93 protein-coding genes and 2 pseudogenes (2 of these 95 running past the window's edge) are annotated in these 115,343 nt (G+C 73.0%); 54 read left to right on the top strand and 41 right to left on the bottom strand.

Going from position 1 to position 115,343, the window contains the following annotated elements:
• On the bottom strand, positions 1 to 239 hold the 5' portion of the coding sequence (locus tag AB0H53_RS10730; RefSeq protein ID WP_362109734.1) for a metalloregulator ArsR/SmtB family transcription factor. 97 nt of this gene lie to the left of the window's left edge; the window shows 239 of its 336 coding nt (coding positions 1–239); the start codon lies at positions 237 to 239; its stop codon lies beyond the left edge, outside the window.
• A gap of 314 nt (positions 240 to 553) precedes the next feature.
• On the opposite strand from AB0H53_RS10730, the gene AB0H53_RS10725 reads away from it, so the two are divergent.
• Positions 554 to 2,002 (top strand): amino acid permease, encoded by a 1,449-nt coding sequence (locus AB0H53_RS10725; RefSeq protein WP_362109732.1) that lies wholly within the window; start codon positions 554 to 556, stop codon positions 2,000 to 2,002.
• Here the strand turns inward: AB0H53_RS10725 and AB0H53_RS10720 are convergent.
• Entirely contained in the window at positions 1,974 to 2,399 is a 426-nt protein-coding gene (locus tag AB0H53_RS10720; RefSeq protein ID WP_362109730.1) for an ATP-binding protein, read from the bottom strand. The two genes, AB0H53_RS10725 and AB0H53_RS10720, sit on opposite strands and share 29 nt — an antisense overlap.
• Positions 2,400 to 2,638: 239 nt before the next feature.
• Between AB0H53_RS10720 and AB0H53_RS10715 the strand changes: the two genes are divergently transcribed.
• Positions 2,639 to 3,466 (top strand): enoyl-CoA hydratase family protein, encoded by an 828-nt coding sequence (locus AB0H53_RS10715; RefSeq protein WP_362109728.1) that lies wholly within the window; start codon positions 2,639 to 2,641, stop codon positions 3,464 to 3,466.
• A 6-nt stretch (positions 3,467 to 3,472) separates the two neighbouring features.
• A complete protein-coding gene (locus tag AB0H53_RS10710; protein WP_362109726.1) occupies positions 3,473 to 5,749 on the top strand; it encodes a bifunctional salicylyl-CoA 5-hydroxylase/oxidoreductase in 2,277 nt (758 codons plus the stop codon).
• On the opposite strand, the gene AB0H53_RS10705 is transcribed toward AB0H53_RS10710, so the two are convergent.
• Positions 5,733 to 6,545: a PaaX family transcriptional regulator C-terminal domain-containing protein gene (locus tag AB0H53_RS10705; RefSeq protein WP_362109724.1), complete on the bottom strand. Its 813-nt coding sequence runs from the start codon at positions 6,543 to 6,545 to the stop codon at positions 5,733 to 5,735. The two genes, AB0H53_RS10710 and AB0H53_RS10705, sit on opposite strands and share 17 nt — an antisense overlap.
• 48 nt (positions 6,546 to 6,593) lie before the next feature.
• Positions 6,594 to 8,210, bottom strand: coding sequence for an AMP-binding protein (locus AB0H53_RS10700; protein WP_362109722.1), 1,617 nt, complete (start codon positions 8,208 to 8,210; stop codon positions 6,594 to 6,596).
• 94 nt (positions 8,211 to 8,304) lie between these two features.
• Here AB0H53_RS10700 and AB0H53_RS10695 point away from each other — a divergent pair, with 94 nt between their 5' ends.
• The 9 genes from AB0H53_RS10695 (at position 8,305) to AB0H53_RS10655 (ending at position 18,115) form a co-directional block, all read left to right on the top strand.
• A complete protein-coding gene (locus AB0H53_RS10695) occupies positions 8,305 to 9,417 on the top strand; it encodes an acyl-CoA dehydrogenase family protein (RefSeq protein ID WP_362109720.1) in 1,113 nt (370 codons plus the stop codon).
• On the top strand, positions 9,414 to 9,812 hold the full coding sequence (locus tag AB0H53_RS10690; protein WP_362109718.1) for a RidA family protein: 399 nt from the start codon (positions 9,414 to 9,416) through the stop codon (positions 9,810 to 9,812). Before AB0H53_RS10695 ends, AB0H53_RS10690 begins: the two co-directional genes overlap by 4 nt.
• A gap of 260 nt (positions 9,813 to 10,072) precedes the next feature.
• Positions 10,073 to 12,412 (top strand): collagenase, encoded by a 2,340-nt coding sequence (locus tag AB0H53_RS10685; protein ID WP_362109716.1) that lies wholly within the window; start codon positions 10,073 to 10,075, stop codon positions 12,410 to 12,412.
• A 64-nt stretch (positions 12,413 to 12,476) separates the two neighbouring features.
• On the top strand, positions 12,477 to 13,658 hold the full coding sequence (locus tag AB0H53_RS10680) for an FAD-binding oxidoreductase (RefSeq protein ID WP_362109714.1): 1,182 nt from the start codon (positions 12,477 to 12,479) through the stop codon (positions 13,656 to 13,658).
• Entirely contained in the window at positions 13,655 to 13,927 is a 273-nt protein-coding gene (locus tag AB0H53_RS10675; protein ID WP_362109712.1) for a (2Fe-2S)-binding protein, read from the top strand. The genes AB0H53_RS10680 and AB0H53_RS10675 overlap by 4 nt, the downstream gene beginning before the upstream one ends.
• Positions 13,917 to 15,314 carry an NAD(P)/FAD-dependent oxidoreductase gene (locus tag AB0H53_RS10670; RefSeq protein ID WP_362109710.1) on the top strand — a complete coding sequence of 466 codons (1,398 nt, stop codon included), beginning with the start codon at positions 13,917 to 13,919 and terminating at the stop codon, positions 15,312 to 15,314. Before AB0H53_RS10675 ends, AB0H53_RS10670 begins: the two co-directional genes overlap by 11 nt.
• Positions 15,314 to 16,216 carry a dihydrodipicolinate synthase family protein gene (locus AB0H53_RS10665; RefSeq protein ID WP_362109708.1) on the top strand — a complete coding sequence of 301 codons (903 nt, stop codon included), beginning with the start codon at positions 15,314 to 15,316 and terminating at the stop codon, positions 16,214 to 16,216. Before AB0H53_RS10670 ends, AB0H53_RS10665 begins: the two co-directional genes overlap by 1 nt.
• Before the next feature lie 2 nt (positions 16,217 to 16,218).
• Entirely contained in the window at positions 16,219 to 17,220 is a 1,002-nt protein-coding gene (locus AB0H53_RS10660; protein WP_362109706.1) for a proline racemase family protein, read from the top strand.
• Between the two features lie 160 nt (positions 17,221 to 17,380).
• On the top strand, positions 17,381 to 18,115 hold the full coding sequence (locus AB0H53_RS10655; RefSeq protein WP_362109704.1) for a GntR family transcriptional regulator: 735 nt from the start codon (positions 17,381 to 17,383) through the stop codon (positions 18,113 to 18,115).
• Positions 18,116 to 18,288: 173 nt separating this feature from the next.
• Here AB0H53_RS10655 and AB0H53_RS10650 read toward each other — a convergent pair whose 3' ends face one another.
• Together AB0H53_RS10650 and AB0H53_RS10645 are read right to left on the bottom strand one after the other, a co-directional pair.
• Positions 18,289 to 19,209, bottom strand: a complete 921-nt coding sequence (locus AB0H53_RS10650; protein ID WP_362109702.1) for a polysaccharide pyruvyl transferase family protein — start codon at positions 19,207 to 19,209, stop codon at positions 18,289 to 18,291.
• A 367-nt stretch (positions 19,210 to 19,576) separates the two neighbouring features.
• Positions 19,577 to 19,933 carry a tetratricopeptide repeat protein gene (locus tag AB0H53_RS10645; protein ID WP_362109700.1) on the bottom strand — a complete coding sequence of 119 codons (357 nt, stop codon included), beginning with the start codon at positions 19,931 to 19,933 and terminating at the stop codon, positions 19,577 to 19,579.
• A gap of 88 nt (positions 19,934 to 20,021) precedes the next feature.
• Between AB0H53_RS10645 and AB0H53_RS10640 the strand changes: the two genes are divergently transcribed.
• From AB0H53_RS10640 to AB0H53_RS10615, 6 genes are all read left to right on the top strand, one after another.
• Complete coding sequence (locus tag AB0H53_RS10640; RefSeq protein ID WP_362109698.1) at positions 20,022 to 20,900, top strand: TIGR02391 family protein; 879 nt, start codon at positions 20,022 to 20,024, stop codon at positions 20,898 to 20,900.
• 134 nt (positions 20,901 to 21,034) lie between these two features.
• Positions 21,035 to 23,383 carry an ATP-binding protein gene (locus AB0H53_RS10635; RefSeq protein WP_362109696.1) on the top strand — a complete coding sequence of 783 codons (2,349 nt, stop codon included), beginning with the start codon at positions 21,035 to 21,037 and terminating at the stop codon, positions 23,381 to 23,383.
• Positions 23,380 to 25,044 carry a DEAD/DEAH box helicase family protein gene (locus tag AB0H53_RS10630; protein WP_362109694.1) on the top strand — a complete coding sequence of 555 codons (1,665 nt, stop codon included), beginning with the start codon at positions 23,380 to 23,382 and terminating at the stop codon, positions 25,042 to 25,044. Before AB0H53_RS10635 ends, AB0H53_RS10630 begins: the two co-directional genes overlap by 4 nt.
• Positions 25,041 to 25,640: a hypothetical protein gene (locus tag AB0H53_RS10625; RefSeq protein ID WP_362109692.1), complete on the top strand. Its 600-nt coding sequence runs from the start codon at positions 25,041 to 25,043 to the stop codon at positions 25,638 to 25,640. Before AB0H53_RS10630 ends, AB0H53_RS10625 begins: the two co-directional genes overlap by 4 nt.
• Positions 25,641 to 25,648: 8 nt before the next feature.
• Positions 25,649 to 27,013, top strand: a complete 1,365-nt coding sequence (locus AB0H53_RS10620; protein WP_362109690.1) for an RNA polymerase subunit sigma-70 — start codon at positions 25,649 to 25,651, stop codon at positions 27,011 to 27,013.
• A gap of 272 nt (positions 27,014 to 27,285) precedes the next feature.
• Positions 27,286 to 27,966, top strand: coding sequence for a hypothetical protein (locus AB0H53_RS10615; protein ID WP_362109688.1), 681 nt, complete (start codon positions 27,286 to 27,288; stop codon positions 27,964 to 27,966).
• Here the strand turns inward: AB0H53_RS10615 and AB0H53_RS10610 are convergent.
• Both AB0H53_RS10610 and AB0H53_RS10605 read right to left on the bottom strand, forming a co-directional pair.
• Positions 27,947 to 28,621 carry a very short patch repair endonuclease gene (locus tag AB0H53_RS10610; RefSeq protein ID WP_362109686.1) on the bottom strand — a complete coding sequence of 225 codons (675 nt, stop codon included), beginning with the start codon at positions 28,619 to 28,621 and terminating at the stop codon, positions 27,947 to 27,949. The two genes, AB0H53_RS10615 and AB0H53_RS10610, sit on opposite strands and share 20 nt — an antisense overlap.
• 140 nt (positions 28,622 to 28,761) lie before the next feature.
• Positions 28,762 to 30,156 carry a DNA cytosine methyltransferase gene (locus tag AB0H53_RS10605; protein WP_362109684.1) on the bottom strand — a complete coding sequence of 465 codons (1,395 nt, stop codon included), beginning with the start codon at positions 30,154 to 30,156 and terminating at the stop codon, positions 28,762 to 28,764.
• Positions 30,157 to 30,271: 115 nt separating this feature from the next.
• Between AB0H53_RS10605 and AB0H53_RS10600 the strand changes: the two genes are divergently transcribed.
• From AB0H53_RS10600 to AB0H53_RS10590, 3 genes are all read left to right on the top strand, one after another.
• Positions 30,272 to 31,108, top strand: coding sequence for an Eco29kI family restriction endonuclease (locus AB0H53_RS10600; protein WP_362109682.1), 837 nt, complete (start codon positions 30,272 to 30,274; stop codon positions 31,106 to 31,108).
• A 1,049-nt stretch (positions 31,109 to 32,157) separates the two neighbouring features.
• Positions 32,158 to 32,634, top strand: coding sequence for a site-specific integrase (locus tag AB0H53_RS10595; RefSeq protein ID WP_362109680.1), 477 nt, complete (start codon positions 32,158 to 32,160; stop codon positions 32,632 to 32,634).
• Positions 32,635 to 32,701: 67 nt separating this feature from the next.
• Positions 32,702 to 32,935: a hypothetical protein gene (locus tag AB0H53_RS10590; RefSeq protein WP_362109679.1), complete on the top strand. Its 234-nt coding sequence runs from the start codon at positions 32,702 to 32,704 to the stop codon at positions 32,933 to 32,935.
• A 341-nt stretch (positions 32,936 to 33,276) separates the two neighbouring features.
• Here the strand turns inward: AB0H53_RS10590 and AB0H53_RS10585 are convergent, their stop codons facing one another.
• Positions 33,277 to 34,806, bottom strand: coding sequence for a UDP-N-acetylglucosamine 1-carboxyvinyltransferase (locus AB0H53_RS10585; RefSeq protein ID WP_362109677.1), 1,530 nt, complete (start codon positions 34,804 to 34,806; stop codon positions 33,277 to 33,279).
• Positions 34,807 to 35,604: 798 nt separating this feature from the next.
• Here AB0H53_RS10585 and AB0H53_RS10580 point away from each other — a divergent pair.
• Positions 35,605 to 38,451, top strand: a complete 2,847-nt coding sequence (locus tag AB0H53_RS10580) for an aconitate hydratase (protein WP_362109675.1) — start codon at positions 35,605 to 35,607, stop codon at positions 38,449 to 38,451.
• Between the two features lie 95 nt (positions 38,452 to 38,546).
• On the opposite strand, the gene AB0H53_RS10575 is transcribed toward AB0H53_RS10580, so the two are convergent.
• A complete protein-coding gene (locus AB0H53_RS10575) occupies positions 38,547 to 42,311 on the bottom strand; it encodes a GH92 family glycosyl hydrolase (protein ID WP_362109841.1) in 3,765 nt (1,254 codons plus the stop codon).
• 758 nt (positions 42,312 to 43,069) lie between these two features.
• Between AB0H53_RS10575 and ngcE the strand changes: the two genes are divergently transcribed.
• From ngcE to AB0H53_RS10530, 9 genes are all read left to right on the top strand, one after another.
• Positions 43,070 to 44,470 (top strand): N-acetylglucosamine/diacetylchitobiose ABC transporter substrate-binding protein, encoded by a 1,401-nt coding sequence (gene ngcE / locus AB0H53_RS10570; RefSeq protein ID WP_362109839.1) that lies wholly within the window; start codon positions 43,070 to 43,072, stop codon positions 44,468 to 44,470.
• A gap of 48 nt (positions 44,471 to 44,518) precedes the next feature.
• Positions 44,519 to 45,445 carry a sugar ABC transporter permease gene (locus tag AB0H53_RS10565; protein WP_362109673.1) on the top strand — a complete coding sequence of 309 codons (927 nt, stop codon included), beginning with the start codon at positions 44,519 to 44,521 and terminating at the stop codon, positions 45,443 to 45,445.
• Positions 45,445 to 46,383, top strand: coding sequence for a carbohydrate ABC transporter permease (locus tag AB0H53_RS10560; RefSeq protein WP_362109671.1), 939 nt, complete (start codon positions 45,445 to 45,447; stop codon positions 46,381 to 46,383). Before AB0H53_RS10565 ends, AB0H53_RS10560 begins: the two co-directional genes overlap by 1 nt.
• A gap of 223 nt (positions 46,384 to 46,606) precedes the next feature.
• Positions 46,607 to 47,806, top strand: coding sequence for an ROK family transcriptional regulator (locus tag AB0H53_RS10555; protein WP_362109669.1), 1,200 nt, complete (start codon positions 46,607 to 46,609; stop codon positions 47,804 to 47,806).
• Between the two features lie 130 nt (positions 47,807 to 47,936).
• On the top strand, positions 47,937 to 49,028 hold the full coding sequence (locus AB0H53_RS10550; RefSeq protein ID WP_362109837.1) for a substrate-binding domain-containing protein: 1,092 nt from the start codon (positions 47,937 to 47,939) through the stop codon (positions 49,026 to 49,028).
• 169 nt (positions 49,029 to 49,197) lie between these two features.
• Positions 49,198 to 49,992: an ATP-binding cassette domain-containing protein gene (locus tag AB0H53_RS10545; RefSeq protein WP_362109667.1), complete on the top strand. Its 795-nt coding sequence runs from the start codon at positions 49,198 to 49,200 to the stop codon at positions 49,990 to 49,992.
• A gap of 83 nt (positions 49,993 to 50,075) precedes the next feature.
• Positions 50,076 to 51,284, top strand: coding sequence for a sugar ABC transporter permease (locus AB0H53_RS10540; RefSeq protein ID WP_362109835.1), 1,209 nt, complete (start codon positions 50,076 to 50,078; stop codon positions 51,282 to 51,284).
• 242 nt (positions 51,285 to 51,526) lie between these two features.
• Positions 51,527 to 53,458: a 1-deoxy-D-xylulose-5-phosphate synthase gene (dxs, locus tag AB0H53_RS10535; RefSeq protein ID WP_362109666.1), complete on the top strand. Its 1,932-nt coding sequence runs from the start codon at positions 51,527 to 51,529 to the stop codon at positions 53,456 to 53,458.
• Positions 53,459 to 53,648: 190 nt separating this feature from the next.
• The gene (locus AB0H53_RS10530; RefSeq protein ID WP_362109664.1) at positions 53,649 to 55,172 is read left to right on the top strand and encodes an amino acid permease; all 1,524 of its coding nucleotides are present in this window, start codon (positions 53,649 to 53,651) and stop codon (positions 55,170 to 55,172) included.
• Between the two features lie 99 nt (positions 55,173 to 55,271).
• On the opposite strand, the gene AB0H53_RS10525 is transcribed toward AB0H53_RS10530, so the two are convergent.
• The 5 genes from AB0H53_RS10525 to AB0H53_RS10505 form a co-directional block, all read right to left on the bottom strand.
• Positions 55,272 to 57,401 carry a 3-hydroxyacyl-CoA dehydrogenase NAD-binding domain-containing protein gene (locus tag AB0H53_RS10525; RefSeq protein WP_362109662.1) on the bottom strand — a complete coding sequence of 710 codons (2,130 nt, stop codon included), beginning with the start codon at positions 57,399 to 57,401 and terminating at the stop codon, positions 55,272 to 55,274.
• A complete protein-coding gene (locus AB0H53_RS10520) occupies positions 57,398 to 58,624 on the bottom strand; it encodes an acetyl-CoA C-acyltransferase (protein WP_362109660.1) in 1,227 nt (408 codons plus the stop codon). The genes AB0H53_RS10525 and AB0H53_RS10520 overlap by 4 nt, the downstream gene beginning before the upstream one ends.
• Before the next feature lie 163 nt (positions 58,625 to 58,787).
• Entirely contained in the window at positions 58,788 to 60,083 is a 1,296-nt protein-coding gene (locus AB0H53_RS10515; protein ID WP_362109658.1) for a ribonuclease D, read from the bottom strand.
• Between the two features lie 78 nt (positions 60,084 to 60,161).
• Positions 60,162 to 60,824 (bottom strand): response regulator transcription factor, encoded by a 663-nt coding sequence (locus AB0H53_RS10510; RefSeq protein WP_329876947.1) that lies wholly within the window; start codon positions 60,822 to 60,824, stop codon positions 60,162 to 60,164.
• A gap of 1,034 nt (positions 60,825 to 61,858) precedes the next feature.
• Positions 61,859 to 62,536, bottom strand: a complete 678-nt coding sequence (locus AB0H53_RS10505) for a DUF3000 domain-containing protein (RefSeq protein ID WP_362109656.1) — start codon at positions 62,534 to 62,536, stop codon at positions 61,859 to 61,861.
• A 92-nt stretch (positions 62,537 to 62,628) separates the two neighbouring features.
• On the opposite strand from AB0H53_RS10505, the gene hemE reads away from it, so the two are divergent.
• Positions 62,629 to 63,693 carry a uroporphyrinogen decarboxylase gene (gene hemE, locus AB0H53_RS10500; protein ID WP_362109654.1) on the top strand — a complete coding sequence of 355 codons (1,065 nt, stop codon included), beginning with the start codon at positions 62,629 to 62,631 and terminating at the stop codon, positions 63,691 to 63,693.
• An 81-nt stretch (positions 63,694 to 63,774) separates the two neighbouring features.
• Here hemE and AB0H53_RS10495 read toward each other — a convergent pair whose 3' ends face one another.
• Both AB0H53_RS10495 and AB0H53_RS10490 read right to left on the bottom strand, forming a co-directional pair.
• The gene (locus tag AB0H53_RS10495; protein ID WP_362109652.1) at positions 63,775 to 65,154 is read right to left on the bottom strand and encodes an FAD-dependent oxidoreductase; all 1,380 of its coding nucleotides are present in this window, start codon (positions 65,152 to 65,154) and stop codon (positions 63,775 to 63,777) included.
• A 10-nt stretch (positions 65,155 to 65,164) separates the two neighbouring features.
• Positions 65,165 to 66,082, bottom strand: a complete 918-nt coding sequence (locus tag AB0H53_RS10490) for a DUF4349 domain-containing protein (protein WP_362109650.1) — start codon at positions 66,080 to 66,082, stop codon at positions 65,165 to 65,167.
• Between the two features lie 124 nt (positions 66,083 to 66,206).
• Between AB0H53_RS10490 and hemG the strand changes: the two genes are divergently transcribed.
• Together hemG and hemQ are read left to right on the top strand one after the other, a co-directional pair.
• Positions 66,207 to 67,643: a protoporphyrinogen oxidase gene (gene hemG / locus AB0H53_RS10485; protein ID WP_362109648.1), complete on the top strand. Its 1,437-nt coding sequence runs from the start codon at positions 66,207 to 66,209 to the stop codon at positions 67,641 to 67,643.
• A 4-nt stretch (positions 67,644 to 67,647) separates the two neighbouring features.
• Positions 67,648 to 68,361, top strand: a complete 714-nt coding sequence (gene hemQ, locus AB0H53_RS10480) for a hydrogen peroxide-dependent heme synthase (protein WP_362109646.1) — start codon at positions 67,648 to 67,650, stop codon at positions 68,359 to 68,361.
• 608 nt (positions 68,362 to 68,969) lie between these two features.
• Here hemQ and AB0H53_RS10475 read toward each other — a convergent pair.
• From AB0H53_RS10475 to AB0H53_RS10465, 3 genes are all read right to left on the bottom strand, one after another.
• Positions 68,970 to 70,274: a DUF692 domain-containing protein gene (locus tag AB0H53_RS10475; RefSeq protein WP_362109644.1), complete on the bottom strand. Its 1,305-nt coding sequence runs from the start codon at positions 70,272 to 70,274 to the stop codon at positions 68,970 to 68,972.
• Between the two features lie 98 nt (positions 70,275 to 70,372).
• The gene (locus tag AB0H53_RS10470; RefSeq protein ID WP_362109833.1) at positions 70,373 to 71,137 is read right to left on the bottom strand and encodes a DUF4142 domain-containing protein; all 765 of its coding nucleotides are present in this window, start codon (positions 71,135 to 71,137) and stop codon (positions 70,373 to 70,375) included.
• Between the two features lie 110 nt (positions 71,138 to 71,247).
• Positions 71,248 to 71,913 carry a peptidyl-tRNA hydrolase gene (locus tag AB0H53_RS10465; protein WP_362109642.1) on the bottom strand — a complete coding sequence of 222 codons (666 nt, stop codon included), beginning with the start codon at positions 71,911 to 71,913 and terminating at the stop codon, positions 71,248 to 71,250.
• Positions 71,914 to 72,020: 107 nt separating this feature from the next.
• On the opposite strand from AB0H53_RS10465, the gene AB0H53_RS10460 reads away from it, so the two are divergent.
• From AB0H53_RS10460 to ppk2, 4 genes and pseudogenes are all read left to right on the top strand, one after another.
• The gene (locus tag AB0H53_RS10460) at positions 72,021 to 72,698 is read left to right on the top strand and encodes an AIM24 family protein (RefSeq protein WP_362109640.1); all 678 of its coding nucleotides are present in this window, start codon (positions 72,021 to 72,023) and stop codon (positions 72,696 to 72,698) included.
• The gene (locus tag AB0H53_RS10455; protein ID WP_362109832.1) at positions 72,695 to 73,627 is read left to right on the top strand and encodes an ATP-binding cassette domain-containing protein; all 933 of its coding nucleotides are present in this window, start codon (positions 72,695 to 72,697) and stop codon (positions 73,625 to 73,627) included. Before AB0H53_RS10460 ends, AB0H53_RS10455 begins: the two co-directional genes overlap by 4 nt.
• Positions 73,627 to 74,293, top strand: a pseudogene (locus AB0H53_RS10450) (ABC transporter). Before AB0H53_RS10455 ends, AB0H53_RS10450 begins: the two are co-directional and overlap by 1 nt.
• 94 nt (positions 74,294 to 74,387) lie before the next feature.
• Entirely contained in the window at positions 74,388 to 75,383 is a 996-nt protein-coding gene (ppk2, locus tag AB0H53_RS10445; protein ID WP_362109638.1) for a polyphosphate kinase 2, read from the top strand.
• A 177-nt stretch (positions 75,384 to 75,560) separates the two neighbouring features.
• Here ppk2 and AB0H53_RS10440 read toward each other — a convergent pair whose 3' ends face one another.
• Positions 75,561 to 76,919, bottom strand: a complete 1,359-nt coding sequence (locus AB0H53_RS10440) for an erythromycin esterase family protein (protein WP_362109636.1) — start codon at positions 76,917 to 76,919, stop codon at positions 75,561 to 75,563.
• Positions 76,920 to 77,122: 203 nt separating this feature from the next.
• Here AB0H53_RS10440 and AB0H53_RS10435 point away from each other — a divergent pair, with 203 nt between their 5' ends.
• Complete coding sequence (locus tag AB0H53_RS10435; protein WP_362109634.1) at positions 77,123 to 77,938, top strand: serine protease; 816 nt, start codon at positions 77,123 to 77,125, stop codon at positions 77,936 to 77,938.
• Between the two features lie 312 nt (positions 77,939 to 78,250).
• Here the strand turns inward: AB0H53_RS10435 and AB0H53_RS10430 are convergent.
• Positions 78,251 to 78,397 (bottom strand): annotated as a pseudogene (locus AB0H53_RS10430) (aldo/keto reductase); the annotation flags it as partial.
• 205 nt (positions 78,398 to 78,602) lie between these two features.
• A complete protein-coding gene (locus AB0H53_RS10425) occupies positions 78,603 to 79,460 on the bottom strand; it encodes a polysaccharide deacetylase family protein (protein ID WP_362109632.1) in 858 nt (285 codons plus the stop codon).
• Positions 79,461 to 79,574: 114 nt separating this feature from the next.
• On the opposite strand from AB0H53_RS10425, the gene AB0H53_RS10420 reads away from it, so the two are divergent.
• Positions 79,575 to 79,814 (top strand): DUF6296 family protein, encoded by a 240-nt coding sequence (locus AB0H53_RS10420; RefSeq protein ID WP_362109630.1) that lies wholly within the window; start codon positions 79,575 to 79,577, stop codon positions 79,812 to 79,814.
• 18 nt (positions 79,815 to 79,832) lie between these two features.
• Here the strand turns inward: AB0H53_RS10420 and AB0H53_RS10415 are convergent, their stop codons facing one another.
• The 3 genes from AB0H53_RS10415 to zapE form a co-directional block, all read right to left on the bottom strand.
• Entirely contained in the window at positions 79,833 to 81,191 is a 1,359-nt protein-coding gene (locus tag AB0H53_RS10415; RefSeq protein WP_362109628.1) for an alkaline phosphatase PhoX, read from the bottom strand.
• A gap of 107 nt (positions 81,192 to 81,298) precedes the next feature.
• On the bottom strand, positions 81,299 to 81,724 hold the full coding sequence (locus tag AB0H53_RS10410) for an OsmC family protein (RefSeq protein ID WP_362109626.1): 426 nt from the start codon (positions 81,722 to 81,724) through the stop codon (positions 81,299 to 81,301).
• A 35-nt stretch (positions 81,725 to 81,759) separates the two neighbouring features.
• Positions 81,760 to 82,815, bottom strand: a complete 1,056-nt coding sequence (gene zapE, locus AB0H53_RS10405) for a cell division protein ZapE (RefSeq protein WP_362109830.1) — start codon at positions 82,813 to 82,815, stop codon at positions 81,760 to 81,762.
• Between the two features lie 52 nt (positions 82,816 to 82,867).
• Here zapE and AB0H53_RS10400 point away from each other — a divergent pair, with 52 nt between their 5' ends.
• From AB0H53_RS10400 to msrB, 4 genes are all read left to right on the top strand, one after another.
• Positions 82,868 to 83,635: a pyrimidine reductase family protein gene (locus AB0H53_RS10400; protein ID WP_362109624.1), complete on the top strand. Its 768-nt coding sequence runs from the start codon at positions 82,868 to 82,870 to the stop codon at positions 83,633 to 83,635.
• Between the two features lie 107 nt (positions 83,636 to 83,742).
• The gene (locus AB0H53_RS10395) at positions 83,743 to 84,225 is read left to right on the top strand and encodes an indole-3-glycerol phosphate synthase (protein WP_362109622.1); all 483 of its coding nucleotides are present in this window, start codon (positions 83,743 to 83,745) and stop codon (positions 84,223 to 84,225) included.
• Between the two features lie 45 nt (positions 84,226 to 84,270).
• Complete coding sequence (gene murC, locus AB0H53_RS10390) at positions 84,271 to 85,668, top strand: UDP-N-acetylmuramate--L-alanine ligase (protein ID WP_362109620.1); 1,398 nt, start codon at positions 84,271 to 84,273, stop codon at positions 85,666 to 85,668.
• A 16-nt stretch (positions 85,669 to 85,684) separates the two neighbouring features.
• Entirely contained in the window at positions 85,685 to 86,092 is a 408-nt protein-coding gene (gene msrB / locus AB0H53_RS10385; protein ID WP_362109618.1) for a peptide-methionine (R)-S-oxide reductase MsrB, read from the top strand.
• Positions 86,093 to 86,095: 3 nt separating this feature from the next.
• On the opposite strand, the gene AB0H53_RS10380 is transcribed toward msrB, so the two are convergent.
• The 9 genes from AB0H53_RS10380 to AB0H53_RS10340 all read right to left on the bottom strand — a co-directional run bounded on the left by AB0H53_RS10380 (position 86,096) and on the right by AB0H53_RS10340 (position 96,071).
• Positions 86,096 to 87,181: a zinc finger protein gene (locus tag AB0H53_RS10380; RefSeq protein WP_362109616.1), complete on the bottom strand. Its 1,086-nt coding sequence runs from the start codon at positions 87,179 to 87,181 to the stop codon at positions 86,096 to 86,098.
• Between the two features lie 68 nt (positions 87,182 to 87,249).
• Complete coding sequence (locus AB0H53_RS10375; RefSeq protein WP_362109614.1) at positions 87,250 to 87,693, bottom strand: hypothetical protein; 444 nt, start codon at positions 87,691 to 87,693, stop codon at positions 87,250 to 87,252.
• Positions 87,690 to 88,400, bottom strand: coding sequence for a vWA domain-containing protein (locus tag AB0H53_RS10370; RefSeq protein WP_362109612.1), 711 nt, complete (start codon positions 88,398 to 88,400; stop codon positions 87,690 to 87,692). Before AB0H53_RS10370 ends, AB0H53_RS10375 begins: the two co-directional genes overlap by 4 nt.
• A 23-nt stretch (positions 88,401 to 88,423) precedes the next feature.
• Entirely contained in the window at positions 88,424 to 89,659 is a 1,236-nt protein-coding gene (locus AB0H53_RS10365; RefSeq protein WP_362109610.1) for a lipopolysaccharide kinase InaA family protein, read from the bottom strand.
• The gene (locus AB0H53_RS10360; RefSeq protein WP_362109608.1) at positions 89,656 to 90,948 is read right to left on the bottom strand and encodes a serine/threonine protein phosphatase; all 1,293 of its coding nucleotides are present in this window, start codon (positions 90,946 to 90,948) and stop codon (positions 89,656 to 89,658) included. Before AB0H53_RS10360 ends, AB0H53_RS10365 begins: the two co-directional genes overlap by 4 nt.
• Positions 90,945 to 92,222, bottom strand: a complete 1,278-nt coding sequence (locus AB0H53_RS10355) for a hypothetical protein (protein ID WP_362109606.1) — start codon at positions 92,220 to 92,222, stop codon at positions 90,945 to 90,947. Before AB0H53_RS10355 ends, AB0H53_RS10360 begins: the two co-directional genes overlap by 4 nt.
• 56 nt (positions 92,223 to 92,278) lie before the next feature.
• A complete protein-coding gene (locus AB0H53_RS10350) occupies positions 92,279 to 94,732 on the bottom strand; it encodes a hypothetical protein (protein ID WP_362109604.1) in 2,454 nt (817 codons plus the stop codon).
• A gap of 421 nt (positions 94,733 to 95,153) precedes the next feature.
• The gene (locus AB0H53_RS10345; RefSeq protein WP_362109602.1) at positions 95,154 to 95,552 is read right to left on the bottom strand and encodes a hypothetical protein; all 399 of its coding nucleotides are present in this window, start codon (positions 95,550 to 95,552) and stop codon (positions 95,154 to 95,156) included.
• Between the two features lie 129 nt (positions 95,553 to 95,681).
• Positions 95,682 to 96,071: a VOC family protein gene (locus AB0H53_RS10340; protein ID WP_362109600.1), complete on the bottom strand. Its 390-nt coding sequence runs from the start codon at positions 96,069 to 96,071 to the stop codon at positions 95,682 to 95,684.
• Positions 96,072 to 96,107: 36 nt separating this feature from the next.
• Here AB0H53_RS10340 and AB0H53_RS10335 point away from each other — a divergent pair, with 36 nt between their 5' ends.
• The gene (locus AB0H53_RS10335) at positions 96,108 to 96,743 is read left to right on the top strand and encodes a nucleoside/nucleotide kinase family protein (RefSeq protein WP_362109828.1); all 636 of its coding nucleotides are present in this window, start codon (positions 96,108 to 96,110) and stop codon (positions 96,741 to 96,743) included.
• A 180-nt stretch (positions 96,744 to 96,923) separates the two neighbouring features.
• Here the strand turns inward: AB0H53_RS10335 and treZ are convergent, their stop codons facing one another.
• Positions 96,924 to 98,672: a malto-oligosyltrehalose trehalohydrolase gene (gene treZ / locus AB0H53_RS10330; RefSeq protein WP_362109598.1), complete on the bottom strand. Its 1,749-nt coding sequence runs from the start codon at positions 98,670 to 98,672 to the stop codon at positions 96,924 to 96,926.
• A gap of 166 nt (positions 98,673 to 98,838) precedes the next feature.
• Between treZ and AB0H53_RS10325 the strand changes: the two genes are divergently transcribed.
• Positions 98,839 to 99,387, top strand: coding sequence for a DUF1707 and FHA domain-containing protein (locus AB0H53_RS10325; protein ID WP_362109596.1), 549 nt, complete (start codon positions 98,839 to 98,841; stop codon positions 99,385 to 99,387).
• Positions 99,388 to 99,397: 10 nt separating this feature from the next.
• Here the strand turns inward: AB0H53_RS10325 and treY are convergent, their stop codons facing one another.
• Both treY and glgX read right to left on the bottom strand, forming a co-directional pair.
• Complete coding sequence (gene treY, locus AB0H53_RS10320; RefSeq protein WP_362109594.1) at positions 99,398 to 101,713, bottom strand: malto-oligosyltrehalose synthase; 2,316 nt, start codon at positions 101,711 to 101,713, stop codon at positions 99,398 to 99,400.
• Positions 101,714 to 101,922: 209 nt separating this feature from the next.
• Positions 101,923 to 104,043 carry a glycogen debranching protein GlgX gene (glgX, locus tag AB0H53_RS10315; protein ID WP_362109592.1) on the bottom strand — a complete coding sequence of 707 codons (2,121 nt, stop codon included), beginning with the start codon at positions 104,041 to 104,043 and terminating at the stop codon, positions 101,923 to 101,925.
• A 579-nt stretch (positions 104,044 to 104,622) separates the two neighbouring features.
• On the opposite strand from glgX, the gene AB0H53_RS10310 reads away from it, so the two are divergent.
• Both AB0H53_RS10310 and AB0H53_RS10305 read left to right on the top strand, forming a co-directional pair.
• On the top strand, positions 104,623 to 105,864 hold the full coding sequence (locus AB0H53_RS10310; RefSeq protein WP_362109590.1) for an SAV2148 family HEPN domain-containing protein: 1,242 nt from the start codon (positions 104,623 to 104,625) through the stop codon (positions 105,862 to 105,864).
• Between the two features lie 88 nt (positions 105,865 to 105,952).
• A complete protein-coding gene (locus tag AB0H53_RS10305) occupies positions 105,953 to 106,675 on the top strand; it encodes a 3'-5' exonuclease (protein ID WP_362109588.1) in 723 nt (240 codons plus the stop codon).
• 10 nt (positions 106,676 to 106,685) lie between these two features.
• On the opposite strand, the gene AB0H53_RS10300 is transcribed toward AB0H53_RS10305, so the two are convergent.
• Together AB0H53_RS10300 and AB0H53_RS10295 are read right to left on the bottom strand one after the other, a co-directional pair.
• Positions 106,686 to 107,495, bottom strand: coding sequence for an alpha/beta fold hydrolase (locus AB0H53_RS10300; protein WP_362109586.1), 810 nt, complete (start codon positions 107,493 to 107,495; stop codon positions 106,686 to 106,688).
• 191 nt (positions 107,496 to 107,686) lie between these two features.
• Positions 107,687 to 108,076 (bottom strand): rodlin, encoded by a 390-nt coding sequence (locus tag AB0H53_RS10295; RefSeq protein ID WP_362109584.1) that lies wholly within the window; start codon positions 108,074 to 108,076, stop codon positions 107,687 to 107,689.
• Between the two features lie 182 nt (positions 108,077 to 108,258).
• On the opposite strand from AB0H53_RS10295, the gene AB0H53_RS10290 reads away from it, so the two are divergent.
• On the top strand, positions 108,259 to 109,065 hold the full coding sequence (locus AB0H53_RS10290) for a restriction endonuclease (protein WP_362109582.1): 807 nt from the start codon (positions 108,259 to 108,261) through the stop codon (positions 109,063 to 109,065).
• 3 nt (positions 109,066 to 109,068) lie between these two features.
• On the opposite strand, the gene AB0H53_RS10285 is transcribed toward AB0H53_RS10290, so the two are convergent.
• On the bottom strand, positions 109,069 to 109,920 hold the full coding sequence (locus tag AB0H53_RS10285; RefSeq protein ID WP_362109580.1) for an aminoglycoside phosphotransferase family protein: 852 nt from the start codon (positions 109,918 to 109,920) through the stop codon (positions 109,069 to 109,071).
• A gap of 145 nt (positions 109,921 to 110,065) precedes the next feature.
• Here AB0H53_RS10285 and AB0H53_RS10280 point away from each other — a divergent pair, with 145 nt between their 5' ends.
• The 5 genes from AB0H53_RS10280 to AB0H53_RS10260 all read left to right on the top strand — a co-directional run.
• Complete coding sequence (locus AB0H53_RS10280; protein ID WP_362109578.1) at positions 110,066 to 111,040, top strand: sugar ABC transporter permease; 975 nt, start codon at positions 110,066 to 110,068, stop codon at positions 111,038 to 111,040.
• Positions 111,037 to 111,879: a carbohydrate ABC transporter permease gene (locus tag AB0H53_RS10275; RefSeq protein ID WP_362109576.1), complete on the top strand. Its 843-nt coding sequence runs from the start codon at positions 111,037 to 111,039 to the stop codon at positions 111,877 to 111,879. The genes AB0H53_RS10280 and AB0H53_RS10275 overlap by 4 nt, the downstream gene beginning before the upstream one ends.
• Complete coding sequence (locus tag AB0H53_RS10270) at positions 111,876 to 113,189, top strand: extracellular solute-binding protein (RefSeq protein ID WP_362109574.1); 1,314 nt, start codon at positions 111,876 to 111,878, stop codon at positions 113,187 to 113,189. The genes AB0H53_RS10275 and AB0H53_RS10270 overlap by 4 nt, the downstream gene beginning before the upstream one ends.
• A gap of 56 nt (positions 113,190 to 113,245) precedes the next feature.
• On the top strand, positions 113,246 to 114,451 hold the full coding sequence (mgt, locus tag AB0H53_RS10265; RefSeq protein ID WP_362109572.1) for a macrolide-inactivating glycosyltransferase: 1,206 nt from the start codon (positions 113,246 to 113,248) through the stop codon (positions 114,449 to 114,451).
• A gap of 642 nt (positions 114,452 to 115,093) precedes the next feature.
• Positions 115,094 to 115,343, top strand: the beginning of a protein-coding gene (locus AB0H53_RS10260; protein WP_362109570.1) for a S8 family peptidase. 938 nt of this gene lie beyond the right edge of the window; the window shows 250 of its 1,188 coding nt (coding positions 1–250); the start codon lies at positions 115,094 to 115,096; its stop codon lies beyond the right edge, outside the window.

The following is a 115,343-nucleotide window of genomic DNA, read 5'->3' as shown; positions in this document are numbered from 1 at the left end:
TCGTCGGCGAGCTCGTAGCGGGTGCGGCGTCCGTCGGGGACGGTGACGACCAGGCCGCAGTCGCGCAGGCACGCGAGGTGGTTCGACAGCCGGGTCCGGGAGATGCCGAGGGTGGCGGCGAGGTCGGCGGGGTAGGCGGGGGCGTCGCGCAGGGCGAGCAGGACGCGGCAGCGGATCGGGTCGGCCAGCGCGCGGCCGAACCGGGCCAGCACCTCGATGTCGGAGGCGATAGTCAGCACACCACGACAGTACATGAGGTCCTGAATTCACGGAAACGTGGATCGATTCTTCGTGGGTGTCAGCCTGCAGAGAACCCGATGTCTGCAGATCACCGGACGAGGGTCCCGGCGCCCCCGCAGCCCCGCGCCGGCCCCGCGCGGCCCCGCGCCGGCCGCCGGCCCGGGGGCTCCCGCTCCCCGGTAGCGGTAGGGCCGTTCAGGGGAATATGCGGTGTCGCGGCCGGGATGGGCGCACGGGGCGGGGTCCGGGCTCGCAGGCTCGAACCCCCTGCCGTCTGCGCCCGACCTCCCGGCCAAGAGAAGAGAACCACCCCATGCGTCCCAGCGGACCGCGCCTCGCCAGCCGCCTCAAGAGCCCCGCCCAGCTCGTCGCCGAATCCGGGTCCGACCTGGAGGGGCACGGCCTGAAGCGCACCATGGGCCTGTTCCAGCTCGTGTGCTTCGGCGTCGGTGCCATCGTCGGCACGGGCATCTTCGTCGGCCTGTCCGACAGTGTGGCCGAGGCCGGTCCCGCGGTCGTCGTCTCGTTCGCCCTGGCCGCGATCACCTGTGTCTTCACCGCCTTCTCCTTCGCCGAGCTGGGCAGCGCCATCCCGGTGTCGGGCAGCTCCTACTCCTTCGCGTACGCCACCCTGGGCGAACGGGTGGCCTTTCTCGTCGGCTGGTGCCTGCTGCTGGAGTACGGCGTCTCCGTCTCCGCCGTCGCGGTCGGCTGGGGCCAGTACCTCAACGAACTCCTCGACAGCCTGGTCGGCTGGCGGCTGCCCGCCGCGCTCTCCAGTCCGCCCGGGGACGGCGGCGTCGTCAACGTCCCCGCCGTCGTCGTGATCGCGCTCGCCGCCGTGCTCCTGGTCCGCGGCGTACGGGAGAGCGCCCGGGCCACCGCCGTCATGGCCGTCGTGAAGATCACGATCCTGGTGCTCTTCTGCGCGATCGCCCTCACCGCCTTCCGGTCCGGCAACCTGTCGCCGTTCGTCACGCACGGCCTGACCGGGGTCACCTCAGGCGCCTCGGTGGCGTTCTTCTCGTACATCGGCTTCGACGCGATCACCACCGCCGGCGAGGAGGTGAAGGACCCGCGCAAGAACATCCCTCTGGCGATCATGATCTGTATCGGCCTGGTCACGCTGCTGTACTGCCTGGTCGCCGTCTCGGCCATCGGGGCGATGTCGGCCGCCGACGTCGCCGACAAGCCGGCCGCGCTCTCCCTGATCGTGGACGAGGTCACCGACTCGGCGGTCGGCGGCGGGGTCATCGCCTTCGGCGCGGTCGTCGCCATCGCCTCGGTGGTGCTGGCCGTGATGTACGGCCAGACCCGGATCCTGATGTCGATGTCCCGCGACGGGCTGATCCCGCACGTCTTCGAGAAGGTGTCGGCCAGGACCGCGACACCGGTCGCCAACACCTGGATCGTCGCCGCCGTCTTCGCCGTCCCGGCCGCCGTGGTGCCGCTGGCGGTGGTGGTCAACCTGACGACCATCGGCACCCTGGCCGTCATGGCCGTGGTCAATGTCGCGGTGGTCGCCCTGCGCCGCCGCTACCCGGGCACCGAGACCAGCTTCCGGGTGCCGCTCTACCCGCTGAGCCCCGCCCTCGGAGTGCTGTTCTGCCTCTACCTGATGTGGGGCACCGGCTGGACCACATGGGCGCAGTTCGCCGTCTTCCTGGTCGCCGGGGCGCTGGTCTACGGGTTCTACGGGCGCCGCAATTCGCGCCTGGCCGGCGCACCGCGGGTCACGCCGTCCCGAGCGCCGGGAGCGTGAACCACACGGCCTTGCCCCGCGCGGTACGGCGCTGACCGCACGCCGCGCTGAGGGTGCGGATCAGCAGCAGGCCCCGCCCGTGCTCCTGCCAGGGGTCGGGCTCCTGGTCCGGCCCGGGCAGCGCCAGGTCGCCGGGCGGTGCCGGGTCGTGGTCGTGCACCTCGACCCGGCAGCCGGACGGCCGCACCCGAACGACCAGCTCGATCGGTCCGGGGCCGGGGGTGTGCTCCACGGCGTTCGCCACCAGTTCGGCGGTCAGCAGCTCGGCCGTGTCGCTGTCGGCCGGGGCGTCCGGGTCCGCCAGCGCCGTCCTTATCAGGGCACGGGCGAGGGGCACCGCGGCCGTGGTGTGCGGCAGCGGCACGCGCCAGGAGGAGGGACTGGAGGCTACGGACACGGTGCGGGTTCCGGGATCTGCTCGGGGCGGCGGGCGGCGGCGGGCGAGGGCAAGCGACGGACGGCGGACAACGGGGAGCCGGGACGGGCGGATGTCCCTCCTTCAACTTTACGAAGCGCGGTCGGCGGGCCCGTCACCCCCCATATAGCGCACTCGTGACGGAAGTCACGTACGAGTGATAGCTTCGAGTGACAGGCACGGCAGGCACACGACAGCCGCTCGCCGAGGGAGGCCGCCCCATGAGCCCGTTCACCGGTTCCGCGCCCCGCACCGACGAGTGGCGCCATCTGCGCCTCTCCGTCGAGGACGGCGTCGGCACGGTCACCCTCGCCCGCCCCGCCAAGCTCAACGCCCTCACCTTCGGCGCCTACGCCGACCTGCGCGACCTGCTCGCCCAGCTCTCCCGGGAACGCGCCGTACGGGCTCTCGTCCTCGCCGGCGAGGGCCGCGGCTTCTGCTCCGGCGGGGACGTGGACGAGATCATCGGCGCCACCCTCGCCATGGACACCGCCGAGCTGCTGGACTTCAACCGGATGACCGGCCAGGTCGTGCGCGCCCTGCGCGAGTGCCCCTTCCCGGTGGTCGCCGCCCTCCACGGTGTCGCCGCGGGCGCCGGGGCCGTGCTGGCGCTCGCCGCCGACTTCCGGGTCGCCGACCCCTCCACCCGGTTCGCGTTCCTCTTCACCCGGGTCGGCCTGTCCGGCGGGGACATGGGCGCCGCCTACCTGCTGCCCCGGGTCGTCGGCCTGGGCCACGCGACCCGGCTGCTCATGCTCGGCGAACCCGTGCGCGCCCCCGAAGCCGAACGCATCGGACTGATCAGCGAACTCACCGACGAGGGCCGGGCCGACACCCGCGCAGCCGGGCTCGCCCGCCGCCTCGCCGACGGCCCCGCCCTCGCCCACGCCCAGACCAAGGCGCTGCTCACGGCCGAGCTCGACATGCCGCTGGCCGCCGCCGTCGAACTCGACGCCGCCACCCAGGCCCTGTTGATGAACGGCGAGGACTACGCCGAGTTCCACGCCGCCTTCACCGGGAAGCGGCCCCCCGCGTGGCGGGGGCGGTGAGGTCCCGTGCGCATCGCGGTCATCGGAGGCGGCCCCGGTGGGCTCTACGCCGCCGCCCTCCTCAAACGGCTCGACCCGGCCCGTGAGGTCACCGTCTGGGAACGGGGCGCGCCCGACGCCACCTTCGGTTTCGGCGTCGTCCTGTCCGACGAGACCCTCGGCGGCATCGAGCACGCCGACCCGGAGGTGTACGCCGCGCTCCAGCGGGAGTTCGTCCGCTGGGAGGACATCGACATCGTCCACCGCGGCCGTCTGCTGACCTCCGGCGGTCACGGTTTCGCCGCGCTGGGTCGCCGGCGGCTGCTGGAGATCCTCCAGGACCGCTGCGCCGGCCTGGGCGTACGCCTCCGCTTCCGCACCGGGGCGCCGCCCGCCGCCGAGCTCGCCGCCACCCACGACCTCGTCGTCGCCGCCGACGGCGTGCACAGCCGGACCCGCGAGGCCCATGCCGGCGTCTTCCGGCCCCGGGTGACCACCCACCGCTGCCGCTACATCTGGCTGGCCGCCGACTTCGCCTTCGCGGCCTTCCGCTTCGAGACCGCGGAGACCGAACACGGCCTCATGCAGCTCCACGGCTATCCCTACGCGCCGGACGCCTCCACGGTCATCGTGGAGATGCGCGAGGAGGTCTGGCGCGCGGCGGGCTTCGACGAGCTGGACGAGCGGGAGTCCATCGCCCGCAGCGCCAAGATCTTCTCCGGTGCCCTGCGGGGCCGGCCGCTGAGCTCCAACAACTCCACCTGGACGGCCTTCCGCACGGTCGTCAACGACCGCTGGTCCCACGGCAACGTCGTACTCCTCGGTGACGCCGCCCACACGGCCCACTTCTCCATCGGCTCCGGCACCAAGCTCGCCGTCGAGGACGCCCTCGCGCTCGCCGCCTGCGTCCAGGAGCAGCCCGGCCTCGACCGGGCCCTCGCCGCCTACGAGGCCGAACGCCGCCCGGTCGTCGAGTCCACCCAGCGCGCCGCGACGGCCAGCCTGCGCTGGTTCGAGGACCTGGCCGGGTACGCGGACCAGCCGCCCCGCCGGTTCGCCTTCAACCTGCTCACCCGGAGCCGCCGGGTCACCCACGACAACCTGCGGCTGCGCGACGCCGCCTTCACCGACGCCGTCGAACGCGACTTCGGCTGCCCGCCCGCCACCCCGCCGATGTTCACCCCGTTCCGGTTGCGCGGGCTGACGCTGCGCAACCGGGTCGTGGTCTCACCGATGGACATGTACTCCGCCGTGGACGGCGTCCCGGGCGACTTCCACCTCGTCCACCTCGGCGCCCGCGCCCTCGGCGGCGCCGGACTGGTGATGACCGAGATGGTCTGCGTCAGCGCCGAAGGCCGGATCACCCCCGGCTGCGCCGGCCTGTGGAACCCCGAGCAGACCACCGCCTGGCGCCACGTCACCGACTTCGTGCACCAGCGTGCGCCCGGCACCGCCATCGGCGTCCAGCTCGGCCACTCCGGCCGCAAGGGCTCCACCAAGGTCATGTGGGAGGGCATCGACCAGCCCCTCGACACCGGCAACTGGCCCCTGGTCGCGGCCTCCCCCCTCCCGTACCACCCCGGTGTCAGCCAGGTGCCCCACGAACTGCACCGGGCGGCGCTCACCGACCTCAGGGAGCAGTTCGCCGCCGCGGCCCGGCGTGCCGCCCGCGCCGGCTTCGACCTGCTCGAACTGCACTGCGCCCACGGCTATCTGCTGTCCGGGTTCCTCTCCCCGCTGACCAACCGGCGCACGGACGCCTACGGCGGCTCCCTCACCGGACGGCTCCGCTTCCCGCTGGAGGTCTTCGACGCGGTACGGGCGGCCTGGCCGGGCGAGCGGCCCATGACCGTCCGTATCTCCGCCACCGACTGGGCGCCCGGCGGCACCACCGCCGAGGACGCCGTCGGGATCGCCCGCGCCTTCACCGAGCACGGTGCCGACGCGATCGACGTCTCCACCGGCCAAGTGGTGCCCGACGAGCGCCCCGAGTTCGGCCGCTCGTACCAGACCCCCTACGCCGACCGGATCCGGGGCGCGCTGGGTGTGCCCGTCATCGCCGTCGGCGCCATCTCGTCCTGGGACGACGTCAACTCCCTGCTGCTGGCCGGCCGCGCCGACCTGTGCGCGCTGGCCCGCCCCCACCTCTACGACCCGCACTGGACGCTGCACGCCGCCGCCGAGCAGGGCTACCAGGGCCCGGGCGCCCCCTGGCCGGCGCAGTACCGCGCGGGCAGCCGCAAGCCGCCCACCGGCCGCACCGACGGGCCCAGACCGCGCCTGACGCTCAGCGCGGGCGGTTGACGAACTCGGCCCCCGCGTCCCGCAACCGGGCGTGCAGCGCCCCGAAGACGGCGGCGGACCGGCCCCCCGGCCACCCCTCCGGCAGCAGTTCGGCCGGCAGGCCGGGGTCGGCGTACGGCAGCCGCCGCCAGGAGTCCAGGGCCGGCAGGTAGTCCTGGTAGGCCTCCTCCGCCGAGCCGCCCGACGACGACCACCGGCGCAGCACCGGTTCGTGCCGGTCGAGGAACTCCTCGTGCCGCTCGGCGATGGCGGCCAGGTCCCACCACCGGCCCACGGTCCGCGCGGTCGGCGCGAAGCCCAGGTGGTCACCGCGGAACAGGTCCACGTACGGGTCCAGCCGCAGCCGGCGCAGTGTGTGCCGGGTCTCGTCGTACAGCGCCGCCGGGGCGATCCACACCCCGGGTGCCGCCGTGCCGAAGCCCAGCCGCCCCAGCCGTGAACGCAGCAGGTGCCGCTTGTGCCGCTCGGCCTCCGGTACGGAGAAGACCGCCAGGACCCAGCCGTCGGACAGCTTCGCCGCCCCGGCCGAGTAGATCCGCCGGTCACCGTCGTCCAGCAGCTGGCGGGCGTCGGCCGACAGGGCGTATCCGGCGGCCCCCTCGGCCGTGCGGCGCGGCTCCAGCAGCCCGCGTCGCTTAAGCCGGGAGACCGAGGAGCGCACCGACGGGGCGTCCACGCCGAGCACCCCCAGCAGCCGGATCAGCTCGGCCACCGGCAGCGGGGCGTTGTCGGGCCCGCGCCCGTACGCGCCGTACAGGGAGACGATCAGGGAACGCGGGGTGTGCTGCTCGGTCACGCGTTCACTCTAGGCTCGCCCCGGTCCGCCCCGGGGCGCCGCCCAGGGTCACGGCGCGCGCAGCCGGAAGCGCTGGAGCTTGCCGGTGGCGGTGCGCGGCAGTTCGTCCAGGAACACGAACCGGCGGGGGCACTTGTAGGGGGCGAGGCGCGAGGTGACGAAGGCGCGCAGCGCCTCCTCGGTGGCGCCGTCGCGGGGGACGCCCGCGCGCAGCACCGCGTACGCCACCACGATCCGCCCGCGCACCTCGTCCGGATGGCCCACGACCGCCGCCTCCAGCACATCGGGGTGCTCCAGCAGCGCGTCCTCGACCTGGGGGCCCGCTATGTTGTACCCGGCCGAGATGATCATGTCGTCCGCGCGGGCCACATGGCGCAGGTGGCCGTCCGGTTCCCGGACGTAGGTGTCGCCGGTGATGTTCCAGCCGTCCCTGACGTACTCGCTCTGGCGGGGGTCGGACAGATAGCGGCAGCCCACCGGCCCGCGCACGGCCAGCAGCCCCTCCTGCCCGTCGGGCACCGGGTGCCCGGAGGCGTCCACCACGCGCGCCTGCCAGCCGGGGACGGGCAGCCCGGTCGTGCCGGGTCTGATCGCCTCGTCGGCGGCCGAGACGAAGATGTGCAGCAGCTCGGTCGCCCCGATGCCGTTGATCAGGCGCAGCCCGGTCCGTTCGTACCAGGCCTGCCAGGTGGCGGCGGGCAGGTTCTCACCGGCCGACACGCAGCGGCGCAGCGACCCGGTGTCGTGGGCGCCGACGTCGGCCAGCATCAGGCGGTAGGCGGTGGGCGCGGTGAACAGCACCGACACGCGGTGCTCGGCGACGGCCGGCAACAGCTGCCGGGGGCCCGCCTGTTCGAGCAGCAGGGCCGAGGCGCCCGCCCGCATCGGGAAGATCAGCAGCCCGCCGAGCCCGAAGGTGAAGCCGAGCGGCGGGCTGCCCGCGAACAGGTCGTCGGGCCGGGGCCGCAGCACGTGCGCGGAGAAGGTGTCGGCGACGGCCAGCACATCACGGTGGAAGTGCGCGCAGCCCTTGGGGCGCCCGGTGGTGCCTGAGGTGAAGGCGATCAGCGCCACGTCGTCGGCGGCCGTGTCGACCGCCTCGAAGCGGGCCCGCCGGCCCGGCGGGCGGGCGGCGAGCCGCAGCAGGTCGCCGGGCGCGTCACCGCCGTACTCCGTGACCCGCAGCCCGGGCACCCGTGCCTTGACCAGCTCGCCGACCACGCGGCTGTCGCAGAGGGCGTGACTGACGCGCGCCATCTCGCACATGACGGACAGCTCGCCGGCCCGGGCCTGCGCCAGTACGGTGACGGCGACCGCGCCCGCCTTCATCACCGCCAGCCAGCACGCCGCCAGCCAGGGCGTCGTCGGCCCGCGCAGCAGCACCCGGTTGCCCGGCACCACGCCCAGGTCGCCCAGCGTGTGCGCGATGCGGTCGACCCGGTCACGCAGTTCGCCGTACGTCCACACCGCGCCAGCGCCGTCCCGGAAGACGGGCCGGTCGGCGCCGAATCGTTCCACCGTACGGTCCAGCAGCTCCGCGCCGCAGTTGAGCCGGTCCGGATAGCGCAGCTCCGGCAGATCGAAGACCAGTCGCGGCCACTGCCCGGGCGGGGGCAGGTGATCCCGGGCGAAGGTGTCGAGATGGGCGGAACGAGCCAGCTCCATGAATCGCCCCCTTGTCGTGGTGGGGTCGCTCCACGAGCGTATCGTGAAGGTGACGACAGTCAACGGTGCGCGATAGACCCTTGAGGGGGCTCGAATGCCCGTATTCACGCTCGATCCGGCACAGAGCGCGTGGTGTGCCGACCTGCGCGACCTGGCGGCACGGCACTTGCGGCCCCTCGCCGAGAAGGGCGAACCGGGCCGGGTCAACCGTCCGCTGGTGGCCGCCCTGGGGGAACTCGGGCTCATCGCCCGGCTGTTCGGCGCCGGCGCCCTCGACCTCTGCCTGATGCGCGAATCCCTGGCCTACGCCTGTACGGAGGCCGAGACGGCCCTGGCCCTCCAGGGCCTGGGCGCCCATCCGGTCGCCGCCTGCGGCACACCGGCGCAACGGGCCCGCTGGCTGCCGGAGGTGACGGCCGGCCGGGCCGTCGCCGCCTTCGCGCTCAGCGAGCCGGGCGCCGGTTCGGACGCCGCCGCGCTGTCCCTGCGCGCCGAACCGGACGGCGACGGCTGGCGGCTGACCGGTGAGAAGCGCTGGATCTCCAACGCCCCCGAAGCCGACCTCGTCACCGTCTTCGCCCGTACGACCCCGGGCGCCGGGGCCCGGGGGGTCACCGCCTTCCTGGTGCCCGCCGACCGCCCGGGGCTGAGCGGGGAGCCGATCGACATGCTCTCCCCGCACCCCATCGGCGGCCTCCGGTTCGACGGGGTGCCGGTCTCGCGTGCGGACGTGCTCGGCGGGCCCGACCGGGGGTTCAAGGTCGCCATGACCACCCTCAACCTCTTCCGCCCCAGCGTCGGGGCCTTCGCCGTGGGCATGGCCCAGGCGGCACTGGACGCCACCCTCACCCACACCGCCGGCCGCAGCGCGTTCGGTGGGCCCCTGAAGGACCTCCAGGCGGTGTCCCACCAGGTGGCCGAGATGGCCACCCGTACCGAGGCGGCCCGGCTGCTGGTGTACGCGGCGGCGGCGGCGTACGACGCCGGCGCGCCCGATGTGCCCAAGCGCGCGGCCATGGCGAAACTGCTCGCCACCGAGTCCGCGCAGTACGTCGTCGACGCCGCCGTCCAGCTCCACGGCGCCCGCGCGCTGCAACGCGGCCATCTGCTGGAGCACCTCTACCGAGAGGTCCGCGCCCCGCGCATCTACGAGGGCGCCACCGAGGTCCAGCGCACGATCATCGCCAAGGAGCTGTACGCCTCATGAGCCTGGAGCGCGTCAACCCCGCCCACCTGGCGCCACCCACCGGCTTCTCGCACGCCGTCACGGCGACCGGCTCCCGGCTGGTCTTCCTGGCCGGCCAGACCGCGCTCGACGGGAGCGGGAAGGTGGTGGGCCTGACCCTGACCGAGCAGTTCGCGACGGCCCTGTCCAACCTGCTCGCGGCGCTGGCGGCGGCCGGCGGACGCCCGGACGACCTGGCCCGCGTCACCGTCTACGCCACCGACGTCGCCGACTACCGGGCCCACGCCGCCGAACTGGGCCGACTCTGGCGGCGGCTGGCCGGCCGCGACTACCCGGCGATGGCGGTGATCGGGGTGGTCCGGCTCTGGGACGAGCAGGCGATGGTCGAGCTGGACGGGGTCGCCGTACTCGACTGAGGGGGGCGCCGCCCCGAGCCCCGGGCCGTCCGTGGCGCCGGCGCGCCCGGTGTGTCCCCGGTGCCGGCGCGGCTCCGGTGCCGGTTCTCCCCGATGCCGGCGCGCTGAGCTGCGGGCTTGGAAGCACATGGTGCACAGGGGTTGTCAGTGCAATTTCACATTACTATGTTACGCCTCACATTTCAGTGGCGTCTCCCGCCAACAGCACCGCGCGCCACGGGCGTTGACGCCCCACCCCAACCTCCCCACAGGAGCCGCAGGTGTTACCGCTGTCCCGGTTCAGACCCACGCGCGCCGCCACCCTCCTCGCCGCGGCCGCCACCCTCGCCAAGGCACTGCTCGGCCCGGGCGCCGCCCAGGCGCACCCGGCGGGCCCGCCCGCCACGCCCGTCGTCCCGGCGGCCGCCGGGCACGGCCCGCACGACGAGGTGCTGCGGCTGGCCAGGGCACCCCGTCCCGCCCCGGCGCCGGCCCCCGCCCCGGGCGGGCGCACCACCGCCCGTGTCCCCGGCCCGCAGACCGCCCCGTCCCCCGTCCGCCCGGTGTCGCCGTCCGCGGTGCCGTGCACCCTGGACGGGGTCACCCCCCTCGCGCCCGAGCCGTTCGCGGACTTCCTGGCCGACCCGGCGGTCACCGCCGACGGCTGCCTGCGCGGCCTGATCTGGAGCTGGGAGCCCCGGCTGGCCGCCGTCATGTCCGACGCCCACGTCCAGGCCGTGTCCCGGCGCGTCTCCGCCCTCGCCGCCGCCCACGACGCCGCGAACGGCAGCCGTCTGCTGGAGATGTTCACCTACCTGCACGCCGTGGCCTACCACGACTTCTCGCGGGACGAGATCGACGTCACCGACCCGCCCACCACGGAAACCATGCGGCGTGCCATCCACGCCTTCGGCACCGCGCCGCGCACCTTCCGCGCCACCCGGTCCAACGCCGACACCCTCCGCGAGGCCCTCTACGCGGGCAGCGCCCCCGGGCTGCGCCACTCCCAGCTCGGCCTGATCCCGAAGGTGCTGGCCACCATGGACCGGCACCGCACCAGCACCTACCGGGACCGCGCCTGGGGCGGTGCCGTCCTCGCCGCGCTCTCCGTCAACTACCTCGGCGTGTACCCCGGCAACCAGGACACCGCGTTCCACGCGCTGGCCGCCCGGAACACCGCGTACCGCGAAGCCTTCAGGAAGTTCGCCGGCCACACCCACCTGAAGGGCACGCCGAACGAGTGGACGGTGCGCGACGCCCTCGCCGAGTACGGCCGCTTCGGCCAGATCACCGCCCTGCGGCCCACCCTGGTGCCGGACCTGGGGGCCCTGCTGGGTCCGGTGGTGCGGGACTTCGGCTACGGCAGCGCGCCCTGGGCCAAGCTCGCCTCCTGGCTCAATGTCCACGGGGCGTGCGCGCCGTACGCCGTCTGCAAGGCCGACGTCGAACGGCGGATCTTCCCCGCCGCGTACCGCTACGACAAGGGGGCCATCGGCGTCCGCACCGGCCTGGACCGCGCCACCGTCGACCAGCTCTACTACGCGAGCAAGCAGGTCAAGGCGCAGTTCCACCGCGTCCTGGGCACCGAGGAGCCGCTGGCGGGGGACACCAACACCGTCCTCACGGTCGTGCTGTACGCCTCGCGCGCCGACTACGAGAACTACCACCCGCTGCTGACCGGTATGGCCACCGACAACGGCGGGATCTACATCGAACGCGGCGCGACCTTCTACACCTACCAGCGACGCGTCCCGCAGGACTCCTCGCTCACCCTGGAGGAACTGTTCCGGCACGAGTACACGCACTACCTCAACGGGCGGTTCGCGGTGCCCGGTTACTTCGGCGAGGGTCCCTGGTACGAGGCCGACCGCACGACCGCGATGGACGAGGGGACCGCGGAGTTCTTCGACGGCGCCACCCGCGACGACGGGATCGCCGTGCGCAGGTCCCTGGTGCGCGGCGTCATCGCCGACACGGCCGGCGGCCGTCCGCGGATGAACGTGGACCGGATCCTGCACGCCACCTATGACGGTGACGGCTTCCGCTTCTACGCCTACGCCGGGACGCTCTTCGAGTACCTGTGGACCGAACGGCCCGCGCTGCTGCGGGAGATGTACCGGCACCTGCGCGCCGACGACCCGGCGGCCTTCGACGCCTGGCGCGGCCGGCTGAGCCGGGACGGCGACCTCCAGCGGGCGTACGACGCTTTCCTGGACACGCAGATCGCCAAGGTGGACGAGTTGTTCGTGCCCGACACCACCTACACACCCACCGACCGGCTGCGGGACGCCACGGCCGAGGCGGTCCAGGCGTCCTTCGCCGCGGCGACCTCGGCCGACCCCCGGTGCGCGGACACCGGCGACACCGGGGTGCGCCGGTTCGTCTGCTCCGGCCGGATCACCGCCCGGCTCACCGACGCCACCAGCGCCGACGCGGTCTTCAAGGACATGTCCGCGACGGTGGACCACTTCCTGCTCGACCGGGCCGGTACGGCGTCCACCAACCTCGCCGACATGAACTGCTCCTTCGGCGAGGTGGAGGTCTGGGCGGACGGGCGGGGCGGTACCTCCTCCTACACCTGTGAGGGACCACTGCGCACCACTCCGGCCCAACTGCGTTGACCCGAACGGCGATTCAGGGGCCCGGCATCTGTACAGGCGCAGTAACATGTGAAATGTTACTGCCGTGCCCACGAGACACGGGAGTCATGTGCCGGGCGCCCTGGACGCCGTGATCGTCGGCGCGGGCGTCGTCGGAGCGGCGTGTGCCTACTACGCCGGTCGCGCCGGCCTCGCCGTCGCCGTCGTCGACCGTGGCCCGGTCGCGGGCGGCACCACCGGCGCCGGGGAGGGCAACCTGCTCGTCTCCGACAAGGCGGCGGGCCCCGAGCTCGACCTCGCGCTGCTGTCCACCCGCCTGTGGCGCGAACTCGCCCGGACCCTCCCCCCGGAGACCGAGTACGAACCCAAGGGCGGTCTCGTCGTCGCGGCCGACGGGGCCGCCCTCACCGCGCTGCGGGCCTTCGCCGAAAGCCAGCGCGGGGCGGGCGTGGAGGCCCACGACATCCCCGCCGACGGTCTGCGCGACCTGGAACCGCACCTCGCGCCCGGCCTCGCCGGCGGCGTCCACTACCCGCAGGACGCCCAGATCCAGCCCGCCATGGCGGCGGCCCAGCTCCTGCGCGCCGCACGGGCCGAGGTACGGCTGGGCGAGGAGGTCACCGCCGTGCTCACCGACGCGCGCGGCGCCGTGCGCGGTGTCCGCACCACCCGGGGCGACCTGCGGGCGCCCGCCGTCGTCAACGCCACCGGCACCTGGGGCGGCGGGTTCGCCGCACTGGCCGGCACCCATCTGCCGGTGCTGCCCCGGCGCGGCTTCGTCCTCGTCACCGAACCGCTGCCGCCCCGCCTGGTCCGCCACAAGGTGTACGCGGCGGACTACGTCACCGACGTGGCCAGCGACTCCGCCGCCCTGCGGTCCTCCGCCGTCGTGGAGGGCACCCCCGCCGGGCCGGTCCTGATCGGCGCCACCCGCGAGCGGGCCGGCTTCGACCGCTCGCTGTCCCCCCGGGCGCTGCGCCGGCTCGCCGCCCAGGCCACCGCGCTGTTCCCGGTGCTCACCGGCGTCCGGGCGATCCGCGCCTACTCGGGCTTCCGGCCCTACCTGCCCGACCACCTCCCGGCCGTCGGACCCGACCCGCGCGTCCCGGGCCTGCACCACGCCTGCGGCCACGAGGGCGCGGGCATCGGCCTGGCCCCGGCAACCGGCCTGCTCGTCGCCGCCGGCCTGTGCGGTGAGCAACCGGCCCTCGACCTCGCGCCGCTGCGCCCCGACCGCTTCACACACCCAGGAGGCGACCCCCGGTGACACCCGAGCCGTACACCCTCACCTTCGACGGCCGCGCGCTCACCGCGCTGCCCGGCCAGACCATCGCCGCCGCCCTGTGGGCGGCGGGCGTCCTGGCCTGGCGCACCACCCGGCACGGTGGCGCGCCGCGCGGCGCGTTCTGCGGGATGGGCGTCTGCCACGACTGCCTGGTCACCGTCAACGGCCGCCCCAACCAGCGCGCGTGCCTGCGGCCCGCCCGCCCCGGCGACACCGTCACCGTCCAGCGGGGCACCGGGCATGAGCGCTGACCCCGCCGCCGATCGGGCCGCCGTCCCCGCCGTCGACCTCGCCGTCGTCGGCGCCGGACCCGCCGGGCTCGCCGCCGCGGCCACCGCCGCCGCACTGGGCCTGCGCGTCACCCTGCTGGACGCGGGGGAGCGGGTGGGCGGCCAGATCTACCGGCACCCGGCGCCCGGGCTCGGCACCGCCCACCCCCGGGTACGGCGCCTGACGCGCCGGACGGGCTCCGTGACCCACCTGCCCGCCCACCACGTCTGGACCGTCGTGCGTACCGGCGAGGCCCGCGACTGGCTGCTGCACGCCGTCGCGGGCCCCGAGGAGACGCCCGCCACCGTCCGGGCCGCCGCCGTACTGCTGACCACCGGCGCGTACGAACGCCAGCTCCCCTTCCCCGGCTGGACGCTGCCCGGGGTCGTCGGGGCGGGCGGCGCCCAGGCCATGCTCAAGTCCGGGCTCGTCCTGCCCGGCCGGCGCGTCGTCGTCGCCGGCAGCGGCCCCCTGCTGCTCGCCGTCGCCTCCTCGCTCGCCGCCGCGGGTGCCCGGGTGCCCGCCCTGGTCGAGGCCGCCGACTACACGGCCTACGCCCGGCACGCCCCCGCCCTGCTCCGCAACCCCGGCAAGCTCGCCGAGGCCGCCCGCCACGGCGGCGCCCTCCTGCGCCACCACACCCGGCTGCTCACCCGGCACGCCGTCACCGCCGCCCACGGCACCACCCGCCTGGAAGCGGTCACCGTCAGCCGGCTCGACCGGGACTGGCGTCCCGCCCCCGGCAGCGGGCGCCGCATCCCCTGCGACGCCCTCGCCGTCGGCCACGGCCTCGTCCCCCAGCTGGAACTCGCCACCGCCCTGGGCTGCGCCACCCGCCGCACCCCCGACGGGACACCCGCCCTGGAACTGGACGGTCGGCAGCGCACCTCCGTGCCCGGTATCTGGGCGGCGGGCGAGACCGCCGGGATCGGCGGCGCCGAACTCGCGCTGGTGCAGGGGGAGATCGCCGCCGCCGACATCGCGTACGCGCTGCACGGCACCCGCCGCGACCTCCGCCGCACCGTCACCCTGGTCCGCCGCCGGGCCCGGCTGCGGGCGTTCGCCGACACCATGGCCGCCGCCCACCGGCCCGGGCCCGGCTGGACCGACTGGATCGGCGGCACCACCGAGGTGTGCCGCTGCGAGGAGGTCACCGCCGACCGGATCCGCGCCGCGGTGACCACGCTCGGAGCCCGTGACGCGCGGACCGTCAAACTCCTCACCCGCGCCGGAATGGGCTGGTGCCAGGGCCGTATGTGCGGCCAGGCCGTGGCCCGCCTCGCCGGAGAGGAACCGGCGCCCGACCGCCGCCCGCTGTCCTGCCCCGTCCCGCTGAGTCATCTGGCACAACTCCCAGGAGCCGAATGATGAACGCCCGCCCCCGTCTCCGTCCCTGGCACGGTGTCATGGTCGCCACCGCCCTGCCGCTGCGCCCCGACCTCTCCGTCGACTACGACGCGTACGCCGAGCACGTGGCCTGGCTCATCGCGCAGGGCTGCGACGGCGTGGTCCCCAACGGCTCGCTCGGCGAGTACCAGACCCTCGACCCGGAAGAGCGGGCCCGGGTCGTGCGCGTCGCCGTGGAAGCGGCGGGCGACGGGGCCCGGGTGATGCCGGGCGTCGCCGCCTACGGCAGCGCCGAGGCCCGCCGCTGGGCCGACCAGGCCGCCGAGGCGGGCGCCGGGTCCGTCCTGCTTCTGCCGCCCAACGCCTACCGCGCCGACGAGCGCGCGGTGCGCGCGCACTACGCCGAGGTGGCACGGGCCGGCTTGCCCGTCGTCGCCTACAACAACCCGTACGACACCCGGGTGGACCTGACCCCCGGACTGCTCGCCGCGCTGCACGGCGACGGCAGTGTGGTCGCCGTCAAGGAGTTCAGCGGCGACGTCCGCCGGCCCTACGAGATCGCCGAACTGGCCCCCGGCCTGGACCTGCTGATCGGCGCGGACGACGTGCTGCTGGAACTGTCCCTGGCCGGAGCCGTCGGCTGGATCGCCGGCTACCCCAACGCGCTGCCCGCCGCCACCTGCGCCCTCTACCACGCCGTCGCGGCCCGCGACCTCGACGCGGCCCTGCCCCTCTACCGGACCCTGCACCCGCTGCTGCGCTGGGACTCCAAACCCGAGTTCGTCCAGGCCATCAAGGCATCCATGGACCTGGCCGGCCGCTACGGCGGGCCCACCCGCCCACCGCGGGCCCCGCTCACCGACGAGCAGGCAGCCGCGGTCCGCGCGGCCACCGAGAAGGCACTCGCGGAAGGGCTCGCCTAGCCATGCGTACCCGGCATGTCTACCACGCCGTCGACTCGCACACCGAGGGCATGCCGACCCGCGTCATCACCGGCGGCGTCGGTACTGTCCCCGGCGACACCATGGCCGAGCGCCGCCGCCACTTCGCCGCCCGGCTCGACCACGTCCGCACCCTGCTGATGTACGAACCACGCGGCCACGCCGCCATGAGCGGCGCCGTACTCCAGCCGCCCACCCGCCCCGACGCCGACTACGGCGTGCTGTTCATCGAGGTGTCCGGACTGCTGCCGATGTGCGGCCACGGCACCATCGGTGTCGCCACCGTCCTGGTGGAGACCGGCATGGTGCCCGTCACCGAACCGGTGACCACCGTCCGCCTGGACACCCCCGCCGGCCTGGTGCGCGCCGACGTCCACGTCCAGGACGGCGCCGCCACATCCGTCACCCTCACCAATGTCCCCGCCTTCTGCGCCGCCCTCGGCCGCGAGGCGGAAGTGCCCGGTCACGGCACGATCACCTACGACCTGGCGTACGGCGGCAACTTCTACGCCGTCGTCCAGCTCGACGCCCTCGGCCTGCCCTTCGACCGGGCCCGCAAGGACGACCTGCTGACGGCCGGGCTCGCCGTCATGGACGCCATCAACACCACCGCCCGGCCCGTCCACCCCGAGAACCCGGAGATCGGCGGCGTCAAGCACGTCTACCTCGCCGCCCCCGGCTCGGACGCGCACCGCTCCCGGCACGCCATGGCCATCCACCCCGGCTGGTTCGACCGCTCGCCGTGCGGCACCGGCACCTCGGCGCGGATGGCCCAGCTCCACGCCCGCGGCGAACTGCCGGTCGGCCGCGACTTCGTCAACGAGTCCTTCATCGGTACGGAGTTCACCGGCCGGATCGTCGGCGAGACCACGGTGGGCGGCCTGCCCGCCGTCGTGCCCACCGTCACCGGCCGGGCCTGGATCACCGGCACCGCCCAGTACTTCCTGGACCCCTCCGACCCGTTCCCGGCCGGCTTCCTGCTGTGACCCCGGACAGCCCGGCGGGCGCCGTGAGATCGTACGTCGACCCGCCACCCGGCCACGGTCACGAGGCCGCACGGCCGGGCCGGGCGGGCACGCGTGGTCACGCGGTCACGCGAGTCCCGCAGTCACACCGGCAAGCAGTCACGCAGTCACGAGGAGTGCCATGGGCGGCCACCTGAAGCAGCACGGCCTGATCACCACCCAGGAGCGGTTGCGCGACCAGGTCGCCCACGCCCTGCGGGCCGCCCTGATCGCCGGCGAACTCCTGCCGGGCCAGGTCTACTCGGCGCCCGCCCTCGCGGCGGACTTCGGCATCTCCGCCACCCCGGTGCGCGAGGCGATGCTCGACCTGGCCCGCGAGGGCCTGGTCGAGCCCGTGCGCAACAAGGGCTTCCGGGTCACCGAGGTCAGCGAACGAGACCTCGACCAGTACACCCAGCTACGGGCGCTCATCGAAGTTCCCACCGTCGGCGCGATCACCGCCACGGCCACCCGCGCCCAGCTGGAGGCGCTCCGCCCGGTCGCCGACGAGATCGTCACCAGCGCCCGCGAGCACGACCTGATCGGCTACCTCGACGCCGACCGCCGCTTCCACCTCTCCCTGCTGGCCCTCTCCGGCAATGACCGCCTGGTGGAGACCGTCGGCGACCTGCGCAAGCGCTCCCGCCTGTACGGCCTGACGGCCCTGGACGAGCGCGGCCTGCTGGTCGCCTCCGCCCAGGAGCACCACGAACTGCTCGACCTGATGCTCGACGGCGACCCCCGAGCGGCCGAAGCCTGCATGGCCCGCCACCTGGGCCATGTGCGCTCCCTGTGGGCCCACGGGGACGCCGTACCGCCCGGACCGCGCGCGCGGCCGCCCGCGCGGGCGACCGCCCAGCCGGCCCGGGGCCGGTGACGCGCCGGTCCAGCGGCACCGGAAGGCCCTGACGAGGATCGCGTGACGGGCGGGGCGGTACCTGGCCGGGGGAGAGCCGGCCGCGCCACGTCGCCCGCCGGGGCCGGGCACGCCGCGCCCCTCGCACCGGCGCCCGGCAGCCGGTGGACGGGTGGGCCGTAGCGGGGCGCCGGTCAGCCGGACGGATCCACGTGCCCCGCGCGGGACCGGGTCAGCAGGGCGAGCAGCGGGTCGGTGAGCCGGCTGTCGGGGGCTTCCAGGAACCAGCGGCGGCGCTCGGCCGCGCACCCGCGGCCCGGCCCGAGACACCAGTCCCACCAGCGCTCGAAGACACCAGGGGTGGCCGCCTCGGCCGGCACGACGGCCGGCCACTGGCACGCCTCGGCCTGCGCGGTGACCTTGGCTCCGCCCTGCACCGGGTCCAGAGCGAGGACCGGGGTGCCGGCGCGCAGTGCCAGGACGAGCCCGTGCAGCCGGTTGGTGATCACTACGTCCAGCCGGGCGAGGACGGCACCGAGCTGCTCGGGCGTGTCGAAGTGGCGCGGATCGCCCCTGGCCAGCCGGGTCTCCAGGGGTACCTGGGCGACGTCCTTCCCGGACAGCCAGCGCTGGAGGGCGTCGGTGATCACACCGTGCCGACGGCGGAGGCCGTACTCCTTCTGGCTCTGGGTGAGGATCACCCCGGTCACGGGCGGTCCCGGCCTGCCGGCGGCGGAAGCGGCGAGGTCGACCACCGGCCGCCGGTCACCACCGCTGCGGGCCAGCACATGGTGGAAACCGGTCACCGCCGGAGCGCGGGGGTCGATGACGCTCGTGCCCACGGCGATCCGCACGCAGTGCGAGAACCGGCTGTGCAACTGCTCGATGTGCGGGCCGTGCAGTGGCCCGCAGACGAACACCAGGGTCCCGTACCGGTGCGGGGAGAGGTCCTCCAGGTGCAGCTCCCCGGGCCGGTATCCACGGCTCCACGCGGTGTCGTAGGGCAGCCCCGCGCCGTCCAGCAGGTCCTGGACGCGCCGCAGCGCCAGCTCGTCCCCGGCGGTGACCTCGCCGTGGAAGAAGCTGAACCACCCAGTGAGCAGAATCCGACTCATGACGGCCCTCCTGGCCGGGCAGCGGCGAGCGGGCCGCGCGGCGGCGCCGTGCGCCGGCGGCGCCGGCCGGGGTGGCCGCCGGGCCAGGCGAGCGGCTTCCGGTCCCCGCCCAGTAAGACGAGCGTGGGCTTCCCGGCCCCGGCTGTCCACCGGAGCGGCCTCCGGCGCGGGTTGTCCTCGCGGCCCCAGATGGTCGGCGCTGTCGGGTGCGTTCGCGAGGTACGTGCCTGTGGCCCCGCCGACGAGAACCAGCCCGCACCCGGCACCACCCGGTGCGGGGGTGGCGGGCACGCGCTGGCGCGGGGACCGTCCGGGGTGCGGGGCGTCCGCGTGCGGGGGCGCCTGGGCGCACCCCCGCACGGTACGGTCAGTCCCTCGGGTCGCCGGGGAGGTCGCCCGACATCGCCGCCGCCATCCTCAGGTGCGGCGCCGCCTGGTCGGCCCGGCCCTGCCGCTGGAGCGTGCGGCCCAGCATCAGGCGCGCGTAGTGCTCCACCGGGTCACGCTCCAGGACGGCGCGGAGCTGGGTCTCGGCCCTGCCGAGCTGCGCCGAGTGGTAGTAGGCCCGGGCCAGCAACAGCCGGGGGGCGACCTGCTCCGGCACCTCCTCGACGAGACCGGACAGGATGCGCGCAGCGACGGCGTACTCCTTGGCGTCGAAGAACAGCCGCGCCCGGTCCCAGCGCTCGGCGGCTGTACCGGCCCCGTAGTAGGTGTCGTTCATGGTTCCCTGCCTCGCTCTCGGGAGTCGTCACGCCCTCGCTACGGGCACACCCGGCTCAACAGCGACAGTTGGTTGAACATTCCACTACATGTGGATGGGTGCGGACCCGGCGCACCAATGCCCCGGAACGCCCGCGCGGCGGCCAGGTCCCGGGGTTCGGCCGCTGCTTGCCGATACCGCCCAGGAGCCGAAACTGTGTGGCACGGGGCGCGACGCGTCACCGGACACGTCCACGGGAGCACGCCGTCGTGGACGCGCGGCAGGCGGGGCCGTTTCGGTGGAAACGGCCCCCGCCCTCGCTTCCCCCGGCTGCCATCCCTACCAGCCGGTCCGCGGCGGCGTTCGCCCTGTGCGCGAGGCGTCGGGGGCGCTGACCGTCCACTGGAAGGAACGCTTGGGCCGCAACGACGTGACCGACACCTCTTTCTGGCAGCAGATTCTCTCTGCGGGAGTCCCGGATCCTGGCAGGCCCAATCTCGCCTGGCCCGGTCCGGCGGAGGACCAGACGGCAAAGAGCATGCGCGGAGGTCTGGCATCGTTGGCCGCAGCGCTCAACAATCTCGCGACCGGACTGAAGCTCGCGGTCAGAAACGTTGCGACACGCACCCGCGATGAGCTGACCGAGCAGGAGGGCATGGAGCGTCTGGCGGCTTACAGTTACTTCGCCCGGCTGCTCGATCAGTGCGAGATCCGACGCGCGAAGGAGCGCAAGACACGTGAGTCGTTCCCGTCGGCCGAACCGGTCCGTAGAGCGAGTCGCTGCCTTATAGCTCCGCCCCCCAAGGCTCTCGGCATGGCGATGACACCGGCCGAACTCGAGGTGCGGAAAGACACGCTGGAACTCCTCGACAACGGGGACCCTGCGGGTGGTTCCCCTCGTCCTTCTGCGGGGGTGATGTCCAAAGGCGTGCCGCGGAACCGGTCAGCATGTCATACGCAGAGGTGTCGCGCAGGAACTTGGCGGTAGCAGACGGGTTGTCAGTGGCCAGGTATACGCTCTGGCTTACGCGCGACTCGTCCGAGTCGGGCCGCTTCGCCGTGCGCTGGCGCAAGAAGTGGCCCCGAGCGTGTCGGTTCTGCCGGAGAGAGGCTTCAGCCCGAGTGAAGATCACCCCCTCCGCCCGCGTGCTCCGCATGCTGGGCGAGATCGAGTTCGACGAGTGGCAGTGCGTGGCCGAGCTCGTCGACAACTCCTTCGACGACTTCAGCGAGATCGTCCGGTCCGGGGCCGAGTGGCCCGACGGCTACAAGGTCAGCGTCTCCCTGCCGTCCTCGACCAGCGGGGAACTCGTGGTCACCGACACCGGTCGGGGGATGGACTATGAACGACTCGAGCGGGCGGTGCGGGCCGGCTGGTCCGGTAATGACATGCACGACAAGCTCGGCCTGTTCGGCATGGGCTTCAACGTGGCCACGGCTCGCCTCGGCAAGCGCACCCGTGTCCTGACGACGCGGCCCGGTGACAGCCAGTGGATCGGCGTCGAGATCGACCTGGACCACATCAAGGACGACTTCGAGGCGACGGACATCACCGAGCCGAAGAGCGACCCCGCCCAGCACGGGACGAGGATCATCATCGACCGGCTGCACGGGAAGCGCGTGGAGTGGCTCCGCCGCAACGGGTCGGTGCTCCGCAACGTGCTCGGCTCCGTCTACTCGTGGATCCTGGACGCGCGCGGCTTCGAGCTCTACGTGGGCGGCACCAAGGTCAAGCCGGTCCGGCACTGCCGCTGGGGAGACGACCGCTCCGTGCTGTTCAACGGCAAGGAGCGGATCCCCGCCTACATCGAGATCGACGAGGAGCTGCAGGACGGTCTCGCCTGCTCCGACTGCGGCCAATGGCAGCTGACCCAGGGTGACGTCTGCTCCGACTGCGGGAGTGACAGGCTCTCGGTGCGGAAGCGCCGTGTCTGGGGCTGGCTCGGCATCCAGCGCTACCTCCACAAGACCGACTACGGGATCGACTTTCTCCGTAACGGCCGAAAGATCCTGCGCTGGGACAAGCAGTTGTTCACCTGGAACAACCCCGACGGCGTTCCCGGCAACGAGGACCCCGAGTACCCCGTGGACCTTGGCCACTTGGGCGGTCGCATCATCGGCGAGATCCACCTCGACCACGTCCCCGTCACCTACCAGAAGGACGCCTTCGAGTACGCGGACCGGAGCTGGCGCAGCGCCGTGGAGCTGCTGCGTGGCGTCGCCCCGCTCCAGCCCAAGCGCGCCGAGTCCCTCGGCTACCCCGAGAACATCAGCCCCCTGGCCCAGCTCTACAAGGGATACCGCCGTAGCGACGCCGGCCTTCGCTGTCTGGTGCCTGGCGACGGCCGCAGGCCCATCCACGAGGAGACCCGCCGCTGGGGGCAGGAATTTCAGAGGGGCAACCCGGACTTCCAGACCGACGAGCGCTGGTGGCAGGCGGTCCTCGAGCACGAGGAGATCAAGAACAAGGGCAAGCAGGCCGAGACCGAGGCCAGTGTCCCGAGCCAGGCTGACGAACAGGCCGTCCTGGACGCCCTCGGTGTGCCCACCGACGCGCCCGCGTCCGGCACCACCCCTGTGGCCACCCCGGCTCCCGGCCAGGAGGCAGGCGGCGGCGCGCCCACCGTGGTGAAGCCGAAGACCGAGACCCGCAGTGAGCGCCTGGCCCGCTACGAGGCCGCGTCGACGCGGCACTCCTACCTCAGCCGTCCGTTCGGTCACCCGGCCCTCGGCTACCTGAACGTGGAGACGCGGCTGCTGAAGAACGGCGAGAGCCTCCTCGACGACACGGGCGTGGCCGTCCCGATCCTCCTCGACCAGCGCGCGGGCAACGAGCTCGTCGCCTTCCTCGATACCGACCACGAGGTCTTCAAGCGGTTCGGCGCGGACTACGCGGACCTCCTCCTCGTGGAACTCGCCCCGCTGCTGAAGGTCCGCTCGCGTTCCCAGTGGGCTCCGTCTCAGCTCCTCGCCGGCATCCGCGCCGAGTCTCTGAAGGACAGTGCGTTGGACGGCAACACGGTCGGCGCCGAGGCGCGCGACCTGCTGAACGAGATCCGCAGCCGCGCGATGGCGGAGCTCAACCGCACCGGCGCGTACCGGGAGGTGTTCGGCCGCCTCAGCGAGGAGGAGCGGCACGCCATCGAGTCGTCGATGATCGCGTCCGGGCGCGTGGGCGCGGTCGGAACCCTCGGTGAGGACGCCGGGTTCATCACCTACCTTCCCCCGCTGGCCCTGGTCCGCCTGGTGGAGGTCATGCCCGATGTGTTCCTCGACGGCCGTGTCTTCCGGGGGCCGTATGCCACCGTGCAGTCGCCGGCCGCCCGCTCCCTGAGTCTGGCCCTGGTCACCGGCTACCTGGCCGACGTGGCGACGATCGGAACCTTCGCCGACGAGGCCACCGTCCTCCAGTTGCAGCGCGCCCGTCTCAGCGTCACCCTTCTCGCCGACGCGCTGGCCGGTGGCGAGTGAGCGCGGTGTTCCTGTCCCCCGCCGAGCTTCGCGACGGAGGTCCGGCGGGGCTCACCAAGGCCCTTGAGAGGACGCTGTGGCACCTGGGGTTCCACGACGTTCGTGTCGTGGACGGCGCCAACGACCACGGCGCCGACCTCCTGGCCGTGCGGAACCGGGAGCAGTGGGTGTTCCAGAGCAAGTGGAAGGCGCACGGCACGGCGGACCACGCTGGCGTCGACGACCTTGAGCGAGCCCGCACCCACTACCGAGCCGACAAGGCCGTCCTAGCGACGAACACCAACATCACCGCCACGGCCGAGGCACGTCGCCGCGCCCTGGCCGGCGTCGGAATCGACATCGCGCTGTGGCACGGCGCCACGCTTGAGACCATCGGCGAACGTATGCCGGAGCGCGTGCCCAGCCCGTACGAACTGAGGCCCTACCAGGCCGACGCCGTCCGGGCCATCGAGCGTGACCTGGCGGCCGAAGGGTCCGCCCTCCTCGTGCTGGCGACGGGTCTGGGCAAGACCGTCGTGGGCGGGGAGGTGATCGGCAACCTCCTCGCGTCTCGGCCGCAGGCGAAGATCCTCGTCGTGGCGCACATGCGAGACCTGGTCGAACAGCTCGAGAAGGCGTTGTGGCGGCACATCCCGAAGACCGTCCCCACCCGTCTCCTCACCGGTGAGGACAAGCCCAGGAACCTGGAGGGAGTGGTCGTCGCGACCGTCGAGTCCGCGCTCTCCGCCGCCCGAAACGGGTACCGCCCCGACCTCATCATGATCGATGAGACCCACCACGTCGCGGAGACCGGCAGGTTTGCAGGACTTCTCGATCTGTGTTCCGCTGCGGCCCAATTCGGAGTGACCGCCACTCCGTGGAGAGGCGACAAGTTCGACATCACCGCGCGCTTCGGCTACCCGAGCTTCAGCATGGGTATCGCCGAGGGCATGGCCAAGGGATTCCTGTCCGCTGTCGACTACCGGATCTACGCCGACGGGGTCGACTGGGACGCCGTCAGGGAAATCAGCCGTCACGGTTACTCGATCAAGGACCTGAACCGTCACCTCTTCCTCCCGCAGAGGGACGAGGAGATCGTGGAGCACCTGCGGGCCGCCTGGCGGGAGACAGTGGAACCCCGCTCGATCGTCTTCTGCCAGACGATCGAGCACGCCGAGCACATGGCTGAGCTTCTCTCGGTCTCCGACCCGCAGTGGGTCAACGCCTCCTACCTGCATAGCGGTTTGCCCAAGCGGCATCGCAACATCCTGCTGAACGAGTTCCGCCTCGGGCGTGTGCCTGTCATCACGTGCGTGGACGTGTTCAACGAGGGCGTCGACGTTCCCGACGTCAACCTGATCGCCTTCCTGCGCGTCACCCACAGTCGAAGGATCTTCGTCCAGCAGCTCGGCCGCGGACTGCGCCTGAGTCCCAACAAGAAGGCGCTCAAGGTCCTCGACTTCGTGACGGACATCCGCCGCGCCGCAGCGGCCCTCAACCTGCGCCGGACCCTGGAGGCCACGGAGGCCGAGCACCTGGAACTCCCGCACACCTCGCGGATCGAGTTCCAGGACGAGACCGTCGGCTCCCTCATGGACATGTGGATCCAGGACGCCGCGGACCTCGAGACCGCAGCGGACGAGGTCCGTCTTCAGTTCCCCATGCCGAAAGGAATCCAGTGAGCAAGTACAACATCCCGACCGAGGTCGAGGAAGTCGTCCTCAAGCTCGTCTACTCGCAGGCGGCGGACGCCGACTGGTTCACCCAGAGCGACGACGAGCACACGCGTCTGTACCAGCGGTGGACCGACGACCCGAAGATCGGGGGCCGTCTGGTCGGGCACCTGGGCAGCGCCGCGAACATCCGGCCGTGGCTGAAGGACATCGCGATGAAGGAGTACCCGCGGGCACTCCGGGGTGAGACCAAGTACGCGAAGTACGTTAGCCAGCCGGCCGCGACGCTCGAGGAGATCATCGAGAAGTCCCTGGGCGGCGACTGGGAGCTCGTGCCCCGCTCCAAGCGCCAGAAGCCCATGCGCGCGAAGGTCCGCAGGATCGGCGCGGAGGACGACGAACTCCACTTCGTCGCCGGCCCCAGCGGGAGCTTCAAGCACCTGCTGTGGCCCGCGATCCTCGACCGGTCGAACGGGGAGACCGCGCCGTGGACGATCTGCGTCATCGAGCCCTTCTCCTCTCCCGTGACGCGTGAGGCCAAGGCGCTGCACGACCGCGTGGCCAGGTTCCTCGGCGTGCGAGTCATCTACTTCCAGGAGATGTAGGGGCGGTCATGGAGCTGCGGGAGTGGTTGACCAAGGCATGGGACACGGTGTTCGACGAGAGGGCCCGAGGGATCATCGAGGCCAGGGCGGCGGGGCACTCCCTGGAGGAGGCCGGCGCGAGGTTCGGGGTGACTCGAGAGAGGGCCCGCCAGGTCATCAGCGAAGGGCAGGGAAAGCTCGCGTTCATGGCCGACTCGGTGACACCGGCGTGGCGCGCAGTCGCCCAGCAAGCCGGCGCTGCTGCCGCTGTCCGCAGGGAGGATCTCGCGGTCGCCCTGCGCGCGGAGGATCACATAATCCTGGAAGTGCTCCTGCTCGAGGCGGGTCTGCGCGCCCCGCGGACCTGGGCGGGTTCGCTGCGAGGCTGGTGGACCACTGACCCCGACGAGCTCGACCGAAGGCTGCTGCGGTTGGTCGACAGGGCACCTGTACGAGGGGACGACCTGGACGAGGAGGCGCGCGTCGTCGGAGTGCCAGAGGGTGTGAACGTCGCCGCGCTCCTCGACGACCCTCGATCGCGAGTCGTCCGCGACGCGGCCGGCCACTGGGTCCGCCGCAAGGTGAGAAGGCGCGACTCCGCGTACCTCCACCTCCTGGACGCCGGACGCCCCTGCCGGGCGGAGGAGCTGGTCGAACCCATGGGGGTGACGTCCGTCGCAGCGGCCCGAGAAGGGCTGCGACGCGACGACCGCTTCGTCCAAGTCCGGCCGGAGGGCACGTGGGCCCTGGCGGAGTGGTCGCACCTGCGTGGCGCCCCGTACGGCAACGCCATCGAGGCGGTGGTGGCGGTGGTCACCGAGCAGGGGCCCATGACCCAGAGGGCCCTCTTCTCACGGGTCAGGCAGGTGTACCCGGTGAGCGCGTCAAGGCTCCGGCAGTGCCTCCTCAGCGACCAGATCGGAAGGACGCCTGACGGCTTGATCGACCTCGTCGCGCGAGGTGCCCAACCGATCGAGGAGCCCGAACCGCCCAGGCCGGCCTCGATGGCCGTCCACGGCGATGTCCTCGGTGTGCGGATCCCGGTCGACCCGGACGTCCTCCGCGGCAGCGGTGTCCGGGTGCACTCGTGGCTAACCTGGAGGCTGGGGCTGCGACAGACCCCCATGCGCCGCACGTTCGCCACGGCCGGAGGGCACGCGCCGCTCACTGTCACCCGCGTCGCCAGCTTCGCGCAGGTCTCCACCCTCCGCCGTCACGCCATCGAGCTCGGCGCCGTGGAGGGCTGTGTCCTCGCCGTGATCCTCGACCTCGCTGCGGGCACCGCACGAGTGCGCCACGGCTGCGCGCCAGGCGAGTGTCAGGCCGCTCTGATGGACTTCCCGTGTGGAGTTGACCAAACGCCGTGCGAGCCCAGCGTCCGGCTGATGACATGACAGAAGTGAAATCCGAAGGCAAGGACAGAAGTGACCATGCGCTACGACGAGGTTGTCCCTGACGCGCACGTCACATTGGCGAGCACCGGCGATGCGTGGGTCGTCCTGCACAAGCGGCCCCCCGCCGACGTCTTCGACAGCGGTCTTCGTCTTCAACCACAGGGACGGCAGCACGACCTGGCGCGACGCCGAAGACCTCCGCCCTACCGTCACCCTGCCGATGCTCCCCGTCCACCTGCGCGAGGTGCCGGAGGGCAAGGGGAGGAAAACACGTGTCCTGGCACGGCGGAGAGGAGTACCGGACGCGCGGGCAGTGGGACGACGGTTCCGGACCATGGCGGGCGGAGCACGTCTCGACGGACGGGCGGCGCATGGGGGTACTCAACGACCAGCCGAACGCGGAGGTCGTCCGGAGCGCCGTTGCCAACATGGTCACAGCCGTGCGGATCATCAGCGGCGATCGCCCCGTCCACTACATCGCCGACGCCGGGAACCGACTGGGCGACGAGCTGCGCCTGGACGTCCCGACGGCCGACGAGCAGGGCAGGATCCGTGAGGAGAGCCAGGAGGACGTGATGCGGCGCCTGACCGGCGTCACCAAGGACGTTCGCCGGCTGCGGACAGGCGATGAGGCAGGGAGGCGATCGCGTTCCTCAAGGTCTACCCAGTGTTCACCGATGGCTGCATCGGCCAGCCTCAATTCGCCCACCTCTGACAGGCACGTCCGGGAGGCGACCCGCCACAGGGCAGTGGGACACTGTCCGTGTGTCCAAGACCCGCAGGAAGTGGTCATCCAGGAGGACTGCACCCTCCAACTGCCCGTGAGCCTTCTCGCCCAAGCCGGTCTCAACCTGGGCGAGAAGGTCATGGCGGTGAGCACCGAAGACGGGAAGGTCGTACTGCGGCGGCTGGCGGACGCCGTGGACGACCTGCTCATCGGCCGTCCCCTGTAGCGAGAGAGGGCGAGGGCCCGGAACCCGATCGCCGGGCCCGCACCTCCCGCGAGACCACCTCAGCCGCCGTCTCCGGGGTCTCGTGCTCCCACACGCGGATCACGCTCCAACCGGCCGCTCGCAGGATCTCGTTCGTCTCGCGGTCCCTTCTCCTGTTGCTCTCGATCTTCTCCCGCCAGAACTCGGCGTTGCGGGTCGCGGGCCGGTAGTGCTCCGGGCAGCCGTGCCAAAAGCAGCCGTCGACGAAGACCGCCACCCTGACGCCGGGAAACACCAGGTCAGCCCTGCGCCGGACCTCGGGCACCGGGCGGGCGTCCACCCGGTAGCGCAGGCCGCTCGCGTGTAGAAGCCTGCGCAGGGCCAGTTCCGGGCCGGTGTCCTTCCCACGGTTGGCCCGCATGACAGCCCGGACGGCGTCGGAGGACGCCGTGGAGCCCTCGGGCGGCGGAGGATCTGTGACCAGACCCATCAGCCGGGCCTGGCGCCACGCCTCGGCCAAGTTCTCGCCCCGGGTGGGGTGGTCGACCTCGCAGACGTAACGCTCGCGCGTGGCACCATCGCATGACCAGCGGAGGTAGGCGCGGATGCGCCGCGTGCGCCGGTAGAGCTTCAACGCGATGGAGGCGCGCGCGTAGCGGCCGTCACCAAGGTCCACCGAGCGGCGGTGGCGTCCCCCGGCGGCGCGGTCCTGCTCCACGGCTGGCGCGGCCGCCCCAGCCCGTCGCTTGTAGGCGCGCTCGGGAGGGAGGCTCTCCTTCCAGCGTCCGGCGCGCTCGGCCGGCCGGGTCGTGGGCGTCACTGGCCGGCCGCGTCCAAGGCGTGCGAGACCGACCGGGCGAAGAACTCACCAAGGACCACCGGGACCGCGTTGCCGAGCTGCCGCATCTGCTCGCCGCGCGGGCCGCAGCCGACCCACTCGTCGGGGAAGGTCATCACACGGGCCGTCTCGCGGACGGTCATGTACCGGTGCTGGTGGCGCCAGCCGCCCGGGGCGGACGGGTCCTCGACGCGATCGTCGAGCTCCATGACGGACTCGCCGCCCGGCACACCGTGGACCCCGGCCTTCACCGTCTTGGCGGGGCGATCCAGCTCATTGGGAGTGTGTCCCTTGTAGATCCGGGCGCCGGGCCAGCCGATGTGCCCGGGGAAGCGGCCCTCGCCGAAGTCGTACTTCTCGTCGAGTCGCGAGAGGTCGACCTTGGGCAGCGGGCGAAGCCGTTCGCCGTCGGCGCGGAAACCCTTGATCGCGTCCCGGAAGGTGAGCCACGGTCGCCGGCCGTCGTCCTTGACGTCCCGGGGCAGGCGCGCCATGACGCGCTCCCTGACGTGGGGCGGGACGTCGCGGTGGCGGTCCCAGTAGGACCCGTCCCGCATGGAGCGGAAGAGGGCTGCCTGGGAGAAGGGGCGGGCTCCGACCTCGTGGGCGAAGTCCCGGACGACGTCGACGCCGAGGTCGGCCCGGAAGGCGACGATGACCACCCGGTTGCGCACCTGCGGAACGCCGTAGTCGGCGGCGTTGACGGGGAAGGCGATCACCCTGTAGCGGTCGGGGTCGCGGTCCCCGGCCGGGAGGCCACCGTCGACGTCCAGGCCGTGGGACGCCGGGTCAGGGTCGCCCAGGGCCTCCATCAGCGCGCGGTTGTGCTCCTGCCAGATCCGCCGGGGGTCGCGCTCCATGAAGGGCAGGCGCAGCTCGTTCTTGATGTACTCGAAATAGCCGGCGAACGAGGGCCGGAGGAGTCCCCGGACATTCTCGCAGATCACGGCCTTGGGTCGCATCTCACGGACGGCGTTGAAGACGGCGGGGAACATGTTCCGCCTGTCCTCGTCCCCCTTGGCGACGCCGCCGGCGCTGAACGGCTGGCAGGGCGGGCCGCCAGCCAGGACGTCGACCTCGCCGTCGAACTTGCGGAGGTCGAGCTCCCTCACGTCGCCCGGGTACAGGGGCGCGGGCTCGCCGGGGGCCGGGGGGACCGGCGCGGTGTCCCGGGTCAGGACGAGCCCGGAGTCGCCGAGCACCCGGCCGGCGCTGGCGAGCAGGGTCTCACAGGCGCGATTGTTGAACTCGTTGAACAGGAGCGGGCGGAACCCCGCGCGGTGCACCCCCATCGCGAGGCCGCCACCGCCCGCGAACAGCTCCACGCTCGTCCGGTCGCGCGGGATCTTGGTCTCTTCTGGCTGGTCACCCATGGCCGAATCGTACCGCGGAATAGCGGACTCTTAGTGCACTTCACTCGAACGAGTGAGCGAGACGTGTGCAACCTCATAGAGTGTCCCCGCGACCCTTGCGCGAGGAAAGAGAACGATGAGGCAGAGCATGGACGGCTGCGGGGAGTTCCACGACCACTTCCGCCTGAGCATCACCAAGGCGCTCGGAGACCAGCTCGCCGAGGCGCTGGAGAGGCTCGAGAGCGCCGAGCTGAGCGAGCGGAACCTCGCAGCGCTGGAGGAACGCCCGGGCGTGTACCAGCTCTACCACAAGGGGTCGCTCGTCTATGTGGGCAAGGCTGACCAGCGGCACAAAGGGCTGCCCGGGCGGCTCCGCAACCACCTGCGCAAGCTCTCCGGCCGCCGCAACATCGACCCGGCGGACATCTCGTTCCGCTGCCTGTACGTAGACGAGGACTTCTCGGCGCTGGCGCCGGAACAGCTCCTCATCAACCACCACCGGAGCAGGGGCGGAATCCCCTGGAACAACAGCGGGTTCGGGAGCAAGGACCCGGGGCGGAGGCGGGATCGGACGGTCCTCAAGAAGGACCACTTCGATGTCCAGTACCCGATCAACCTCGAGGCGCGACTCCACGGCCTCCCGGTGGGAGAGGTGGACCTGCGCTCGTACCTGAGGAGCCTGAAAACCGCACTGCCGTACAACTTCCGCTACGCGGAGCCCGTCGACCCCGGAGACACGACCCTGCGGGTCCCGGACGGGGAACCCACCGCGGACGAGGCGCTGCGAGTCGCGTCCGCCGCCCTGCCGGCCTCCTGGCAGATCACCGCCCTCCTCAACTACGTGATCATGTACGAGGAGGACCAGCACTACAAGAGCGCGTCGCGGTACTACCGAGCCGGGGACGTGATCGACCAGGAACCGGAGAAGTCCGCCGCACCGCTCACCTCGGAGGACGTCGAAGACACCGAGTAGGGGCCCGGAAGGCAGGCTGCGACCCGACAGCCCGAAGACCCTCACTAGCCCGACAGCGGCCGCCTCGCGGGAGCCTCGGTCACCTGCCTCGGCCCCGGCGGCGTCGACGCAACCCTCGAGGTGACCGACGGCCGCAGCGTGACAGCGAGGGACAGGATGAAGGCGACGTCCTCGAGGATGTCGAAGGGCGCGTCGGTGGAGAGGGCTACTGCCCAGGCGGGTCGGTCGGTGGTAGTGCGACGCCACGCGGTCCAGCCGCGGAGCCCCTGGTTGGGGCGGGTGACCGCGTAGGTGTCGAGACGGAGGCCGTGGGTGTCGTCGGGGGCGGTCCAGGCGATCCATCGGGTGTCGGTCCGCCGGCGCCAGCCGGCGTCGGCGAGAGAGCCAGTGGCCCGGGCGACGCGGTCGTCGAGGGTGGCGGGGGCGTGCGGGGTGGGGGCGAGGTGGTCGGCGGCGTTCTCGAGGAGGTCGCGGACGAGGGCGACAGGGGCGGTGGTGGTGGCGCTGGCGTGCCAGACGAGTCGCCGACGGGTGAGGCCTAGGCGGCGATCCGCCAGGCGGCCTCGTGGTCGAGCTCGGCGCGCAGGGTGAGCGACTCGTGGTTGGCGTAGGAGCGGTCGTCGTCCCGGGTGCGGTACTTCTCCCAGTCGCGGTGGGTCTCGACGAACGTGTCGAGGCGTTCCTCGTGGTCCTGGATGGCCGCGGGCTCGGTGGACGTGAGGGTGGGACGTGACCGGGAGGCGCGGCGCAGGGTCGCCTCCGTGACAGGGGAGGGGAGCGGCTTGAGGGCGTCGGTGGCCTAGCGCTCGGCGCTGGTGGCGGGGCGGGGCCGGGTCGGACGGCGGGGCCGTAGATTCTCTGGAAGGCGGCGATGCCGGCGGCGGGGGCCTCGTAGGCGTCGGTGACGCCGCGGAGGTGGTCCTCGCCGTGGAGGAAGACGGTGTTGCCGCCCTCGGCGTTGTAGGTGCCGACGGCGATGGCGATGAATCCGTCGTGGGCATGCGGGTGGACGGTCAGGCGGCCGGTGCGGATGTGGCGACCCGTCCACCATGGAGCGCATCGAGCAGCGGGTGCGTCGCCACGTCCTTCCGCACCTCGGGTCCCAGCCGCTCAACGGCATCAGCGCGGAAGTGCTGCACCATTGGAACAAGCGCCTGGAGAAGGACCTCGGACCGACATCCATCCGTCTCGTCTGGGCGACGCTGTCCAGCGTCCTCCAGGCCGCCGTCGAAGACCGGCGCATCGGGCATAACCTGTGCCGGTCCAGCACGGTGGGGCCGCCCAAAGCGGCGCCTGGCAGGGTCGAGGCGTGGCCGCCCGAGCGGGTTCTGGCGGTGCCTGAGGCGCTGCCGTACCACTACCGCCTCCTGGTCGTGGTCGGCACGGGACTCGGGCTCCGGCAAGGGGAGGCTCTCGGGCTCGCCGTCGAGGACATCGACTTCGACAAGGAGGTTGTCCACGTTCGGCGGCAGGTCAAGATGGTGCGGGCGAAGCTGGCTTCGCGTTGCGGAAGGGCCGCAAGGTGAGGGATGTGTCACACTGCCGCCGAGTGTGGCGCGGGCGGTCCGGGAGCACATGGAGCGGTTCCCTCCTGTGCCGGTCACGCTGCCGTGGGACGACCCCACTCCTCCCGAGTCACCGGTGGAGGCGAAGCATCGGCGGCCGAGGACGTACGACCTCCTGGTGACCGGACGGGAGAGGAAGGCCGTCAACCGGCACTACTTCAACTCCGTCGCGTGGAAGCCCGCCCTCGCCAAGGCGGGGGTGACCGCCACTCAGGGAGAGCGCTGCGGCCACCGGGGCACGGGTGTGGGAGCCGTCCCGTGAGCACGGCTTCCACACCCTGCGTCACTTCTTCGCTTCGAAGAACTGGAGGCTGGTGAATCGGTCGTCTCGCTGGCAAGCTGGCTGCGACACGCCGACCCGGGGTACACACTGCGGAAGTACTCGCCATTCCTGCCGCGGGCGGAGCACGGGACAGGAACGGCATCGACGCGATCTTCGCGTCGCCTCGGGCGCGGAGACGACGGCCGTGAAGGCATCGGGCCGGAACGGCCCGCAGGAGCCCGTCACTAGCCCAATGCCCTGGAGAAGTCCCACGGATGCTGCCGCACCCCTGCCTGACCCGCTATACGGCAGGTCGGACAAGGTGCGGCGGCGTTCGCGCGTCAGATGTCCCGGAAGATCTCGATCTGCGCGCCCACCGAGTTCAGGCGCTCCGCCAGGTCCTCGTAACCCCGGTTGATGACGTAGACGTTGCGCAGCACGGACGTGCCCTCCGCCGCCATCATCGCCAGCAGCACCACCACCGCCGGGCGCAGGGCCGGCGGGCACATCATCTCGGCGGCGCGCCAGCGGGTCGGGCCCTCCACCAGGACGCGGTGCGGGTCGAGGAGCTGAAGGCGTCCGCCGAGGCGGTTCAGGTCGGTGAGGTAGATGGCGCGGTTGTCGTAGACCCAGTCGTGGATCAGCGTCTGGCCCTGCGCGGAGGCCGCGATGGCCGCGAAGAAGGGGACGTTGTCGATGTTCAGGCCGGGGAACGGCATGGGGTGGATCTTGTCGATCGGCGCTTCCAGCTTGGACGGCCGTACGGTCAGGTCCACCAGCCGGGTGCGGCCGTTGTCCGCCGGGTACTCGGCCGTGCGGTCGTGGTCGAGACCCATCTCCTCCAGCACCGCGAGCTCGATCTCCAGGAACTCGATCGGTACCCGGCGGATCGTCAGCTCCGACTCGGTGACCACCGCCGCTGCCAGCAGGCTCATGGCCTCGACCGGGTCCTCGGAGGGCGAGTAGTCGACGTCCACGTCGATGTGCGGGACGCCGTGCACGGTCAGCGTCGTCGTGCCGATGCCGTCCACCCGTACGCCCAGGGCCTCCAGGAAGAAGCAGAGGTCCTGCACCATGTAGTTGGACGAGGCGTTGCGGATGACGGTGACGCCGTCGTGGCGGGCGGCGGCCAGCAGCGCGTTCTCCGTCACCGTGTCGCCGCGCTCGGTCAGCACGATCGGGCGGTCCGGCGTGACGCTCCGGTCGACCTCCGCGTGGTACAGGCCCTCGGTCGCGGTGATGTCCAGGCCGAACCGGCGCAGCGCGATCATGTGCGGCTCGATCGTGCGCGTACCGAGGTCGCAGCCGCCCGCGTACGGGAGTTTGAAGTGCCGCAGCCGGTGAAGCAGCGGGCCCAGGAACATGATGATCGACCGGGTGCGGCGGGCCGCCTCCGCGTCGATGGCCTCCATGTCCAGGTGTGCCGGCGGGACGATCTCCAGGTCCATGCCGTCGTTGACCCAGCGGGTCCGCACGCCGATGGAGTTGAGGACCTCCAGGAGCCGGTAGACCTCCTCGATGCGGGCGACCCGCCTGAGCACCGTGCGGCCCTTGTTGAGCAGTGACGCGCACAGCAGCGCCACACACGCGTTCTTGCTGGTCTTGACGTCGATGGCACCGGACAGTCGGCGACCGCCGACCACTCGCAGGTGCATCGGCCCGGCGTAACCCAGCGACACGATCTCGCTGTCCAGCGCCTCGCCGATCCGGGCAATCATCTCAAGGCTGATGTTCTGGTTGCCGCGTTCGATGCGGTTGACGGCGCTCTGGCTGGTGGCCAGCGCCTCGGCGAGCTGTGTCTGTGTCCACCCTCGGTGTTGACGGGCATCACGGATGAGCTTGCCGATGCGTACGAGGTAGTCGTCTGCCATGGCGTCAGGTTATCTCAAATATGAGATGAGGTGCGCGTGGGGGTAGGCCATTGGGGTGACGGGTCGACAGTTCGCCGCTGTGAACAGCGTGCCCGCTCCGCGGCCCATCGGTCTCCGTCCGGTCCCAGTCGCGGGCCGCCTGTCCCTTTGTCCCGATCGTCTTGTCCCGATCGTCCCGCCCCCGGACCGGACCGCCAACCGGAGGAGCACCGTCCGCGAATCGCCGCCGGGCGGGGTGGCGGGCGCGATGGGTCGGTCGTCGGTGCCCGGGCCCTGTGGCCGCGCCGCCGCCCGGGTGCCTGGCCGTCGTGAGGTCCGGCCGCGCCGGCACGGGGGAGCGCCCACCTCCGGCGGGCATGGCGTACGCGGTCCCCGCCCCCCACGCGTACCCGCATCCGCGACTCGGGCGCCCGCGCCCGTCCCGCACCCGCACCCCCCGGCTCGGGCCCGCACCCGCACCCCCGGGCGCCGGTCCCGCGCCCTCGCCCGGCCCCGGCCCCGCGCCCGGCCCCGCGCCCGGTCGCGGGGCCGCCCCCGCCGGCCCGCTCTCCGTCAGCGCCCGCCCGGCGGGGGCTGCCGGGGCCGTGCGGGGCCGGTCGGCGCGGGGCGGGAGTGGCCGGGCATGACCGAACAGCGGTCATGTACTAGAGTTATCTCGACATCGAGATATCTGCCGAAAGACGCACCGCAGCCGCGCCAGTAGCTAAGGGTTACCTAACTAAGTCTTACCTGGATCGGCACGGACCCCTCGCGGCAGGATGCGGTGAGAAAACGCGCACATTGATGAAGGAGACTGTCGTGTCGGCGAACAGCTTCGACGCCCGCAGCACGCTGCGCGTGGGCGACGAGTCGTACGAGATCTTCAGGCTGGACAAGGTCGAGGGCTCCGCGCGCCTCCCCTACAGCCTCAAGGTCCTCCTGGAGAACCTGCTCCGCACCGAGGACGGCGCGAACATCACCGCCGACCACATCCGGGCCCTCGGCGGCTGGGACTCCCAGGCGCAGCCCAGCCAGGAGATCCAGTTCACCCCCGCCCGCGTGATCATGCAGGACTTCACCGGTGTGCCGTGCGTCGTGGACCTCGCCACCATGCGTGAGGCCGTCAAGGAGCTGGGCGGCGACCCGGCGAAGATCAACCCGCTGGCCCCGGCCGAGCTGGTCATCGACCACTCCGTCATCGCCGACAAGTTCGGCACGGCGGAGGCCTTCGGCCAGAACGTCGAGCTGGAGTACGGCCGCAACAAGGAGCGCTACCAGTTCCTGCGCTGGGGCCAGACCGCCTTCGACGAGTTCAAGGTCGTCCCGCCCGGCACCGGCATCGTCCACCAGGTGAACATCGAGCACCTGGCCCGCACGATCATGGTCCGGAACGGCCAGGCGTACCCGGACACCCTCGTCGGCACCGACTCCCACACCACCATGGTCAACGGCCTCGGTGTGCTCGGCTGGGGCGTCGGCGGCATCGAGGCCGAGGCCGCGATGCTCGGCCAGCCGGTCTCCATGCTCATCCCGCGCGTCGTCGGCTTCAAGCTGACCGGCGAGCTCACCCCCGGCACCACCGCCACCGACCTGGTGCTGACCATCACCGAGATGCTGCGCAAGCACGGTGTCGTCGGCAAGTTCGTCGAGTTCTACGGTGAGGGCGTCGCCGCCACCTCGCTCGCGAACCGCGCCACCATCGGCAACATGTCGCCGGAGTTCGGCTCCACCGCCGCGATCTTCCCGATCGACGACGAGACCATCAAGTACCTCAAGCTCACCGGCCGCTCCGAGCAGCAGCTCGCGCTGGTCGAGGCGTACGCCAAGGAGCAGGGCCTCTGGCTCGACCCGGCCGCCGAGCCGGACTTCTCGGAGAAGCTGGAGCTGGACCTCTCCACGGTCGTCCCCTCCATCGCCGGCCCGAAGCGTCCGCAGGACCGCATCGTCCTGGCCGACGCCGCCGAGCAGTTCAAGCGTGACGTCCTCAACTACGTCGAGGCCGGTGTCACCGGCGGCGACGACCGCAAGCCGGGCGTCCCGCAGCAGGAGAAGCCGCACGGCGTGGCGTCCCCGGTGGACGAGGCGAGCTCCGAGTCCTTCCCGGCGTCCGACGCCCCGGCCTACGGCCACGACGACAACGGCGCCGGCGCCCCGCGGCACGACGAGGCCACCGGCGAGACCGTTCCGTCCAACCCGGTCACCGTGACCGCCCCGGACGGCTCGACGTACGAGATCGACCACGGCGCCGTCACCGTCGCCGCGATCACCTCCTGCACCAACACGTCCAACCCGTACGTCATGGTCGCCGCCGCGCTGGTGGCCAAGAAGGCGGTCGAGAAGGGCCTGACCCGCAAGCCGTGGGTCAAGACCACCCTCGCCCCCGGCTCCAAGGTCGTCACCGACTACTTCGACAAGGCGGGTCTGACCCCCTACCTCGACAAGGTCGGCTTCAACCTGGTCGGTTACGGCTGCACCACCTGCATCGGCAACTCCGGCCCGCTGCCGGAGGAGGTCTCCAAGGCCGTCAACGACAACGACCTCGCCGTGACGTCGGTCCTCTCCGGCAACCGGAACTTCGAGGGCCGGATCAACCCGGACGTCAAGATGAACTACCTGGCGTCCCCGCCGCTGGTCGTGGCCTACGCGCTCGCGGGCTCCATGAAGGTGGACATCACCAAGGACGCCCTGGGCACCGACCAGGACGGCAACCCGGTCTACCTCAAGGACATCTGGCCCTCCGAGGCCGAGGTCAACGACGTCGTCGCCAACGCCATCGGCGAGGACATGTTCTCCAAGTCCTACCAGGACGTCTTCGCGGGCGACGCCCAGTGGCAGGCGCTGCCGATCCCGACCGGCAACACCTTCGAGTGGGACCCGCAGTCCACCTACGTCCGCAAGCCCCCGTACTTCGAGGGCATGACGATGGAGACCACCCCGGTCGAGGACATCACCGGCGCCCGGGTGCTGGCGAAGCTCGGTGACTCGGTCACCACCGACCACATCTCCCCGGCCGGTGCCATCAAGGCCGACACCCCGGCCGGCAAGTACCTCACCGAGCACGGTGTCGAGCGCCGTGACTTCAACAGCTACGGCTCGCGCCGCGGCAACCACGAGGTCATGATCCGCGGTACGTTCGCCAACATCCGCCTGCGCAACCAGATCGCGCCGGGCACCGAGGGCGGCTACACCCGCGACTTCACCCAGGCCGCTGCTGCGGGCGATGCCCCCGTGTCGTTCATCTACGACGCCTCGCGCAACTACATCGAGCAGGGCATCCCGCTGGTCGTCCTGGCGGGCAAGGAGTACGGCTCCGGTTCGTCCCGCGACTGGGCCGCCAAGGGCACCGCGCTGCTCGGCGTCAAGGCCGTCATCGCCGAGTCCTACGAGCGCATCCACCGCTCGAACCTCATCGGCATGGGCGTCCTGCCCCTCCAGTTCCCCGAGGGCCAGTCCGCCGAGTCGCTCGGCCTGACCGGCGAGGAGACGTTCTCCTTCACCGGCGTGAGCGAGCTCAACGAGGGCCGCACCCCGCGCACGGTCAAGGTCACCACCGACACCGGCGTGGAGTTCGACGCGGTCGTCCGCATCGACACCCCCGGTGAGGCGGACTACTACCGCAACGGCGGCATCATGCAGTACGTGCTGCGCAGCCTGATCCGGAAGTAGCCGGGCCGGCGGCGGGTTCCGCTGCCATCGGGACGCAAGGCAGGGCCGCACTCCGTACCGGACGGGGTGCGGCCCTTCCGCGTGGGCGCGGATCGTCAGCCGAGCAGTTCGACCTCCGCGAGGGCCGCCGCCCCGCCGGCCGTCAACAGCCGGTAGTGCCGGTAGGTGCCCGGGTCCGCCACGGTGAACACCCGGGTCTGCCGGTCCCAGGCGAAGGACTCGCCCTCACGCTCGTCCAGCTCCGTCCACTCCGCGCCGTCGTCCGAGCCCTCCAGCACCCACGCGGTGGGGGCCGTCCCCTTCGCCGCCGAGGTCAGGGTGTACTGGACGGCCCGCGCGGGCGCCGCCAGCGGGAGGTCCACGGCCGTGACCGCCGCCTGGGTGACGGAGGTGTCGTCGAACAGCGCCCCCGGGCCGGCCAGCAGGTCCCGGCGCGGCGCCGGCACCCGGTCGTCCCGCGTGATCGAGACGGGCGCCGCGTGCTCGCCCGTGCCCCACGCCGAGGGCCTGGGGCCCATGTCGAACTCCAGGGTGCCGCCGCGCGCGATCAGCGCGTGGGGCAGGGCGGTGGAGTTCCAGGCCCGGCCGTTGACCCTCAGCCCCTGGACGTAGACGTTGTCCGCGCTGTTGTCCGGGGCCTCGACCACGAGCGTGCGGCCGTTGTCGAGACGTACGGTCGCCCTGGTGAACAGCGGTGACCCGACGGCGTACTCCCCGCTGCCCATCACCAGCGGATAGAAGCCCAGCGCCGAGAAGAGGTACCAGGCGGACTGCTCGCCGTTGTCCTCGTCCCCGTGGTAGCCCTGGCCGATCTCGCTGCCGGTGTAGAGGCGGGACAGCACCTCGCGCACCTTCTGCTGCGTCTTCCACGGCTGCGAGGCCGCGTTGTACATGTACGGAACGTGGTGGGCGACCTGGTTGGAGTGGCCGTACATGCCCATCCGTACGTCCCTGGCCTCGGTCATCTCATGGATGACGCTGCCGTAGGAGCCCACGAACTCGGGGCTCGCGGTCTCCGGGGTGGCGAAGTAGGTGTCGAGCTTGCGGCCCAGACCGGCGCGGCCGCCGTAGAGGTTGGCCAGGCCCCGGCTGTCCTGCGGGGCGGTGAAGGCGTACCCCCAGCCGTTGGTCTCGGTGTAGTCGTAGCCCCACACCCTCGGGTCGTACCGCTCGCTGGGCACCCGCCACTGGCCCCGCCGGTCACGGCCCTGGAAGAAGCCCGCCGCCGAGTCGAAGAGCGCCACATAGCCGCGGGCCCGGTTGCGGAAGTACGCGGCCTCCTCCTGGTAACGCGCCTTCCCGGTCCCGCGGTGGAGGGCGTCGGCCATCCTCGACAGCCCGTAGTCGTTGAGGTAACCCTCCAGGGACCAGGACAGCCCCTCATGGGTCTCGGTCGAGGCGTAGCCGAGGAACGGGGAGGTCTCCATGCCCTTGCGGCCCACGCCCTTGCCCGGCGGCACCACCGTCGCGTTCTTCAGGGCCGCCTCGTACGCCGCCTCCGCGTCGAAGTCCACGCCCTTGACGTACGCGTCGGCGAACGCCACGTCGGAGGAGGTACCGGTCATCAGGTCGGCGTAGCCGGGTGACGACCAGCGGGAGATCCAGCCACCGTCCTTGTACTGCTGGACGAAGCCGTCCACCAGCCTCCCCGCCCCGCGGGGCGTCAGGAACGCGTAGGCGGGCCAGGTCGTGCGGTAGGTGTCCCAGAAGCCGTTGTTGACGTACACCTCACCGTCGACGATCTCGGCCCCGGTACGGGTGGGCGTGTCCGGACCGGTCCGCGGCGAGAAGGGGCTGGCGTACCGGTTCTTCCCCCGCACCCGCTCGAAACCCGAGTTGGGGTACAGGTAGAGCCGGTACAGGCCGGAGTACAGCGTCACCAGCTGGTCGCGGGTGGCGCCCTCCACCCGGACGCGGCCGAGGATCCGGTCCCAGGCGTCCTGCGCCCGCTGCCGGACCCGCTCGAACCGGGTGCCCGCCGGGATCTCGGCGGCCAGGTTCGCCCTGGCCTGGTCCACGCCGATCAGCGAGGTCGCCATGCGCAGGGTCACCGTGCGGTCCGCGCCCGCGTCGAAGCGCAGGTGGCCCCGGACGCCCGCCGACGCGGAGCCGGTGACCGGCGCGTCGAAGACGCCGTACACGAACATCCGGGTGGCGCCGGTCGACAGGCCGCTCCTGACGTCCGAGAAACCGGTGAAGGAGCCGGTCGCCGGATCCAGGGTCAGGCCGCCCTCGTCGGTGATGTTGTCGAAGACCACCGAGGCGTCGGCGCCCGGAAAGGTGAACCGCATCATCGCCGCGTGGTCGGCGGGGGCGATCTCGGCCCGCAGCCCGTTCTCGAAGGTGACGCCGTAGTGGTGCGCCCTGGCCGTCTCCTTCTCGTGGCGGAAGGCCAGCGCGCGCTCGGCCCGCCCGGTGGGCGGCACGCCGGGTGCCGCCGACGGCATGAGCTGGAAGGTCTGGCGGTCACCCATCCAGGGGCTGGGCTCATGGCTGGCGCTGAAGGCCTGCACGGTGGGCAGGTTGTCCGCGTTGTTGGCGCGGGCGTACTCGTACAGCCAGCTCTTGGAGGCGGCGTTGGTCACCGGCGTCCAGAAGTTGAATCCGTGCGGTACGGCCGTCGCGGGGAAGGTGTTGCCGCGTGAGAACGACCCGCTGGAGTGGGTGCCGCGCACGGTGGAGACGTGGTCCGAGGGCCGGGCGGGCGACTGCTCCGGAGCCTTCCGCTCCAGCACGATGTCGTCGAGCCAGCCCTGGAACGCCGCCGGGCCCTTCGGCGAGTCGTACGCCACCAGGACCCGGTCCACGGTCCGGCCGGCCGCGACGGTGCCGATGGCGGCGGTGACCTGGTTCCACTGGTTGACGTAGAGCCGCTTGGCCGCGCCCTGGCCCCGCGGGGTCAGCGCCCCGCCGTGGCTGTCCGACGCGCCCAGCTCACTGAGATAGGTGCCGTCGGTGAAGGCCAGGTCCACGGCGACATGGGTGGCCGGGTAGCCGGGATCCGACTCCGGCATGGCCGGGAAGACCCGGTAGGACAGCTCGGTGTCGCGGAGCACGGCCGTGTCGACGTCGAAGACCTTGTTGTACGAGTAGGCCCGCCCGTCCGGGCGGTGCCTGCCGGCGTACCGCAGCGCCCGCTTGCCGGTGAACCCGGCGTTCGCCTTGGTGGTCGGGGACCCGCCGGGCCCCCGGTCGACGTGGGAGCGCATGGTGGCGGGGACGGGTACGGAGGTGTCGCCGACCGCGAACTGGACGTCCGCGAGCTGGGTGATGTCGGCGGCGCCGTTGTTGCGGGTGATCTCCAGCCGGTAGTGGGCATAGGGCGTCGTACCGGCGAAGCTGTACGACCTGGTCTCGAAGCGCTTGGTGAACGCCTGGTCCTCGCGGGTGTCCAGAACGTGCCACCGCGTACCGTCGGCGGAACCCTTGAGCGTCCAGTCCCTGGGGTCGCGCGGGGCGGCGTCATTGGCGGAGGTGAGCGCGTAGGTCACCACCTTGAGCGGTTCCACCAGCTCGAACTCGGCCCAGGCGGTGGGGGAGAAGGTGAGCCACTTGGTGGTGGGCTGGAGGTCGACCAGGTTCTCCTTGGTCTCCCCGGCGCCGGCGTTCTCACCGCTGGCGCGCACCACCGTCACCGTGTCGGTCACATTGCCGGGTATCCCGGTGGCGAAGCCGCCGTCCACGCCGGAGGCCCGCTCGCGCCCGTCGGGGCCGGTCTCGACGGTGTCACGCCAGTCCGGCTGGGCCTCGTCGGTCTCGAACGACGAGCTGAACCCGGCCGCGGGGGCCGCCGGCCGGGCCGGCAGCGCCGAGGCGACCGACGGCAGGGCCGCCACGAGCAGGCCGACGGCCGCCACCAGGGCGGCCGTACGGGGGCACCGGGCACGGGGCCCGGTGCGGGCGCCCGGCGTGGCCGCCGGGCGCCCGCCCGGTACCGAGCGCCGCATGGGCCGTGGTCCGGGTCCGGGTCCTGATTCTGCTCCTGGTCGTGCTCCTGGTCCGGGTCTGGGTCTGGGCCGCATCCGTGTCCTGCCTCCCGCCGAAGCGCCGTGGACAACGTTGTCAGTGCAACTGCGCAGGACCAGTAGGGAGGTGAGTGGCAAACGGTGTCAAGGCTGTTGGCGGTGCGGGAAGAACGGATTCAGTCATTCTGCCGATCGGGACGACGACAAAAGGCCGACCTGGCCACCCGGTATTTCCGTGAGGTCTCAACTCGGGAAAGACTGCTGCCCGAAGTTGCTTTCGATCTTGCCCAGTTGACGGGAAGTGGACTATACCTGTCGCGTCCGGCGCGGCCGTTTTCCTCACGGTGGCCCGGCACCGGAGGGACGGGGACGGCGGGGGAGCCACGGAGTATCACCCACCCGGCATACAGTTCCGTTCCACTGCGACCGTGCACGACCGATCCGAGCGGCAAATGACAGCGGTGGCGGGGCCCTTCGCCTCAGGCGAGCAGGACGGGTGACCGGTACACCGCCTGAGTCCTGGAGAAGGCGAGGACTTGAGCATGGGATCCACCTCCGCCCGCGACACCGAGGGCAGCACCGACGAGGCCCGCACCGACGAGACCCGGCAGCACGGGGCGGGTGCGCGTGCCGGCCTGGGCCGCCGGGCCCTGATGAAGCGCTCCGCGGCGCTCGGCGCGATCGCCCTCCCGGGCCTGGGCTTCCTGTCCGCCTGCGCGAGCGGCGGCGGCGGGAACAGCGGGACCAAGGCCGAGAAGGGCAAGAAGACCACCAAGAACCCGCTCGGCGTGAACGAGACCGCGCCGATGGAGATGGTCATCTTCGACGGTGGCTTCGGCACCCGGTACGCCGAGGACGCCAAGGCCGTCTACGAGAAGACCTACCCCAAGGCCACCGTCAAGTTCGCCAAGACCCAGAAGATCCAGTCCGTCCTCCAGCCCCGCTTCAACGGCGGCACCCCGCCGGACCTGATCGACAACTCCGGTGCCCAGCAGATGGACATGGGCGTCCTGGTCGGCAAGAAGCAGCTCACCGACCTCACCCCGCTGCTCGACGCGCCCTCCGTCGACGACCCGGCCAGGAAGGTGCGCGACACGCTGCGCCCCGGCATCGTCGAGATGGGCCAGTTCGACGGCGCCCCCGTCTGGATCATGTACTACGCCTACACGGTCTACGGGGTGTGGTACTCCCGGACCGCGCTGGCGAAACTCGACGCCACGTACCCCGAGACCTGGGACGAGATGCTCGCGCTGTGCGAGAAGGCGAAGAGGAAGGGCATCGCGGGCTGGACGTACCCGGGCAAGCACCCGTACTACATCCCCTTCTCGCTCTACCCCTTCATCGGCAAGATCGGTGGCGCCGAGGTGCTGGACGCGATCGACAACCTGGAGCCGAAGGCGTGGCAGCACCCGGCGGTGAAGGCCGCCTTCGAGGCGTACTACGAGCTCTACCGCAAGGGCTACATCCTGCCCGGCACGCCCGGCCTGGACCACCGCGGCTCCCAGGGCGCCTGGGCCCGGGGCAAGGCGCTGTTCATCCCCAACGGCTCCTGGGTGGAGAACGAGGAGGCGCGGTTCATCCCCGAGGACTTCGAACTGTCGGTGGGCGCCCCCTCCAGCCTCGACGCCTCCGACAAGCTGCCCTTCGGCACCCTCTGGGCCTCCGGTGGTGAGCCCTTCATCGTCCCGGCGAGGGCCGGCAACCCCGAGGGCGGCATGGAGCAGCTCCGCATCATGCTCAGCGAGGCGTCCTCGCGCAGCTTCACCACCAGCACCAAGTCGCTGACCGCCTTCGACGGAGGCACGGACGGCATCGAGCTGTCGGACGGCCTGAAGTCCGCGGTCGCCGCCCTGGAGAAGGCCGGCGGGAACGTGCTCAACCCGAGGATGCAGGACTGGTACGTGAAGCTCCAGAAGGAGCAGATCGGTGTCGCCGGCATCGGCGAGATGATGGCCGGCCGGGCGACACCCGCGGAGACCATCAGGAAGATCCAGCGATTCGCCGACGACACGGCGAAGGATTCGTCCATCAAGCACTTCAAGCACCAGAAGTGATGGCACGTCACCGGCGGCGGCGGCGCGGGAAGGGCGGAGTCGGTCACGATGCAGCACGGTAAATACCGGTTCATCGCGGGTTTCCTGGCGGTGCCGATGGCGTTGTACGCCGTTTTCGTCATCTGGCCCTTCGTCCAGTCCATCTACTACTCGTTCACGGACTGGACCGGTCTGAGTCCGGAATTCACGATGGTGGGATTCGACAACTACACGAAGATGCTCCAGGACGACGTCTTCTGGAAATCCCTCCAGCACAGTGTGCTGCTGGTGCTGCTGCTGCCCCTGGTGACGCTCGGCCTGGCCCTCTTCTTCGCCTTCATGATCAATGTGGGTGGACGGCGGCGCGGCGAGGGCGCCGCCGTCGCCGGGGTCCGGGGCTCGGGCTTCTACAAGATCGCCTATTTCTTCCCGCAGGTGCTGTCCATCGCCATCGTCGCGATCCTCTTCCAGTTCGCCTACGACCCGGCGCAGGGCCTGATCAACGGCACCCTGCGGTCGGTGGGCCTGGGAAGCGTCCAGCCCAACTGGCTCGGGGACCCCGACCTCGCCCTCTGGTGCATCATGGCGGTGCTCGTCTGGAGCACGGTCGGCTTCTTCGTGGTGCTGTTCTCGGCCGGTATGGCCTCCATCCCGAGGGACTTCTACGAAGCGGCGCTGCTGGACGGCGCGAGCCGGTTCACCACGTTCTTCCGCGTCACGCTGCCCCTGCTGTGGGACACGGTCCAGTCGGGCTGGGTCTACATGGGCATCCTGGCGCTGGGCGCCGAGTCCTTCGCCGTCGTCCACATCATGTCCGTGGGCCCCGGTGGACCGGACTACGCGACGACGGTACTGCCGCTGTACGTGTACCAGGCGGCGTTCCGCGACGGCCAGGCGGCCTACGCGACCACGATCGGTGTCGCCCTGCTCGTCGTCACCTTGGCCTTCGCGGCCGTGGTGATGCGGGTGGGCCGGCGCGAGCGGCTGGAGTTCTGATGAAGACCACCGACCTGCCCCCGGCCGGCAGCGAGGACCCGGCGGCCCCGCCCGGGCCGCGTCCCGCCGGTGCCCCCTCCGGCGCGGCCGGCCCCGGGCGCCGCGAGGAGGGCGAGGGGGCCGTCCTCAATGTGTTCTCGCACGGGATGCTGGTCCTGTGGGCCTTCATGGTCGTGCTGCCGCTGCTGTGGGCGGTGATGTCGTCGTTCAAGACCGACCGCGGCATCTTCGAGGAACCCTGGGGGCTGCCCGACGCGCTGCACGTCGAGAACTGGTCCCGGGCGTGGACCGAAGCGCATATGAGCGAGTACTTCATGAACACCGTGGTGGTGGTGGCAGGATCGCTCCTGGGCACCCTGCTGTTCGGCTCGATGGCGGCCTACGTCCTGGCCCGCTTCGACTTCCCCGGGAACCGGTTCGTCTACTTCCTGTTCGTCGGGGGGATGAGCTTTCCGGTGATGCTGGCCCTGGTGCCGCTGTTCTTCGTGATGGACAACACCGGCCTGCTCAACACCATCCACGGCCTGATCCTGGTCTACATCGCCTACTCGCTGCCCTTCACCGTCTTCTTCCTGACCTCGTTCTTCCGGACGCTGCCGTCCAGCATCGCCGAGGCCGCCGTCCTCGACGGCGCCTCGCACACCCGGACCTTCTTCCAGGTGATGCTGCCGCTGGCCAGGCCGGGCCTGATCAGCGTGGGCATCTTCAACTTCCTGGGTCAGTGGAACCAGTACATGCTGCCGACGGTGCTGAACACCGACCCGGACAAGCGGGTGCTGGCCCAGGGCCTGGTGGAGCTGTCCACCAGCCAGACGTACAAGGGGGACTACTCGGGCCTGTTCGCCGGCCTGGTCATCGCGATGCTGCCGGTGCTGGCCGCCTACATCGTCTTCCAGCGGCAGGTGGTCTCCGGGCTCACGGCGGGGGCGCTGAAGTAGGACACCGAGCGACGCGGGCGCGCGCGGGAGAGGGCCGCCCCCGGCCGGGAGAGAGATCCGGCCGGTGGGCGGTTTCCGTCTGCCCTGTCGGTATACATCCCTAATCTCCGCATATGTGGCGCTCATCGGAGGACCGCAACGCTCAAGGTCTTGACGGGGACCAACCCAAAAGGCTCCCCTTAGAGTTCACATGTTGGAGAGAACGGCAGGAGTGAGTGAGTCGATGGAGACTCCGGGGTCGCAGACATCTCTGCATCGGGCCAACCTCGAGCGGGTGGTACGTGCCGTGCGCATGGCCGGGTCGCTCACCCAGGCGGAGATCGCCAGGGCGACCGGCCTCTCCGCGGCCACGGTCTCCAACATCGTCCGGGAGCTGAAGGACGGCGGGACGGTCGAGGTCACCCCCACCTCCGCCGGTGGCCGCCGGGCGCGCAGCGTCTCGCTCAGCGGGGACGCCGGCATCGTCATCGGGGTCGACTTCGGCCACACCCACCTGCGGGTCGCCATCGGCAACCTGGCTCACCAGGTGCTCGCCGAGGAATCCGAGCCGCTGGATGTCGACGCCTCGTCGGCCGAGGGCTTCGGACGGGCGGAACACCTGGTCAAGCGGCTGATCGCGGCCATCGGAATCGGCCAGGACAAGGTGGTCGGCGTGGGTCTGGGCGTGCCCGGTCCCATCGACGTCTCCTCCGGCACGCTGGGCTCCACCTCGATCCTGCCTGGCTGGAGCGGCATCAACCCCAGTGAGGAGCTGGCCGGCCGCCTCGGCGTGCCGGTGTACGTCGACAACGACGCCAACCTCGGCGCGCTCGGGGAGCTGGTCTGGGGTGGCGGACGCGGGGTGAAGGACCTCGCGTACATCAAGGTGGCCAGCGGGGTGGGCGCCGGCCTGGTGATCGACGGGCAGATCTACCGGGGCCCGGGCGGCACCGCGGGCGAGATCGGCCACATCACCCTGGACGAGTCGGGCCCGGTCTGCCGCTGCGGCAACCGGGGCTGCCTGGAGACCTTCACCGCCGCCCGCTACGTCCTGCCGCTGCTCCAGCCCAGCCACGGCTCCGACCTCACCATGGAACGGGTGGTGCGGCTGGCCAGGGACGGCGACCCGGGCTGCCGCCGGGTGGTCGCCGACGTGGGCCGCCACATCGGCAGCGGGGTGGCCAACCTGTGCAACCTCCTCAACCCCAGCCGCGTCGTGCTCGGCGGCGACCTGGCGGAGGCCGGCGAGTTGGTGCTCGCGCCCATCCGCGAGTCGGTCTCCCGCTACGCCATCCCCAGCGCCGCCCGGCAGCTCTCGGTCGCTCCCGGGGCCTTGGGCCACCGTGCCGAGGTGCTGGGCGCGCTCGCTCTCGTACTGAGCGAAATGGGTGATTCCACCCTCCTGGGGAGCTCGCTGCCGTCGGCCACGCATGCGTTCACTTAGATAACGGATGGCACCGTTGTCATCTCGTTAAGGATTTACTCCTTGACGACGACGTGGGCGCCGAGTTGACTTCCAGCCACCTCGGCCGCAACGTCGCGGCCTCGTCAGGGAGGCAACCCATATGAACGCAATGACGCGTCGCGTCGTCATAGGCGCCGCCGCGGTGTCCATGGCCGCGACCCTCGCCGCCTGTGGCAAGGCCGGCGACGGTGACACCGCCGGTGGCGGCGGGGGCGACGGCAAGACCATCGGTCTGCTGCTGCCGGAGAACAAGACGACCCGCTACGAGACGTTCGACCGCCCCATCATCGAGGCGAAGATCAAGGCGCTGTGCGGGGACTGCGAGGTCCAGTACAACAACGCCGCACAGGACACCGAGACCCAGAAGAAGCAGTTCGACGCGCTGGTCACCCAGGGCGTCAAGGTGATCATCCTCGACGCGGTGGACTACAAGGCCACCAAGTCCTGGGTGCAGCAGGCCGACAAGCAGGGCGTGAAGGTCGTCGCGTACGACCGCCTCGCCGAGGGCCCGATCTCCGCGTACGTCAGCTACGACAACGAGAAGATCGGCCGCCTCCAGGGCGAGGCCCTGGTCAAGGCGCTGGGCGCCAAGGCCGAGGAGAGCGACGTCGTCATGATCAACGGCTCGCCGACCGACCCCAACGCCCCGCTGTTCAAGAAGGGCGCCCACGGCGTCCTGGACAAGCAGGTCAAGAAGGTCGTCTACGAGCAGGACATCCCGGACTGGTCGCCCGACGAGGCCAACAAGAAGATGGGCGCCGCCATCGACTCCCTGGGCAAGGACGGCTTCCAGGGCGTCTACTCGGCCAACGACGGCATGGCCGGCGGCATCATCACCGCCCTGAAGAAGCAGGGCATCAAGGTCCCGGTCGGCGGCCAGGACGCCGAGCTGGCCGGCCTGCAGCGCATCCTCAAGGGCGACCAGGCCTTCACGATCTACAAGCAGATCAAGCCGGAGGCCGAGACGACCGCCGAGATAGCGGTCCGCCTGCTCAAGGGCGAGAAGATCGACGCGCTGACCCCGGCCAAGGTCACCAGCCTGTCCGGCGAGTTCAAGGGCATCCCGGCGATGCTGTACGACGCGCAGATCGTGACCCGGGAGAACATCGCCGACACGATCGTCATGGACAAGGTCTACAAGGCCACCGAGATCTGCACGGCCGAGTACAAGGCGGCCTGCGCGGCGGCGGGCATCCAGTAACCCGCCGCAGGACGGGCCGCCCTTCCCGGCCGTCCCGTACCGGTCCGGCGCCCGCCCCGCCCGCGCCCCGCCCGCGCCCCGCACCCGCGCCCGCGGGCCGGGCGCCGGACTTCCCCGCACCCCCTGTGCTCACGCACCACCCATCCCCGCCGGACAGGCGGCGAAGGAGATGATTCACGTGTCCGCTACGCCCGTGCTGGCGTTGCGCGGAGTCTCCAAGCGGTTCGGCGCCGTCCAGGCGCTCACCGATGTAGACCTGGAGATCCACGCCGGTGAGGTGGTCGCCCTGGTCGGCGACAACGGCGCCGGCAAGTCGACGCTCGTCAAGACCATTTCGGGTGTCCACCCCATCGACGAAGGCACCATCGAGTGGGAGGGCCGAGCGGTCCGCGTCCAGCGGCCCAACGACGCCCAGGAGCTCGGCGTCGCCACCGTCTACCAGGACCTGGCGCTCTGCGACAACCTCGACGTCGTCGCCAACCTCTTCCTCGGCAGCGAACTGGGCAGGTCCTCCGTCCTGGACGAGATCGCCATGGAGAAGCGCGCCAAGGAGCTGCTGGACACCCTGTCCATCCGCATCCCCAGCGTCCGCATCCCGGTCGCCGCCCTCTCCGGCGGCCAGCGCCAGGTCGTGGCCATCGCCCGGGCCCTGATCGGCGACCCGAAGATCGTCATCCTGGACGAGCCGACCGCCGCCCTCGGCGTCGAGCAGACCGCCCAGGTCCTCGACCTGGTCGAGCGGCTGCGCGAGCGCGGCCACGGCGTCATCCTCATCAGCCACAACATGGCCGACGTGCGCGCCGTGGCGGACCGGGTCGCGGTGCTGCGCCTGGGCCGCAACAACGGTGTCTTCCGTGTGAAGGACACCACCCACGAAGAGATCATCGCCGCCATCACCGGCGCCACGGACAACGCCGTCACCCGCCGCCAGGCACGCACGGCCACGAAGGAGGACGCGAAGTGAGCGACCTCACCAAGACCCCCGCCCCCGGCGACCAGCGGGACGGCGCGCAGTCCGCGGCCCCCGTCCCGGCCGTCGACCCGCGCCTGCTGGTGCGCGAGGAGGGCCTCAAGGGCTACTGGACCGAGTTCACCCGCAAGGTGCGCGGCGGTGAGCTGGGCTCCCTGCCGGTCGTCCTCGGCCTGATCGTCATCGCGATCGTCTTCCAGGCCCAGAACGGCAACTTCCTCTCCGCCAGCTCCGTCGCCAACATCGCCGTCTACAGCTCCGGCCTCGGCATCATGGCCGTCGGCATCGTCTTCGTCCTGATCCTCGGCGAGATCGACCTGTCGGTCGGCTCGGTCGCCGGCGTCGGCGCGGCCGTATGGGCCGTGCTCAACGTCAGCAACGGCTGGGGCGACTGGACCTCCGTGCTGATCGCCGTCCTCAGCGGTCTGCTCATCGGCCTGCTGCACGGCTTCTTCTTCGCCAAGATCGGCGTCCCGGCGTTCGTCGTCACCCTCGCCGGCTTCCTCGGCTGGAGCGGCCTGCAGATCTGGATGATGGGCAAGGAAGGCTCCATCAACGCCCCTTCGGGCAGCATCGTGGAGAACCTGACCGCGTACTACTTCGAGGACAAGGCCGCCGCCTACGGCCTCGCCCTGGTCGCCGTCCTCGCCTACGCCGGGTCGCTGCTGCTGGACAGCAAGCGCCGCAGGGCCGCCGCCCTGCCCGCCCGCCCGGTCGGCGAGATCGTGCTGCGCACGGGTGTCGTCGCGGTCCTGTGCTTCGTCGTCGCCTACGTCCTCAACGAGCCCGCCGGTGCCCGCGGCCTGCCGCTGGCCCTGGTCCTCTTCCTCACCGTGCTGGTCGTGGCCGACTTCGTCGCCCGCCGCACCACCTTCGGCCGCAAGGTCTTCGCCGTCGGCGGCAACGCCGAGGCCGCCCGCCGCGCCGGCATCGACGTCGACCGGGTCCGGATCGTCGTCTTCGGCCTGTCCGGCATGCTCGCCGCCTTCGGCGGCCTGTTCGTGGCCAGCCTGTCCGGCGGCGCCACGAAGTCCCTGGGCAGCGGCAACACCCTGATGCTGGTCATCGCGGCGGCCGTCATCGGCGGTACCAGCCTCTTCGGCGGCCGCGGCAAGGTGTGGTCCGCGCTGCTCGGCATGATCGTGATCCAGTCGATCCAGCAGGGCCTGAACATGATCGGAATGGCCAACGAGATCCAGTACATGATCACCGGTGCGGTGCTGCTGGCCGCCGTCGTGATCGACTCGGTCTCCCGCCGTACGCAGAAGACCGCGGGCCGCGCCTAGCGAGGTCCCTGCCGGCCGGGCCGGGGGCGCGCGCTCCCCGGCCCGGCCCGGTCCGTACGGGAGTCGACGGGATCCGCGTCACACCGTCGGTGCCCGGCGCCGCTGAACCGGCGCCGGGCGCCCGTGCGTCTGAGCCAGTGACATGACGTGGAACCCACCGCCCGTATGACCACCGTCCCGGGCGGAACATTAGACTCGACCAAATCGGCAGCTCGACCAGCTCAATACGCAAGGAGGCACGGGTGGCTCTGCTGTCCCGTATCACGGGCCCGCGCGATCTCGACCGGCTCTCGCCGGAGCAGCTGGACCAGCTGGCCGCGGAGATCCGGTCCTTTCTCGTGGAGGCCGTCTCCAAGACGGGCGGCCACCTCGGCCCCAACCTCGGTGTGGTCGAGCTGACCATCGCCCTGCACCGGGTGTTCGAGTCCCCCAAGGACAAGATCCTCTGGGACACCGGCCACCAGAGCTACGTCCACAAGCTGCTCACCGGCCGCCAGGACTTCTCCCGGCTGAAGATGAAGGGCGGCCTGTCCGGCTACCCGGCGCGTGCCGAGTCCGAGCACGACGTCATCGAGAACAGCCACGCCTCGACCGTGCTCGGCTGGGCCGACGGCCTGGCCAAGGCCAACGAGGTGCTGGGCAGGGACGACCACGTCGTCGCGGTCATCGGTGACGGCGCGCTCACCGGCGGCATGGCCTGGGAGGCGCTGAACAACATCGCCGACGCCAAGGACCGCCCGCTCGTCATCGTCGTGAACGACAACGAGCGCTCCTACGCGCCCACCATCGGCGGCCTCGCCAACCACCTCGCCACCCTGCGCACCACCGACGGCTACGAGCGCTTCCTGACCCGTACCAAGGAGATCCTCGACCGCACCCCGGTCGTCGGAAGGCCGCTGTACGAGACGCTGCACGGCGCCAAGAAGGGGCTGAAGGACTTCATCGCCCCGCAGGGCATGTTCGAGGACCTCGGCCTGAAGTACGTCGGCCCGATCGACGGCCACGACATCGAGGCCGTCGAGTCCGCCCTCCAGCGCGCCAAGCGGTTCGGCGGCCCGGTCATCGTGCACTGCCTCACCGAGAAGGGCCGCGGCTACCAGCCCGCCCTCGCCGACGAGGCCGACCGCTTCCACGCCGTCGGCAAGATCCACCCGGACACCGGCCTGCCGATCGCCTCCTCCGGCGCCGACTGGACCGGCGTCTTCGCCGACGAGATGGTCGAGCTCGGCCACGAGCGCGAGGACATCGTCGCCATCACCGCCGCCATGCTCCAGCCGGTCGGCCTGGACCGGTTCGCCAAGGTCTTCCCCGACCGGGTGTACGACGTGGGCATCGCCGAGCAGCACGGCGCGGTCTCCGCGGCCGGCCTCGCCACCGGCGGCCTGCACCCGGTCTTCGCGGTGTACGCCACCTTCCTCAACCGCGCCTTCGACCAGGTCCTGATGGACGTCGCCCTGCACAAGTGCGGCGTGACCTTCGTACTGGACCGGGCGGGCATCACCGGCACCGACGGCGCCTCCCACAACGGCATGTGGGACATGTCGATCCTCCAGGTCGTGCCCGGTATCAGGATCGCCGCGCCGCGCGACGCCGACCAGGTACGCGCCCAGCTGCGCGAGGCCGTCGAGGTGGACGACGCGCCGACCGTCGTGCGCTACTCCAAGGGCGCGGTCGGCCCGGCCGTCGAGGCGGTGGGCCGGATCGGCGGCATGGACGTCCTGCGCGAGTCCGGCGCCGACCGGCCGGACGTGCTGCTCGTCTCGGTGGGGGCGCTCGCCCCGATGTGCCTGGAGATCGCCGACCTGCTGGACCAGCAGGGCATCTCCACCACCGTCGTGGACCCCCGCTGGGTCAAGCCGGTCGACGAGGCGATGGCGCCGCTCGCGGACCGCCACCGGGTGGTCGTCACGGTGGAGGACAACGGCCGCGTCGGGGGCGTCGGCTGCGCCGTCGCCCAGGCGCTGCGCGACGCCGGCGTCGACGTACCACTGCGCGACTTCGGCATCCCGCCGCGCTTCCTGGACCACGCCTCCCGCAAGGAGGTCATGGCCGAGATCGGGCTCACCGCCCCCGACATCGCCCGCCAGGTCACCGGCCTGGTCTCCAAGCTGGACGGCAGGTACGAGGAGGGCCGCTACCCGGAGGCGGCCCGGGCGGAACGCGTCCGCGACTGACCGGCCGCGGCCGCCACCCGGCCGCCGCACCGCCACGCTAACGGTTCACCCTACGTGTGCGGGACGGGCCGGAGGGTCACCCTGTAAGGGTGGTCCCTCCGGTCCGTTCGCGTGAAACCCACCCGTATCGGTCGCCGGCGGACCGCTTCGCGTCCCGATCATGGACCGGACCACAAGCGGAGGTGCAGCGGTGAGCACACAGACAGGCCCGGCAGGCGGCAACGGCGTCTTCCGGACGAAAACGGTCGAGCAGTCCATCCAGGACACCGAGGAGCCGGAGCACGCGCTCAAGAAGTCCCTCTCCGCGCTCGATCTGACCGTCTTCGGTGTCGGTGTGATCATCGGCACCGGCATCTTCGTCCTGACCGGCAAGGTGGCCAAGGAGACGGCCGGGCCCGCCACCGCGCTGGCCTTCGTCGCCGCCGGCGTGGTGTGCGCGCTGGCCGCCCTCTGCTACGCCGAGTTCGCCTCGACGGTGCCGGTGGCCGGGTCCGCGTACACCTTCTCGTACGCCTCCCTGGGTGAACTTCCGGCCTGGATCATCGGCTGGGACCTCGTCCTGGAGTTCGCGCTCGGCACGGCGGTGGTCGCCGTCGGATGGTCGGGCTACGTCAGATCGCTGATGGACAACGTCGGCTGGCACCTGCCGCAGGGGCTGTCCGGCACCAGCGAGACCGGGGGCTTCGGGTTCGACCTGCTGGCCTTCCTGCTGGTGCTCGCGCTGACCGCCATCCTGGTGCTCGGCATGAAGCTCTCGGCCCGGGTCACCGCCATCGTCGTGCTCATCAAGGTCACGGTCGTCCTGATCGTGATCGTGGCCGGCGCCTTCTTCATCAAGGGCGCCAACTACGACCCCTTCATCCCGCCCGCCGTGGCCCAGCCGGCCGGGACCAGCCTGGACTCGCCCCTGGTCCAGGTGCTCTTCGGCTACGCGCCGACGAACTTCGGCGTCATGGGCATCTTCACCGCGGCCTCCGTGGTCTTCTTCGCCTTCATCGGCTTCGACATCGTGGCGACGGCGGCCGAGGAGACCAGGCTCCCGCAGCGCGACATGCCGCGCGGCATCCTCGGCTCGCTGTTCATCTGCACCCTGCTGTACGTCGCGGTGTCCGTCGTCGTCACCGGTATGCAGCACTACAGCCAGCTCTCCGTGGACGCCCCGCTCGCCGATGCCTTCAAGGCCACCGGACACCCCTTCTACGCGGGCGTCATCAGCTTCGGCGCCGCCGTCGGCCTCACCACCGTGTGCATGATCCTGCTGCTGGGACAGACGCGGGTGTTCTTCGCCATGAGCCGGGACGGCCTGCTGCCCCGCTTCTTCTCCCGGGTGCACCCCCAGTTCAAGACCCCGTACCGGGCCACGGTCCTGCTCGGCGTGCTGATCGCGATCATCGCGGGCTTCACCAGCATCAGTGAACTGGCGACGCTGGTGAACATCGGCACCCTGTTCGCCTTCGTGGTCGTCGCGCTCGGCGTCATCATCCTGCGCCGCACCCGCCCCGACCTGCCGCGCGCCTTCCGCACCCCGCTGGTGCCGTGGCTGCCCATCGCCTCGGTGGCCGCGTCGCTGTGGCTGATGCTGAACCTGCCCGCGGAGACCTGGCTGCGGTTCGGCATCTGGATGGCCATCGGTGTCGTCGTGTACTTCGTCTACGGCCGCGCGCACAGCCGGCTGGGCCGCCGCAACGTACCGACCGGCACCGAGGCCCCCTGAGCGGGCCGGACGGGGCACGGCGGGCCCCGGAACGCCGGACGGGCCGTACGGGAGGAATCCCGTACGGCCCGTCCGGCACCGCCGTGCTGCGCCCGGCCGCTACGCGGGGACGCTCGCCACGCCCCGCGGCAGGAACCGCTTGCCGTTCACCCGCTCGGAGACGCCCTCGCGGTCCAGGTACGGCGTGATGCCGCCCAGGTGGAAGGGCCAGCCGGCGCCCGTGATCAGGCACAGGTCGATGTCCTGCGCCTCGGCGACGACACCCTCGTCCAGCATCAGGCCGATCTCCTGCGCCACCGCGTCCAGGACGCGCTCGCGCACCTGCTCCTCGGTCAGCACGACGTCGCCCTGCTTCAGCAGTGCCGCGACCTCCGGGTCCAGCTCGGGCTTGCCCGAGTCGTAGACGTAGAAGCCGCGCTTGCCCGCCTCCACGACCGCCTTGAGGTTCGGGGAGACCGTGAAGCGGTCCGGGAAGGACCGGTTCAGCGTCTCCGAGACGTGCAGACCGATCGCCGGGCCGACCAGCTCCAGCAGCACCAGCGGGGACATCGGCAGCCCGAGCGGCTCGACGGCCCTCTCGGCGGTGGCCACCGGGGTGCCCTCGTCGATGACGTTCTGGATCTCGCCCATGAAGCGGGTGAGGATGCGGTTGACGACGAACGCCGGGGCGTCCTTCACCAGGACCGCCGTCTTCTTCAGCTTCCTGGCCACGCCGAACGCGGTGGCCAGCGAAGCGTCGTCGGTGCGCTCACCGCGGACGATCTCCAGCAGCGGCAGCACCGCGACCGGGTTGAAGAAGTGGAAGCCGACCACGCGCTCCGGGTGCTGGAGCTTGGACGCCATCTCGGTGACCGAGAGGGACGAGGTGTTGGTGGCCAGTACCGCGTGGGCCGGGGCGACCGCCTCGACCTCGGCGAACACCTTCTGCTTGACCGACATCTCCTCGAACACGGCCTCGATGATGAAGTCCGCGTCGGCGAAGCCCTGGGCCTTGTCCAGCACACCGGAGACCAGGCCCTTGAGCCGGTTGGCCTTGTCCTGGTCGATGCGGCCCTTGCCGAGCAGCTTGTCGATCTCGGAGTGGACGTAGCCCACACCCTTGTCGACGCGCTCCTGGTCGATGTCCGTGAGGACGACCGGGACCTCCAGGCGGCGCAGGAAGAGCAGCGCGACCTGGGAGGCCATCAGACCGGCGCCGACGACGCCGACCTTGGAGACCGGGCGCGCCAGGCTCTTGTCCGGGGCGCCGGCCGGGCGCTTGGCGCGCTTCTGCACCAGGTTGAAGGCGTAGATGCCGGAGCGCAGCTCGCCGCCCATGATCAGGTCGGCCAGCGCGGTGTCCTCGGCGTCGAAGCCCTTCTGCAGGTCCCCGTCCTTGGCGGCCTCGATGATGTCCAGGGCGCGGTACGCGGCCGGGGCCGCGCCGTGCACCTTGGAGTCGGCGATGAACCGGCCGCGCGCGACGGCCTGGTCCCACGCCTCACCGCGGTCGACCTCGGGACGCTCCACCACGATCTCGCCCTTGAGGACGGCCGCGGTCCAGTGCAGCGACTGCTCCAGGAAGTCGGCGCCCTCGAAGATCGCGTCGGCGATGCCCAGCTCGTGCACCTGGGCGCCCTTGAGCTGCTTGTTCTGGTTGAGCGAGTTCTCGATGATCACCGAGACGGCGCGGTCGGCGCCGATCAGGTTGGGCAGGATCGTGCAGCCGCCCCAGCCCGGGACCAGGCCGAGGAAGACCTCGGGCAGGGAGAACGCCGGCAGTGCCTTGGAGACGGTGCGGTAGGTGCAGTGCAGACCGACCTCGACACCGCCGCCCATCGCCGCGCCGTTGTAGTAGGCGAAGGTGGGCACGGCCAGGCCCGACAGCCGCTTGAAGACGTCGTGGCCGCCCTTGCCGATGGCCAGCGCGTCCTCGTGCCGCTTCAGCAGCTCGACACCCTTGAGGTCGGCGCCGACGGCGAAGATGAACGGCTTGCCGGTGATGCCGACGCCGACGACCGTGCCCTCGGACGCCTCCTTCTCGACCTGGTCCACTGCGGCGTTGAGGTTCGCCAGCGACTGCGGTCCGAAGGTGGTCGGCTTGGTGTGGTCCAGGCCGTTGTCCAGCGTGATCAGCGCGAACCGGCCCGCACCGGCGGGCAGCTCGAAGTGGCGTACGTGCGCCTGGGTGACGACCTCGTCCGGGAACAGCTCAGCCGCACCCTTCAGAAGCTCAGCGGTGGTGCTCACTTGCTGCCTCCGGCGTCCTTGTGGTTGGGGTTCTCCCAGATGACCGTCGCGCCCATGCCGAAGCCGACGCACATGGTGGTCAGGCCGTAGCGGACCTCCGGCTGCTCCTCGAACTGCCGGGCGAGCTGCGTCATCAGACGCACGCCGGAGGAGGCCAGCGGGTGGCCGAAGGCGATGGCACCGCCGTACTGGTTGACGCGCGCGTCGTCGTCGGCGATGCCGTAGTGGTCCAGGAACGCCAGGACCTGGACGGCGAACGCCTCGTTGATCTCGAAGAGGTTGATGTCCTCGATCGACAGGCCGGCCTTGGCGAGGGCCTTCTCGGTGGCCGGGATGGGGCCGTAGCCCATCACCTCGGGCTCGACGCCCGCGAAGGCGTAGGAGACCAGGCGCATCTTGACCGGCAGGCCGTTCTCGCGCGCGAAGTCCTCGGAGGCGATGATCGAGGCCGTGGCGCCGTCGTTGAGGCCGGCGGCGTTACCGGCGGTGACCCGCCCGTGCGCGCGGAACGGCGTCTTGAGGTTGGCCAGCGACTCCAGGGTGGTGCCCGGGCGCATCGGCTCGTCGGCGGTGACCAGGCCCCAGCCGGTCTCGCCGGCCTCCGGGCTGGTGCGGCGCACCGACACCGGCACCAGGTCCTGCTGGATCTTGCCGTTGGCGTACGCCTTGGCGGCCTTCTCCTGGGAGCGCACGGCGTACTCGTCGGCGCGCTGCTTGGTGATGTGCGGGTAGCGGTCGTGCAGGTTCTCCGCGGTCATCCCCATGAACAGGGCGGACTCGTCGACCAGCTTCTCGCTGACGAAGCGCGGGTTGGGGTCGACGCCCTCACCCATGGGGTGGCGGCCCATGTGCTCGACACCACCGGCGATCACGGCGTCGTACGCGCCGAAGGCGATGGAACCGGCGACCGAGGTCACGGCGGTCAGCGCGCCCGCGCACATGCGGTCGATGGAGTAGCCGGGCACGGACTGCGGCAGGCCGGCGAGGATGCCCGCCGTACGGCCCAGGGTCAGGCCCTGGTCGCCGATCTGCGTGGTCGCCGCGATGGCGACCTCGTCGATCTTCGCGGGGTCGAGGTCCGGGTTGCGGCGCAGCAGCTCCCGGATCGCCTTCACGACGAGATCGTCGGCGCGGGTCTCGTGGTAGATGCCCTTCGGGCCCGCCTTGCCGAACGGGGTGCGGACGCCGTCGACGAAGACGACGTCCCTGACGGTACGAGGCACGATGGCTCTCCTCCAGGGTGCGGGGTGGCACTGCTGCGGGCACGCGGCCGAGCGCGCGCTTGCGGGGCCCATGCTACTTGTGGGTAACCAGACTGCACAGTCCCCCCGCCCGGAGCGTCGAAGGTCACACGTCCGGAACTGCGGAAGGGGTTACCCCTTCGTGTCAGCCTCCGGCCGCCCTCAGCGCGGCCACCAGGACCGGTGTGACCTGTTCGACCTGCCAGGGCCGCGCGCCGTGCCCGGCGAGCGCCTCCGCCACGGCCTCGGCCGTCGCCTCCTCCGGCGGCTCCCAGCACACCCGGCGCACCGTGTCCGGCGTGATCAGGTTCTCCTGCGGCATGTTCAGCGTCTCGGCCAGCGCGGAGACCGCCGTACGGGCCGCCGAGAGCCGGGCCGCCGCCACCGGGTCCTTCTCCGCCCACGCGCGCGGCGGCGGCGGGCCCGTCACCGGCTGGCCCGGCTGCGGCAGCTCGGACTCCGGCAGCGCCCTGGCCCGGTCGATCGTGGCCTGCCACTGCTCCAGCTGCCGGCGCCCCATCCGGGACCCGAACCCGGGCAGCGCGGTCAGCGCGTGCACATTGGGCGGCAGCGCGAGGGCGGCCTCGACGACGGCGGCGTCGCTGAGCACCTTGCCGGGCGACACGTCACGGCGCTGGGCGATCCTGTCGCGGGCGGTCCACAGCTCCCGCACCACGGCCATCTGGCGGCGGCGGCGCACCTTGTGCATCCCCGAGGTGCGGCGCCAGGGGTCCTTGCGCGGTGGCGGCGGCGGAGCCGAGGCGATGGCGTGGAACTCCTGGTGCGCCCAGTCCAGCTTGCCCTGCCGGTCCAGCTCCTCCTCCAGCGCGTCACGCAGGTCGACGAGGAGCTCGACGTCCAGCGCGGCGTACCGGAGCCAGGGCTCGGGCAGCGGACGGGTGGACCAGTCCACCGCGGAGTGGCCCTTCTCCAGGGCGTAGTTCAGGACGGACTCCACCATGGCGCCCAGGCCCACGCGGGGGAAGCCCGCCAGCCGGCCGGCCAGCTCGGTGTCGAAGATCCGGGTGGGGACCATGCCTATTTCGCGCAGGCACGGCAGGTCCTGAGTGGCGGCGTGCAGGATCCATTCGGCGTCGGCCAGGGCCTCGCCGAGCCCGGACAGGTCCGGGCAGCCCACGGGGTCGATCAGCGCGGTGCCCGCGCCCTCGCGGCGCAGCTGCACCAGATAGGCCCGCTGGCCGTAGCGGTAGCCCGAGGCCCGTTCGGCGTCCACGGCGACGGGTCCGGTGCCGGCCGCGAACGCGGCGGTCACCTCGGCGAGGGAATGCTCGTCGGCCACCACGGGCGGGATACCGTCACGCGGCTCCAGCAGGGGGATCGGCGTCCCGTCGACTGCGACGCCTGCGACGCCGTCGTCCGGAGGGCCGCCCCCGGTGGTGCGCAGTACTGTCTCGGCTGCGGTCTCTTGGGCGTCGGTCACCTGTCAAGGGTATCCGTGAACGGCGGGCGCCCGCCGACGGAACGTTCCGTCGACGGGCGCGGATGTGGTGGATACCGGTCAGTGGATGATTCCCGTACGGAGTGCTACGGCGACCATTCCGGCCCGGTCACCGGTGCCGAGCTTGCGGGCGATACGGGCGAGGTGGCTCTTGACGGTCAGCGCGGACAGGCCCATGGAGACGCCGATCGCCTTGTTGGACTGGCCTTCGGCGACCAGCCTGAGCACCTCCACCTCACGTCCGGACAGTTCGCGGTAGCCACCCGGGTGGCTCGGGGCACCCGGGGGGCGGCGGTGCAGACGGGCCGCCGCGGCGCCGATGGGGGCGGCGCCGGGGCGGGTGGGGTGGCCGATGTTCGTACGCGTACCGGTGACGACATAGCCCTTGACGCCGCCCGCGAGGGCGTTGCGCACGGCGCCGATGTCGTCGGCCGCCGAGAGGGCCAGGCCGTTGGGCCATCCCGCGGCGCGGGTCTCGGACAGCAGGGTCAGCCCGGAACCGTCGGGCAGGTGGACGTCGGCAACGCAGATGTCGCGCGGATTGCCGACGCGGGGGCGAGCCTCCGCGATGGACGACGCCTCGATCACGTCACGCACTCCGAGAGCCCACAAGTGGCGGGTCACGGTGGAGCGGACGCGCGGGTCGGCCACGACGACCATGGCCGTCGGCTTGTTCGGGCGGTAGGCGACCAGGCTTGCGGGCTGCTCGAGGAGAACGGACACCAGGCCTCCTGGGAAGGTGCGGGACACAGCCGGCTCGGGGGAAGAAGCCGGGGGGAACCGTGTTTGAAGGGTCACACACCTCTTCGGCAGGCCAACCGTCCGCCTTTAGAGAAAGATCACGATTTGGTGAGTAACAATTGGGGCAATTCGGACGGGTGATCGATCATCCTACGAGCGCCCCAGGAAGCGCCGGGCGCGCGCGGTGGCCATCCGGGCGCGGGGATCACCCGACCGGGCGGTGGCAGGGACCGGGCGCGAAGCGGCTTCCGGCCCGCCCCGCCGGGCAGCCTACGGGCCCGGCTGGCCCCCTGAGCACCGGACGCGGCCAGGTCCGGGCGGGTGTCCTCGGCCCGTCCCGGCGCCCACCGCCGCCGGTCCGCCCCGGCACGGCGGGTGCGGCCGGCCGGGTGACACGGCGGACGGCGCGGCGAGCGGTCGCGTGTGCGACCCCGTACACCGGGGGGCGGGTGGCGCGGGGGCCGCCCGGGGCGCGCGGCGGCCCGTGGGTGCGGCCACCGGGACGCCACCCGGACGGGGTACGGCACTCGCCACCACCTTCGTCCCGCCGGGGGGACGTACGCCTGGCCGGACGCGGAGCCGGCGGCCCGTCCCCCCGGGCGCGGGGAAGTGGGCGGCGGCAGCGGCGCGGGGGCGCGCCCACCTGTCCAGGGCCCGGTGGGCCGGCCCGGCCAGCGGTGGCCCGGCCGCCTCGCACCCCGTCACGCGCGGGGGAGCGCGGCCCCGAGAGGTGTCGGGCGGCACTCTCCTGGAACGCCCGACGCCGCCCGGTGGGGCGACGTGCCGGGCAGCCGCCCCGGGTCCCGCCCGGGTACCGGCTCCGGCACCGACACTCGGTGGCGCCACGACGCCGCCCACGGGGCGAGGTTTCCGTGCGGCGGACCACCGCGGCGGGCCCCTCCCGTGCCCGGAGGGCCACCGGATCGGGAGGCCGACGACGGCGCCGGCGGCCCGGGATCACCCGCCGGGGCGCACCACCCGGGCGGGGAGCGGACAGACAGGGGGCGACGGGCGCCTCAGGGGTGCTGCGGGCCCCGGCGTTGCGGCAGGGAGACCACGCCGCCGTTCGCGGCCGGGTCAGCCGGGCCCGGCTGTGACGGTGGCAGGCCGGCGACCTGGCACAGCAGGTCGCACCAGGACGCCAGGTGCGCCGCCGTGTCCGGCGCCCCGCCACGGCCCTCGCGCGGCGTCCAGGACGCGCGGATCTCGATCTGCGTCGCCGGCCTGCGCTCCGCGAGCCCACCGAAGTAGTGGGACCCCGCGCGGGTGACGGTGCCGCCGGCCTCCCCGTAGTGCAGCCCGCGAGCCTCCAGCGCGCCGGTCAGCCAGGACCAGCACACCTCCGGCAGCAGCGGGTCGGCCGCCATCTCCGGCTCCAGCTCCGCCCGGACCAGCGTCACCAGCCGGAAGGTGCCCTGCCAGGCGTCGTGGCCGGCCGGGTCGTGCAGCAGGATGAGCCGGCCGTCGGCCAGGTCCTCCTCGCCCTCGACCACCGCGGCCTCCAGGGCGTACGCGTACGGGGCGAGCCGCTGCGGCGGGCGGGTCGCCTCGATCTCGACCTCCGGCCGCGGCCGCGCCCCGCGCAGCGCGTCGACCGCCAGCCTGAAGGCCGGCGGGACGGAGGAGTCCTCCCTGCTGTCCGTGTCGTCGGCACCGTCGGAATGATCGGAAAACTGTCCCTGAGCCGCAGCCATGCGGGGAAGAGTAGGCGGAAGCGGGGCCCCGCGCGGGGAGGGACACCCGGCACGGGCCAAGCCGCTTGTCCCCGCGTGCGAAGATTCTGGGCGTGAGTGCCAACGACCGCCCCACGGGCCAGCAGCCGAAGACGTACGACTCCGCCTTTCTCAAGGCCTGCCGGCGCGAGCCCGTGCCGCACACCCCGGTGTGGTTCATGCGGCAGGCGGGGCGCTCGCTGCCCGAGTACCTGAAGGTCCGCGAGGGCATCCCCATGCTCGAGTCGTGCATGCGGCCCGAGCTGGTCACCGAGATCACCCTGCAGCCCGTGCGGCGGCACAAGGTCGACGCCGCCATCTACTTCAGCGACATCGTCGTGCCCCTCAAGGCCATCGGCATCGACCTCGACATCAAGCCCGGCGTCGGGCCGGTCGTCGCCGAACCGATTCGCCGCCGCGAGGACCTGGAGCGGCTGCGCGACCTCAGCCCCGAGGACGTCGCCTACGTCACCGAGGCCATCGGCATGCTCACCGGTGAGCTCGGCGCCACCCCGCTGATCGGTTTCGCCGGCGCGCCCTTCACCCTGGCGAGCTACCTCGTGGAGGGCGGCCCGTCCCGCAACCACGAGCACACCAAGGCCCTCATGTACGGCGACCCCGGGCTCTGGGCGGACCTGCTGGACCGGCTCGCCGACATCACCGCCGCCTTCCTCAAGGTCCAGATCGAGGCCGGCGCCTCCGCGGTGCAGCTCTTCGACTCCTGGGTGGGCGCCCTGGCCCCCGCCGACTACCGCCGCTCGGTCATGCCCGCTTCGGCGAAGGTCTTCGACGCGGTCGCCGGCTACGGCGTCCCGCGCATCCACTTCGGCGTCGGTACCGGCGAGCTGCTGGGCCTGATGGGCGAGGCGGGCGCCGACGTGGTGGGCGTCGACTGGCGCGTACCGCTGGACGAGGCGGCCCGCCGCGTCGGCCCCGGCAAGGCGCTCCAGGGCAACCTGGATCCCGCGGTGCTCTTCTCCACCCCCGAGGCGGTCGAGACCAAGACCCGCGAGGTCCTGGACGCCGCGGCCGGCCTGGAGGGCCACATCTTCAACCTCGGCCACGGCGTGCTGCCCACCACCGACCCGGACGCCCTGACCCGCCTGGTGGAGTACGTCCACACGCGCACCGCCCGCTGAACCGGGGCCACGGCCTCCTGACGCGCGCCGTCCCGGCGGAAGGGCCGCCCCGCGCGGGGCGGCGCCGGGGCGGTCCCTCCGCTACGCCCCCGCCTCCCGTACCGCCGCCACCGCCTTGCGGGCCGCCACCTGGACCGGGTCCCAGACCGGCGAGAACGGCGGGGCGTAGCCCAGGTCGAGCGCGGTGACCTGCTCCACGGTCATGCCGGCCGTCAGCGCCACCGCGGCGATGTCCACCCGCTTCGCCGCGCCCTCGCGGCCCACGATCTGACACCCCAGCAGCCGGCCCGTGCGGCGTTCGGCGAGCATCTTGACCGTCATCGGCGCCGCCCCGGGGTAGTACCCGGCGCGGCTGGTCGACTCGGTCGTCACCGCGACGAACCGCAGGCCCACCTGGTGGGCGTCCTTCTCGCGCAGCCCGGTGCGGGCGATCTCCAGCGAGCAGACCTTGCTCACCGCCGTGCCGACCACACCGGGGAAGGTGCCGTACCCGCCGCCCACGTTGGCGCCGATCACCTGGCCGTGCTTGTTGGCGTGGGTACCCAGCGGGACGTGCCGTTCGCGGCCCGAGACCAGGTCCAGCACCTCGACGCAGTCGCCGCCCGCCCAGATGTCCTCCTGGCCGCGCACCCGCATCGACAGGTCGGTGAGCAGCCCGCCGTACTCGCCGACCGGCAGCCCCGCCGCGCGGGCGAGGGTGGTCTCCGGCTCGACGCCCATGCCCAGGACGACGACGTCCGCCGGGTACTCGCCGTCCTCGGTCGCCACCGCCCGCACCCGCCCGTCGGCGCCCGTGAGGACCTTGGTGACCTCGGCGCCGCCGACCGTGGTGATGCCCAGCCCGTCCATCGCGCGGTGCACCAGCCGGCCCATGTCCGGGTCGAGGGTGGACATCGGCTGCTCACCCCGGTTGAGCACGGTCACCTCGTAGCCCCGTTTCAGCAGCGCCTCGGCCATCTCCACGCCGATGTAGCCCGCGCCCACCACCACCGCGCGCCGCCCGCGCGTACCCGCCAGGGAGTCCAGCAGCGCCTGGCCGTCGTCCAGGGTCTGCACGCCGTGCACGCCCGGCGCGTCGATGCCCGGCAGCGGCGGGCGAACCGGCCGGGCGCCGGTCGCCACCACCAGCCGGTCGTAGCCCGTCCACGTCTCGCGCCCCGACTCCAGGTCCCGGGCGCGCACCCGCTGCCCGTCCGGGTCGAGTTCGGTCACCTCCGTGCGCAGCCGTACGTCGATGGCGCGGGCGCGGTGCTGCTCGGGCGTGCGCGCGACCAGCCGGTCCCGTTCCTCCACGTCGCCACCGACCCAGTACGGGATCCCGCACGCGGAGTACGAGGTGAAGTGCCCGCGCTCGAAGGCGACGATCTCCAGCTCGTCCGGGCTCTTGAGCCTGCGGGCCTGTGACGCGGCGGACATGCCCGCCGCGTCACCGCCGATGACCACCAGTCGTTGCTGTCCCATGCGGACCACGCTACGTCCCGGCGGTGTCCGACCCGGAACGCTTCGGCCACCTCGGCCGCACCAGCCACCGCCACACCACGTAGCCCACCAGCGCCACCGCCGCCCAGGGGGCGAGCGCCGCCAGCGCGATCCCGACCCAGGTGGCCGTCGTCACCAGCGCCTGCCAGCCGCCGCCCAGCGCGTCCAGGACGTCCGGGCCCTCCTCCTCCCGCTCCACCGCCCGCTTCCCGGGCTCGCTCAGCAGCAGCGTGACCGTCGCCAGCGCCGTACGGTCCTTGAGCGACGCCTGCTGCGCCAGCAGCGACTCCAGGGCCGCCTGACGGCTGCTCAGCTCGCCCTCCAGGGTGACCACGTCGCTCAGCCTCGTCGCCCGGTCCATCAGCTCGCGCACCCGCGCGACACTGGCCCGCTGCGAGGCGATCCGGCTCTCCACGTCGACGACCTGGTCGGTGACGTCCCGGGCGTCCGCCGTGCGCGACAGCAGCTTCCCGCCGCCCGCCAGCTCCCGGAGCACCCGGTCGTACGCGGCCTGCGGCACCCGCAGCACGATCCGCGAGGTCATCCGCTCGTCGTCGACGCGCCGCGTCGACTCGTCGGCGACGTGACCGCCGGCGTCCTCCACCGCGGTACGGGCCCCGGCCAGCGCCGCGGTAACGTCCCGGACCTCCATGGAGAGCTCGGCGGTACGGACGACGTGCTGCGGCGCGACGGCCGGCTTCCTGCTCGCGGGCGCGCCGGGCGCCGCCGGCGTCCCGCCGCCCCCGGCGGCCGTGGGCGGCGCCCAGCCCGGTCCGGTGGCCGCTTCCCGGGCAGCCGGTCCCTTGCCGCCGTGGTCGGCCGACGCGCCGCTGTCGGCCGCGCCGCCGCAGCCGGCGAGCGCGAGTGAGGCGGCGAGCAGTACCGCCGCGGACGTGTGTGGTGTGCGCATGATCCCCCCGGGGACGTGATGACCGATGCCGGTTGGACGCACGGGCCCGGGGGCGGGGTTGCCGGTGCGCGGTTCCGAACCGGTCACGGTCGGGACTCGGAACGGCGTTTGAGAGAGTGGAGCCATGAACGCGGAAACCCCCCACGGCGGCCGTGCCGTCGTCATCGGCGGCGGCATCGCCGGTCTCGCCGCCGCTCACCGGCTGGTCACCGCAGGGTGGCGCGTCACCGTCCTGGAAGCCACCGACCGGCTCGGCGGGAAGCTCCGCGCCGGCGAGATCGCGGGCGTCCGGGTCGACCTGGGCGCCGAGTCGATGCTGGCCCGCCGCCCCGAGGCGGTGGACCTGGCCCGGGCCGTGGGGCTCGGCGACCTGCTCCAGCCGCCCGCCACCACGACGGCCGCCATCTGGACCCGCGACGCCCTGCGGCCGATGCCCCAGGGACACGTCATGGGCGTCCCCGGCAGCCCCGACGCGGTCGCCGGGCTGCTGTCCGCCGAGGGCCTGGCCCGCGTCGCGCGGGAGACCGACCTGCCGCCCGACGCGGTCGCCGACGACGACGTCGCCGTCGGCGCGTACGTCGCCGGCCGCTTCGGCCGCGAGGTCGTCGACCGGCTCGTGGAACCCCTCCTCGGCGGGGTGTACGCGGGTGACGCCTACCGGATCTCGATGCGGGCCGCCGTGCCCAGGCTCTTCGACGCCGTCCGCGCCCACGGCACCCTGACCGAGGCCGTACGGGCCGTCCAGCGGGCCCAGCGGAACGGGCAGCCGCAGACCGGCCCCGCCTTCATGGGCATCGAGGGCGGTGTCGGCCGGCTCCCGCTCGCCGTCGCCGACGCGATCACCGCCCACGGCGGGCGGATCCGCACCCGGACCCCCGTCGGCGGCCTGGTCCGCCGCCCCGACGGCTGGCAGGTCCGCACCGAGGACGAGACGCTCCACGCCGACGCGGTCGTCGTCGCGACACCCGCCGGGCCCGCCGCCGCGCTGCTGGCCGCCGAGTCACCGGCCGCCGCCGCCGGGCTCGCCGGCGTCGAGTACGCCTCCATGGCCCTGGTCACGCTGGCCTTCCGCCGCGCCGACGCCCGGGCGCTGCCCGCCGGTTCCGGCTTCCTGGTGCCGCCGGTGGACGGCCGCACCATCAAGGCCTCGACCTTCTCGTCGCAGAAGTGGCAGTGGGTCGCGGACGGCTCGCCCGACCTGGTCGTCCTGCGCACCTCCGTCGGCCGGTACGGCGACGAGGAGTACCTGGGCCGCGAGGACGCCGACCTCGTCGCCGTGTCCCTGGCCGACCTCGCCGCCGCCACCGGGCTGTCCGCCAGGCCCGTCGCCACCGAGGTCACCCGGTGGACCGGCGGCCTGCCGCAGTACCCGGTCGGGCACCTCGCCCGGGTCCGGCGCATCCAGGACGCCGTCGCCGGGCTGCCCGGTCTGCGGGTGTGCGGCGCGGTGTACGAGGGGGTCGGCATCCCCGCCTGCGTGGCGAGCGGCCGGCGCGCGGCGGACGAGATCCTCGCCACGCCGACCCTGGCGCGGGGCACCCGGACCGAGGGGCGAGAATAGCCCTATGAGTGCGCCCGAAAAGATCCCGAACGCCGGTAAGAAGGCGAAGGACCTCAACGAGGTCATCCGCTACACCCTGTGGTCCGTCTTCAAGCTGCGCGATGTACTGCCCGAGGACCGGGCCGGTTACGCCGACGAGGTCCAGGAGCTGTTCGACCAGCTCGCCGCCAAGGACATCACCGTGCGCGGCACGTACGACGTGTCCGGGCTGCGGGCCGACGCCGACCTCATGATCTGGTGGCACGCCGAGACCTCGGACGCGCTCCAGGAGGCGTACAACCTCTTCCGCCGCACCCGGCTCGGCCGCTCGCTGGAGCCGGTCTGGTCCAACATGGCCCTGCACCGCCCCGCCGAGTTCAACCGGTCGCACATCCCGGCCTTCCTGGCCGACGAGACGCCGCGCGACTACGTCAGCGTCTACCCGTTCGTCCGCTCCTACGACTGGTACCTGCTGCCGGACGAGGACCGGCGGCGGATGCTCGCCGACCACGGCAAGATGGCCCGCGGCTACCCCGACGTCCGCGCCAACACCGTCGCCTCCTTCTCGCTCGGCGACTACGAGTGGATCCTCGCCTTCGAGGCGGACGAGCTGTACCGGATCGTGGACCTGATGCGCCACCTGCGCGCCTCCGAGGCCCGTATGCACGTTCGCGAGGAGGTCCCGTTCTACACGGGCCGCCGCAAGTCGGTCGCGGACCTGGTGGCCGGCCTGGCCTGAGGCCGGCCACCCTCGGCCCGGAAGATCAGACGGCGGACGGCTGCCCGGGCAGCCCGCCCCGGCCACCGGCCGGCCGCCGCTCCAGCGACACCGGGTCCGGCTCCGGGTGCGGCGCGCACGACGCGCGCCGCACCGGCGTCACCCCACGCCACAGCGGTCCTCCAAGTGGCCGCCGCCGCGGTCGTTCGCGCCGCCCGCGCCGCCGTGCGCACCGGCCTCCCCGGTCACCGGCACCATGCCGCCCAGCCACCGCCCCCCTCCTCGGGCGTGGCCGCGTCCCGCTCGGCCGCCGGGACCAGCGCCTGGGCAGCTCACCGGGCCCCGTTCGCGCATCACGCGGCCGCTGCCGCGCGGCGCCGGCCAGAACGCGGCCCAGCAGGTCGAGCCGGACATCGCCCCGGCTCCCGAACGGCGGCACCGCGCCGGCGCGGGCCCTGCCCGGCCCACCCCCGCCGGCCCTCCGGCCACGGCCCGCCGTCGCGCCCCACCGCCGTGATCGACCGCGTCGCCGCTCCCGCCTCCTTCGCCGTCTCCCGGCTCGGCCCTCGGGCCGGACAAGAGCCCGGTGTCGAGTCCCCGATCCGATCGGGCGGCCCCGGGCCGGGGTGTCACCCGCGTGTCAGTGCGGCCCGGGCCCCGCGCACCAGTCGGGTGGCCCGGCGCGGCGGCCGCGCACCGGCGCGCTCGCGCCACCACAGGTCGAGCCGTCGCCTGGCGGCACGGTCGGCGGGCTGCCCGGCGGCCAGCAGGTGCTCGGCGAAGTCCAGCGCGTCGCGCCGGTGGCCACCGCGCAGGGGACGGCGGGCGGCGTACGAGAGGAAGGCGGCGCGGTAGCCCTCTCCGAGGATCCCGGGCAGTTCGGGCGCCACCTTGGCCACGATCCCGGCCCGCTTGCCGGCGAGCGCCCGGCTCTGCACGCCCAGCCGCCGGTGGTCGAAGCCCTCGGGCGCCGGGGTACCGGCCACCAGCGCCGACAGCAGCGCGGCCTGGGCCAGCCCCAGCCGCTCGCGCGCCCCCGCGGAAGCGGCGGCGGCGCGGGCGGGTGGCCGGGTGAGGGGCGCCCCGGCGCCGGGCCGCGCCGCCCGGCCGGCGGCCGAGGCGACCGTGTCACGGATCGCCGTGAGCTCGGCGGCCAGTTCCCGCACCGGCGGGAAGTCGTCGTCCCGCTCCAGCAGGACGCCCGGCGGGTCCGTCCGCGAGGCGAGGTCGGCCAGGATGTCCAGGACCGGCCGGGGAACCGGGTGGGCGTGGCTGTCGTGCCACACGCCGTCGCGTTCCACACCGCCCGCCACGTGCACGTACGCGAGGGCGTCGAGGGGCAGTTCGTCCAGCGCGCGGGCCGGGTCCTCGCCCCGGTTCACCCGGTTGGTGTGCAGGTTGGCGACGTCGACGAGCAGCCGCACCCCGGTGCGGGCCACCAGCTCCGCCAGGAAGCGGCCCTCCGTCAGCTCCTCGTCGGGCCAGGAGATCAGGGCCGCGATGTTCTCCAGGGCCAGCGGCACCGGCAGCGCCTCCTGCGCGATCCGCACGTTCTCGCAGAGCACCTCCAGCGCGTCCCAGGTGCGGGGGACCGGCAGCAGGTGGCCCGCCTCCAGCGCGGGTGAGGCGGTGAGCGGCCCCCCGGCCCGTACGAACGCGATGTGCTCGGTCACCATCGGCGCCCCCAGCGCCAGCGCCGTCTCCGCCAGCCCGGCCAGCCGGCCCTCGTCCGGCCGGTCCGCGCCGCCCAGTCCCAGCGAGACGCCGTGCGGCACGACCGTCACGCCCCGCGCGCGCAGCCGCCGCAGCGCATCGGGGAGGTGGCCCGCGCAGATGTTCTCCGCGACCACCTCCACCCAGTCCAGCCCGGGCAGTGCCTCCACCGCGTCGGCCATCTCCGGGCGCCAGCCGATCCCCGTCCCCAGCTCGGTCATGTCCCGTCCCCCCCTCGTCCGGTCGTTCGCAGGGGGGTGATGGCCCGGCCGGGGGGCGATCAACCCCCGGCGGGGACGGTTCAGAGGTTGATTTGAGGTTACGGGCGGTCGGTGTTGATCGCCGTCGGCGGGCCCGGCTGCGTCGACGGCCGGGACGTGAACTGCTGGTCCGTGCCCGTCGGCACCGCGGGCGAGGGCGCGGGCGGCAGATTGCCGTTCGGCGCCGGCGGGCCCGAGGGACTGGCGGTCGCCCGCCCCGCCGCCTCGTTGGCTATCGCGTCGAAGTCGACCAGCCCGGTCGCCTCCAGCATGGTGATGTGGTCCAGCACCGTCTGGTTGGCGTCGGTGGCGAGCTGGCGTATCAGCGCGTTGCGGGTGGTGTGCCGCACCTCGGCGACGAGCGCGAAGACCTTCCCGTGCGCGTTGCGCAGCAGATTGGCGAATTTCCGCTCGTACTCCTCACCACTGGCCGCCGACAGCTCCCGCAACCAGCCCTGTTGCTGCTCGGAGGGCTGGTTGGGCAGCTCCACGCCCAGTTTCGCCGCCACGTCCCGGGCCCGCTGGTCCAGGTCGGCGTGGCCCACCACGAGGTGGTCGCCGGCGTCCTTGATGGCCTGGCTGGGCGCGCGTTCGATGGCCTGCTGACCGGCCGGCAGCTCCCACAGGCCGGCCAGGCGGACCTTCACCAGGAAGTCGCGGTCCGTCGCCGACAGCGGTCCCCACTGGGTCGCCACGGAGGAGGCGTTGAGGTTGGCCTGCCCGGTTCCCGAGCGGTCGGGGTAGGACCAGACCGGGAACGCGAGAGCGCCGACCGTGGCCACCAGTGCCGCGATGATGAGTGCCGTGCCGTTGATCCGTCGCAACAAAGTGCCTCCCGAGCCGATGCCTTACCGCGCTGCGATCAACCGGCCACCGGCCGGCCGGTCAGCCTACTTGGCGGTACTGGGAGGTACGTATATCCGACCGGAGGCGTTCAGGCCCAGGTCGGGAAGTCGGCCACCACCGTGCACGATCCCGGCGCGACCTCGGTGAAGCCCGCGTCCCGCACCACCGGCAGGCCGCTTCCGACCAGTTCGGCCCACTTTTCCGGGCGCGGGGACCGCACCACGAGCGGGAAGCCGGCCTTCCGCCACGCCTCCCGGTCCTCCCGCTCCATCGCCCACCACAGCAGATGGGCGCCGTGGCCGACCTGCGCCATCTCCTTGCCGGTCGACATGGCGAGCTCCCGGTTGAGCCACAGCACGGCGGTCCCCCCAGGAGGCACCGGGGGCTCGGCGGGATCGTCCAGCTCCGTGCCCGACACCTGGAGCCGGGACAGCTCCTTGGGCCAGCCGTCCAGCGGCACCGGCGGGAAGACCCGCACCTCGGCCGTGCCCCCGGTGACGGTGATGCCCGGCAACCGCGTCGCCCGCCGCCACTCCGCGCCGCGTGCCCGCCGCACCACCTTGCGGATCCGGGCGTCCTGCCAGGAGCGCACCGCGTCGGCCCACTCGCCCGAGCCGGCCGACCGCTCGTCCGAGAGGATCGCCGGCACGGCGCGCGCCGCGGTCTCCAGCGCGTCGGTACGGGTGGGTGGGGCGTCCTTCTCCACCCGTACGACGAGCGGGAGGACGAACTGCGGGGTGCCGTCGCTGCTCACCCGGCCAGTCTGCCAGCCGGCCGCCGACCGGCCGGCAGCGGCGGCCACCGGCAGCCCGGTCCCGGCGGATCTTGGCGGAATGGAGGGTTCCGGGCGACGATGCCGCAATGAAGAGTGATCTGTTCGCGTCCGAGAACATGGCTCACCAGGCGACCGTGCCGGGTATGGCCCTGCAGAACGCCAAGTCCGTGAAGTACGCGGTCAACGGCGAGATGCACGCACGCCAGGGATCGATGATCGCCTACCGGGGGAACCTCCAGTTCGAACGGAAGGGGCAGGGCCTGGGCGGCATGCTCAAGCGGGCCGTCACCGGCGAGGGCCTGCCGCTGATGGCCGTGCGCGGCCAGGGCGAGGCGTGGTTCGCGCACGAGGCGCAGAACTGCTTCATCGTCGACATCGAGCAGGGCGACGCGCTCACCGTCAACGGCCGCAACGTCCTGTGCTTCGACGCCACCCTCTCGTACGAGATCAGGACGGTGAAGGGCGCCGGCATCACCGGCGGCGGCCTGTTCAACAGTGTCTTCACCGGCTACGGCAAGCTCGCCGTGATCTGCGAGGGCGCCCCCGTCGTCATCCCGGTCACCACCAACCAGCCGGTGTACGTCGACACGGACGCCGTCGTCGGCTGGAGCGCGCACCTGGACACCGGGCTGCACCGCTCGCAGTCCCTCGGCTCGATGATCCGGGGCGGCTCCGGCGAGGCGGTGCAGCTGATGCTCAGGGGCGAGGGCTTCGTGATCGTACGGCCCAGCGAGCAGACCCCGCAGAAGGCGGCCCAGAGCTGAACCTCCACCGCGTGGGGCGCCGTTACCGCGGCGGGCCCTGGGTGCTGCGCGACGTGGAACTCGCCCTGCCCCCGGGCGGCGCCTTGGTCCGCGTCCGGGGCACCAACGGCAGCGGCAAATCGACCCTGCTGCGGCTGCTGGCGGGCGTCGACGCCCCCACCACGGGCCGGATCACCGACCGGCCGCGCCGCACCGCCTACGTCCCCGAGCGCTTCCCGGCCACCCTGCCGCTCACCGTCGACGACTACCTGGTCCACCTCGGCCGCGTCCACGGCCTGCGGGGCCCGGTCGCGGCGGCGCGGGCGGCCCGGTGGCTGGAGCGGTTCGGGGCCGGCGGGCACGCGCGCACGCCGCTGCCCGAGCTGTCCAAGGGCGGCGGGCAGAAGGTCGCCGTCGCCCAGGCGCTGCTCGCCGAGCCGGACCTGCTGGTCCTGGACGAGGCGTGGACCGGCCTGGACGCCGTGGCCCGCGAGGAGCTGGACCGGGCGGTGGGGGAGCGGGTCGCGGCGGGCGCGGCGGTCGTCTTCGTCGACCACGACCCGCGACGGCTCGCCGGGGCGGCCGAGGCGGTGTTCGTGGTGGAGGACGGCCGGGTCCGGGCGGCCCTCGGCGCGGCTGCCGGTGCGGGTGCGGGCGTGGGTGTGGGGGCGGACCCGGGTCCCGGTCCCGGTCCCGGTCCCGGTCCGAGCCTGGGCTCCGGCTCCGGCCCGGGCGGCCGGCCGCTCCTGGTGCGGGTGGTGGCCTCGGGCGGGCGGCTTCCCGGACGGCTGCCGGGCGCACCGGCGCACGCGCCCCTCCCGGACGGCGGTGTGGCCTTCACCGTCCCGGCCGGCCACTCCGACGCACTGCTGCGCGCACTGCTCACCGCCCACCCGCCCTGGCGCATCCACCAGGTGTGCGACGCCTCCGGGACGGAGCGGGGTCCATGATGACCGCCCTGGTGCGCTACCAGACCCGCCCTGCTGCTGCGCTCCCAGCGGTGGCTGGCACCAGTACTGCTCCACCTGGCGTTCCTGGCCGTCGGCGTGCGCGCCGGTGAGCCGGTCCTGGGTGCCCTCGGGTACACCTGCGCCGCCCTGCTGCCGGTCACCGCGTGGCTGGTGCGGGTCTGCCTGAACCAGGAGCCACCGGCCGCTCGGGACATCGCCGCGGCGGCGTCCGGCCGCGCGCGGTCACACCTGGCCGCCGTCCTCGCCGGCACCGGCTGCATGGCGGTGCTCGGCACCGCCGCCGTCCTCGTGATCGCCGCCGTCAGCGCGCCGCGCGGTGCCCGGCACCAGGTCGTCCCGCCGCTGCCCGCGACGCTCGCGGGCCTGCTCACCGCGGCGGTCTGCGTCCTGGTCGGCGCGGCCGTCGGCGCGCTGTGCACCCGGCCGCTGCTGCCCGCCCCCGGCTGGTCGGTCGCCGCCACCCTGGCGGTCACGGTGCCGGCCCTGGTGGCCACCGGTTCGCCCGCGCGGCACGCGGTGACCGGTCTGGTGGCCGGTTCCCTCACCGGCACGGTGCACCTGCCGTGGCTCCCGCTGGCCGCCGCGACGGCCGGAACCGCCGGGGTACTCGCCCTCGTCTGCCGGCTCGCCGCCCGCCGGGACTGAAGGGGCGGCGATATCCGCGATGGGCGGCGGCAGGCTGGGTACCTGCGGACCGTGAGGGGAACGACGGTTCGACGGCTGGGAAGCGGTGGTGGGCGTGGCTGAGGAAGACGTTGAGGACAAGGAGGCACCCGAGGAGGAGACGGGCGAGCTCCTGGACGGCCTGACGGTGGACGAGAGCCGGCCCGAACAGCCGGTGCTGCTCGACCAGCGGGGCGGGCCGATACAGACCTGGCGGGAGAACTACCCGTACGACCACAAGCTCCGCCGCCAGGAGTACGAGCGGCGCAAGCGGGTGCTCCAGATCGAGATGCTCAAGCTCCAGCGCTGGGTCAAGGAGACCGGACAGCGCCTGGTGGTCATCTGCGAGGGCCGGGACGCGGCCGGCAAGGGAGGGACGATCCAGCGGTTCACCGAGCGGCTCAACCCCCGTGGCGCCCGCGTGGTGGCCCTGGAGAAGCCCACCGAGCGGGAGGCCGGTCAGTGGTACTTCCAGCGCTACGTGGCGCACCTGCCGGCCAAGGGCGAGATCGTCTTCTTCGACCGCTCCTGGTACAACCGGGCCGGGGTGGAGCGGGTGATGGGCTTCTGCTCCGAGGAGGAGTACCGGCTGTTCCTGCGCCAGTGCCCGGTGTTCGAACGCCTCCTCGCCGAGGACGGCGTCCTGGTGGTGAAGTTCTGGTTCTCCGTCTCCCGGGCGGAGCAGCGCACCCGGTTCGCGATCCGCCAGGTCGACCCGGTACGGCAGTGGAAGCTCTCCCCGATCGACCTGGCCTCGCTGGACCGGTGGGAGGACTACACCGCCGCCAAGGTCGACATGTTCCGGGCCACCGACACCGAGCACGCGCCGTGGACGGTGGTGAAGAGCAACGACAAGCGGCGCGGCCGGCTGGAGGCCATGCGCAGCCTGCTGTGGCGCTACGACTACACCAGCAAGGACCCGGAGGCGGTCGGCACCCCCGACCCGCTCATCGTGGGCGCGGCCGACACGCTGCTGGAGCCGGGGGAGGAGCCCAGCACCCTCTCGCCCACGCCGCTGGCCCACCCGCCCGGCGGGCCGGGTGAGCACCCGCCGGGCTCCGGCGCCGTGTGACGGCCCGGACCCGGCGGGAGGACGCCGCCCCCTCGCCGGGGAGACGCCCGCCCTCCCGCCGGCTCCCCGGCGCCTTCGCGGTGCCCTGGACCTTTCCGAGCGGTGCGGCAGCGGGCGGCCGGTGCTGGTGCCGGGCGCTCCTGACGAGAGCAGCCCCCGGCCGCCGCCGGATGGGGTTCAGAGCTTGTCGGCCGCCCGGACCCGGTTGAGGTGGACGAGGACGTCGTAGGCCCGGCCGATCGCGAGGGTGGGCAGGGGGTGGGGGGTGAACGTCGAACCGGCGTCGTAGACCGGCCGGGGCCGGTCGAGCCAGGTCCGGGCCTCGGCGGGTGCCGCCCGCAGGTCTACGTAGAAGTCTCGGTACCCGACCCGGTCCAGGGTGTGCTCGTGCATGCCGGGGCGCGCCGCCGGAACGGTGATTGGCTTCCAGTCGCCGTCGAGGGAGGCGTCTTTGGTGAGGAAGGAGCCGCCGGCGAAGGTGAAGCCGATCGCCGCGTAGTCGCGGCCCAGGCGGTCGCGCAGCACGGTGCCCTGGGTGCGCGGGTACATGTCGGGATGGGTGGACAGGTAGCCGACGTGGCCGTTGTGGGCGGACAGCAGCATCCTGTGGCCGGTCCGGCGCTGCCACCACAGCACGTTGTCGGCCATGGCCTGGTCGCGCAGGCGCTCCGCGGCCGTGACCGAGGCCGGGTCCGCGAGGTCGACGGTGGCGAAGGCGAAGGTCTGCGCGATGTTCCGGGCGTGCTGCACGGTCCACGCGTAGTCCTCGCCACCGGCCTCCTGGTGCCCGGCGACCAGGTCGAGGGCCTCCTGGGCCCGCGCGGCGTTCTCCTCGCGTTCCGGGAGCGGCTTGCGCAGGTGGGCGAAGATGTCGTCGAAGGGGCGCAGCCCCGCGTACAACTCCTTGAGCCGGGGCAGTGCCTCCGGCCTGGCCGTACCGACGGACGACAGGACCCGTTCGAAGATGTGGTCGCCGAGTTCCGGTCCCCCGAGGTCGTCGCCCATGAAGTGGACCCGGCGGTCGGGGTGGCGGCTGTTGTGGTCGCGCATCCAGCCGATCAGACGGACGAACTCCTCGCGCTCCCAGGGGGATCCGGCCAGCGTCTCCCGTGCGATCCGCCGCGGATCGCCGGGGCCGCCCTGGAGGTACTCGTCGATCCTGAGCCCGGCCGACCAGCTCATCTCCAGGGCGAAGGTGGTGAAGCCGCGTTCCTCGACGAGGTACTGGAAGACGCGGTGCTTCATGGCGAAGAACTCGTGCGAACCGTGCGTGGCCTCGCCGAGGCCCACCACTCTCGCGCCTCCGACCATGGCGTCCAGCGCCCGCAGGTCCGCCGTCGAACCGCCGGGATCCGTGGAGCGCAGCGGGTGCGCGGCCCGCTCCAGGGAGCGTACGACGCCTGCGGGGGGCGCGCCGGGTACGAAGGGTGGGGACGGGGCCGCGGAGGCCACCGGGGCGACCACCGCCGTGGCGGCGAGCGCCGCCGTGAGTGCGAGCAGTCCTCGCCGGCCGATCGACTTCCTGTGCCCGTGCATGGTGATCACTCCTTCGTGTGCGGCGGCTCCCCGGAGCCGATGCAGTGATCTTCACGCGCTGCGGCGCGGACCGCACTGAGGCCTCCCACCGTCCTGGTCCGGGGGAGTGTCCCCACCGTCTCCGGGTGCTGGCCGGATGGTCCGGCCGGCATCGGAACGAACAGGGTTGGACCATCAAGAGGTACGAGGGAAGGGAACCCTGGATGTTCGGCATGAAGTCGGTCCGCCGCCGGGCGGCCCGCACGGCCGCGGTCGGCGCACTCGCGGTGGCAACGTGCGCCACGCTGATGGCCGGCGGCGCCGGAGCCATCGTCAACGGGACCGAGCCGACGGAGCACTACCCGTTCATGGCGGTGATCCCTGAGTCGGCGCCCGAGCAGGGGCTGTACGACGGAAACTGCGGAGCCGCGCTGATCGATCCGCGGTGGGTGCTGACGGCGGCCCACTGCCTGCGGGGCGACGGGCTTCAGCTGGACGGCCTCGTCCGGATCGGCAGCACGGACCGGAAGTCCGGGGGGACCGTCCGGGCCATCGAGCGGATGTTCGTGCACCCCGGCTACCTGAACGGTGACGGGAAGGCCGCCAACAGGGACGACATCGCCCTGGTCCGCCTGGACCGTCCCGTCTCCGAGAAGCCCGTCCGGATCGCGGAACGGGCCGGACGTCCCGGCACCCCGACCCGGATCCTGGGATTCGGCACCACCTCCGACACCGCGCTGGATTTCCCGGAGCGGCTGAGGGAGCTCAGGACGCGCCGGGGCGCCGAGCCCGAATGCGCCCCCGGATACGCCGACCGGACCCGGCTGTGCACGATCAGCCGCGTGCCCGCGGCCATGGCGTGCTTCGGGGACTCCGGCGGGCCGCAGCTCCAGAAGGGCCGACACGGGCGGTGGGAGCTCATCGGAGTGACCTCGGGTCCGGGCACCCCTGGTGTCCCGTGCTCGGCCGGGCCGGGCCTCTACACCAGCGCGCCCGCGTACGCGGGCTGGATCCGGCAGACCATCAGGCACAACTCCTGATGCCGGCGGTCGCCGGCGTCGCGCCGCGACCCGTGCGGCGCCCGGCCGCGACTGCGGAGCCCGGTCGGGCGCCCGGCGGAGTGGAGTCACCCGTCCGCCCGCCGCCGTCGACCTCGCCCCTGGGCGGCGCCGCACCACGCAGGCGGGTGACCGCCCTGCCCGTGTGTCCCTTCGCCTGGTGGATGGTGTTGTCAGGCAGCTGTGGCGGCGGGGCCGGCGTCCACACTTCCGCGGTTTCATGATCGGACGGACAGGGACCTGGGGGCCGTCCGGCCGGATGCCGTCCGGCCGGATGCCGGCCGGGCGCGGACGGGTGGCGCGCCGATCGTTGATGGCGGCCCAGCGGTCGCCGTAGACGTTGCGCGTGATGCCGGGTTCCCGCAGGAAGTCGTGCGGGAAGCCCAGCGGCGCCGCGCTCACCCGGTCCAGCAGTGCCACGGCGTCGACGTCGAGCCGTATCCGCCGGCTGGTCTCCTCCCCGGCGCCGAAGCCCTCGTCGCCGCCGAAGGTCATGGCGCCGAGGCTGAGCTCGCTGACGCGCAGCCCGCCGAACAAGGTGTATCGCACGGTGCTTCCCCTCGCTTCAGGCGTCCGGCCGCGGCGCCGGGCGCGGACCGGACGCTACGCGCTGGAGTGCGCTCCAGCGCGAGCCACCGGGTACCGCTTATCCCTTCATCAGCTCCGACACCTTGACGAACCGGTATCCCCGGGCACGCAGTTCGGGCACGATCCGGCGGATCGCCGCCTCGGTGACCGGAGCCGCGCTGCGCGTGCAGTGCATCACCACCAGGGAGCCCGGCCGCACGTCCGCCAGGACCTGTTCGGCGACCGCGTCCGGGTCCGTGGCGAACGCGTCACCGCTGACCACGTCCCACTGCACGGCCGTCACCCGGGCCGGTGCCAGCGCGCGCAGCGCGGCCTCGTCGTAACAGCCGCCGGGGAAGCGGAAGTAGGGCACGACATTGCGGACGCCGACCGTACGGAACGTGTCGAAGGCCCGGCGCACGTCGGCGGTCATGTCCTGCTCGGCCAGCACCGGCAGCCCGTAGCAGGGCTCCTTGAAGGCGTGGTGGCTGTAGGAGTGGTTGGCGACCTCGAAGCGCGGGTCCATGCCGATCGCCCTCGCCTGCTCGGGGTACTCCTCGGCCCAGCGGCCGGTCATGAAGACCGTGGCGTCGACCTTCAGGCGCCGCAGTGTGCCGATCAGCGCGGGGTTGTCGAACCGCTCGCCGCGCGCCGCCCGGGGCCCCTGGTCGGCCGTCATGTCGGCGTCGAAGGTGAGCGCGACCGTGCGGCCCGCGGTGCCGGGCCCGCGCTCGAAGACGGGCGTACGTCCGCCGGGCCCGGGGGCCATCGTCGGCGGCGTGCGGGGCGGGGAGAGGCGCGCCGGGGTGGACGGCCGTACGGAAGCCGGTACCGAGGGGGCCGTGGGGTCGCCGGCGCCGCAGCTCAGTAGGCACGCGCCCAGCAGACCGGTGCCGAGCAGGACAAGCACCGCAGTGTTCCGTACACGAATGATCATTCAGCGAAAGTATATGATCATTTACCTTAAAAAATAACCGAAAGGTCGGAATGTGTGTTGAATGACCCATTCGGGGGGACGCGGAGGGTCGGAACCACTTTCTGGGGAGGCGGGATGCGCGTCCATGACCGGTACGAGCTGACCTTCGGGCACGGCGGCTCGGCCCTGGCCCCCGGGGACGAGGACATCGTCGAGGTGAACCGCACGGACCGGACCGGCCCGGGCGGGCATCCGGTGTACGCCGACGAGTCGGGGATAGTCCTGGCCGAGATCAGCGATCGGGGCGAGGTGCGGATGCTGGCCAGCGGTGGCCACCAGGACCCCGCCCTGACGGTCCGGGTCCGGGCCCTGTGAGCGGCGCCCCGGGCGCCGCTAGCGCCAGGGGCCGGTCACCGCGAACGTCGTCCCGGGCGCGTAGCAGTTGACGTACATGGTCCGGCCGTCGGGGGAGAAGGTGGCCCCGGCGAACTCGCCCCATTCGGGCTTCCCCTCGGTCCCGGTGTTCTGCGCGTTGCGGGCCACCGGGTACACCTGGCCGCGCCTGGTCAGCCCGTACACGTGCTGGGCGCCGTCGCCGTCCTCGCACACCATCAGGCCGCCACCGGGAGCCAGGCAGATGTTGTCGGGGGACTCGCCGGGCAGCTGGACGCCGGTGCCGGGGCCGAACGCGACCACCAGGGTGAGCCGGCGCCGGTGCGGCTCGTACTTCCACACCTGGCCGTAGTGGTCCGCCGCCGAACCCGCGCGGGCCCGGGCGAAGCTGGAGACGAAGAAGACCGCCCGGCCGTTCCAGTAGCACCCCTCCAGCTTCTGGGCGTGCGTGATGCCCCGGGGGCCGAAGTCCTGGAGCCGGACGGGGGTCTGCCGGGCCTGGGGGTCCGGTACGGGAACCCACTGCACGCCCTCGAAGACCGTGCCGGTCTCCTGGATCGCCGACAGGTCGGGCACCCCCGGCACCCGCATCGCCTCCAGCGCGCCGCCCGCGCGCAGCGAACCGGTGCCGCCGAGCGGCTTGCGGGGCAGGAAGCGGTAGAAGAGCCCGAAGGGCCGGTCGAAGGCGTCCTCGGTCTCGTACACGATCCCGCTGCGCGGGTCGACCGCGACCGCCTCGTGCTGGAAGCGGCCCATCGCGGTCAGCGGTACGGCTCCGGTGCGGCGCGGATCGACCGGGTCCACCTCGAAGACGAAGCCGTGGTCCTTGGTGTAGCCGTTGGTGCCCGCCCGGTCCTCGGTCTCCTCGCAGGTCAGCCAGGTGCCCCAGGGGGTGGGCCCGCCCGCGCAGTTGACGGCGGTGCCCGCCACCGCGACACGTTCGCCGGTCACCTCGCCCCGGGCGTCCAGTGCGATCGCCGTGCACCCGCCCTTGCCCGCCGGGTCGTACGTCAGGCCTTCGACGGCCGGCACGCCGAGACGGGCGGTGGCGCCGTTCTCGTGGTTGCGCACCAGGTGGACGCGGCCGCGCCAGCCGGCGAAGGCGGCCATGCCGTCATGCCTGCCGGGTACCGGCCCCTCGCCGGAGCGCAAGGGGGCGCCCTCCCGGGAGAGCACCCGGTGGCGGAACCCCTCGGGCAGGTCCAGCAGGCCCTCGGGGTCCGGGAGCAGGGGGCCGTAACCGGTGTGGCCGCGGGCGGCGGCGGTGCCCGCGAAGAGTTCGGCGAAGGCGCCGGTGAAGGCGATGGACGCCACCGACGCCCCGGTGCGCGCGAGGATCTGACGCCGTGTTGCGGACATGGGGCGACTCCCTGCTGGCGGACAGGAATGTGCTGTGGCCCGCATGTGTACCACGCGTCGGGCGACACGTGAACCATGCGGGCCGGGTGCCCCGTGTGGGGAGCGGGTCAGGCGAGCTCGGCGGTCAGAGTGATCGTCGTCCCCGTGAGCGCCTGGCTGACCGGGCAGTTCTTCTTGGCGTCCTCGGCGGCCGCGACGAAGCCGTCCTCGTCCAGGCCGGGCACCTCGCCGCGCACGGTGAGGTGGATGCCGGTGATGCCCTCACCCGGCTGGAAGGTCACGTCGGCCTTGGTCTCCAGGCGGGTGGGCGGGTTGCCCGCACCGGCCAGGGCGTGCGACAGGGCCATCGAGAAGCAGCTGGAGTGAGCGGCCGCGATCAGCTCCTCGGGGCTGGTCCTGCCGTTGGCCTGCTCGGCGCGCGCCGGCCAGGAGACCGGGTACTCGCCGATGCCGGAGGAGTCGAGGCTGACGACGCCGGAGCCCTTGAGGAGCTCGCCTTCCCAGACGGTGTGAGCGGTGCGCGTGGTGGCCATGATGGTTCCCTTCGGATGGGTTGCGGCCTCCAAACCTACTGCGCCACCAGTCCCTTCGCGTCCCGCGCCAGCGCGGTGAGCCGGGAGATCGCCCGGAAGTACTTCTTCCGGTACCCGCCGTTCAGCATCTCGTCACTGAAGAGCCGGTCGAAGGGCAGCCCGGAGGCGAGCACCGGTATCTCCCGGTCGTACAGCCGGTCGGCCAGGACCACCAGCCGCAGGGCGGTCGACTGGTCGGGCACGGGCGCCACACCGGTCAGGCAGACCGCGGCCAGTCCGTCCGTCAGCGCCCCGTACCGGCTCGGGTGGACCCGGGCCAGGTGCTCCAGCAACTGCGGGAAGCCGTCCAGCGAGGCACCCGGCGTGGCGTGCGCGGCCCCCGTCACCTGCTCGTCGGAGAACGGCGCCGGGGCCTCGGGCAGTCCCCGGTGGCGGTAGTCCTCGCCGTCGATGCGCAGCGGGCGGAAGTGCGCGGACAGCCCCTGGATCTCCCGCAGGAAGTCGGCGGCGGCGAACCGGCCCTCGCCCAGCTTGCCGGGCAGTGTGTTGGAGGTGGCCGCCAGCGCGACCCCGGCGTCGACCAGCTTGCCGAGCAGCGTGGAGACCAGCACGGTGTCACCCGGGTCGTCCAGCTCGAACTCGTCGATGCACAGCAGCCGGTGCCCGCTGAGCGTGGCGACGGTCTGCTGGAAGCCGAGCGCGCCCACCAGGTTGGTCAGCTCCACGAACGTGCCGAACGCCTTCAGCGCGGGCTCGGCCGGGGTGGCGTGCCACAGGGACGCCAGCAGGTGGGTCTTGCCGACGCCGTACCCGCCGTCCAGGTACACCCCGCGCGGCCCGGTGGGCGCGGCCGGCTTCCTGGCGAACCAGCGCCGCCTGCCCGCCCCGGTGGCGTGCGCGCCGCCCAGCCCGGCGGCGAAGGAGCTCAGCACCGCGACCGCCTCGGTCTGGCTGGGCTGGTTCGGGTCCGGGAGGTAGGTGTCGAAGCGCACCGAGTCGAAGCGCGGCGGCGGCACCATGTCGGCGACCAGACGGTCGGCGGGGACACGGGGCTCGCGGGCGCACAGGGAGAGCGGGGCCGCTTCGGTCATGGCACTGGTGGACACAGTTCCCCACTCTATGCGCCGTGCCAGACTGCACCGCATGCGACGCCTGTTCCCTGTGACCGACCCGACAGCGACCCCCGGCCCCGCCGGCCACGAGTGGTCCCCCGACGAGCTGGCCGACGCCTACGCCTATCCGGTCCCGGGCCCCTGGCTGCGCGCCAACATGGTGTCGACCCTGGACGGCGCGGCCCAGCACGACGGGCGCTCCCAGCCCATCTCGTCCGACGCCGACATGCGGATCTTCGGCACCCTGCGCGGCCTGGCCGACGTGGTGATCGTGGGCGCCGAGACGGTCCGGTCGGAGGGCTACCGCCCGCCGCGCGCGCGTGCCGTCTTCGCCGAGCGCCGGGCGGCGGCGGGACAGGGCCCTGCGCCCGCCGTCGCGGTGGTCAGCGCCTCGCTGGAGCTGGACTTCTCGGCCCCCCTGTTCACCGGGCCGCTCGTCCCCACGCTGGTCCTGACGGGCGCCGCGGCGCCGCCGGAGCGGGTCCGTGAGGCGCGGCGGGCCGGCGCCGAGGTGATCGTCGCGGGCGACGGACCCGGGGTGGAGCCGGGCCGGGCGCTGCGGGCGCTGGCCGAGCGAGGCCTGCGCCGCCAGCTCACCGAGGGCGGCCCGCGGCTGCTGGGGCAGCTGGTGTCCGCGGGGGTACTGGACGAGTTGTGCCTGACCGTTTCCCCGCTGCTCACCGCCGGGGACGCGCAGCGGATCGCCGGGGGCCCGCCGGTGGGCGTACCGTCGAAGTTCACGCTGGTGTCCCTCCTGGAGGAGGGCGGGTTTCTCTTCACCCGGTACAGCCGGACCTGATCAATTACTGGAATTTATCGTTCCGGTTTGCTCCCGCCGGGCACACTTACTTTCGCAGTCCCCGTGCCGGCACGGGGAAGGACGGTTTCCGCAGAAGGGCTCCCGAGGTGTTCACAAGTGTTCTGATGATCGAGAAGCCTCTGTCGTCCGTGGACGTGGAGTTCGTCACCACGCTGCACGGGGACGAGAGGTTGTCCTTCATCGTGCTGATGCAGCCCCGTGGCGAGCAGGCCGTCGTGCTGCTGCGGGCCATCGACGACGTCGCCCTGGGCGAACTCAGAGAAGCGGTCAAGGAGGGCGACGAGCCCGAGGGCAAGGCCGCGGTGCTCTCCGCCCAGGCCGGCCTGGAGCACTCGCTCCAGGTACTGCGGGAGGCCGGCTGCGAGGCCGTCGGCCAGGTCGTGGAGGACCACCCGCTGGACAAGCTCAAGGCCGTCGTGGAGGAGGCCGGCGCCGACGAGGTGATCGTCCTGACCAAGCCGCACTACGTGGAGGAGTTCTTCCACCGGGACTGGGCCTCCCGGGCCCGCCACAAGGTCGGCGTACCGGTGCTCAAGCTCTTCGCGCACAACGAGGAGCCGCGCACCTAATAGGCTGGGCCCCTCACACACGCGACACCCCGGGGAGACACACGCATGGCACCCGCCATCCCTGCTGCCATGGAACGGCCGCACTTCATCGGCATCGGCGGCGCCGGAATGTCGGGCATCGCCAAGATCCTGGCCCAGCGCGGGGCGAAGGTCGCCGGCAGTGACGCGCGCGAGTCGGAGACCGCCGCGTCCCTGCGGGCGCTCGGCGCCACCGTCCACATCGGACACGCCGCCGACCACCTCGCCGACGACACCAGCTGCGTCGTCGTCTCCAGCGCCATCCGCGCCGACAACCCGGAGCTGGCCCGCGCCACCGAACTGGGCATCCCGGTGGTCCACCGCTCCGACGCGCTCGCCGCGCTGATGACCGGGCTGCGCGCCGTCGCGGTGGCCGGTACCCACGGCAAGACGACCACCACCTCGATGCTGGCCGTCGCCCTTGGCGAGCTGGGCCTGGCCCCCTCGTACGCCATCGGTGGCGACCTCGCGGGCCCGGGCACCAACGCGCTGCACGGCGAGGGCGAGATCTTCGTCGCCGAGGCCGACGAGAGCGACCGCAGCTTCCAGAAGTACGACCCCGAGGTCGCGATCGTCCTCAACGTCGAGCTGGACCACCACGCCAACTACGCCTCCATGGACGAGATCTACGAGTCCTTCGAGGCCTTCGTCGCCAAGATCCGCCCCGGCGGCACCCTCGTCGTCGGCGAGCACGCCGGCGCCCGCGAGCTCGCCCGCCGGGTCGCGGACCGCGAGGACCTCAGCATCGTGCGGGTCGGCGAGTCGGCCGACTCCGACGCCCGCATCACCGCCATCACCCCCAAGGGCATGGCCAGCGAGGTCACCGTCGTCCTGGACGGTACCGAGCACACCTTCACGGTGTCCGTGCCCGGCCGCCACTACGCCCACAACGCCGCCGCCGCGCTCGCCGCCGGCGCCCGCGTGGGCATCGACCCGGCCGGGCTGGCCCGCTCCCTCACCGCCTACACCGGTGTCGGCCGCCGCCTCCAGCTCAAGGGCGAGGCCGCGGGCGTCCAGGTCATCGACTCCTACGCGCACCACCCCACCGAGATGACCGCCGACCTGGAGGCCATGCGCGCCGCCGCCGGTGAGGCGGCACGGCTGCTGGTGGTCTTCCAGCCGCACCTGTTCTCCCGGACCCAGGAACTGGGCACCGAGATGGGCCGGGCCCTGGCCCTCGCCGACGCCTCGGTCGTCCTCGACATCTACCCGGCCCGCGAAGACCCGATCCCCGGTGTCACCAGCGCGCTGATCATCGACGCGGCCCGCGCGGCGGGCGCCGACGTGACCGCCGTGTCCGACAAGGACGCCGTGCCGGACGCCGTCGCGGGAATGGCCCGGCCCGGTGATCTCGTTCTCACCATGGGCGCGGGCGACGTCACCGATCTGGGACCGAGGATCCTCGCCCGCCTGGACCGGGACTGAGGAGAGGCGAGTCGTTATGGCGTACGACGTCGAGAAGCCGGACGAGCAGTGGCGGGCGGAGCTGTCCCCGAAGGAGTACCACGTCCTGCGCGAGGCCGGCACCGAGCCCGCCTTCACCGGTGAGTACACCGACACCGACACCAGGGGCGTCTACTCCTGCCGGGCGTGCGGCGCCGAGCTGTTCACCTCGGAGACCAAGTTCGCGTCGCACTGCGGCTGGCCGTCCTTCTACGACCCGAAGGACAACGACGCGGTCGAGCTGATCCAAGACCGCTCCCACGGCATGGTCCGCACCGAGGTCCGCTGCGCCCGCTGCGGCTCCCACCTGGGCCATGTCTTCGAGGGCGAGGGCTATCCGACCCCGACCGACCAGCGGTACTGCATCAACTCCGTCTCGCTGCGGCTGGAGCCCGCCGGCGAGTGAGCCTCACGACGGGGACGGCTCGGGGACGAGGTTCTCCTCGCCGAGCCGCTCCCCCGACTGGTAGATCGTCACGACCCCGTCGTGGATCACATAGCGGTACGGGCCGTTCCGCGCCTCGTAGCCGTCGGAGGTCTCCTCCGCCTCCATCGCGATGCCCTTCTCCCGCCGGTCGGTGAACTCGCCGTAGTAGTACAGCGTGCCGCCCGGCGTACGGCAGAGGGTGATCTGCTTGTTCACCGTGCGGAACGCCTCGACCAGCCCGGCGCCCTCGCCCCCGGGCAGCTCGGCGGCGATGCGGCCGGGGCACTGCCCGGCGGTGGCGCTCGGCGCGGACCGGCCCGGCTCCCCCTCGCCCGGATCGCCGCTGCCACAGCCGTCGGCGAGCAGCCCGAGCAGCACCAGGAACACCACCAGGCCCAGGCATCCCGACAGGCACCCGTTGGTCTTCCCGGCCGGAGCGGCGGTGGCGCGGGGGCGCGGCGGCGTCCACCGCGGGTCCGGGCCGCTCGCCGGCGGCGGGGCCGGGTACCCGGGAGCAGGGCGCGGAGCGGTGGGCGTGTACCCGGTGGTGGCCCCGGAGGGATAGAAGATGCCCTCGTCACGGGCGCGGGTGGCGGCCCGCGGCGGGGCCGTGGTCCGGGGCGGCGTGGGCGGGCGGGCCGCGGCCCGCTCGTGCGGGGTGGTCCTCGGCGGCGCGGGTGCCCGCTTCGGCGTGGGCTTCCTGGGCGCGGACTTCTTCGCGCCGCCGCCCGCCTTGGCGGCGGGTTTCGCGGTGGGTCCGCCGGCGGACGACGGCCGGGCGGCGGCCGGCTTGCCGGGGGCGGGCTTCGCCGCCGGTCCGGCCGCCTTCCAGCCGGTGCCGCAGACGATGCAGGTGAGATCGGTACGGGCGTTGTTGGTGTCGCACTTGGAGCAGCGCCAGTCGGCCGGCGGCCGGGCGGTGCCCGGTCGCTTGGCGGCGGGCCGGGAACCGCCCCCCGCACGCGGAGCGGCGGTGCGCCGGCCGCTGCCGCAAATGGTGCACGACGTGTCCGCGGGGCCGTTGTACGTGTCGCAGTCCGCGCAGCGCCAGTTGGCCGATGCCGCCACTCCCGCTCTCCTCCTCATCGCTCGGCCGGGCCACCGGCCCCGCCGTCAGGGCGGGGCGGATCGTGACCTCAGGCCGTGTCCCCGGCGTCGCCGGAATCCCCGGCGACCCGGGCCATCACGTCCCGGAACAGCTCCTCGGACACCGGGCTCGCCGGAGCCGCCAGCCACTGGGGGCCGTCCAGCGGAACCCGCTCCAGCCCGGCGTCGTCGGCCGGTTCGCTCGGCCGTTCCGGTACGGCGTGGTCGTGCCGCAGCAGCGCCAGGAACCGCTCCGCCTCCCGCGCCGACTGGGCCGGTACGTCCACCCGGACCACGACCAGGTCCGGCCGGCCGGCCTCGGCGTCGCGGAACTGGAAGACCAGCTGACCGCTCCCGTCCGGGCCCTGCGGGCGCGCCGTCGCCGCCGTACAGCGGTCCACCCTGACCTCGATGTGGCAGAACCCGTGCCACACGAACCCCAGCAGGCCGTCGGCGCACTCCAGCAGGAAACCCGGCCAGCGCAGCTTCGTCACAGGCTGTTCGCGATCGTCTCGATGATCTCGTCCATCTCGAACTCCTCCAGTCCCTCGCCCGCCTTGGAGGCGAAGTGCAGGGTGAGGTCCCATTCCTCGGCGATCGGGTCGGACCAGGGCGCCTGGTCCGGGGCGAACAGGACCAGGCGCTTGGCGGACTGCTCCATGACGGCGGTCTGGCTGCGGGCGTAGCCCCACTGCTCGAAGAGGTCGTCGATACTGCGCGGGATGCCCGCCGGGTACGACGGGGCGGAGGCGCCGACCGAGCCCAGCGGGTGGGCGGGCGCGTCGGTGAACATCACGATCACATGGCGCCTGCGGTCCAGCCCCTTCTCCCAGGGCGCGTTGACGGCCAGGGCCAGCGCCTCCAGGCCGGATTCGGGGATGTCGCCGCCGCCGGTGGCGTCGATGCCCTTGATGAACCGCTCGAAGTCCTTGGCCTGGGAGGGCAGGTGGAGGAAGTCGGTCTGCTCGATGGCGTTCGAGGGATCGTCACCGAAGTCCCGGAAGGCGATGACCTTCAGCCGGAGCTGGCTGATCGCCTTGCCCTTCTTGGCCATCACCGCGTTCAGCCGGTCGTGGAACTGCAGGGCGCTCGCCTTCACACTGTCGAGGACGGGGAACATGCTGCCCGTCGCGTCGACGCACAGCACGATGTCGACGGCGTACTGGAGGTTGCCCTGGTACTGCTCGATGGGGGCGTTCATATCGGCTCTCCTGTCGGTGGCTGTCAGGCGCGTCGGTCCCGGCCGCGGTCGCCGAGGTTGATCCGTACGCGGGAGGGTCGCTCGGCCGGGGCGTCGGCGGTCCCGGCGGGTTCGGGCGCGGTGGGCGCGGGCGCGGGGGAGGCGGGTGCGGGCGCGGCGGATGGGGGCGCGGCGGCGGCCGGTGCGGCGCCCGGTCCCGGGGCCGGTTCCCCGGCGCCGGGCGGCACCGCCGGGCCGGGTCGCCCGGACGCCTTGAGGTTGGCTCGGATCCGGCTCGCCCGGGGACCCGCCCCGGACCCGGACCCGGACGCCGGGCCAGGTGCCGTCCGCTTCGGCGCGGACCCGGCCGTCCCCGGACGCCGGTGCCGAAGGGCGCACACCTCGGGGTCGGCCAGCGCCTTCAGGAAGGTCGCCATCCGCGGCCGGCTCCCCGGCGCGCGGGAGGTCATGGCCCGCAGCAGCCCCTGCATGGCGTCCGAGAGGCGGCTGTCCAGCAGCAGCCGCTCACCGGCGTTGACCGCGTCGGCCGGGGACCCGTACCGCTCGTCGTGGCCGGGCAGCGACCCCACCAGGTACAGGTGCGTCATCAGACCCAGCGCGAAGACGTCCACGGCGCAGGTCAGGTGCTCCGGGCCGACCGACTCGTCCCCCTGCATGTAGCGGCGCCACTCGGGCGCCCCGTACAGCGAGTCGCCCGCGATGTCACCGGGGTCCGGGGGGCTCCCCGACACGTACGAGTCGTCGAAGTCGATCAGCTTGGCGGTGTGGAACGCCGCGCCGTCCCGCTTCTGCACGAGCACGTTCAGCGGTTTGAGGTCACCGTGCACGATGTCGATGTCGTGCAGCTGCTTGAGGCTCATCCCCAGCGTCTTCAGCAGCACCATCTTCTGGCGGGGCTCCAGGGCCTGCGGCTTCTCCAGGCTGGAGGTGTCGATCCGCTCGGTCACCTTGTAGTACGTACTGCCCTCGTGGAAGAAGTCCGTGGCGAGGACGAGGTTCCCGCCGCCGCGCGCGTCCGGGCGCAGCCGCTTCATGATGGTGCGGTGGCGCTGCTCGAACTCCCGCGCGAGCTGGCGGCGGATGCGCAGGCTCGGGGTGTCGCGGGTGTCGTCGTCGCGCGGCCGCTTGGGTTCCAGGAACCGCTTGACGAAGTACTGGCCGCCGTTCTTCTCCGCGAACGCCCAGATGCACTTGCCGCCGTTGGCGTTGGTGGGTTCGCTGATGACGCGGTAGCCCGCGATCACGTCGCCCTTCTTCATGCGTGCTCCTCGGTCGCGGGCGGCAGGTAGGTCTCGTAGCCGGCGCGGTAGGCGTGCCAGGTCTCGTCCTGCCAGGCCCGGACCCGCGCGGGCAGGGACGCGGCGTCCCCCGGCCCGGACCGGAGGACGCCGGTGTCCGGGGCCGGCCGGTCCAGACCGCGCGGCCGGGTGCGTACGTAGCGGTCGGTGACCTGCGCGTACCGGGCCGCGAAGTTGCCGCGCAGGGCCCCGAAGCCACCGTGGCTCAGCGCCAGCAGCGCCAGCGAGGCGTCGTCGGCCGTGTAGCCCTGCACCTCGCGGCGGAGCAGGTCGGCCCACTCGCCCTCGTTGTGCGCCAGGTGCAGCGTGTGCAGCAGCACGTACTCGAAATCGGCCGGTGTGTGGACGTAGCCGAAGAACCCGTCCGTCGCGGTCACCAGCACACAGGGCTGCGCGGGCAGCGTCAGCCGCTGGGTGCCGATGAGGAAGTCCCGGTCCGCGCAGACCAGGTTGGTCATCGGCGGGTCCGTCCGCAGCAGCTCCAGGGCGTCGCTCTCCCGGGTGTGGTCGCGGGTGAGGACCTGGAGGCCGGTCTCGGGGCGCAGCAGGTAGGCCCGGGAGTCACCGGCCCACAGGGCGTGCAGTTCGAGGGAGTGGTCCTCGGACATCCGGTAGTGGACGGCGGCCAGTGTGGTCGGCAACTGCCGGCGCATGGTGCCGCCGATCTTGCTGCGGCGCTGCGGGGCGGACGCCAGGAAGTACTGGAGGTACTCGCGCAGGCTCTCGGGCCCCTCCGGCTCACCGCCGGTGGCCACCTCGCGGAACCAGCAGTCCGTGGCCAGCCGGGCCACCCGCGCCCCGACCCAGGCGCCGGTACGGGACTCACCGTCGGGAGCCTGCCACACGGGGGCCGCGCCGGACCCGCCGGAACCGTCGAACACGGCCAGCAGCCCCTGGCCGCTGTCCCAGTGGTGGGCGACGAGCGGGTCGGCGTCCTCGCCGCGCCCCGGGACCCGCTCGGTCCACACCGACAGCGCCTGGAGTCCCTCGCCGCCGTACCGCCAGATCCGCTGCGGCGGTGGCACCCGGTGCGCGGGGCCGGCCCCGGCGTCCCGCTCGGGTGCGGCCGCCGGGTCCGGCTGCGGCTGCCGCGGTCCGTGCGGCGCGTGCGGTGGCGCCTGTGGTGCGTGCGGCGCGTCCTGACCGGGCGGCGCACCGGCCGGTGCGCGGGGGGCCGTCGGCGGCGGCGCCGTGCTCCAGGAGGGGAGCGGGGCACCGGAGTGGTGGGTGGTGCGGTCGGGTTCGGTCATCGTCGCTCCCCGTCGTGGCCGGTGGTGCCGGACGTCCCGCCGCGCGGGCGCTTGGCGGTGCCCCGCACCCGGCTCACCCGCGGCGGGGCCGGCTCGTCCGGGCCGGTCGCCGATGCGGTCGCCGGGGTGCTGCCGGCCGGCGGCAGCGGCTCGTCCTCGGGCGGCGCGGCCGGGACGCCGGAGGCGCCACCCGTACGGGACGGCCCGGCCGCCCCGGGCCCCGTCCGCCGGTCCGCACCGCCGTCGCGCCCGCCGGGGGAGGCCCCGCCCCCGGACCTGCCCGGCCGCTCGTCGCCGGCGCGGCCCTCCCGGAGCACCTCGCCCCGCAGCGGTTCCCGCCCGCGCGCCCCCTTCGGCGCTTCGGTCTCCTCGGCGGCCGGGCCCGCCGGCTCCCGCCCCTCCAGGGCCCGGGCCAGGCTGCCGCCCAGCCGGCCCCGGCGGGCCGCCGTGTCGAACAGGCCGTCGCCGTCCCGCAGCACCTCGTCGAGCACGGCCCGTTCCAGCTCCGCCTGTTCGAAGGGTTCCCGGTCGGCGTCGCCGCGCTCCAGGACCATGCGCATCACCTCGCGCCGCACCTCGCGCTTCTCCGCCTCGCCCTTCTCGATCCAGGCCAGGGCGGCGCGCGGCCCCTCCTTCTCCATGATCTCCGCGATCAGGCCGTCGACGCCCTCCTCGCGGATCATGTCGAGATGGCGCCCGCGCCGCATACCGGCCAGCCGGGTCTCGCGTACGACGTCCCGGAAGTCCCGCCCGCTGGCGGTGATCTCGTCCTCGTCGACCAGCAGTTCGATCTGGATGTTGCGCAGCCGGACCGCGTCGTCGCCGCTGAAGCCGTACAGCGCGGTGTTGAGCGCCTCCTCCGCCTCGTGGAACTCGGCGATGTCGTAGTCGCGGGCGACGCCGCGCAGCGTCTTGCGCAGATGGCCGTAGAGCGCCCCGCTCATGTCGCGGATGCCGCGCGAGACCACCTTCGCCGGGTCCGCCACCCGGCACACCAGGTCCGCCCGGCTGCGGAAGGAGAACGTGGGGTCGCGGCTGAGCAGCGGGATGTCGAGGACGAGCCGGTGCTCGGTCATGTCGACGGTGAACACACGGCGGTACGCGCCGAACCGGGACGACGGGATCTCCTCGCCGCTGTGCACCGTGAGTGAGGGACCGCTGTCCCGGACCAGCACCAGGGCACGGCCGGGGGCCGGCGGGCGCAGCGGGTTCATCAGCCGCCACTTGGCCAGTTCCTCGCTGCCCAGCACCGGATCGTAGGTCTGCTCCTCCATCGTCCCCTGCCCCTCCTCGTCCGTGGTGACGGTCCCTGGTGGTCGATCCCTGGTGATCAGTACGCGCGCTCCAGCAGGCGGTGCAGCTCCGCCGCGTTCCGCGACGGCCGCTCCCGGTCCCCGGCCCACTTCGCCAGCCACCACAGCAGTCGTTCGCGGTGCCGGCCCGGTCTGCGCGCGATGTCCAGCAGCAGCGCGCCGATGGCGTCCAGGGAACCGGGGCAGGCGTCCGCGTAGTCGTCGATCCAGGCGCGCAGGGCCGTCAGCGCGGCGTCCTGGACGGGCCGCCTGGCCAGCGCCCGCGCCCACAGCTCGGCCAGCCGCTCGCGGTGCCGGGGCAGGCCGCTCAGCAGCAGTGGCACCCCGGCCGCGCCGGCTCCGGCGTCCGCCGGCTCGGCGCCGCCCGGCCGGTCGTACGGCCCGGCGCCGCCCGGCCGGTCGTACGGCCCGGCGCCGCCCGGCCGGTCGTACGGCTGGGAGACCGCGAACACGAACGCGGACAGCGACTTGACCACCATCGGCGACAGGTCCTGCGGCTCCGACCAGTCCAGGTAGGCGTCCAGCAGATGGCCCGCCCGGTCCTGGTGGACCAGGTGCAGCCCTCCCCAGGCGACGGCGGGCAGGGTGCCCCAGTCGTCGCCGCGGTCCAGGGCGGCGCGCAGCACCGCCACCGCCCGGTCGGGCGCGCCCCGGCCCAGAAGGCCGCCCACGGCGTTGGCCGCGGTCCCGGCGAGGCGCCGCTCGTAGGCGGACGTACCGCCCCGGGCCCAGTCGTGCAGCAGCCGCCACACCGGCTCGGCGGTCTCCGGGCGGCTCCCGGCCACCCCCAGAGCGGTGGCGGCGGCCTGCCGCAGCGGCCAGGAGGTGCCGCCCGCCCAGGACTTGAGGAACCGGTGCAGCGCGTAGTGGTGGTCCGCCCAGGCCAGGACACCGGCGGCCACCGCCGCCCGGGCGCGCACCTCCAGGTCGGCGTGGCTCAGCAGCCGCCGCAGCCATTCCAGGACGGCGTCGCGCCGGCCGTCGAGGCTGCTCCAGGCGTACGCGAGGACCACCTGGCCCAGCAGCGCGCTGCGGAACCGTACCCGCGGCGGGCCGGCGGCGCCCGCCCCGCCGTCCGGCAGGTCCAGCCGGATCCACTGCTGTTCGTGGCCGAGCCGGTCGCGGAACCGCACGTCGGCCGGGGCCGGTTCGGGCGCGGTGAGGGCCGCGCGCAGCCGGACCGCGGCGTCCGCGACGGTCAGGTAGCTGCTCTCCTCCAGCACGGCGGCCGCGAGGGCGAAGGCCAGCGCCTCGGGCTCGCGGTACTGGTCGAACCAGGCGCGCACCTGGTCGCTCGGGTCGCGCAGGGCGGCCACCGCCGCCGCCACGTCCCCCTCCGCCCTGATCACGGAGGCGAGGTGGACGGCGTGCCGGGCCGCGGGCTGTTCGCGCAGCGCGCCGACGGCGCCGCTGGACTCCAGCAGCCGGCGCAGGTCCGCGCGGGCCTCCGGATCACCGCTGTGGCCCAGGACCCGGCGCTCGGCGACGGCCAGCGGGTCGACCGGGGTGAGCCGGTGGCGGGCGACCGCCTCGCCCCCGGGACCGCCGGCGGCCACCGCGAGGTCGTGTCCGCCCACCAGCACCAGATGGCAGCGCCCGGCCCGCAGCGCGGCGACCACGGCGGCCAGTTGGCGGATGCCGGCCCCGGGGCCCGGTCCGTCCCACGGCGCCGGGCCGGCCGTCCCCCGCACGCCGAACGCCGCCGAGAACGCGCCCACCCCGGCGGGGCCGTCCTCCAGCACCGCCAGGTAGCCGCACTCCTTGACCGGTGGCTCCCAGCCGGGGGCGAGGACGGCGGCGGGGTCCAGCAGCCGGGCGCAGCCGCCCTCGGCCGAGCCGCTGAGCGCCATGGCCTCGGCGAGCAGGTTCACGGCCGCCGCCGTGCGCCCGCTGCCGGGCGGACCGGTCAGCACCAGGAGCCGGTGCTCGCACAGGTCGTCCAGCGCCTCGTCGTAGTGGTCGGGCTGGACGAACAGGTCCGTGTGCTCGGCCAGTTCGGCCGCTTCCAGCGGCAGGACGGACGTGCTGCCGCGCGGGCCCGCGCCGGCCGCCCGGTCCCCGCGCCCGCTCCCTCCGGTGTGGAAGCCGCCGCCGAAGCTGACGGCGTCGTTGAACAGTGCGAGGGTGCCGATCCGGGTGCCGGAGGCGTCGGCGTTCAGCCGCTGGGCGATGGCGTCGGCGATGGCGCCGACGCGCAGCGCGTCGGACCGCTCGGACTCGTCGCGCCCGCCGCCGTCGGCCAGCGAGCGCAGCGCCTCCGTCTCACTGACCGGCCCGTCGTGGTCCTCGCCGTCGGGCCGCCGCTGTTCGGGGGTGGCCGCCCCGGGGCCGTCGTCGGGACCGGCGGTGTCCTTCGGGTCCCTGGGCGACCCGGCGTCCTTGACGTCCCTGCCGTCCTTCGTGTCCTTGGCGGCGGGGCCGGTGGTGCCGTGCCCGCTGGCGGGCGTCTCGGCGGGGAATTCCTCGCTCATGGTTCTCGGGCTTCCGGGGCGGGTGGGGGAGGGCGGGTCCGGGGTGTGCGGCGGGGGTGGTGATCGGCGTTCCCGGCGGGTGCGGCCCCGGCGCGCGGGGTCCGCGGGAGGTGGGCGGCGGGGTGGGGAGGTGCGGCCCGGTCACCGCCCGGGCCGGGGCGCACGGCCCGGGGGCCGGTGCGACGGACGTGCGACGGACGTGGTGCGACGGACGCGGTGCGGAGCCGTGCGCGGGTCGCCGGGCGGGTGCGTGCCGGGCGGCCGGTGGCCGGATCCCCGTCCCGTTCCGCTCGCGGCCCTGTCCCGGGGGGCGGGGCCGTCCGCGCGGGCGGGGAGGCCGTACGAACGGCGCGGCCCGGTCCCGGGGACGCCGCGTCCGGGCACCGGCGGGTGCGCGGACGGCGGCGCGCGGGTCCGGCCGTCAGGACACGTTCCAGTCCCCCCGCACTTCGACCTTCTCGTTGAACACCTGGGCGTTCTTGATCAGGGCCGCGCTGACCTGGGCACCGCCCCGGCCCTGGGCCGCGACCGCCTCGTCGACCAGGCGCCGCATCTCGGTCTCGAACTCCCGGTCGCGCAGCATATGGGCGGCGAGCGCGCGCTCCAGGTCCTCCTGGGCGTCGCGGTCGTCGGGCGCCCGGGTCACCCGGTCGAGCGCGCCCTCCGCCTGCACGTCCCCCCGGAACCGCGTCCGGATGCGCTCCACGAGCCGCGCCGCGCCGGCCCACGAGGACCGACCGGCTTCCTGCCCGACCGATTCCAGGACTCCCTTGGCCACGAGCGCGACACCCGCCGCCGCGACGGCCGTCACCGGATCCATAGTTCTCCCCCGAATTTCCCGCAGGTGCAGGTGAGTCAATTTAGGGGCGCCCCGTCCCTCCCGAGACCTCCCGGGGGACAATGGCCGAAAGTCGCCCAACGTCGGCCAGTCGGGGGCGTGTCGACCCGCTCAGGCGGGCTGGAGCAGGTCCCAGCGGTTGCCGTACAGGTCCTCGAAGACCGCCACCGTGCCGTACGGCTCGTGCCGGGGTTCCTCCAGGAAGCGCACCCCGCCGGCCAGCATCCGCGCCCGGTCGCCGGCGAAGTCCTCGGTGTACAGGAAGAAACCGAGCCGCCCGCCGGCCTGCGCCCCGACACCCGCCTCCTGGACCGCGTCCCGGGCCCGGGCCAGCAGCAGCCCGGTACCGGCGGTCGCGCCGCGCGGCCGGACCACGACCCACCGCGAGCCGTCGCCGCGCGGGCTGTCCTCGGCCAGCACGAAACCGAGCGGGCCGGTGTAGAAGGCGATGGCCTCGTCGTAGTCGCGGACGACGAGGGTGACCAGGGCGATGTACGGCATGGGGGGGAGGTTATACGTATGACCACCCTTGCGACAATGCCCTCCATGGACGCACAACAGCTGGCCGCCCTCGCCGCCAGGGCGCGCCGTCTCGCGGTGCCCGGCGAACGGCGGGTCCTGGGCCTGGCCGGTGCCCCCGGCGCGGGCAAGTCGACCCTCGCCGCCCGGCTGGTCGAGAGCCTCGGCGGGGCGGCCGTCCTGGTCCCCATGGACGGGTTCCATCTCGCCGGGGCGGAGCTGCGGCGCCTGGGCCGGGCCGGGCGCAAGGGCGCTCCCGACACCTTCGACGCCGCCGGGTACGCGGCCCTGCTCGCCCGCCTGAGGGCCGCCGAGCCGGACGTCACCGTCTACGCGCCCGCCTTCGACCGCTCCTTGGAGGAGCCGGTCGCCGGGAGCATCCCGGTCGCCCCGGAGGTGCCGCTCGTCGTCACCGAGGGCAACTACCTGCTCCACGACACCGGACCCTGGGCGCCGGTCCGGGCGCTCCTGGACGAGGTCTGGTACCTGGACCTGGACGACCACCGCCGGCTGGGCCGGCTGGTGGAGCGGCACGTCCGGTTCGGCAAGGACCGGGCGGACGCGGAGCGCTGGGTGGCGGAGTCGGACGAGGCCAACGCCCGGCTGGTGGCCGCCGGCCGCCACCGCGCCGACCTCGTCGTACCCGTCGGCTGACCACCCGCGGCCGGGCGGGCGGCGCCCCGTCCCGCGACCGTTGGGTTCACTCACCGGCCGGCCGGCTCACCGGCCCGCCGACCTCGGGCCCACCGGGCCCGGCACCGCGACGGGCGGCCCCGGGCCCGGTGACCCCTGGGCCGCCCGTCCGGACGGCGCCCCCACGGATCCGGCGCCCCGTCAGGTGTCGTCGCCGAGCACCACACAGGACTCCGGCGGCAGCCGGAGCACCCCGTCGCCGCCCACCACCTCGACCGGCTCCCAGGCCGCCAGCACCCGTCCCGGGCCGCCCAGCGGGATGTCGGCCGGCTCGGGTCCGAGATTGACCGCGACCCTGAGGTCCCCGCGGCGGTACGCCAGCCAGCGCGCGCCCTCGTCGTGGGCGACCCGCACGGCGGCCAGGTCGGGGTCGGTCAGATCGGGCTGGGCGGCGCGCAGCGCGATCAGCTCGCGGTGCCAGGCCAGCAGCCGGGCGTGCGGCGCCCGCTCCGGCTCCGTCCAGTCCAGGCACGACCGGTCGCGGGTCGCCGGGTCCTGCGGGTCGGGAATGTCCTCCTCCGCCCAGCCGTGCGCCGCGAACTCCCGGCGCCTGCCGTTGCGCACCGCCTCGGCCAGCTCCGGGTCCTGGTGGTCGGTGAAGAACTGCCACGGGGTGCCCGCGCCCCATTCCTCGCCCATGAACAGCATCGGGGTGAACGGCCCGGTCAGGACCAGTGCCGCCGCGCAGGCCAGCAGCCCGGGGGAGAGCGAGGCCGACAGCCGGTCACCCAGGGCCCGGTTGCCGATCTGATCGTGGGTCTGGGCGTAACCGAGGAAACGGTGGGCGGGGGTGTGCTCGCGGTCGACGGGACGCCCGTGGGTGCGGCCGCGGAAGGCCGAGTACGTCCCGTCGTGGAAGAAGACATGGCCGAGGGTCTTGGCCAGGGCGGCCAGCGGGGCACGGGCGAAGTCGGCGTAGTAGCCCTGCGACTCGCCGGTGAGGGCGGTGTGCAGCGCGTGGTGGAAGTCGTCGTTCCACTGGGCGTGCAGGCCGAGGCCGCCCGCCTCGCGGGGCCGGGTGGTGCGCGGGTCGCACAGGTCGGACTCGGCGATCAGGAACAGCTCCCGGCCCTGCGCGGCGCCCAGTTCGTCCACGGCCGCCGACAGTTCCTCCAGGAACGGCAGCGCCCGGGTGTCGGCCAGCGCGTGCACCGCGTCCAGCCGCAGGCCGTCGATCCGGTAGTCCCGCAGCCAGGCCAGGGCGCTGCCCAGCAGGTAGGCCCGCACCTCGTCGGATCCGGGCGCGTCGAGGTTCACCGCGGCGCCCCACGGGGTGTGGTGGGTGTCGGTGAAGTACGGGCCGAAGGCGGGCAGGTGGTTGCCCGAGGGGCCCAGGTGGTTGTGCACCACGTCCAGCACCACGCCCAGCCCCAGGCCGTGCGCGGTGTCGACAAAGCGCTTGAGTGCCTCCGGGCCGCCGTACGGCTCGTGCACCGCCCACAGCGAGACCCCCTCGTACCCCCATCCGTGCGTGCCCGGGAACGGGCAGAGCGGCATCAGCTCCACATGGCTGACACCCAGCTCCACCAGGTGCTCCAGCCGTGCGGCCGCCGCCTCCAGCGTGCCCTCGGCGGTGTAGGTGCCGACGTGCAGCTCGTAGAGCACGGCACCGCGCAGCCCGCGCGCCGGTGACGGGTGCCGCCAGGGGTACGCCGTGTGGTCCACCACCGCGCTGAGCCCGTCCGGCCCGTCCGGCTGGCGGCGCGAGCGCGGATCGGGCAGCACCCGGCCGCCGTCCAGCGCGAAGCCGTACCGCGCCCCCTCGGCCGCCTCCGCCTCGGCCACCCACCAGCCGTCGCGCTCCTCGTCCCGTTCCAACAGGTGGGTGGCTCCCTCAAGTCGGAGCTCGACCCGCTCGGTCGCCTTCGGCGCCCACACCTCGAACAGCACTGGTGTTTCCCCTCGTCGTCGTCACTCCGTCCGGCGGTCCCGGTCATCCTGGCAAGATCGCCCAGGGGAAGCACGGCACTTGGCCGAACGGGCCGGGCCCCGTCACACCACCGGTTGGTCCCGGCCCTTCTGGACACCTCGGGCCATCCCGGCCGACAATCGCCGGGTGACCTCCACCTTCGAGCCCCACGCGCACCCCGCTCGGCTGACCGACGCCGAACGGGACCGCGCGCTCGGGCTGCTCCGCGAGGGCGCGGCGCAGGGCAGGCTGTCGCACGACACGTTCCTGCGGCGCATGGAGCTGGCCCTGGTCGCCCGCCACGGTGACGAACTGGCGGCGCTCACCGCCGACCTGCGTACCGAAGGCCGCTGGAGCAGGCGGGTGTTCGGGGCGGTGGAGCGCGCATCGGCTTTCACGGCCCGGCTCGGCCGGGCCTGGCAGGCCGAGCGGCTGCCCAAGCTGATGCTGCCCGAACCCGGCCCGTACCCGCTGCGGATAGGCCGCGACCCGGCGAACGGCCTGCGCCTGAGCCACGACACGGTCTCCCGCTCCCACGCCGAACTGAGCCTGCGCGGCGGCCGGTGGGTGCTGCGCGACCTCGGCTCCACCAACGGCACCACCGTCAACGGGCACCGGGTGACCGGCGAGACCGTCGTCCGGTCCGGTGACATGGTGTCCTTCGGGCAGATGGCCTTCCGGCTCGCCACCCGCTGACCGCTCGCGCTCACCGCTCCGGCCGGCGGACCAGCAGCGCCACCGGCCGGTCGGCGAACAGCTCCGAGGCCGCCACCGGCCCGGCGAACTCCCGGCCGCCGGCCACCCCGTCGTACCACCGCCCCGGCGGCAGCGTCAGCGAGGTGTCGCCCCAGCCGCCCGTCTCCGCCAGCCGCAGCGAGAGCCGGGTCACCGCCGTGACGACCTCCCCGGAGCGGCAGAAGGCCAGGCAGTGCCCGGCGGCCGGACCGGACGCGGACAGCGGCTCGTAGGTGCCCGAGGACCCGAACACCTCCGGACGCTCCCGGCGCAGTCGCAGCGCCGCCCGCGTCAGGGCCGTCTTCTCGTCGGGCGGGCCCCCGGTGAAGGGCCGCCGGTTGTCCGGGTCGACCAGCGCCAGGTACTCCCGCTCGGTGTCCTGGTAGAGGTCCGGCACGCCCGGCATCGTCAGGTGGACCAGCGCCGCGCCCAGCGTGTTGGCCCGGATGCAGGGCGCCAGCTCACGGGCCAGCAGCTCCACCGTGCCGGCCTGCTCGCCGGCCGGGCCGTCGGCGGTGAAGTCCGTGACCGCCCGCTCGTACGCCTCGTCCGGCTCGGTCCAGCTCGTGCGCAGCCCCGCCTCGCGTACCGACTTCAGCAGCGCGGGCCCCAGCCGGTCCGCGTCGGCGCGCCCGAGGCCGAGCGCCGTCTGCCACGCCGTCCACGCCAGGTGCGCGTCCGGGCCCGGCGCGCGGGCGGCCACGTCGGCCAGCAGCTTCGCCCACCGCTGCGGGCACTCGGACAGGACCGCGATCCGCGCCCGCACGTCCGCGCTGCGCTTGGTGTCGTGCGTGGACAGCACCGTGCCGGTGTCCGGCCAGTCCCGGGCCAGCCGCGCGCAGTACGCGTGGAACTCCGCCGGGCGCACGGCCGGCCGGTCCGGCTCCCCGCCCACCTCGTTGGCCGAGATCAGCGGTGTGTACCGGTAGAAGGCGGTGTCCTCGACGGACTTGGCGCGCAGCGCGGACGAGGTCTGGGCGAACCGGACCCGGAACGCCCGGTGGTCCGGGCCGTCCCCGAGCCGGCCCAGCGCCAGGTCCCGTACGACATCGACGGCCGCCGCCTCCTCGGGCACCGAGTAGGTGGCCTTCGCCTCACGCGCCGCCCCGGTGGTGAGGACGTCGTCCGCGCCGGTCCCGTACGGGCGGTAGACCGGCACCCGGATCAGCAGCTCCCGCACGGCTGCGCGCAGCGCCCAGGGCGCGTGGTCGCGCAGGGCCGGCTCGGCGGCGCAGATCCGGGCGGCGGTCCCGGTCAGGTGGGCGACCTCGGCGGCCAGCTCGTGGGTGACCACCTTGTAGGCGGCCCGGCGTGCCGTCGCCTCCCAGTGGCCGCCGCGGTCCCCGGCGGGGCCGGCGAACCGCCGGTACAGCGCGGCCAGTTCCGCCGCCCCCGGTTCGTCGACGAACAGGCCGTCGACCCGGCGGAGCGCGTCGTAACCGGTGGTGCCCGCCACCGGCCACCGCGCGGGCAGCCGCTCCTCGCCGGTGAGGATCTTCTCCACCACGATCCAGCAGTCCGCGCCCGTCGCCGCGCGCAGCTCCCGCAGGTACGCCCCTGGGTCGGCCAGCCCGTCCGGGTGATCGATCCGCAGTCCCTCGACGACCCCGTCGCGCACCAGCTCCACGATCTTTCCGTGGGTCGCCCCGAACACCTCGGGGTCCTCCACCCGTACCCCGATCAGGTCGGAGATGGTGAAGAACCGCCGGTAGTTGAGCTCGGTCCGGGCCAGCCGCCACCAGCTCAGCCGGTACCACTGGGCGTCCAGCAGCTCGGGCAGCGGCAGGTCCTCCGTACCGGCGCGCAGCGGGAACTCCTGCTCGCCGTGGCGCAGCCGGCCCTCCGTCACCCGGAAGTGGGGCAGTTCATCACCGATCCGGCCGCCCAGCACCGGCAGCAGCACCTTGCCGCCGCCGGCCGTCCAGTCGATGTCGAACCACCGGGCGTACGGGGAGGCGGGGCCCTCCCGCAGTACCTCCCACAGGGCGCGGTTGTGGCGCGGCGCGGCGGCCATGTGGTTGGGGACCAGGTCCACGACCAGGCCCAGGCCGTGCGCCCGGGCGGTGCGCGCGAGCTCGCGCAGGCCCGCCTCACCCCCCAGCTCCTCGCGCACCCGGCTGTGGTCGGTGACGTCGTACCCGTGGGCCGAGCCGGGGACCGCCTCCAGGACCGGTGACAGATGCAGGTGCGACACCCCGAGCGAGGCGAGGTAGGGCACCGCTTCCCCGGCGGCCGAGAACGGGAAGTCCGGCTGGATCTGGAGCCGATAGGTGGAGGTGGGCGTCATGCGAACGTACGTACCCGCTCGGCGCGCTCCTGTCCCCTCACCCCAGCCGTTTTACGCCCGACGCCACGTGGTGTTCGGGTGCTGTTCGGGCGCGCCACGGGACCGCCGCCGCGCGCCGGGCCGCCGTGCCGGCCGTCCGCTGACCGGCCGGCGCGGGGGTTCCGCGGTCCCGGCCCCCCGCCCGGCCGGTCGTACGGCCGTGGCGGCCGTTACGCCGGACGGCGCAGTACCGTCAGGCTGCGCCCGATCAGCCGGAGGCGGTCGCCCGCCGCGACCTTGGGCCCCTGTCCCGGCTCGATGCCCTCGGTCACGGCCGTGTCCACCACGATCTGCCACTGGCGTCCGTGGTTGACCGGCACCGCGAAGTCCAGCTCCTCGGCGCTGGCGTTGAACATCAGCAGGAACGAGTCGTCGGTGATCCGTTCCCCGCGCGGCCCCGGCTCCGAGATGGCACTGCCGTTGAGGAACACCGACAGCGCCTTGGCGTGCGCCGCCTGCCAGTCCTGGGCGGTCATCTCCTGCCCCTCCGGAGTGAACCAGGAGATGTCCGACAGCTCGTCGTGCGTGCCCTCCACCGGCCGTCCGTGGAAGAAGCGGCGGCGGCGGAAGACCGGGTGGTCGCGCCGCAGCCACACCATGGCGCGGGTGAACTCCAGCAGGGTCCTGGCTTCCGCCGAGTCCGGCTCCGGCCAGCGCACCCAGGAGACCTCGTTGTCCTGGCAGTAGGCGTTGTTGTTGCCGCCCTGCGTGCGCCCGAACTCGTCGCCGTGGCTGAGCATGGGCACGCCCTGTGAGAGCATCAGGGTGGCGATGAAGTTGCGCGTCTGCCGGGCCCGCAGCTCGGTGATCCCGGGGTCGTCGCTCTCGCCCTCGGCGCCGCAGTTCCAGGAGCGGTTGTGGCTCTCACCGTCCCGGTTGCCCTCGCCGTTGGCCTCGTTGTGCTTGTCGTTGTACGAGACGAGGTCGCGCAGTGTGAAGCCGTCGTGGCAGGTGACGAAGTTGACGGAGGCCAGCGGGCGCCGCCCGTCGTCCTGGTACAGGTCCGACGACCCGGTCAGCCGGGAGGCGAACTCCGCCAGCGTGCGCGGCTCGCCCCGCCAGAGGTCCCGCACGGTGTCGCGGTACTTGCCGTTCCACTCCGTCCACAGCGGCGGGAAGTTGCCCACCTGGTAACCGCCCTCGCCGACGTCCCACGGCTCGGCGATCAGCTTGACCTGGCTGACCACCGGGTCCTGCTGCACCAGGTCGAAGAACGACGACAGCCGGTCCACCTCGTGGAACTGGCGGGCCAGCGTCGCCGCGAGGTCGAAGCGGAACCCGTCGACGTGCATCTCGGTCACCCAGTACCGCAGCGAGTCCATGATCAGCTGGAGCACGTGCGGGGAGCGCATCAGCAGCGAGTTCCCGGTGCCGGTGGTGTCCATGTAGTACCGGGGGTCCTCGGTGAGCCGGTAGTACGAACTGTTGTCCAGGCCCCGGAAGGAGAGCGTGGGCCCCAGGTGGTTGCCCTCGGCGGTGTGGTTGTAGACCACGTCCAGGATGACCTCGATGCCCGCCTGGTGCAGCGCGCGGACCGCCGACTTGAACTCCAGCACCTGCTGGCCCCGGTCGCCCCAGGACGCGTAGGCGTTGTGCGGGGCGAAGAAGCCGATGGTGTTGTAGCCCCAGTAGTTGGCCAGTCCCGCGTCGGCCAGCCGGTGGTCGTTGACGAACTGGTGCACCGGCATCAGTTCGAGCGCCGTGACCCCCAGCTCGGTCAGGTGCTCGATCACCGCCGGGTGCGCCAGCCCCGCGTACGTGCCGCGCAGCTCCTCCGGCAGGGCCGGATGGAGCATGGTCAGGCCCTTCACATGGGCTTCGTAGATCACCGTCCGGTGGTAGTCGGTGCGCGGCGGGCGGTCGTCGCCCCAGTCGAAGTAGGGATTGACGACGACCGACGCCATGGTGTGCGGCGCGGAGTCGAGGTCGTTGCGGGAGTCCGGCCTGCCGAAGTGGTAGCCGTACACCGCCTCCCCCCAGTCCACGGCGCCGGCGACCGCCCGCGCGTACGGGTCGAGGAGCAGCTTCGCGGAGTTGCAGCGCTGCCCGTGCTCCGGCGCGTACGGCCCGTGGACCCGGAACCCGTAGCGCTGGCCCGGCATCACGCCGGGCAGGTACGCGTGCCGTACGAACGCGTCGGTCTCGCGCAGCTCCACCGCGGTCTCGGAGCCGTCGTCGTGCAGCAGACACAGCTCGATTCGGTCGGCGGCCTCCGAGAAGACCGCGAAGTTGGTTCCGGCGCCGTCGTACGTGGCACCGAGGGGATACGCCTGTCCCGGCCAGACCTGCATAGATAAGACTCTTCCACTTCTGATCCGGCTGCTGGGGGTCACTTGAGCCAGATCCTCCACGAAAGTGGTGCAACCTCCTAGGACTTCGGTCGGTCCTACCGGGTGACCACAAGGGGATAGAGGTGCAAACATTCCCAAACTAGTCCACCTCCCCCCGGTGAAACCGGTGGTCAGCGGCCCATTCTGGGAGAGGCGCCGCGGGGATGGCCGGAAATCACTCTCCCGGGATCGCGCGACGCGCGCCACTCGTCCGGATTGTCCGGTTGTTCATATGGTCACCCTGCCGGGGCGGCGGCCCGGCCGCCGGCCCGGCGGGCCCCCGCCCGACGGGCCGGGCGGGCCCGGGCGGGGGAGGGGTGGCGGGCCGGTGCCGGCGGGCCGCTGGCGGCCCGGCCCGGGCGCGCGTGCCCGGAGCCTATGAATCCGCTCACTCCGGCGCTCCGCCGGGCGCCAAACCGCCGCCCCGGGCGTGGGTGTTGGGAAAGGAGCCTGTGGATACGGCTGCACCGCGTGCCGCTCCCGGAGTACCCTTCCTTGATCGTTGGAGACGGGCGTCCAGGAGCTGAAGGCGGTGCGCGGGTGAGCTCGGGAGGGCTGGAGCTGCCCCCAGGTGACTCAGGTCACGAGGGTGAGGCCACTGACCCAGCGGATGTCCCGCCCGGCGCGGTCTCACTCGCCCGGCCGATGGAGATCGGCGCGGAACTGGACTGGAGCGCGCAGGACTGGAACGAGGTGCGCACCCGCGCCCAGCGCGCGGGGCGGGCGTACATCTGGCTGAATCTTGTCGAGCAGCGGCTGCGCGCCGTGGTGGCGGCCGTCCTGCGGCCGGTCTACGGTCCGGTGCACGGCGAGGACTGGGTGGTGGCGGCGGCCGGTCCCGCCGGCCAGGAGTGGGTGCAGCGGGCCGTCGCCGTGCGGGAGGTCTCCCGCCGCAAGGGCTACCTGCTGGACCCGGCCGACGACAACGTGCTGAGCTTCCTGACCCTGCCCCAGCTGCGTGAGCTGATGGTCCAGCACTGGCCCTGCTTCGAGCCCTACTTCGACGACCGGCGCGATCTGGAGCTGGCCCTGGACGAGCTGGAGGTCACCCGCAACGTGGTCTCCCGCAACCGCGCCCTCTCGCGCACCGTGCTCGACCAGTCGGAAAGGGCCTCCGCCCGGCTGCTGGAGATCCTGGGCAGCGGCGCGGGCGTGCCGTCCGCCCACCGGCTGCCATTCGACGCGGTGGAGGACCTGGTCGGCGACCGGTACGCGGATGTGGTCTCGGTCCATTCCGACCGGGTGCGGCTCCAGCGGCAGCTCCCGGCCGAGGACCTCTTCGGCGGGGCGCGCCGCCTGGACGCCATCGGCATAGGCCTCAACCTCCTGGTGCAGAACTTCTCCGGCCGGCGGCTGGTGCGGCTGGCCGAGTCCGGCTGCCGGGTGCGGCTGCTCTTCCTGAACCCGGCGAGCAGTGCGGTCAAACGCCGCGAAAGGGAGTTGGGCCTCAAGAAGGGCGAACTCAGCCGCTCCGTGGAGATGAACATCCTCCACATGCGCCGGGTGCGCTCCCGGCTGCGAGACCCGGGCGCCTTCGAGATCCAGGTCTTCGACGAGACGCCCCGCTTCACCGCCTACCTGGTCGACGGGGACGGCCCGGACGGGGTGGGCGTGGTCCAGTCCTACCTGCGCCGCGCCCGGGGCATGGAGGCGCCGGTGCTGGTGCTGCGCGGCGGCAGGCGGCCGGTGGTCACCTCCGGCCGGGAGTCCGAACACGGCCTGTTCGAGACCTACCGGGAGGAGTTCGAGTCGGTGTGGGCCGACTCCCGGCCGGTCTCCTGACCCGGCAGTCCGGGCCCGTTGTCAGTGGTGCGTGGGAGGGTGAAGAACCCACAGGGGGGATGCGCACGGCACCACGAAGGAGGACACCATGGGCTGGCACGGGGAGACGCTCGTCGGCTTCGACCTGGAGACGACGGGCACGGAGCCGCTCGAAGCGCGGATCGTGACCGCCGCGGTCGTGGAGGTGCGGGGCGGGGACACGGTGCTGTGCCGGGAGTGGCTGGCCGACCCCGGGGTCCGGATCCCCGCGCAGGCCTCGGCGATCCACGGCATCAGCAGCGAGCGCGCCCGGGCGGAGGGCCGGCCGGTACGGGAGGTCGCCGACGAGCTGGCCGAACTCCTCACCGGGTACTGGAAGCGCGGCATACCGGTCGTCGCGTACAACGCGGCCTTCGACCTCACCCTGCTCACCGCCGAGTTGCGGCGGCACGGGCTGCCCTCCCTGAGCGAGCGACTGGGCGGCGCGCCGATCGGCCCGGTCCTGGACCCGTACACCATCGACCGGGCGGTCGACCGCTACCGCCGAGGCAAACGGAACCTGGAGGCCGTCTGCGGCGAGTACGGCGTGGCGCTGCACGGCGCGCACCAGGCCGCCGCCGACGCGCTGGCCGCCGTCCTGGTGGCCCGCGCGATAGCGGAACGGCACGCGTCGGTGGCCGCCCTGACCCCCGGTGAGCTGCACGAGCGGCAGGTCGAGTGGTACGCGCGGTGGGCGGCCGACTTCCAGAGCTTCCTGCGCCGCAAGGGCACCCCCGACGCGGTCATAGACCCGGTGTGGCCGCTGCGTGAGCCGGCCGCGGTGGCGGGCTGAGCCCGCCCCCTCACCGGTGCTCGGCCAGGAAGTCGAGCAGGAGGGCGTTGACGCGCTCCGGGGTGTCCAGTTGGAGCCAGTGGCCGGCGTCGGTCACCCGCTCGTACCGCCAGGACCCGTCCACATGCTTCTCGGTGCCGGTCATCGACCGTTCGACGAGGTAGGGGTCACCGGTGCTCCACAGGCCCAGGACCGGCCCGGGCAGGGGCGGCAGCGGCTCCGGGGGTTCCTCGGGACCGAACAGCACCTCGGGCGGCAGCCCCGTGCGGTACAGCGACAGCGCCGAGGTGAGCGCGCCCGGCTCCCGCATCCGCCCGATCACCTCCTCCAGGTCCGGGTGGCCGACGAGCGTCTCGCGGAAGTGGGCGAAGTCGTCCCGGGCCAGCCACTCCTCGGCGATGCCCGCGAGCTGGAAGAGCAGGATGTACCAGGAGCGCCGGCGCTGCTCAAGCCCCGCCTTCAGCAGCCCGCCCAGGTGCCCGACCGAGAGCAGCGACAGGCTCGCGACCCGCCGCGGAGCCGCCATGGCCAGTTGCTGGACGACGGCCGACCCCCAGTCGTGTCCGACCAGGTGGACCCGCGCCAGCTCCAGGCGGTCCAGCAGCTCCAGCAGATCGGCCACGAAGCGCTCCGGGGCGTACGCCCCGGTGCCCTCGGGGCGGTCGGAGGCGCCGTAGCCGCGCAGGTCGGGAGCGAGCGTGCGGTACCCGGCGGCGTTCAGCGCGGTGACCTGGTGACGCCAGCAGGTGTGCGTGTCGGGGAAGCCGTGCGCCAGCAGGACGGCCGGGCCGGTCCCGCTGTCCTGGACCTCGAGGGTCACTTCACTGAGCCGTAACCGCACCACAAGACTCCGATCACACGCGGGAGTTGCCGATGTTGATCTGCTCATGATGGCAGAGGCCGGCCGGGCACGACGTGCTGGGTCGTGTCCGGCCGGCCCTCGTCCCACGGCGCGCCGGTGGCGCGCCGTGGGACGCTTTCCGCCGGCCGTGGGCCGTCGGGTGCGGGTGGTCAGTCGACGGAGGTGGCGCCGTTCTCGGACAGGACGTCCTGGAGGATGTGCGACAGGGCGCTGTCGCCCTTGACCGCGGTGGAGTTCTCCGCGCACTGCTGGTTCTGCGTGTCGTTCAGGATGTCCTGAACACCGACGTTGACCAGGGCCACGATGTTCTGCACGTCGGCCTGGACGGGCACGCCGGCGCAGAGCTTGTTGAGCGAGCCCTGGATGAGCCCGATCTGCGGGCTCATGACGCCACCGGTGACGGTGTTCCCGTACGCCTGCTTGGAGAAGTTGCCGTTCTGCGTGTCCACCTTGCCGTCACCCACGGCGGCGGCCGTCGGAACGGCCGCGCCCAGCATGGCCGCCGCGATGCCGGCACCGGCCAGAGCCTTCTTGATCATGTTCAATCCTTCTGGGTCGAGAGGCCCGACCAACCGGGCCCCCTTGCGTAACACGGGAGACGGGCCCGCGTAACGGCTCGGCGATCGGCGATGCCGGGTTCACTCATTTGCCGCCGTCGCGGGGGCATAGGGGAAAGGCGAGTGATCTTGCCTGTGCCGTCCGAGAAGGGAAACCGCAGCAGATGACGATACCCATCCGCAGATCGCGCCCCGCCCGCCCGCCGACCCGCCGTCCGGGCCCCCGGCTCCGCGACGTCACCCTGGGCTTCGGCCTGGTCGCGATCGTCGTCTGCGGTGTCGCGGCCACCGCCAAGGCGGTGGGCGGCGACAGCGGGCAACTGCCGGCCGCGGTGCTGGCGTTGGTCGTCTTCACCGCCGCCGCGGCGGCGGTCGTCCGGGCGGGCCGGCGGTGGCGCGCCCGGACCCCGTACGCGGCCCCGGCTGCGGTCCCGGCCGGCGGCCCGGCAGCCGTCCCCGGGCAGCCCGCCGAGGACGCCGGGTCCGCCGGGCCCGCGCAGGACCTCGCACCCGTGGTGCCCGCCGAGCCCGCCGGAGGCGCCGCACCCGACGCACCGGTCGCGTACGTCGACTACGCGGCCATGGACGGCGCGGCCTTCGAGCAGGCCATAGCCGAACTGTGCGTGCGCGACGGCTGTACGGACGTGGAAGTGGTCGGGGGCGCGGGGGACCTCGGGGCCGATGTGGTCGCCACCGCGCCCGACGGGCGGCGCGTGGTCATCCAGTGCAAGTGCTACGGGCCTTCGCACAAGGTGGGCTCGCAGGACGTGCAGCGGTTCGGCGGCACCTGCTTCGCGGTGCACGGCGCCCACGTCGCCGCCGTGGTGACCACCAGCGAGTTCACCGAGCCGGCCGCCGACTACGCCGGGCAGTGCGGCATCCTCTGCGTCGATCACCGGGCGCTCCACGCGTGGACCGAGGGGACCGGCCCGGCGCCCTGGTACGCGCCGCCCCTCGCGGAGGGCCTGTGACGGTCAGAACGGATACCAGCGGACCCCGGTGTCGCCGTCCCGCAGCGACGCGACCCGGCGGCGGAACTCGGCCAGCGCCCCGGGGTTGTACGGGGCGTGCTGGGCCACCCACGCGCAGCTCGCCGTCTCCCGTGCCCCGCGCAGCACCGCGCAGCCCGGCCACTCGCGCACGTCCCAGCCGTACGCGGCGGTGAACGCGTCGTGGGCCGCCGGGTCGAGGCCGTAGCGGTCACGGGAGAGCGCGAGCACCACCAGGTCGTGCTCGCGCAGGTCGGACGAGAACGTCTCCAGGTCGACCAGGACCGGGCCGTCCGGGCCGATGTGCACATTGCGCGGCAGCGCGTCGCCGTGCAGGGGGCCGGGCGGCAGGTGCGGGACCAGCGCGGCGGCAGCGGCGGCGAACCCGTCCCGGCGCTCCCGCAGATACGCGGCGTCCGCCGGGTCGATCGCGTCGCCCGCCAGCCGCAGCCACCGCTCCACACCGCCCAGCAGGTCGCGCCGGGGAAGGGTGAACGGAGGCTCGGGCAGGCTGTGGATCCGGCGCAGCAGCGGCGCCAGGTCCCGGGGCTCACCGGGGCGTACGGCGTCGGGCAGCCGGTGCCAGACGGTCACCGGGTGGCCGTCCACCAGCAGGGGCTTCGGCTCCGCCGCCCGTACCGCGGGGACGCCCGCCTCCGCCAGCCAGGAGGCGACGGCGACCTCGCGCCCGGCCCGCTCCAGCAGCTCCGCGTCCCGCCCCACCTTCACCACCAGGTCACGCACGGCGAACACGGCGTTCTCGCCCAGCGCCAGCAGCCGGGCCCCGTCCCCCAGCCCGGCGGCGGCCAGGACCTGTCGTGCCCGCGCCTCATCCATCGTCGTCCTCCCGTGCCCCCGGCTGCCCCGGTCCGGCCTCCGCTTCCGGCAAAGTCTCGCATTCGCGCCGGGTGCCTTGACGAACCGACGGCCCGTCAGGACGATGACGCCAGGCCGGGTCCAATTGTACAAAGGGGGCCATTTCGTGACACGGGCGACGGCACCCGCACGGCGTTCCGGCGGGGAAGCCGGCAGGCACCGGCCGGCACCGCAGCCGCGGCCGTCCGGGCCGGCCCCCCGGGCGGTGGACCACGGAGCCTGGTTCCTCGTGCTGCCCGCGCTGATCCCGATCCTTGTCCTCAGCGTCGGCCCGCTGCTCCACGGCATCGCGCTGGCCTTCACGGACGCCCAGTCGGGGCGGACCCGGGCCACCCGGTGGATCGGCACCCGCAACTTCGAGGACCTGCTGCACGACACCCTGTTCTGGGACTCCTTCGGCATCGGCCTGGTCTGGGCGGTCGGCGTCACCGTCCCGCAGTTCCTCCTCGCCCTGGGCCTGGCCCTGCTGCTCGCCCGGGACCTGCGCCTGCGCCGGCTCGCCCGGACCCTGGCCATCGTCCCGTGGGCCATGCCCGAGGTGGTCGTCGGCATGGTGTGGCGGCTCGTCTACCACCCGGACGTCGGCGTCCTCAACGAGACCCTCCGCGACCTCGGCCTCGCCGGCGCGGCCGACGGGCGTGCCTGGCTCACCGGACTCGCCACCGCCCTGCCCGCCGTGATCGTCGTCGGGATCTGGGCGGGCATGCCGCAGACCACCGTCGTCCTGCTGGCCGGGCTGCGGAACACTCCGCGCGAACTCCACGAGGCCGCCGCCCTCGACGGGGCCGGCGCCTGGCGCCGCTTCCGTACCGTCACCTGGCCGGCGCTGAAACCGGTCGCCCTGGCGGTCACGGCGCTCAACCTGATCTGGAACTTCAACGCGTTCGCCCTGGTCTACGTCCTGACCGGCGGTGGCCCCGGCGGCCGCACCCGCCTGCCGATGCTCTTCGCGTACGAGGAGGCGTTCCGCTACGGCCAGTTCGGCTACGCGGCGGCCATGGGCTGCGCGATGGTCGCGGTGATCTCCGTACTGCTCGCCCTCCACCTGGTGGGACGGCTGAAGGGGGACAAGGCGCGATGAGCGCTCTGCGCGGTGGCGCGGCGGCCCGGACCGGTCAGTACCTCGCCCTCCTCGGCTATCTCGGCTTCCTCGCCCTCCCCTTCCTGTGGCTGGTCTCCACCGCCTTCAAACCGGCCCGTGAGATCGGCTCCCCGCACCCCGGCTGGATTCCCCGGGACCCGACGCTCGCCAACTTCCGGCAGGCGTTCGCCGAGCAACCGCTGCTCCAGGCCGCCGGCAACAGCCTGGCCGCGGCGGCCGGCGCCGCCCTGGTCACGGTCGCCCTGGCCGCCCCGGTGGCCTATGTGACGGCCCGCCACCGGGGCCCGCTCGCCACCGTCGCCACCGGGTGGGTCGTGGTCAGCCAGGCCTTCCCCTTCGTACTGGTGATCATCCCGCTCTTCCTGGTCCTGAGGAACCTGCGCCTGGTCAACACCCTCACCGGGCTGGTCCTGGTGTACGTGGTGTGGTCGCTGCCGTTCGCGCTGTGGATGCTCACGGGGTACGTACGAGCCGTGCCGGCCGAGCTGGAGGAGGCCGCCGCCGTGGACGGCGCGGGCCGGCTCCGTACCCTGGTGTCCGTCACCGCGCCCCTGCTGGCCCCCGGTGTCGTCGCCACCGCGCTCTTCGCGTTCATCACCGCGTGGAACGAGTTCTTCTTCGCGCTCGTCCTGCTCAAGACCCCCGAGAAACAGACCCTGCCCGTCGTCCTCACCCATTTCCTGGGCGCGGAGGGGGTCGCCGACCTCGGACCGCTCGCCGCGGCGGCGTTCCTCGCCACGCTCCCCTCACTGGTCGTCTTCGCGGTCGTCCAGAAACGGATCACGGGCGGCACGCTCGCCGGGGCGGTGAAGGCGTGAGGCCGGCGCGCCGGGCGGTCCGGGCCCGACTCACCGCCCTGCTGGTCGTGTTCACGGTCCTCCTGGCCGGCTGCTCCGGCGGCCCGGAGCGGCGCCCGGACGGGCCGGTCGAGCTCCGGTTCCTGTCCCTGGCCTGGCAGAAGGAGTCCGTCGACGCCACCAGGGAGCTGGTGGCGGAGTGGAACGCCGCCCACCCCGGCGTCCAGGTGCGCTACGTCCAGGGCGGCTGGGACAGCGTCCACGACCAGTTGCTCACGTCCTTCGAGGGCGGTGAGGCGCCCGACGTCATCCACGACGCCTCCGACGACCTCGCCGACTTCGCCCACGGCGGCTACCTCGCCGATCTGCGCGGGCTGCTGCCCGCCCGGCTTAAGGCGGACATCCCGCGCCGGAGCTGGCGGACCACCACCTTCGGGCAAGGCGTGTACGGGGTGCCGTTCCTCCAGGAGCCGCGAGTGATCATGGCGAACAAGAAGATCCTGGAGTCGTCGGGCGTCCGGATCCCCACCCCGGCCGAGCCGTGGAGCTGGCCGGAGTTCCGGCGGGTCGCCAAGGAGCTGACGGCGAGGATGGGGGAGGGGAGGTACGCCGTCGCCTGGCCGCTGAAGGAGCCCGTCTCCGTCTCCCTGAACCTGGGCCTGTCGGCGGGCGGGCGGCTCTTCCACCGCGGCGGGGACGGCAGGGTGCGCCTGCGCTTCACCCCCGGGGACGCCGTCGTGCCCGCCACCGTGCGCGGTCAGATCAACACCGACGGCAGCGCCCCGCGCACCACTCTCGGCATGGGCGGCTCCGACACCCTGCCCGGGTTCTTCGGGGGGAAGTACGCGATGGTCCCGCTCGGCTTCTCCTACCGCCAGCAGATCGCGCGGCAGGCACCGGAGGGCTTCGAGTGGACGGTGCTGCCGGCGCCCGCCGGGAGGGACGGCACGGCCCAGGGTGTGAGCCCGCAGACCCTGTCGGTCGCCCAGGAGAGCCCGTACAGGAGGGAAGCGGTCCGGTTCGTCGACTTCCTGCTCCAGCCGCGGAACATGGTGCGGCTCGCCCGGGGCGACTGGATGCTGCCCACCGGTACCCGGGCGCTGGCGGATCCCGCGTTGCGCACGGCGGAGCACGGCTGGGCGACGGGGGTGGCGCTGGCGGAGCTCCTCCGGCCGGCTCCGGCCCAGTCGGTGCGCGGCTACCCGGAGTGGAAGGACAAGGTGGCGACCCCGGCCTTCCAGGAGTACTACAGCGGGGCGATCGGCGCGGCGGAGCTGGAGCGGCGGCTGGTGACCGACGGGAACCTGGTCCTGGCGCGCTACCAGCGCTGAGGCCCGTCCGCCCCAATTCGGTGGACGAGACGTATCGTCTTGCCTATGGTGGCGGCATGACCTCCGCGAGCCCCGCCCACATCGCCATGTTCTCCATCGCCGCCCACGGGCACGTCAACCCGAGCCTCGACGTCATCCGGGAGCTCGTCGCCCGTGGCCACCGGGTCAGCTACGCCATACCGGAGTCGTTCGCCGGGAAGGTCGCCGCGACCGGCGCCGAACCGGTGATCTACACCTCGACCCTGCCCACCGACGACGACCCGGAGGCGTGGGGGACCGACCTGATCGACAACATCGAGCCCTTCCTGGACGACGCGATCCAGGCCCTGCCCCAGCAGGCGGCGGCCTTCGCCGGCGACGAACCGGATCTCGTCCTGCACGACATCACCTCCTACCCCGCGCCCGTCCTCGCCCACCGCTGGGGCGTCCCGGCCGTCTCGCTATGGCCCAACCTCGTGCCCTGGGAGGGGTACGAGCAGGAGGTGGCCGAGCCGATGTACGCGGCGCTCAAGGAGTCACCGCGCGGCCGGGCGTACTACGACCGCTTCACCGCGTGGCTGGCCGGGAACGGCATCACCACGCACCCGGACTCCTTCGTGGCCCGGCCGCGCCGCGCCCTCGTCCTGATCCCCCGGGTGCTCCAGCCGCACGCCGACCGGGTCGACCCGTCCGTCTACACCTTCGTCGGCGCCTGCCAGGGCGAACGCGCCGACCAGGGACAGTGGCGGCGCCCGGCCGGCGCGGAACGGGTGCTGCTGGTCTCACTGGGTTCGGCGTTCACCAAGCAGCCGGACTTCTACCGCGCGTGCGTCCAGGCCTTCGGCGACCTGCCGGGCTGGCACATGGTCCTCCAGATCGGGCGCTTCGTGGACCCGGCCGAGCTGGGGGAGCTGCCGTCCAACGTGGAGGTGCACCAGTGGGTGCCGCAGTTGGCGGTGCTGCGGGAGGCGGACGCCTTCATCACGCACGCCGGGGCGGGCGGCAGCCAGGAGGGACTGGCGACGGGTACACCGATGGTGGCCGTGCCGCAGGCCGTCGACCAGTTCGGCAACGCCGACATGCTGGCCTCGCTGGGCGTGGCCCGCCACATCCCGATGGCCGACGCCACGGCCGGGGCGCTGCGGGAGGCGGTCCTGGACCTGGTCGGCGACCCCGAGGTGGCGCGGCGGGCGCGGGAGATCCGGCTGGGCATGGCGGCCGAGGGCGGTACGCGGCGGGCGGCCGACCTCATCGAGGCGGAGCTGCGCGGCAACCGGAGCTGAACGGGCCAGTCGGAGCGGGCGGGCCCCGGCCGCCCGAGTGCCGGGATCCCGGGCGTGGCCCGGGTGCGGGCGCCCGGGGCCGGCCGGTGGCCCTGCGGCCGGCCGGACCGGACCGGGCCGGACCGGCCGGGGTCGCGGGGCCGTACCCGCGCGAGGCCCCGCGACGGGGCGCCGGGCGGGTCCGCGGGGGGTGACCCGGGCCCGGTCGACGACGCCGGTGAGAGGTACGCGCCGTCGCGCCGGGATGGGTGTCCGGGCAGGGCGCGGCCGGTCGGCGGCTGCGCCCGGTGCGGCGCCACCAGCCCGCCGCGCCGGCGGCCGGCGCGCGTGGCCATGCCGTACAGCGCCTCGCCGCGGGCCTCGCGCGGCTGTTCCTCCGGATCCGCGAGCACCCTGCCGACCGGGGCCCGGCGCCTTCCGGCCAACCGTCAATCGCTCCAGCCGATACGGTCCGCGCCGGGCGTTCAACCCCACGTCCACCAGCCCGTATTCACCCTGTGGGGAAAGGCTGGTGACTGAGTGACAGCTGCGTGAACACCTTGATCTACGCGCTCCGATCGGTCAGGGTTTCGAACAACCCCCGGATGATCTCCTGTCCGGTGGCACAACCCCCCACGAATTTTGACGAGGAGACCCCTCTTCATGTCATTTCATCAGCGCGCGCCCAAGCTCGCCCTTGCCATAACCGCCGTCCTCGCGGCCACCGCCCTGGGCGCGCCGCACGCCGGAGCCGCTTCCCCCGCTCCGCGGGGCACCGTCTACGGCGCCGGAGCCGAAGGCGCGGTCGCCGGGAGCTACATCGTGCTGCTGGACGAGAAGGCCGACAAGGCCGAGCTCGCCCAGGAGTACGGCGGCAAGCTCCGCCGCGCCTACTCCTCCGCCATCAACGGCT

This window comes from Streptomyces sp. NPDC050856, assembly GCF_040653855.1.
In the GTDB taxonomy this organism is placed as follows: Bacteria; Actinomycetota; Actinomycetes; order Streptomycetales; family Streptomycetaceae; genus Streptomyces.
This window is presented reverse-complemented; position numbering and strand designations above follow the sequence as displayed.

Excerpts from the sequence above, each read along its gene's own strand:
- AB0H53_RS10725 (WP_362109732.1), top strand. The coding sequence starts at position 554 with ATGCGTCCCAGCGGACCGCGCCTCGCCAGCCGCCTCAAGAGCCCCGCC.
- AB0H53_RS10715 (WP_362109728.1), top strand. The coding sequence starts at position 2,639 with ATGAGCCCGTTCACCGGTTCCGCGCCCCGCACCGACGAGTGGCGCCAT.
- AB0H53_RS10700 (WP_362109722.1), bottom strand. The coding sequence starts at position 8,210 with ATGGAGCTGGCTCGTTCCGCCCATCTCGACACCTTCGCCCGGGATCAC.
- AB0H53_RS10695 (WP_362109720.1), top strand. The coding sequence starts at position 8,305 with ATGCCCGTATTCACGCTCGATCCGGCACAGAGCGCGTGGTGTGCCGAC.
- AB0H53_RS10690 (WP_362109718.1), top strand. The coding sequence starts at position 9,414 with ATGAGCCTGGAGCGCGTCAACCCCGCCCACCTGGCGCCACCCACCGGC.
- AB0H53_RS10670 (WP_362109710.1), top strand. The coding sequence starts at position 13,917 with ATGAGCGCTGACCCCGCCGCCGATCGGGCCGCCGTCCCCGCCGTCGAC.
- AB0H53_RS10665 (WP_362109708.1), top strand. The coding sequence starts at position 15,314 with ATGAACGCCCGCCCCCGTCTCCGTCCCTGGCACGGTGTCATGGTCGCC.
- AB0H53_RS10660 (WP_362109706.1), top strand. The coding sequence starts at position 16,219 with ATGCGTACCCGGCATGTCTACCACGCCGTCGACTCGCACACCGAGGGC.
- AB0H53_RS10655 (WP_362109704.1), top strand. The coding sequence starts at position 17,381 with ATGGGCGGCCACCTGAAGCAGCACGGCCTGATCACCACCCAGGAGCGG.
- AB0H53_RS10650 (WP_362109702.1), bottom strand. The coding sequence starts at position 19,209 with ATGAGTCGGATTCTGCTCACTGGGTGGTTCAGCTTCTTCCACGGCGAG.
- AB0H53_RS10645 (WP_362109700.1), bottom strand. The coding sequence starts at position 19,933 with ATGAACGACACCTACTACGGGGCCGGTACAGCCGCCGAGCGCTGGGAC.
- AB0H53_RS10640 (WP_362109698.1), top strand. The coding sequence starts at position 20,022 with ATGTGGATGGGTGCGGACCCGGCGCACCAATGCCCCGGAACGCCCGCG.
- AB0H53_RS10620 (WP_362109690.1), top strand. The coding sequence starts at position 25,649 with ATGGAGCTGCGGGAGTGGTTGACCAAGGCATGGGACACGGTGTTCGAC.
- AB0H53_RS10605 (WP_362109684.1), bottom strand. The coding sequence starts at position 30,156 with ATGGGTGACCAGCCAGAAGAGACCAAGATCCCGCGCGACCGGACGAGC.
- AB0H53_RS10600 (WP_362109682.1), top strand. The coding sequence starts at position 30,272 with ATGAGGCAGAGCATGGACGGCTGCGGGGAGTTCCACGACCACTTCCGC.
- AB0H53_RS10595 (WP_362109680.1), top strand. The coding sequence starts at position 32,158 with ATGGAGCGCATCGAGCAGCGGGTGCGTCGCCACGTCCTTCCGCACCTC.
- AB0H53_RS10585 (WP_362109677.1), bottom strand. The coding sequence starts at position 34,806 with ATGGCAGACGACTACCTCGTACGCATCGGCAAGCTCATCCGTGATGCC.
- ngcE (WP_362109839.1), top strand. The coding sequence starts at position 43,070 with ATGAAGCGCTCCGCGGCGCTCGGCGCGATCGCCCTCCCGGGCCTGGGC.
- AB0H53_RS10565 (WP_362109673.1), top strand. The coding sequence starts at position 44,519 with ATGCAGCACGGTAAATACCGGTTCATCGCGGGTTTCCTGGCGGTGCCG.
- AB0H53_RS10560 (WP_362109671.1), top strand. The coding sequence starts at position 45,445 with ATGAAGACCACCGACCTGCCCCCGGCCGGCAGCGAGGACCCGGCGGCC.
- AB0H53_RS10555 (WP_362109669.1), top strand. The coding sequence starts at position 46,607 with ATGGAGACTCCGGGGTCGCAGACATCTCTGCATCGGGCCAACCTCGAG.
- AB0H53_RS10550 (WP_362109837.1), top strand. The coding sequence starts at position 47,937 with ATGACGCGTCGCGTCGTCATAGGCGCCGCCGCGGTGTCCATGGCCGCG.
- AB0H53_RS10545 (WP_362109667.1), top strand. The coding sequence starts at position 49,198 with ATGATTCACGTGTCCGCTACGCCCGTGCTGGCGTTGCGCGGAGTCTCC.
- AB0H53_RS10505 (WP_362109656.1), bottom strand. The coding sequence starts at position 62,536 with ATGGCTGCGGCTCAGGGACAGTTTTCCGATCATTCCGACGGTGCCGAC.
- AB0H53_RS10495 (WP_362109652.1), bottom strand. The coding sequence starts at position 65,154 with ATGGGACAGCAACGACTGGTGGTCATCGGCGGTGACGCGGCGGGCATG.
- AB0H53_RS10490 (WP_362109650.1), bottom strand. The coding sequence starts at position 66,082 with ATGCGCACACCACACACGTCCGCGGCGGTACTGCTCGCCGCCTCACTC.
- hemG (WP_362109648.1), top strand. The coding sequence starts at position 66,207 with ATGAACGCGGAAACCCCCCACGGCGGCCGTGCCGTCGTCATCGGCGGC.
- hemQ (WP_362109646.1), top strand. The coding sequence starts at position 67,648 with ATGAGTGCGCCCGAAAAGATCCCGAACGCCGGTAAGAAGGCGAAGGAC.
- AB0H53_RS10475 (WP_362109644.1), bottom strand. The coding sequence starts at position 70,274 with ATGACCGAGCTGGGGACGGGGATCGGCTGGCGCCCGGAGATGGCCGAC.
- AB0H53_RS10460 (WP_362109640.1), top strand. The coding sequence starts at position 72,021 with ATGAAGAGTGATCTGTTCGCGTCCGAGAACATGGCTCACCAGGCGACC.
- AB0H53_RS10440 (WP_362109636.1), bottom strand. The coding sequence starts at position 76,919 with ATGCACGGGCACAGGAAGTCGATCGGCCGGCGAGGACTGCTCGCACTC.
- AB0H53_RS10435 (WP_362109634.1), top strand. The coding sequence starts at position 77,123 with ATGTTCGGCATGAAGTCGGTCCGCCGCCGGGCGGCCCGCACGGCCGCG.
- AB0H53_RS10425 (WP_362109632.1), bottom strand. The coding sequence starts at position 79,460 with ATGATCATTCGTGTACGGAACACTGCGGTGCTTGTCCTGCTCGGCACC.
- AB0H53_RS10420 (WP_362109630.1), top strand. The coding sequence starts at position 79,575 with ATGCGCGTCCATGACCGGTACGAGCTGACCTTCGGGCACGGCGGCTCG.
- AB0H53_RS10415 (WP_362109628.1), bottom strand. The coding sequence starts at position 81,191 with ATGTCCGCAACACGGCGTCAGATCCTCGCGCGCACCGGGGCGTCGGTG.
- AB0H53_RS10410 (WP_362109626.1), bottom strand. The coding sequence starts at position 81,724 with ATGGCCACCACGCGCACCGCTCACACCGTCTGGGAAGGCGAGCTCCTC.
- zapE (WP_362109830.1), bottom strand. The coding sequence starts at position 82,815 with ATGACCGAAGCGGCCCCGCTCTCCCTGTGCGCCCGCGAGCCCCGTGTC.
- AB0H53_RS10400 (WP_362109624.1), top strand. The coding sequence starts at position 82,868 with ATGCGACGCCTGTTCCCTGTGACCGACCCGACAGCGACCCCCGGCCCC.
- murC (WP_362109620.1), top strand. The coding sequence starts at position 84,271 with ATGGCACCCGCCATCCCTGCTGCCATGGAACGGCCGCACTTCATCGGC.
- msrB (WP_362109618.1), top strand. The coding sequence starts at position 85,685 with ATGGCGTACGACGTCGAGAAGCCGGACGAGCAGTGGCGGGCGGAGCTG.
- AB0H53_RS10370 (WP_362109612.1), bottom strand. The coding sequence starts at position 88,400 with ATGAACGCCCCCATCGAGCAGTACCAGGGCAACCTCCAGTACGCCGTC.
- AB0H53_RS10365 (WP_362109610.1), bottom strand. The coding sequence starts at position 89,659 with ATGAAGAAGGGCGACGTGATCGCGGGCTACCGCGTCATCAGCGAACCC.
- AB0H53_RS10360 (WP_362109608.1), bottom strand. The coding sequence starts at position 90,948 with ATGACCGAACCCGACCGCACCACCCACCACTCCGGTGCCCCGCTCCCC.
- AB0H53_RS10355 (WP_362109606.1), bottom strand. The coding sequence starts at position 92,222 with ATGGAGGAGCAGACCTACGATCCGGTGCTGGGCAGCGAGGAACTGGCC.
- AB0H53_RS10350 (WP_362109604.1), bottom strand. The coding sequence starts at position 94,732 with ATGAGCGAGGAATTCCCCGCCGAGACGCCCGCCAGCGGGCACGGCACC.
- AB0H53_RS10345 (WP_362109602.1), bottom strand. The coding sequence starts at position 95,552 with ATGGATCCGGTGACGGCCGTCGCGGCGGCGGGTGTCGCGCTCGTGGCC.
- AB0H53_RS10340 (WP_362109600.1), bottom strand. The coding sequence starts at position 96,071 with ATGCCGTACATCGCCCTGGTCACCCTCGTCGTCCGCGACTACGACGAG.
- AB0H53_RS10335 (WP_362109828.1), top strand. The coding sequence starts at position 96,108 with ATGCCCTCCATGGACGCACAACAGCTGGCCGCCCTCGCCGCCAGGGCG.
- treY (WP_362109594.1), bottom strand. The coding sequence starts at position 101,713 with ATGACGCCCACCTCCACCTATCGGCTCCAGATCCAGCCGGACTTCCCG.
- glgX (WP_362109592.1), bottom strand. The coding sequence starts at position 104,043 with ATGCAGGTCTGGCCGGGACAGGCGTATCCCCTCGGTGCCACGTACGAC.
- AB0H53_RS10305 (WP_362109588.1), top strand. The coding sequence starts at position 105,953 with ATGGGCTGGCACGGGGAGACGCTCGTCGGCTTCGACCTGGAGACGACG.
- AB0H53_RS10295 (WP_362109584.1), bottom strand. The coding sequence starts at position 108,076 with ATGATCAAGAAGGCTCTGGCCGGTGCCGGCATCGCGGCGGCCATGCTG.
- AB0H53_RS10290 (WP_362109582.1), top strand. The coding sequence starts at position 108,259 with ATGACGATACCCATCCGCAGATCGCGCCCCGCCCGCCCGCCGACCCGC.
- AB0H53_RS10285 (WP_362109580.1), bottom strand. The coding sequence starts at position 109,920 with ATGGATGAGGCGCGGGCACGACAGGTCCTGGCCGCCGCCGGGCTGGGG.
- AB0H53_RS10275 (WP_362109576.1), top strand. The coding sequence starts at position 111,037 with ATGAGCGCTCTGCGCGGTGGCGCGGCGGCCCGGACCGGTCAGTACCTC.
- mgt (WP_362109572.1), top strand. The coding sequence starts at position 113,246 with ATGACCTCCGCGAGCCCCGCCCACATCGCCATGTTCTCCATCGCCGCC.